The following is a 114419-nucleotide window of genomic DNA, read 5'->3' as shown; positions in this document are numbered from 1 at the left end:
GGAGTGGATCGAGGAGTTCACCAAGGAAACCGGGATCAAGGTCACCTACCGGCAGGGCGGTGATACCGAACTCGGTAACCAGCTGATCGCCGAAGGCGCCAACTCCCCCGCCGACGTGTTCCTCACCGAGAATTCGCCCGCGATGGCCGCCGTCGAGCGGGCCGGACTGTTCGCCCCGGTCGATGCCGCGGTGATCGCCAATGTGCCCACCCCGTTCCGCCCCGCCTCCGGCGCATGGACCGGGGTGGCGGCGCGCAGCACCGTCTTCGTCTACAACCCGGCCAAGCTGCCTGCCGACCAGTTGCCCACGTCGCTGCTGGATTTGGCGAAGCCGGAGTGGAAGGGCCGCTGGGGCGCCCCGCCGCCGAAAGCCGACTTCCAGGCCATCGTCGCGGCCCTGCTCGAGCTGAAGGGGCCGGCCGTGACCAGCCAGTGGCTGGCGGGGATGAAGGCCAACGCGGTGCTCTACTCCGACAACATCGCCACCCTGCGCGCCGTCAACAGCGGCGAGGTCGCCGGCGGAATCATCTACCACTACTACTGGTACCGGGACCAGGCCAAGACCAAGGAGATGAGCGGAAACACCGCGCTGCACTACTTCGGCAATCAGGATCCCGGAGCGTTCCTCAGCCTGTCCGGTGCCGGCGTGCTGAAATCCAGCAAGAAGCAGGACAAGGCCCAGCGCTTCCTGGAGTTCCTGACGAGCAAAGCCGGCCAGGAGATTCTGGAGAACGGGACGTCGATGGAGTATCCGGTGGCCAGCGGCGTGCCGGCCAACCCCGCACTCAAACCCCTCGACCAACTCGACCCGCCCACGGTCGATCCCTCCGCGCTGGAACCCAAGCAGGTATCGGACCTGATGACACAGGCGGGCCTGCTGTAGGTGACCGTCGCACCAGCCCCACCGATCCCGGCGGTCGACCGGTCTGGAGCCCGACGTCGGCCCGGCCCGCTGATCGCCGCCGTCGTCATGGGCCTGGTGGCCGTCACGTTCATCCCGCTCGGCTACGTGGCGTGGGCATTCGTCAGCACCGGGCCGGCCAGGGCGGCCGAGCTGATCCTACGACCCAGGGTCGCCGAATTGCTGCTCAGCACAGTCGGTTTGGTGGCCGTGACGGTCCCGCTGTGCGTGCTGATCGGTGTCGGCGCCGCCTGGCTGGTGGAGCGCACCGACGTTGCCGGACGCACGCTGTGGCGGCCGCTGCTGGTGGCACCGCTGGCCATCCCGGCTTTCGTCAACTCCTACGCCTGGGTGGGGGTGGCACCGGGACTGCACGGTTTCGGTGGCGCCGTCCTGGTGACCACACTGTCCTACTTCCCGTTCGTCTACCTGCCGGCCGCCGCCACACTCAAGCGACTCGATCCCGCGCTCGAGGAGTCCGCGCGTTCGCTGGGCTCCGGGTCGGCCGCGGTGTTCGTGCGGGTGGTGGTGCCGCAGTTGCGGTTGGCCATCCTCGGCGGCGGACTGCTGATCTCGGTGCACCTGCTCGCCGAATACGGGGCCTTCGCGATGCTGCGGTTCGACACCTTCACCACGGCGATCTTCCAACAGTTCCAGGCCACGTTCGACGGCGCCGCGGGCTCGATGCTGGCCGGTGTCCTGGTCCTGTTGTGCCTGGCACTGCTCGTCGCCGAAGCCGCCGCCCGGGGCCGCACCCAGTTCGCCCGGGTCGGCTCGGGTTCCCCACGGCCGGCCGCACCCGTGCGCCTTGGAATGATGCGCCCCGTGGCGGTGCTATCGCTGAGCCTGGTGGCGGTGCTCTCGGTCGGTGTACCGACCTGGACCATCGTGCGCTGGCTGCGGATCGGGGGTGCCGAGGTCTGGGACGCCGCCGATATCGGTGCGGCCCTGGGACAGACGATCGGTCTGGCGACGGCCGGCGCGCTGGCGGCGACCATCCTGGCCTATCCGGTCGCGTGGGTGGCGGTACGCACCCGCGGCCCGCTGGCGCGGTTCGTCGAGGGCGCCAACTTCATCACCAGTTCCCTGCCCGGCATCGTCACCGCGCTGGCGTTGGTGACCGTCGCGATCCGCGTCGCTGCACCGCTGTACCAGACGATCGTGCTGCTGATGGGCGCCTATGTGCTGATGTTCATCCCGCGCGCGCTGGTCAGTGTGCGGGCCGGGCTGGCCCAGGTGCCGGTCGGCCTCGAGGAGGCGTCGGCGACGCTGGGCACCTCTCCGGCGGTGACGTTCACCCGCGTCACCGCGCGCCTGACCGCGCCGGCCGCCGCCTCCGGTGCGGCAATGGTGTTCGTGGCCGTGGCCACCGAACTCACCGCGACCCTGCTGCTGGCCCCCACCGGAACACGTACGTTGTCGATGCGGTTCTGGTCGCTGGCCAGTGAACTCGACTTCGCCGCGGCCGCGCCGTACGCCGCCATCATGGTCCTGCTGGCCCTGCCGGTCACCATGTTGCTGGTCCGACAGTCCTCGAAGGTGGCGGCGCTATGAGCCAGCTCCACATCCGTTCGCTGACAAAGAATTTCGATCATCCAGTGCTGGATGGACTGGATCTCGACATCGCCGAGGGCAGCCTGACCGCCGTCGTGGGACCGTCCGGCTGCGGCAAGACCACGCTGCTGCGGATCATCGCGGGATTCGAGACGCCGGATTCGGGAACGGTGTCCATCGCCGGCCGTGAGGTGGCGGGACCAGGGGGTTGCATGCCGCCACACCAGCGCTCGGTCGGCTACGTCGCGCAGGACGGTGCGTTGTTCCCGCATCTGACCGTCGGTCAGAACATCGCCTACGGACTCAAGGGGGGCCTGCGTCGTGCGGAAGTCCGCGATCAGGTCGCCCGCCTGCTGGCGATGGTGTCACTCGACGAGCACCTGCTCTCCCGGCGTCCCAGCGAATTGTCCGGTGGCCAGCAACAGCGGGTGGCGCTGGCCCGGGCACTGGCACGACGGCCCGCGGTCATGCTGCTCGACGAACCGTTCAGCTCGCTGGACACCGGGTTACGGGCGGCCACCCGCAAGGCGGTGGCCCACACCCTGGCCGACGCCGGCGTGACCACCCTGTTGGTCACCCACGACCAGGAGGAAGCGTTGTCGGTAGCCGACCAGGTGGCCGTGCTGCGGGGCGGCCGCTTCACCCAGGTGGGGTCACCACGCGAGCTGTACCTGAACCCGACCGACCGGTTCACCGCCGAATTCCTCGGCGACTGCGTGTTCCTGCCGGGCAACGTTCGCGCCGGTGTCGTGGAGTGCACACTGGGACAGCTTGGCGCCGAAGGGTATTCGGACGGTCCGGTGACGATCATGCTGCGGCCCGAGCAGCTCTACGCCAGTGCACTGTCCGACACGTCGGCCGATGCGGTAGGCACCGTCGTGGCCACCGAGTTCCTCGGCCCCGATGTGCTGTTGAGCATCGAGCCCAGCGGCGGGTCGGATCTGCTCACCGTGCGCCAGCACAGCTTTGGTTGTCCGGACCTGCACGCCAAGGTCAACATCGATATCGTCGGCCGGCCGGTGATCTTGAAGGGCTGCGGTGCGTGATCTCATCGAACTGATGGCCGGTTTCACCGACCGTCTGGCGGTCGCCACCGCCGACGAAACGCTCACCTACACCGAACTGGCACGCCGCACCGCGGCGGTGGCCGATGCGCTGGGCTCGGAACGCAAGCTCGTCATGCTCGAGGTGCGCAATACCGTTCCCGCGCTCGTCGCCTACCTCGGCGTACTGGCGGGCGGCCATGTGGCACTTCCGGTCTCAGCGGGCGGCACCCACCGCGAACTGTTGGAGACCTACGACCCCGATGTCGTCATCGACGCCGAAGCCACCATCCGCCGGCGTCGCAGGCACAGCCGCCACCGGCTGCACCCCGACCTGGCCCTGCTGTTGAGCACGTCCGGCAGCACCGGCTCCCCGAAACTGGTGCGGTTGTCGGCGGCCAACCTCACCGCCAACGCCGAGGCGATCGCGGACTATCTCGGAATCACCGAAAATGACCGGGCGGCAACTACTTTGCCGATGTCGTACTGCTACGGGCTCTCGGTCATCCACAGCCACCTGCGGCAAGGGGCGGCGCTGATCGTCACCGAGCAGTCCGTCACCGACGACGGGTTCTGGAACCTGGTCAGCGACCACCGCGCGACCAGCTTCGCCGGGGTGCCCTACACCTTCGAGCTGCTCGACCGCGTCGGATTCGCCGCGATGGACCTTCCCCACCTGCGCTACCTCACCCAGGCGGGCGGCCGCATGCACCCGGATGCGGTGCGCCGCTACACCGAACTGGGCAGGCGCCGGGGCTTCGACTTCATCGTGATGTACGGAGCCACCGAAGCCACGGCGCGAATGGCCTACCTGCCGCCCAGTCTGGCCGACGCGCATCCCGAAGCCATCGGGCGTCCGATACCCGGCGGGTCGTTCACCCTGGCACCCCTGGACGGCTGGACCGAGCCGGATGTCGGAGAACTCGTCTACCACGGTCCCAATGTGATGATGGGGTACGCGGACGGTCCCGCCGATTTGGCGGCCGGCGCCGGCCTTGATGCGCTGCACACCGGCGATGTGGCTCGCCATCTGGGTGACGGGATCTATCAGGTCATCGGACGGCTGAGCCGTTTCGTCAAGTTGTACGGGCTGCGCATCGACCTGCAGCGGCTCGAATCCGCCGTCGACGTACCCGGTGTCGCAACCATGTGCACGGAGGCCGACGGCCGGCTGGTGGTGGCGGCGGCCGGGCCGGTCGACGCCGCGGACCTGCAACGGCGCACCGCGAACGCGGCCGGCCTGCCGGTGGCCGCAGTGCGCGCGGTGCCACTGCCCGAGCTTCCGGTGCTGCCGTCCGGGAAGCCCGACTATCCGGCGTTGCGCGACATGGTCCGCGATCCCGGCCCAGGGGGCCCGGCAGACCTTCGGCTGCTCTTCGCCGACGTGCTGCAGGTCGAGGCCGACTCGGTGACACCGCAGAGCAGTTTTGTGAGCCTGGGCGGCAATTCGCTGTCCTACGTGGCAATGTCCATCCAGCTCGAGCGCATCCTGGGCCGGCTGCCACCGAACTGGCAGGACCGTTCGATCGCCGAGTTGCAGCAGATCCCGCCGGCGACCAGCTCGCGGTGGACCGCCGCACTGGAGACCAGCGTGGCCCTGCGCGCGGCGGCCATCGTTCTCATCGTCGGCTCTCATGCCGGGCTCTTCGAGCTGTGGGGCGGGGCACACATCCTGCTGGGCGTGGCGGGCTACAACTTCGCCCGGTTCTGTCTGGCCGACCCGCCACGACGGCGGCGGGTCCGCCACCTGGCCAGCACGATCGCCTGGATCGCCATCCCTTCGGTGATCTGGGTGGCGATCGCCCTGATGCTCACTGATGATTATGCGGCGACGAATCTTTTTCTGCTGCAAAAGGTTCTGGGACCGGACGACAGTATGACGGCGGGCCGGTTGTGGTTCGTCGAAGTGCTGGTATGGACCTTGGTGGCGTTGACGGTGGTGTTCTGCCTGCCGATCAGTGATCGGCTGGAGCGGCGCTACCCCTTCGGGGTCGCCGCGGCGTTCCTGGCGCTGGGACTGGCGCTGCGTTACGACCTGCCGGGGTTCGGGCTGGGCCGCGATGCGTGGTTCACCATGCTGGCGTTCTGGTTCTTCGCCATCGGCTGGGCGGCGGCCAAGGCGACCACGACGGTGCAACGGGTGGCGGTCAGCACCGTCATCGCGGTGGCCACCGCGGGCTACTTCGGCAACGGCCACCGGGAGCTGTTGGTAGCGGCCGGGTTGCTGCTGCTGGTGTGGCTGCCCGCCATCCCGGTCCCCGCGGCGCTGACGTCGGTGGCCGGGATCGTGGCCGAATCGTCGCTGTTCATCTACCTCACACACTTCCAGGTCTATGCCTTGTTCGACAGCACACTGGCCGGGGTACTCGCCGCCATTGTGGTGGGCATCGGCGTCGGCCAGGCGGTTCTGCTGGTGCGCAGCCGCGCCCGGATACCGGCTCTGCTGCGGCGGTAGCCACCTGCTGCGTCGCAAGAACTATGACGCGTTTGTGACCCGCCCGATCTTGACCCGTCCGCGCCCGGCGGCGCGCCGAATGCCTTGCGTACAGCCGATCAAGACGCGGTCGGTCCGAGCAGATACCAAAATGACAAGGGAGTCACTGATGGGATTTCACCGCACCGTACTGACCGCCGCCGGGCTCACCGCAGCCGCCGTCCTCTTCGCGGGATGTTCGTCGAGCAGCACCACCACGGCGGAGTCGTCGAGCACGACGGCGGCCACCACCTCGACCACCACCTCGGCCGCGGCCGCCCCGGCGGGCACCCTGGTCGGCCCGGGCTGCGCCAGCTACGCCGAGCAGGTGCCGACCGGACCCGGTTCGGTGGCCGGGATGGCCAAGGACCCGGTGACGGTGGCGGCGAGCAACAACCCGCTGCTCAAGACACTGACCTCAGCCCTGTCCGGCAAGCTCAACCCGAACGTGAACCTGGTCCAGACCCTCGACAGCGGCCAGTTCACCGTCTTCGCACCGACCGATGACGCATTTGCCAAGCTCGACCCGGCGACCGTCGACAAGCTCAAGACCGACTCCGACCTGCTGACCTCCATCCTGACCTACCACGTGGTTCCGGCCCAGGCCAGCCCCGCTCAGGTCGTCGGCGAGCACAAGACGGTGCAGGGCGGGACGGTCAGCGTGACCGGGTCCGGCAACGAGTTGAAGGTCAACAACGCCAACGTGGTCTGCGGCGGTGTCCAGACGGCCAACGCCACCGTGTACCTCATCGACACGGTGCTGATGCCGCCGGCCCAGTAACTACCCACATGAGCCGGCCGCGGGGTCGCTGATCCCCGGCAATGTCGGCGATCCCGCGCCGGCTCCCCGGTATCGCGCTGAACCTCTCCCAGCGCAACACAACACGAAAGGAAACACTACGGTGCACAACAAGATTGGCTCGTTCGCGGGTCTCACGGCCGCCACCGCCCTCGGGCTGTCCCTCGCGCTCGCCCCGAGCGCCGCAGCCGACGATCCCGGTGCCAACCTGGTCGGCCCGGGATGCGCGGCCTACGCCGAGCAGGTGCCCACCGGTCCGGGCTCGGTCGCGGGCATGGCCGCCTCGCCGGTTGCCGTTGCGGCGTCGAACAATCCGCTGCTGACCACCCTGACCGCTGCGGTGTCGGGCAAGCTGAACCCGAACGTCAACCTGGTCGACACCCTCAACGGTGGACAGTTCACCGTCTTCGCCCCGACCGACGCGGCGTTCGCCAAGCTCGACCCGGCGACCATCGAGACGCTGAAGACCAACTCTGATCTGCTGACCTCGATCCTGACCTACCACGTGGTTGCGGGTCAGGCCGTTCCGTCGGCGGTGGTCGGCACTCACAAGACCGTCCAGGGTGCTGATCTCACGGTGGCCGGTTCGGGCAACCACCTGACCGTCAACGGTGCCAATGTGGTCTGCGGTGGCGTCAAGACCGCCAACGCCACGGTGTACCTCATCGACACGGTGCTGCTGCCGCCGGCCAACTAGGGGCGGTACCACCAGACCGGCCGGCTGCGGCGGCGTGTTTCTCCTTCACGTCACCGCAGCCGGCCTTCTGCTGCGGGCCGTCAGTAGGCTCCTGTGCCGCGCAACATGGCCCGCACCGTCTTGACCACGATCATGAGATCAGCCATCAGCGACCAGTTTTCGACATAGCTGATGTCGAGCCGCACCGACACATCCCACGGCAGGTCCGAGCGACCACTGACCTGCCACAGACCGGTGATACCGGGTCGGACCAGAAGCCGGCGCCGCACCTGTGCGTCGTAACTGGCGACCTCGCTGGGCAGTGGCGGCCGCGGCCCCACCACACTCATGTCGCGGCGCAGGACGTTGAGGAACTGGGGAATCTCGTCGACGCTGTATCGGCGCAGGACCCGGCCCACCGGTGTGACCCGCGGGTCGCGGCGGATCTTGAACAGCACCCCACCCTCGCTCTCGTTCAGCGCACTGAGGTCGGCGAGCATCCGGTCGGCACCACTGACCATGGTCCGGAACTTGATCATCTGGAAGGGTTTGCCATCCAAGCCGATTCGTTCGGATCGGTAGAACACCGGGCCGGCACTGGTGGCCTTGACGAGCACCGCCACCAGTAGGGTCAGCGGCAGCGACAGCACCAGGACCGCCGATGAGAACACGATGTCGAACAGTCGCTTCTCGAAGCCTTTCGCACCGTTGTAGCGCGGCTTCTCCACGTGGATCAGGGGCAGACCACCGACGGGGCGCATGAGCAGGCGGGGGCTGGCCACGTCGGCCATGCCGGGCGACACCAGCAGGTCGACATCATGTTTCTCCAGCTGCCAAGACAGGTCGCGAATCCCGTTGGCGCCCAGACGCTCCGTGGCCGTAACCGCCACCGCATCCGCACCGGTCTGTTGTACAGCCCGCAACAGTTCGGCCCCGGCGTAGACCGGAACCACTCCCACCGAGCCGATGGCCACCGCATCGGTGGCTGGAACGTCGGGCACACAGACACCGACGACGACGTACCCCGAATCGGGTTGGCGGGCCATCGACTCGGCGAGTTCACGCACGGCGTCCAGCTGACCCATCGCGACCACCGGCGTGGCATAGCGGCCGAATTTCCTTCTGCCCCGCGCGATGGAGCGTCGTACCACCCAGCGCCCGCTCAGCAGGAGGACCAGTCCCAGCGGGAAGGCGATGGCGAGGTACCCACGGGCGATGTCCAACTTGAGCAGCATCGACACGATGGCGATCGCGCCGAACAGCGCCAGCGTCGCCGACAACACCAGGCGGTACTCTTCGGCACCTTCGCCGATGATCCGCGCCGACCGGCTCCGGTAGATCGTCAGTGCCGCCAGCCAGGTGAGCACCAACGCCACCGACACAGCGGTGTAGTCGATCGACTTGAACGAATTCCCCCATCCGGCAACCACATCGAAACGCAGCCACTGCGCGGTGCAGACCGCGGCAATGACCGAGGCTGCGTCCACCTTGCGCAGCCGGGACACATACCCCAACCGCCACGGCACACGGGCCGTGGCACTGCCGACGACAGTTGACTCTATCGACATGCGACGCCTGTCCGATCTCCCCGACCAGCACACGCCACTTTGCGACGATTGTTGCAATGAATACTGTCGCACATTTATTTGCGGAGTGCACGATAGAGGCCGCCTTGCCAGAGATGCTCAGCATTCACGCAGTGTGTTCCACAACATGTTTCAGCGAGACGGCCTCCGCAATCGGTCTGCGGCTTAATTGACGCAACCGTTTGCCACTGGCTTCTGGTGGAACCGGTCGACGAGCCACCCGATCTGATCGCCAGCGTCGACATCGGCATGGCCCTTACCGTCCTCCAGCCGCCAGAGCAGCGTGCCACCCCGGGCACACGCCTCGGCGATGGCTCGAGTGGTCCACTCCGGGTCGATGTAGGTGTCGGCGGTGCCGTACACGACAGACAGCGGGGCGGACAACGGTCGCTGCGGCAGTGCCCAGTCGCGTAGCAGACCGGTGAGCGCGGCCGCGGCGCGCGGGCTGGCCGGTGCGAAGTCGAGTGGACCGATATCGGGTGCGACCTCGGCGCGGGTGTGCACCAGGGCACCTGCACACGCCGACAACGCATCCCAGTTCGCCGCGGCCACGCCATGGCGGAAGTCGTCGAGCTTCAGCTCGGGATGAAGTCTGCCCAGCGATGCCAACACCCATTGCATCAGCGGGCGCTGGTCGGTGGTGAGGGTTCCGCGCTGCGCCTTGTCCACCAGGCCCACCATGTCGGCGGCCGGCGACAGCGCCACCGCCCCAACCAGTGTCAGGTCCGGCGCGTACTCGGCCACCTGTTCGTCGGCGGCCCACACCGCACCCCCACCTTGTGAACCGCCGAAGGCACCGAACTGGCGTGACACGTCCGGAAAGGTCGCCCGCAGCGCCCGCACGGCGTCGATGATGTTGCGTCCCGCCGTCCTGGCATCCAGGTACGGATGGTTACCCGCCGCACCGAGGCCTTGGTAGTCGGCGAACGCGACCGCGAACCCGAGCTTGATGAATCCCGCCACCACCGGGGCCTGCCCCAGCAGGTTGTCCGACAACGACGGGGCGCAGGGCTGCTGGATTCCGGTGGTGCCGTGGCCGAACGCGATCACCGGCCATCCACCCTGCGGCGCAGTTCCTTTCGGAACGAAGACCGTCCCCGACACGATCGTCGGATCCCCGGTGTCGCCCTCCGTCGAGTGGTACACCACCCGGGCCGAGCGCACCCCGAGGGACGCCAGTGTGCCGGTGAGATTCGGCATCGTCATGGCACTGACCAAGGTTCCGGGCCCGGACCCGCCGAGCGTGGCCGAACTCACCGCGGCCGGAGCACCGCCGGCACCGCCGCGCAGCCAGCTCGCGCCGGCGCGGTAGGCCACCACGCCGGCCGCCGTCAGCACGAGGGTGGCGGCCACGGCAGCCAGGACCACCGCCACGGATCTGATCCTCATCGACGGTATCGCTTCGCCAGGGCCATCGCCGGTTTCTCGACGAACCGGTGGGTCAGTGCGGCCAGCGCGAGGCTGACAGTGAGCACCAGAGCCACATTGCGGAGCATGCCGGCCAGGGTGTCACCGGCCATCAGACCCCACCTTCCGAGCACCAGCAATACCGGAAAGTGCCACAGGTACACCGACAACGAGATCTCCCCGACATAGCGCACCGGGGCCCAATCCAGGCCGCCGGCGAATCGGGATTGTTCGCCGCGGGCCAGCGGCGCGACGATGAACAGGATCACCAGCCCGGACAGCAGTGCCACCGCGGTGCTCGAGACGTGGGAGTGCACCGCGATCAGCGCCAGGCTGGCCGCCGCCGATACCGCCAGCAGCGGTGCGCAATACCACCGCAGCCGGCGCACGACGTGGCCGGTGAGCAGCCCCGAGGCGATCGCGGCGAACAGCACCGCGGCGACCATCCCGAAGGCGAAGTTGTCGGCAAGCGAGACGAAGCTGCGGTTGTAGACCGCAAGCCAGTTCGGCCCCCACTCGGCGAGATTGGGGTCGAAGACGCCGACCTCCCGCTGCACCGCCGGCGCCAGCGCCTTGCCCACCGCGCCGATGACGACCAGGGTCAGCGGGGCCAGCAGCGCGATACCGATCGGCGCCAGCCCGGTGCGACGGCGCAGTGCCAGCGCGAGGGCCCCGAAGATCGGCAGCGACAGGTAGAACACCAACTCCAGCGACAGTGACCAGGACGGGTTGAGGCCGGTTTGAAAGTACTGCGGCAGATAGCTTTGCAGCAGGGTGAGGTTGGCGACGATGGCGCCAGGAGCTGTCATCCGCCCGGTGCCGGCATCGGTCCCCGGTGGCTGGATGGCCACGTTCTCCAGATAGACCGCCCCGAACACCAGGCTGCTGATCAGGAAGATGGTCAGGTAGGCCGGGAACACCCGCAGGACCCGGTGTACCGCGAAGACCCTGGTGTCGGGTGGCCGGACCGTACCGGGGTCGGCGAGAATCGCACGGACGAACGGCAGGTAGAGCAGAAATCCGCTCAGGGCGAAGAAGAACACCAGTGCCTGGCCCAGCAGTTGCAGTTTGAAGCTGTCCATCACCTTCGGTGAATAGTGGGCGTTGACGTGCAGCACCAGCACCGCCGCGCAGGCCAGACCGCGTGGCCCGTCCAGACCGACGATGCGGGTCCGGGCCGGCTTACCGGCCGGCGCGGTGCCCGGGGCCTCGGCACTGATGGGCTTGTCCTGCAATGTCATTGGCGGGCCTGTCCCGGCGTCTGGTCGGTGGCGCGTGGTGGGCACGCATTCAGCGGGGTGTCGCCGTCGAATCGCTGATGAATCCAGTCGAACGCCACCGCGGCGTCGATGTCGCCATGGCCCTTGTCGGGCTGCAGGTAGTACTCGACGGTGCTGCCCATCGCGCAGGTCTTGTCGAGCGCCTGCTTGGTCCAGGCGGCTGAGATCAGGTTGTCCCGGCCGCCATAGATAACGAGCATCGGTGCGCTGGAACGCTGTTGCGGCACACTCATCCGGGCCAGGTAGCCGCGCAGTGCGTCGGTGGCGGCTGGCGTCGCCGGGCGCAGATCGTCGGCGGTGATGCGTTGGGCGACCTGTGCACGCTGGCCGGCGGTGTCGGGTGAGCAGGAGGACAGCACGGCCCAGTTCTGCGCGACGATGCCGCGGCGGTAGTCGTCGAGATTGAGCTGTGGGTTCTCCTCGGCCAGCGCGTAGAGGATCCACTGCAGGAGCGGGCCCTGGTCAGCGGTCAGCGTGCCGGCCGCTGCCGCATCGGCCAGGCCGGTCAGATCGGTGGCCGGGACCAGGCTGACCGAACCGAGCAGGTCCAGCCCGCTGCCGTAACCGGCGGCCAGCTCGTTGGCCGCCCAGGCGGCCTGGCCGCCCTGCGAGCCGCCGAAGGCCACCCAGCGAGTCGAGGTGCCGGGCACCAGTTTTCGCGCCGCACGTACGGAGTCGATGAGGTTGCGCCCCTCGGTTCCGGCATCGAGATAGGGGTGGTAGGTGCCGTCGAGGCCAAGGCCCTGGAAGTCCGTCACCGTCACCACGTAGCCGGCTTTCACCAGCGGCACCACCACCTCCGAGGTGCCCAACAGCGTCGGAGACAGCGACGGCGCGCAATCGTGTTGGACGCCGGTCGATCCGTGTCCGAAAGCCACCACGGGCCAGCCGCCCTGCGGTGGTGTCCCGCGCGGGACGAAGACCGTGCCCGACACGAGTTGGCTGCTGCCGTCGATACCCGATTCCGAGGTGTAGGTGATGCGGGCGGCGGTCGCCGATACCGCGGTGATGCGGCGGTCGATGGTCGGCAGCGTCGCGGCGGACTTCAGCGTCCCGGGCCCGGAACCGGTGAAGTCACCGGGGATCGCGAGGGCACCGACCTCGGGGTGGGCCGGGGCGGGCGGGTGCGGCAGTGCTGAACATGACACCAGGGTGAGCATCGCCGTCAGCCAGATCGGCATGAGCCACCATTTCGTCTGGTTCATCTCCTACCGTCTCCGATCGCATCGATGACCACGTGGTCGAGTTGTCCCACCGTCAGCACCGTCGCGCTGCGAATCCCCCTGGCCAGCACCAGCACCGAACTCAGCACAGAACCCAGGGCGGCACCGAGTGCGACGTAACGCCCGGCATCGGCCCGCACCTGGGTGGCCGCGGCGCCACCGACCGGGATCAGGGCACCGGTGGGCCCCTGTCCGGACCATTCCAGTTCGCCGGCCACCGCGATGAGGCTGCGGCCCAGCGCGTCCGCAGTCGCGACCGCCTGCCGCTCATCGGTGTCGGTGACGCGGACGGCGAGCAGGACCGAGCCCGGTGTCACCTCGGCGCGGACGTGTTCGGCGAGCTGGCTGGGCGTGGTGGCCAGATGGCGATCGGCAATCGTGCGGGCCAGAACCTGTCGCGAAACAGCGAGAGCCGCATAGCCTTCCATCCTCGCGAGCGCGTCGCGGCTCCCACTGAAAGCGCTGCGGGGTTCGGCGGCACCGGGAACCGTAGCGAACACCGACACCTGTGCGGTGTAGGTCGTCTCCCGGGTGTGTGCCACCCACCAGCCGACGGCTCCGGCCAGAACGGTGGCGGCCAGGATCACCCACCAGGAATCACGCAGGATCGTGACGTAGTCGCGCAGCCGCGGCGGGGATACCGACTCCATCATCGCTGTCCCACACACCCGTCGAAGGGACGCTGGCCGTCGAAACGGGCCTTCACCCACGGCAACGACCGGCTCGAGTCGAGATCGGCGTGCCCCTCACCGATCCGTTCCTCGAAATCCACCACATCGCCCTGGGCGCAGGCACTACCAATGGCGGCTTTGGTCCAGTCGTCGTTGACGAGCGGATCCATGGTGCCGAACTGGACGAGCAGCGGGCCGGTGGCCCGGTGTTGCGGCAATGCCATCTGCCGCAACAGCGCCCGCAGCCGGGCCGTGGCCTGCGGTGTGGCCGGGCGCAAGTCCGAGGCCTGCATACCGTTGACCACGCCGGTGTAGCGGCCCGGATCGGCGGGCGTGCAGTCCAGCAATTCGTCCCAGTGCGCCTTGGTATAGCCCGACACGTAGTCGGCGAGGTCGAAATCCGGATGGGACCAGGCCATCCCCTGGAGGGCGAAAGCCAGCAGCGGCATCTGTTCGCGGGTCAGCGTACCGTTGGCCGCCGCATCAGCCAGGCCCGTCATATCGGCGACCGGCACCAGTGCGGCAGTGCCCACCAGCGTCAGTCCGCCCCCGTAGCCGCCGGCCTGGTCGGCCGCGGCCCAGGCGGCCATTCCACCGAGCGACACCCCGTAGGCCGCCCACCGCTCACCCGCACGCGGGTCGATCCGGCGGGCCGCCCGCACGGCGTCGATCATGTTGCGGCCGAACACCCGCGAGTCCAGGTATGGATGGGTGAAGCCGGGCACGCCCAGGCCCTCGTAGTCGGTCATGGCCACCACGAAGCCGTTCTGCACGAGCGCCGCGATCATGGGCGCGTTGCCCAGCAGGTTTTCGTAACTGGTCGGGGCACAACGGTTGAGCACACCGGAGGTGCCGTGGCCGAAGGAGACCACCGGCCAGCCCGCCTTGGGTGGCGGTCCCGGCGGGATCGCGACCAACCCCGAGACGTCGGTGGGTCCGCCGGTCTCCGACGTCGACCGGTAGACCACCCGGAACGCCGTCGCGTCGACCTCGTCGAGATCGGCATTGGGCCCGAATCGCTTCACACTGACCAGCGAACCCGGACCGTCGTCGCTGAGGTCGGGCGGCGGCAGGTCCGGGGCACCGGCGAACGACGGAGAGAGATCACGGATTTCAGTGCCGGGCATGACCTTCGGTTCCGCCGCGGGTGGCGGCGGGCTGCAGCCCCCGACCAGCAGCGCGATCAGAGCGGGGACCGCCGTCCACCGCCGGCGGGCGCTCACGGCTCCCGGTTGCCGACTCGAGACAGCGCGGCAGGTTCGGCCGCGACGTCGGCGGCGTCCGGTGTGCCGGCGTTGTCGGTGGACGGTGCCTGCGCCGAGCTGCGCTGCAGGTGTCGCCGGTGCTCGGCGATCTTGCGGCGATGACCGCTCTCGAAAGTGGCCACGGTACCGACGATGTCGGTGTGGGTGGCCCGCAGTGTGGCGATCGCGCGACGCAGCGCAGGAAGCCGGGTCCGGCCCAATCTCACCACCACGAGCGCACCGTCGCCGGAGCCGGCCACGAACGCACCCTCGGTGCTCAGCGCCAACGGCGGGGTGTCGATCAACACGTAGTCGAACTGGTCGCGCAACACCGCCAAGGCGTCGTCGGCGTCACCGGCGGGCCACCACCGGCTGCCGCCCTTGGGTACCGGTCCGGCGGGAACGAGGCTGAACCCATGCCCGCCCGCGTCGGGAATGAGGATCGTGGCAACATCATGCTGGCCGGCCAGCACCGTGCTCAGTCCGCGCCTGCGCGCCGTCGAGAGCTGCTCGGCCGTCAGTCCCAGTCGCTTGGCCAAGGCCGGGTTGGGCAGGTCTGCGTCGACGACGACGACGCGGTGCCCACTTTCGGTCAGCGCGGCGGCCAGATCGATGACCACGGTGGTGCGCCCTTCCCCGCGCTGGGCACTGGTGACGGCCAGTACATGCGGCCTGCCACCGTCGGCGGTCCGCGCGAACTGCAGGTTGGTGCACAGTTCGGCCAATCGCTCGACATACGGCCCACCGGAATCGAGGTCGGCGACCTCAAGGGTGGCGCGGCCGGGATCAGCGGGCAGCGTCGCCAGCACCAGCGAGTCGGTCGTGGCCTGCGCCGCGGCGGTGCGCCGCAGTCGGGTGTCGAGCAGACCCACCAGGATGGTGAGAACCAGGCCGGCGGCCAGCCCGCCCGCAACGCCCAGCAGTATCCGGGCCAGAACCGTCGGACCGATCGGCAGCTGCGGGTAGGTGGCGTCATCGACCACCACCACTCCGGCCGCCGGGCTGCCCCCGCGCCGTGAGGTCTCCAGCTCGCTGATCACCTCGACGAGTTGGTCGGACACGGCGTTGGCGTACATCTGTGCGGTCGACGGGTCATGATCGCGCACCGCGATGTCGAGCAGCACGGTCTTGTCCACCGGGTGGGCCGAGATCCGCGAGCGCAGGTCGTCGGTCGAAATACCGGTCTTGAGTTGGTTGGCTGCGCGCGCTGCGACCTGCTCGCTGGTCGCCAACCCGGCGTAGGACACCACGCGTTCCTGGGAGAACAGGTTGTTCTGGTACGCCTCGCCCACCGAGGTACCACCCTGGGTGCTCACGAACAACCGAGCGGTGGACTCGTACATCGGAACACTGGTCGCCGCAAGGGCATATCCGATACCGCCACCCATCAGGGTGACGACCACAGCGACCCACCAGTAGCGGCGGACGATTCTGAGGTAGTCGCCAATACCCAAGCCGGATCTCCATTCCCCTTACCTGGCTCCCGACCACCGATAACCTTAGCCGCCCCGCGGCGATCCGGCACAACACGAGTGTGCTCGCTCTGTTGCATCACCCGGTAGAGATGCGAGCATATTCCCGTGCAGCACAACAAAATTACGCTCATGACAATACTTTCGGACGTTGCGATCGTCGCCGTCTGTTGTTTGCTGTCCGGAGCGGCACTGGTCGGCGGCGCGCTACCCGTTGCGGCCCTGCTCGGCCTCAGCAGCGCGGTGGTGGGCACCTATGTCGGCATCCGACATCCCCTGTGGCTGTACTGGTTACTGGCGGGCGCGCTGGCGGCGCTGCCCTTCGGATACTTCCCAGGCGTCCATGCCCCGCTGACGTTCGGCCTCGGCATCGCCGTCCTCTTAGCTTCGTTGCTACATCGCAACGACAACAACACCTTGGCGCCCTTGGAAATTGGCATCGCCGTCTTGGTGGTGGCCTCCGCAGTGTCGGTGGCCGCCACTTTCGAGTCACCCACTGATATCGCGGAATTCGGCAAATGGACGGTGTCGACCGTCCTCGTGATCGCACTATTGCGGCTTTCTCCAGCGGATCTGAGCCGTTTCGGCCGCATCTACGCCGGGGCCTCGGCAGCCGCGGCCCTGTTCGCCATCACCATCGTCGCCGCCGATCCCGAAGGCCGTCTGATCAGCTATCTGTCCGTCGTCGGGTACGGCCGGGAGTCCAACAGCACCCGATTCGTCTACAGCGACAGCGGAAATGCCGTGCGCCTGGCCGGAACCTACATCGATCCGAACACCGCGGGAATCGGCCTGCTGGTGGCGCTCGCCGTCACTCTCGTGGTCTTCAGCGGCTGGCGCCGTGTGGGATTGGCCACACTTTTCGTGGTGTGCGTTGCGCTCACCCTCAGTCGCGCAGCGTTGTTCAGCATTCTTGGCGGCCTCGTCATCGTTGTGCTGTTCCATACCCTGAGCAGCAAGCAACGGCGCACCATCTTCGTCACGCTGGGTGTGGCGGTCCTCGCAGCCGCAGCCACCCCCCAGGTCCGCCGACGGGTGTTCTCGTCATTCGGCAGCGGCGACGCCGGATCATCGGCACGCGCCGATGCACTGGACAACTTCACCTCCGTGATGCACGGTCACTGGCTGTTCGGACTGGGCTGGGGCAGGCCGGAATTCAAGGATCCCAGCAAGAGCTTCGAAGTGAACTACGTCGCCAATGCCCCCCTGCTCACCGTCTACCGCGGTGGCATCATCACCGGGCTGATCTTCGTCGCGATACTGCTGATCGCCGTGACGGTCGCCTACCGGACATTGCGTGGCGGCGATACCCCGCAGGCCGCGCTGGCCGGCATCTTCATCGGCTTCACCGTGGTCGCGCTACAGCTCGACTTCCCGGTCGTCACGATTCCATCGGTGACGATGATGTTCTCGGTGTTCCTGGTGTTCCTTGCGAAAAATGATCCACACCAACAACAATCTGCGGTTCAGCTCGGCTACCGCGATGACGCACTAGTTCAGGGAGTCCGATGACACCGATCAGGGGCCTGCGCATCAGCCGGTTCGGCACACTGGCCACTGCGGTGCTCATCGCCGCAGCCGTCGGCACCGCGCTGGTGCTGTGGCCGAGCAGAACCGACCGCCACGACGCCGTCGCCGAGGCAGCGGTGATCAACCCGGCTCCCACCACAATCGGGTTCTCCCAGCCCGGCGAGTTCCTGTCCATGACCGCCACCGACATCGGCCACACCCTGGACCTGATGGTAGCCACCGGCGCCAGGACTGTGCGCACCGTCATCCCGTGGTCCATCGTCGAGCAGACGAAGGGGACGTTGAACTGGACACAGGTGGACACCGTGATCAATGCCGCTGTGGCACGGTCGATGTCGGTCCTGGGCATCATCGCCTTCACCCCCGACTGGGCCAGGGCTGCCGGAACCGCACCGATGATCGGCAAGCCGTCCTCACCCTCGGACTTCGGCTCCTTCGCCAAAGCTGCCGCCACCCGCTACTCGGGCAAGATCTCGGCCTACGAAATCTGGAACGAGCCCAACTCGTCGCTGTTCTATTCGCCCGGACCCGATCCGGCCGGTTACACCGCTCTGCTCAAGGCGGCCTATCCCGCGATCAAGTCGGTGTCCTCGTCGCTGCAGGTGGTCGCGGGCGCCCTCGGGGCTGACATCACCTCGGCCACCACCACCGATCCGGCGTCCTTCCTCACCCAGATGTACGCCGCGGGCGCCAAGAGCTACTTCGATGCAGTGTCATTCCATCCGTACCAATACAGCCTCCCGTTCTCCTCCGGTGTGGACATCGCCAATTCGCCTGTGCAGCAGCTGATGGACATGCGCACGGTGATGGTGACCAACGGTGACTCGGCCAAGAAGATCTGGGCAACCGAGTACGGCGAACCTACGGCGACGGTGGACGAGAACACCCAGAGCTCGATGATCAACGACATCGTGACCAAATGGCAGGAAATGCCCTACACCGGCCCGCTCCTGGTCTACACCACTCGCGACAAGGCCACCGGCAGCTCCGACCCGGAGGATACTTTCGGTGTCTTCCGGTCGGACTGGACACCGAAGATCGCCCAGCAGGTGCTGCAGTGGCAGATCGCGAACGGCATCCCGAAAACTGCTGAGTTCCAGCGCTTCAGCACGGTCACCAACACCGCCTACGGCACCGTGCTGAGTCCGGTGTACAAGGCGACGCCGACCATCTGGGCGCAAGTGCGCACCAATGCCACGGTGTTCGAGACGACCGCGGCAGGATATCTGTCCTCCCCCAACCCGGTCGCCCTCAAGGCCAGACCGCTGGGGGTGGCACCGACGGGTCCCTTCGCCAACGGCTACCAGGATTTCGACACCGGGGTGCGGATCTTCTACTCCGCGGCCACCGGCGCTCACGCGATCGGCAGTGGGATCGCGGCGGCGTGGACCTCGGCACTGGGTCTGGCCACCACCGACGAAGTGCCGCTGTCCACCGGCGGCGTGGCGGTCGACTTCCAGCACGGCCGGATCACCTGGACACCTGCGGCCGGCGCGGTGGTGACCCTGTCCTAGCCTGCCCGGCCAAGGTCACCAGGTCAGCCACGGCCTGGTGCGGTCGGCGGTCCTGCCAGTGCGCCGCGTTGACCTCGTAGAGGGCAGCGCCGTCGGACTCCGCGGCGCCGCGATCGAGGAGATACCGCCGACAAGCTTGCACGAACGCCCCGTCGGTGTCGTAGACCGGTAGTCGCAGATGGTCTTTCAACGATCCGACGGCCGCCGAACTACCGACGATCGGCAGGCCGGCCCGCGCCGCGTCGAGAATCTTCACCCGGACCCCGCCGCCGGTCTTCACCGGGGCGATCAGCGCCCGACACGTCGCGAGGAGTCCCGGTAGGTCGTCGACGAATCCGACGTCCCGAACGCCCGGGGGGTAGGGCGGGTCGACGGCACCGGGCTTGCGGGCTCCGATGATCACCAGTTCGGCGCCGGGGATCCCGTCGGCGATTCGCGGCCACAACCGGAGCGCCTCGAGAAACGCCTCCTGATTCGGCGGCCAGTCCCGGGTGCCGATGAACGCCAGCCGCGGGCCGGTGGCCCCGAGATCGAGCTGTGCGGCGGGCGGCAGCGTGAGCTCGACCCAGCGCGCACCGGACACTCCGGCACGCTGATACATCTCGGCTTCCTGGGCATCGTAGGTGCCGACGGCATCGGCGGCGCGGGCCACCCGAAGCTCGTCTCGGACCAACCGGGGAGCTTCTACTCGGCCCAGCCGCCCCCTGGTCGCCTGCCACACCTCAGACTCGGAGTTGACAGTGTTGACCACCAGGCCGCGATCGCCGAAATGCGCTGAGCGCAGGAACGACTCGGCCATGTAGCTGTGCTCCGCGAAGAACACGTCGGCGTCGCAGTCCTCGACAGCCGACACCAGTGCAGGGGTGTCGAACCGCACGTGCACCAGACTGCGCCGGGAGCGTAGCGCCTCGACGGCCAGGCCGGTCCGTCGCACCGGCGGCTTGGCCACCCTGACCAACGGCACACCGGCGGGCATCGGTGTCGACGCCGCCGCGCCGGCCCGACCGGACAGGCAGATGCCGTCGACGTACCAGGACTCGGCCACCAGGGACATCACCAGACGTGACAGCGTGAGATCGCCGCCGTGCTCGGTCTCGGGGTCCTTCGACAGCAGGAAGGTCACCCTCGTCATCAACCACCCCTTCGGTACAGGATCTTCAGGTAGAGCGCCAACAGGACCGCGTCGGTCAGCACCGAAGCCACCGCCGCACCGACGGCGCCCAGTGGTGCCAGCCCTGCCACACACGCCAGTTTCACCGGCACCAAACCCACTGCGGCCCAGGCCCGCAACAGATCCCGGTGTTGCATGTAGAGCACCGCGGTGTAGATGTAGTTGGCGGTGCGCATGCAGCAGAACACCGACATCAGGACCATGGCAACGCCCAGCTCGCGCGGCGCGGGTGACACCACCAGGCCGATGCCGACCAGCAGGATCAGCAGCATCGCCACCACCGAGACGGTGACGATGGACTTTCGCGGCGGTCCGCTCGCCAGGTCACCGCCGGACTCCCGCAGCGGTTCGTGGTAGGTCGCGACGTAGGACTGGCCCAGCGCCGCCACCGCCCAGGCCATCACTGATGCCACCGAATACAGACCCGCCACCCGGGAGTCGGTGAGAAACCCGAGCAGCAGCACGTCACCCTGGATATAGAGGGCGTTGCCCAGGTGCTCCATGACCAGTGCCGCGACCAGCCTGGGCGGCCCCGGCAGTTCCGGCCGGTGACCACGGACCGTGAGCACCGCCAGCGCGGCGATGACGGCATAGGGCACGCAGTACAGCAGGCTCGCGGTCAGCAACGTCGGTGCTGCAGCGGCGAAGAGGTAGGCGCTGGCGAGTGCGATGCTGCTGATCTGCCGGACGGTGTCGCGTCGCATCACCCGGTCCGGATGCCCGTCGCGCAGGTCCCGGCTCTTGTAGGCGTTGAACACCAGTTCGCCGCCACCGACCACCAGACCGAACCAGGCGATGTAGTGCACGTCGACGACGGCAATACCCGCGGCCATCAGCAGCAGGCCCAGCCCGACCCGGGTGGTGCGTTCACGCAGGAATCGCTCCTCGGATTCCCGCAGGGCCCGCACGTTGAACGGGTTGTCCAGCGGCGCGCAGATGATCGCTGCCAGGGCGAAACCCATGGCGTACAGGCCATAGTCGGCGATCCCCAGCCGCTTGATCACCGCCAGTGTCCACAGCAGGCCCACGCCGCGCCCGCCGTACATCCACACGGCTGCGAGCACCGTCTTGCCGATCCGGCTCACTGTCGGCGGCGCCGGTGACGACACCTCGCTCACCGGGTGCCCACCATCCGGGACCAGTGCTCGGCGTAGGCCTGCGCGACCCGCTGCGGCGAGCGCCTGTCCCGTTCCAGGATGGCGTTGGCCCCGAGTTGATGCAGCCGCTCGGAATCCTTGACCAGATAGTCGATGGCCCAGCAGAACTGCTCGACGCCACCGGTGCTGTCGGTACTCGGTACCCGCACCACGACGGCACCGTGCCGTTGGTCGAGGTCCACCAGTGCCCCGTGGTCACTGCAGATCACCGGTGTGCCGTAGCCGATCGCGTGGGTCACCACCGCGGAGGACGGGTACGCGGGGCCGTAGAAGGTGCGCCGGCCGTAGGGCACGACGACGGCACGGACCGACTCGAAGAAGGCATCCTCGTCGGCGCCTTCGACACCGCCGACGATGTCGATGCCGGGAACGGATGGCAGCTGTTCGGTTCCGCGGCCGGCCACCCGGATCGCAACATCATCGCTGAGGAGTTCACGGATCCGGCCGATCAGCTCGAAACCCTTTCCGCGATAGACCAATCCGAAGAACCCCACGGCGAGGGGACGCTGCGGGGCCGGCGTCACCGCACGGCGCACCGGCGCGATATGCGGCACCCTGGCCACCCGGGCCCGCGGATACGCCGACGCCAGCGACCGGGCCCCGCTGTCGGTCAGCGAGAACAGCTGCAATCCGGCGGCCACCGATCGCTCGACGCGGCGCGAGACGGCCTGCAGCGGTACATGCACCCCGTGGTTGACCAGTCGATGGTTGGCCATGAAGCGGGTGCGCCACGGCCACCAGATCAGGTTCGGCGGGTCGTGCACCGTAGCGCTCAGGGCCACATCCCGACGCCCGGCGATGGCCCAGAACGGCGTCACCGCACCGCCACTGAGTTCGGCATGCACCAGGGTGGGTCCGGGATACGGTTCGTCGATCAGCGTGCCGACGGCCCGGCGGTGCCGCCGCAGGTCGGCCACGCCGTCCTCGCCGGGGCCGCCGTGCCGGTATTCGACGACGGCGCCGAAGAGCGGGCGCACGGCGTCGAGGAACTGCTGGGCATAATCCCCGACCCCGCCGGCCCCGTCCCGCGGGCCGAGGTAGATGAGCCGGGCGCCGGCCAGTGAGCCGCCCATCTAGTAGAACAGCGGCCGGTACTTGGGACGGTATCGCAACGCGTCCGGGTTACGGGTGCTGAGTACCTTGGCCGGTACTCCGGCCACCACCTGCAGCGCACCCACGTCACCACGCACCATCGAGCAGCCACCGACCACGGCGCCGCGGCCGAGCGTCACCCCCGACAGGATCGTGGATCTGCTGGCGACCCAGACATAGTCCTCGATGACGCATGGCTGAAGGATCGGGGCGAACGACGGGTCGTTGTGGTCGTGATAGCCGCCGATGATGTGGACGTCAGAGGCCAGAACCACGTTGTCGCCGATCGTGATTCCGCCGCGGGCGTCGAGCATGCAGCGGAAGCCGATCGAGCAGGCCTCCCCGATCGTCAGGTTCCCGATATCCAGGATGGTGGTGCCGCGGAAGATCGACGAGTCCTTGCCGATCTTGGCGCCGAACAATCGCAGATAGGCCTGCCGCACATGATGCGACGGGAAGTAGGTGAAGAACAGGTTGAAGCCCAGCAGCCCGACGCGGTTGTACAGCTTGCGGAGAAACGAGATGTCCTGCATCGGCGGTGGTTTCACCGGCTCCAGCGAGGGCGGTAAGCCGTCGTCGGTCAGCAGGGGTTCGCTGGTCATAGGTCTCCTCCTACGGCATGTTGCGGCATTGCGATCTCGTCGAGGTCGTGGCGCACCATCGCGGCCACCATGTCGGTGAAATCCACCGACGGTTGCCAGCCCAGGACGCGCCGGGCGTAGAGGGAATCGCCCACCATCTCCACCGGATCGGTCGGCCGGCGCAGGGTGGCATCGGTCTGCACGAACGAGTGCCAGTCGTCGATTCCGACTTCGGCGAAGGCAGCCGCCACGAAGTCGCCGATCGAGTGCGAGATTCCGGTCGCGATCACGAAGTCGTCCCCCACCCCTTGCAGGGCGATCCGGTACAGCGCATCGACATAGTCCGGCGCCCACCCCCAGTCCCTGCGGGTCTGCAGGTCACCAAGCGTGAGTGAGTCCTGCAGGCCACGGGCGATCCGCGCGACCGCTGCAGTGATCTTCCGCGTCACGAAATGTGTCGGGCGAAGCGGTGATTCGTGGTTGTAGAGGATGGCGTTGGAGGCCGCCAGCCCACGCGAACGATAGATCACACACATCATGTGGCCCAGCGCCTTCGACGCACCGTAGGGCGAGGTGGGCTCGATCGGGGTGGCTTCGGACTGCGGTGATGAGGCCGCCCCGGAGAAGATCTCCGCGCTGGAGGCGTTGACCACAACGATCGGACTACCCTGCTCGTCCTGAACCCGCAGGCAGGCGTCCAGCAACGCGGTCGTGGAGCTGGCGTTGAAGTTCAGTGTCGACACCGGATCGGACCACGACGCGGCCACCGAGGTCACCCCGGCCAGATGGAAGACGTACTGCGGGTCAATGCTTTCGATGAGCCGCAGCACGGCGTGCCGGTTCTCCAGGTCCACCCGGTGTTCGACGACCGGCACCCCTGGCGGGGTCCGTCCCGGCGGTGAGCCAGGCCGCACCGTCCCATGCACGGTGAAGCCGAAGGCATGCAACAACGGGGCCAGGTACTGGCCGTCCTGCCCGGTGACACCGGTGATCAGAGCGGTGCCTGCCGATGGTGGTGGGTAAGCCATCGGTGCCGGCTACAGCGCGGCCGCGCGCATGGCACGCGACTCGCTGTCGAGATCGCTGTACACCATCATCTCGATGAGCTCGCGGAAGCCCACGCTCGGCTGCCAGCCGAGCACCCGCTGCGCCTTGGTGGCATCGCCCACCAGCAGGTCCACCTCGGCTGGCCGGATCAGCGACTTGTCCAACTGGACATAGGGTTCCCAGTCCTCGATCCCCACCGTGGCGAACGCGATGTCCAGCATCTCGCGGATGGAATGGGTACGGCCGGTGCAGATCACGTAGTCATCGGCGACGTCCTGCTGCAGCATGCGGTACATCGCCTCGACATAGTCGCCGGCAAAACCCCAGTCCCGGCGAGCGTCGAGATTGCCGAGGGTGACATGCGACTGACCGCCCAGCGCAATCCGCGCCACCGCTCGCGAGACCTTGCGGGTGACGAATTCGACTCCGCGCCTTGGGGACTCGTGGTTGAACAGGATTCCCGAGCTGGCGTGCATATCGTAGGACTCACGGTAGTTGACGGTCATGTAGTGGCCGTACACCTTGGCCACGCCGTAGGGCGACCGCGGCCACAACAGCGTCGATTCGGTCTGCGGCACCTGCTGGACCTTCCCGAACATCTCGGAACTGGAGGCCTGGTAGAACCGGACCTTGCGACCGGCGATGTCCTGGTAGAGCCGAATGGCCTCGAGCATGTTGAGGACCCCGCCACCGGTGACATCGGTGGTCAACCGAGCGTTGCGCCAGGAGTACGCCACGAACGAGACCGCTCCCAGGTTGTACACCTCGTCGGGCTCGGCAATCGTCAACGCGCGCATCAAACTCGACATGTCGAGCAGGTCGCCGGTGACGATCTGCACACCGGGGACCGTCTCGCGCAGCATCACCTCTTTGGGATTGTTCTGGCCCCGGATCAGCCCGTAGACGGTGTACCCCTTGGACAGCAGCAATTCCGAGAGGTACAGCCCGTCCTGTCCGGTGACGCCGGTGATCAGCGCCGACTTCTTCGGCTCGTCGATTCCTGGAATGAGTCTCATGCCGCTACCCCTATGGTCGCTTGTATTTCGGAACGCAGCCCGTCGATGAATCGGGCTTCGCTGAAGCGCTCCATTGCGCCGCGGATCTCGCCCTCGTCGAATCGCGAGGACTCCAGCAGTCGGACGGCGCGAGCGATCTCGGACGCCTCCGGTCGATCGAAGAACACCCCGGTGCCACCGTCGATCACGGTGTCGACGAAGCCTCCCCAGCGCAACACGATGCTCGGCCGGCCCCAGACCCCGGCCTCGATCGGGGTCAGCCCGTAGTCCTCGTAGCTGGCCGCCACCACCGCACGACAGTTCTGATACAGCCACACCATCTCGCTGTCCGAAAGGCCTTCGAGCATGAGGACATTGGCGGGAGCGAGGGCGCGAATACGCTCGGCCTCGGGACCACGGCCCACGACGATCAGCCGCCGATCCAGGTCGGCGAACGCACGTACCACCTGATCGACGTTCTTGTAAGGCAGCAGACGCGAGACGCACAGGTAGAAGGCGCCGTCGGGCCGTTGCGCACCGGAACGCGCCAGCCAATCCGTCACGTCGTCGATCGTTGTCGCCCGCTCGGCGCCGGTCATTGCGACCGGCGCGGGGAGCACCGGAGCGTCGATGCCGTACGCGTCGCGGATGCGGGTCTGGGTGACCGACGAGATCGCGACGTAACGCTGGCAGGACAGCGCCGCGCGCTTGTCCCACCGCTTGAGGTAGGGGCCGAGGGCGGCCAGGACGGCCCGCTTCATCACTCCGGCCCCCTCGCCCAGATACATGTCGCTGGCGTAGAGCCACCGCGCCGGGGAGTAGCAGTAGACGAGCTTCTCCCCCGTGGTGCGAAAGCCATGCGCCCAGCCGCTGGAGCTGGTGATCACCAGATCCGCGTCGACCGTCATCGCCTGCGCGGCGAACGGGAGTACCGGCAACGCAGCACGATGGTGCCGCCGCAGCGGTCCCACCCGGTTGAGCGGGGAGACCCGGATGTCGCGGTCGGCGAACTCCGGATACGTACCTTCCGGCTCGTATAGCAACGTATAAATGGGAGCTTCTGGGAAAGCTCGGCTAATTGCTAGAACAACCTTCTCGGCGCCGCCGCGTTGCGTCAGATAGTCGTGGGCGATCGCCACGGGGTACGAACCGATGTCGTCCCTCCCAAAGTCGGCCGCCCCCACTACGCAAGCCCTGTGCCAATGGCACCGTGGACTTCGTTGGCGCGGTTAGGTTTCCCGACCCGTGTGAATATTCAAACTTGACCGGGCTGGACCCACAACCCCAGACGGCCGTCGTGTCTGGTTGTTCACATTTCAGTAATTCGTGTAACAGGCACCGGTAGAGATTTTGTTGCCGCCGAAAATGTTGCTCTAGCAGCAAAATGTCATTACCGAATTTACAGACGAGATAGTTAATTTGTGCCGGTTATCACAGCGCTGGCCGCGACGCGAAGATGCGGTCCGCTATGCGAAGGGAACGGGAAAACGCTCGATCCAGTGCCGCGCAATGTCCACCCGGCGGGTGATCCACACCTTGTCGTGCGATTGCACATGGTCCAGGAACCGCTCCAGGGCAGCGGTGCGGGCGGGCCGCCCGGCCAGCCGGCAGTGCAGTCCGATCGAGAGCATCTTGGGCGAGCCGGCCACGCCCTCGGCGTAGAGCACATCGAAAGCGTCGCGCAGGTGCGCGAAAAATTGCTCGCCAGAAGGAAAACCACCGGCACTGGCGAACCGCATGTCATTGGTGTCCAGCGTGTAGGGCACCACCAGGTGGTCGGTACCGTCCACCGTCGTCCAGTACGGCAGATCGTCGGCATAGGAATCGGAGTCGTAGAGGAAGCCGCCGTGCTCGACCACCAGGCTGCGGGTCTGCGGAGAATCCCGCCCGGTGTACCAGCCCAGCGGCGGCGCTCCGGTGAGCTCGGCGATGAGGTCCACGGCCCGGGCCATGTGCTCACGTTCGGTGGCGGCGTCGACCAGCTGGTAACTGATCCAGCGCAGGCCGTGGCAGGCGATCTCGTCTCCGCGCGCCGTGAACGCCGCCACCGCCTCGGGGTTTCGGGCCAGCGCCATCGCCACGCCGAACACGGTCAGCGGCAGGTCGCGCCGGTCGAAGACCCGCAGCAGGCGCCACAGCCCAGCACGTGAACCGTACTCGTAGAGCGACTCCATGCTCATATGCCGATTCGGGAATGCCTGGGCGCCAATCATTTCCGAGAGGAACGTCTCCGATGCGGGATCGCCGTGCAGGACGTTGTTCTCCGCACCTTCCTCGTAATTGAGGACGAACTGCAACGCGATGTGGGCCTGCCCGGGCCACTGCGGATCCGGCGGGTGCGGGCCGTAGCCGACCATGTCACGCGGGTATCCGGCCGCACCGTCGACGGGGTTCATGGCTGCATTCTGGCAGGCAACCCCGACCGGCACCGGGCGGAAAGACAAGGCAGCATGGATGACATGTCGTCCACACTGCTGTGGTTTCGCCGCGATCTTCGCGTGCACGACCTGCCGCCACTGCTGGAAGCCGCCGCCGACAGCGCCGAGGTACTCGGCGTCTTCGTCCTCGATCCGCGGCTCGAACAGTCCTCAGGGCCCCGCCGCCTGCAGTTCCTGGGCGACTCGCTGCGTGCACTGGCGGACACGCTCGACGGCCGGTTGCTGATCGTCCGGGGCCGGCCCGAGACCCAGATCCCGGCGCTGGCCGCCCAGATCGAGGCCGACACCGTCCACATCTCCGCCGATTTCAGCCCGTTCGGCACGCGCCGCGACCGGACGGTCGCCGAGGCGTTGGCCGGCGACGGCCGGACAGTGCAGGCCACCGGGTCCCCTTACCTGGTCTCACCGGGCCGGGTGACCAAGGACGACGGCAGTGCCTACAAGGTGTTCACCCCCTTCCTGGCCCGGTGGCGCGAGGTCGGCTGGCGTGGGCCGGCCCAGTCAGCGCAGGCCGGCGCCTGGATCGACCCGGACACGCTCGCCGGCGTCGACCGGGTCGAAGCCCCCGACCCGGGCGCGACGATGGATGTCGAGGCCGGCGAGGCCGCCGCGCGGCGCCACTGGGACGAGTTCGTGGATACCGGGCTGGCCGACTACGCCGAGGACCGCAACCGCCCCGACAAACCGGGCACCAGCCGGATGTCGGCGCACCTGAAGTTCGGGACCATTCATCCCCGCACCATGGCCGCCGACCTCGACGTGCGAACCACCGGTGCCGCGGCCTACCTGCGCGAGCTGGCGTTTCGCGACTTCTACGCCGCCGTGCTGGCCGAGTGGCCCGAGAGCGCCTGGCGCAATTGGAACCGCAACTACGACGCCATCGAGGTCGACACCGACGCCGCGGCGAAGACGGCCTTCGACGCCTGGACGCAGGGCCGCACCGGGTATCCGATCGTGGATGCCGGGATGCGCCAGCTGCTCGAGACCGGGTTCATGCACAACCGGGTGCGCATGATCGTCGCCTCCTTCCTGGTCAAGGACCTGCACCTGCCCTGGCAGTGGGGCGCACGGTGGTTCCTCGACCAGCTCGTCGACGGGGATGTCGCCAACAACCAGCACGGCTGGCAGTGGTGCGCGGGGTCCGGCACCGACGCCGCCCCGTATTTCCGGGTGTTCAACCCGACCGCGCAGGGCGAGAAGTTCGACCCGGGCGGTGACTACGTGCGCCGCTGGGTCCCCGAGCTGGCGGGGCCCGACGTGTTGGTCACCGACGTCCACAAACTCAAGGGCGGGCGGCCCGCGGCCTACCCCGAACCGATCGTCGACCACGCCACCGAACGGGTCGAGGCGCTGGCGCGTTACGGGCGGATCGGCTGAGCCGGCCGGGGGTGGGTGTGCCAGAATGACGGCAGTTGCCGATCTGAGTCCGACAGGAGCCGCAATGCCCAGCACCGAGGTGGAGCGCTACAACGACGTCGACCCCGCCGACGTGCCCTCGGCCGCCTGGGGTTGGAGCAAGATCGACTACCGCGCCTGGTACACCTTCGGCATCTTCGCCATCGGCTTCCTGCTGCTCATGCTTCGCGGCAACCACGTCGGCCACGTCGAGGACTGGTTCCTGATCGGCTTCGCCATCCTGGTCGCCGGGGTGCTCATCCGCGACTGGTGGGGCCGCCGCCGCGGCTGGCTGCGCTAAGCGCGCCGCACTGCGCCGAGATCGACGATCTGGCGCGATCTACTCGCACAACCGCTGCGAGACGTCGGTTTCGGCGAGAAGAGAGCGGTACCTAGCCTTCGGCGGCAAGCTGACCGCAGGCCGCCGCGATCTCGCGGCCGCGGGTGTCGCGGACCGTGCACGACACTCCCTGGGCGCGCACCCGGCGCACGAACTCCCGCTCCACCGGCTTGGGACTGGCATCCCACTGGCTGCCTGGCGTGGGGTTGAGCGGAATGAGGTTGACGTGGGCCAGCGGCCCGAGGGCGCGGTGCAGCTTCTTACCGAGCAGGTCGGCCCGCCACGGCTGGTCGTTGACGTCACGGATCAGGGCGTACTCGATGGACACCCGCCGGCCCGTCACGTCGGCGTAGTAGCGCGCGGCGTCCAGCGCCTCGCTGACCTTCCACCGGTCGTTCACCGGCACCAGGGTGTCACGCAGCTCGTCGTCGGGGGTGTGCAGCGACAACGCCAGCGTGACGCCGAGGTGTTCGTCGGCCAGCTTGCGGATCGCCGGTGCCAGCCCGACCGTCGACACGGTCACCGACCGGGCCGAGATCCCGAACCCCTCCGGCGGCGCGGCCGTGATGCGCCGCACCGTGGCCACCACCCGGGCATAGTTCGCCAGCGGCTCCCCCATCCCCATGAACACGACGTTCGACAACCGCTCACCGAACTCGTCGCGTGAGCTCACCGCGGCGGCCCGCACCTGCTCCAGGATCTCGGCGGCCGACAGGTTGCGGGTCAGCCCGCCCTGACCGGTCGCGCAGAACGGGCAGGCCATCCCGCAGCCGGCCTGCGAGGAGATGCAGACGGTGTTGCGATTCGGGTAGCGCATGAGCACCGACTCGAACGTCGTCCCGTCGTGGGCGCGCCACAACGTCTTTCGGGTCTCGCCGGCGTCGCACTCGATCTGGCGGGCAGGGGTCAGCAAGGTGGGGAACAGGGCGTCGCCGACGGTGTCGCGCACCGCGGCGGGCAGGTCGGTCATCTGCTGGGGGTCGGCCAGTAGCCTGCCGTAGTACTGCTGGGCCAGTTGCTTGGCGCGGAAAGCGGGCAGACCCAACTCGGTCACCGCCGCCACTCGAGCCTGCGCATCGAGGTCGGCGAAATGCCGCGGCGGCAGTGCGCGACGCGGGGCCTCGAAGACCAGCTCTTGTTTCATCTCATCCAGTATCGCCGCAGCGCGCTCACGCCAGCAGCGTCAGCACGATCCAGCCCACGACCGCTGACGGCAGCATCGCGTCGATCCGGTCCATGATCCCGCCGTGGCCGGGTAGCAGCGTGCCCATGTCCTTGATGCCCAGATCCCGCTTGACCTGCGACTCGACCAGGTCACCGAGCACGCCGGTGATCACCAGCATCAACCCCAGCGGAACGCCCACCCAGGCCGGCTTGTGCATCAGGAAGGTGACCGAACACACCGCAGCGGCGATGCCGAACAGCAGCGAACCCCCCAGCCCCTCCCAGGACTTCTTCGGGCTGATCGCCGGAGCCAGCAGATGCTTGCCGAACAGCACCCCGGCGGCATACCCGCCGATATCGGCGAAGACCACGGTCGCGATCACCGTGAAAACCCGTACACCGCCGTTGTCCTGCCGGATCAGCAGCGCGGTGAAGCTGGCGAACAACGGCACCCAGGTGGCCAGCAGCACGGTGGCCGCGATATCGCGCAGGTAGTTGACCGGCTGCTCGCGCAACCCCTGCCCCACCAGCCGCCACACCATGGCGAGCACGATCGTGCCGCCATAGGCACCGAGCGTGCCCGCCACCCCCCAGGGCCAGGCCAGCCAGATCATCGCCTGGCCGCCCACCAGCAGCGGGATGGTCGGCAGCGTGTAGCCGTGTTCACGAAGGCGCCGGATCACCTCATGGGTGGCGATGGCGATCGCGCAGGCCAGCAGCGGGAACCACCACGTCGGCGCGAACAGCAGGCTGCCGATGGCCATCGCGCCGAGCACCACCCCGACCGCGATGGCGGCCGGCAGGTCGCGTCCGGCACGGGACGTCTTCTTCTCCGGCACGTCGGAGCCGGCGGTACCGGAGTCGGTGTCTGCCACGGTCGGTGAATGCTGAGCGGTCCTCAGACCTCCAGCAGTTCGCCTTCCTTGTGCTTGACCAGCTCGTCGATCTGGGTGACGTAGGTGTGGGTGGTCTTGTCCAGATCCTTCTCGGCGCGGCCCACCTCGTCCTCGCCGGCCTCGCCGTCCTTCTTGATCCGGGCCAGTTCCTCCATCGCCTTGCGGCGGACGTTGCGCACCGAGACCTTGGCGTCCTCGCCCTTGGACTTGGCCTGCTTGACCAGGTCGCGGCGGCGCTCTTCGGTCAGCTGCGGGATGGAGACGCGGATGATGTTGCCGTCGTTGGTCGGATTGACCCCGAGGTCGGAGTTGCGGATCGCCTCCTCGATGGCGCGCAACTGGTTGGACTCGTAGGGCTTGATGACTACCATCCGGGCCTCGGGGACGTTGATGCTCGAGACCTGCGTGATCGGTGTCGGCGATCCGTAGTAGTCGATGACGATGCGGGAGAACATGCCGGGGTTGGCCCGGCCGGTACGGATGGAGGCCAGATCGTCGCGCGCGACGGCGACGGCCTTCTCCATCTTCTCTTCGGCGTCGAACAGCGCCTCTTCAATCATTGCGGTGTCCCTCTAGGTCGTGACCAGCGTCCCGATCTTCTCACCTGCGACGGCCCGGGCGATATTCCCGTCGGTCAGCAGGTTGAAGACCAGGATTGGCATTCCGTTGTCCATGCACAGGCTGAACGCCGTGGCGTCCGCGACCCGCAGTTCGCGGTCGATGACCTCGCGATGGCTGATCTCGGTGAGCAGTTGCGCGTCGGGGTTCTCCCGCGGGTCGTCGGTGAACACGCCGTCGACCGCCTTGGCCATCAGCACCACGTCGGCACCGATCTCCAGGGCACGCTGGGCGGCGGTGGTGTCGGTGGAGAAGTACGGCAGGCCCATACCGGCGCCGAAGATCACCACCCGGCCCTTCTCCAGGTGCCGTACCGCACGCAGCGGCAGGTAAGGCTCGGCGACCTGACCCATGGTGATCGCGGTCTGCACCCGGGTGACGATGCCCTCCTTCTCCAGGAAATCCTGCAGCGCAAGGCTGTTCATCACGGTGCCGAGCATGCCCATGTAGTCCGAGCGGGTGCGCTCCATACCGCGCTGTTGCAGCTGCGCACCGCGGAAGAAGTTGCCGCCACCGATGACCACGGCGACCTGCACACCACTGCGCACGACCTCGGCGATCTGGCGGGCCACCTGGGCGACCACATCGGGGTCGAGGCCGACGGCCCCGCCGCCGAACATCTCGCCGCCGAGTTTGAGCAGCACGCGCGCATACTTCGGGCGCAGCGGACGGGACTCGTTCGCCGACGGCTCGACGCCGTTGGTGCTGGCCGGCTCCCCCATCAGACTCCTCGGATTCGTCGGGCTCCTGGCATGAGAGTGCCATCCCGGCGACGCCCGAGACGGCACTTCCATCCTGCCTCATCGCCGAACTGGGCGAATGGCCGGGTCACGGGGCTGTGACCGGCCCTCACCAGAGCACGGCGACGGCGGCTGCCGCGAACGAGAGTGCACCCACCGAGAGGAAGATCGGGCGCGGTACCGGTTCACCGGTGCGCCGCTGCCGGGCCGCGCCCATGCCGAGGAGTCCACCGATCACGATCAGGATCGCGAGCTTGATGCCAATTTTCGGATAGTTGTGCACGATGCCCGCCGGCCACGGCGCGGCCAGCACCAAGCCGGTGAGCAGCGAGAGCAGCAGCCCATAGTCCATCACCGGGGTGACCCGGAAGCGCCGGGCCGCCGCCTCGGCGACCCACGAACCGAACGTCACGGCGAACCCGGCGATGTGCAGCAAGACGACTACGTTGCGTAGTAGCTCCATGCGCGCCAGCGTACGTCACACATGTGCACCGGGACGCGCCGTCGGTGATCTGTGCTCAGTGGCTATGGCACGCCTTGGGCGGTGACGGGGGCAGGTCCAATGCCGGGTTGCCGTCGAAGAAGCCCACCGGCTTCATCTTGAATCCGGTGTAGTGGCATGGCATCACCGGCCAGTCCTCCGGGCACACGATGTGATGTGCACCGACGGTGTACCAGAGCACGATGTCGGTGTTCTCCAGCGGTGCGTCGTCGGCGATGTACTCCGGCAGCCCCTGGGCGTCGGCGGACTGGTACATGTAGTCCCCCGCCGCGAACTTTTCCGCCGGGTCGTACTTGGTGACCCACAGGTTGTGCTGGACGAAGCGGGCCCGGTCGTAGATGTAGGAGCCCTCCTGCACCATCACCGGCACAGGGTCGCGTGGCATCAGCTTGTAGCCCACCGGGCTGCCCAGCTCGTTCACCTTCGACGGGTTGACCACCTTCCAGTACCTGCCGGTGGACCAGTTCCAGTCCCGGGCGCCGTGGGCCTCCGAGGCCACCAAGGTGTCCTTGGCGATCCAGGCGTTGTGGTGCGGGTTGAGCCCGGGATCGGGTTCCGGGATCGAATCGACCTCGTAGACACTGTTGTTCGGCCCGTCGACGGTCATGTCGAGCCGGAAGTTGAAGAAGTGCTGGTGATTCGGGCCGTAGATTCCCGGCGCCACCAGCTTGCCCCAACGGGGCAACTCGCCCTCGGGGATGGACCCGGTGGTCAGCACCCCGGACAGCTTGACCTCCATCTCGATGGAGGCGTCGTTGTAGAGGTACCAGAAGAACCCGTACTCGTAGTTGCCGACGGTACAGATCATCGAGATCACCAGCCGCCGGGAACGGCGCACCTCGACCTCGCCGGTGCGGAAATCGGTGTGCTTCCAGGAGATCCCGTAGTCCTCCTCGTGCATACAGATCGCGTTCGGGATCACCACGGCATTGCCGTCGGAATCGTGCACCGTGCCGTCGAAATAGAAGATCTCCCCCAGACAGTCACACCCGAGGGTCAGCGGGTTGGCCGAGAAGCCCATCCCGACCTCGCCCATGTCGAACACGTTCTTGTTCCAGTGCGTCGGTGAGGTGTCCCCGTAGGGCACCACCATCTCCGAGAGTGCCGCGCGGTACATCACCGGCCGCACCGTGCCGCGATCGGTGTAGGTGACCTCGTGCAGCGTCAGGCCCTCGCGGGGATTGAAGCCCACCCGCAGCGACCACTTCTGCCACTGCACCTTCCAGCCGTCGACGGTGAAGCTCGGCCCGTCAGGCTGGGTGATCTCGATGGTCTTGACGTCATCGCGGAACTGCGTGAACGCCGGCCGGTTGTCCTCGTCGAACATGTACCGCGCCGTGTAGTTGCCGGCCTTGGGGGGCAACGGCACCACACCGTGATCCTCGATTTCGAGTACCGCCATCGCGTCCAGGTCGAAGGTGACGATCAAGCCCTCGACCGGGCGCGCATAGCCGTGTTCGGACGGGGCGGCCCGCATGAAGGTCAGCGGCCGGCAGATCAACGGCGAGTTCTCGTAATGATCCTGCGCGCCGTAGTAACCGGCCGGCCAGGGATCGATCATCGCGAGATCGAAGTCGGTGACGCCGCGCTTGCGCATGGCCTCCTGCCACTGCGGATCGGCTCGCACCACCTCCTCGACACCGGTCATGTGCTCGACGAGATAGGACGGGAAGCGGCCCGGGATCGGGGTCCACGAATCGACCGTGCGGGCGCCGATGTCGACCACTGCCTCATAGACCATCTTGGCCGCCGGGTCATACATCGTGATGAAGGCACGTCGCGGTACGTCGGCCGCGTCGGCAAATGTCAGCGTTGCCGTCTTGTCCGGTTCAGCGAGCTGGATCATCACGAATTTGACTGTGTCACTGACGAACTCGGACTCCTTGACGATCGTGGCCGCTGCCTCGATCTCGGCGCCCGAGAGCGGGTCGAGCGGATAGCGCACGGCGTCGGCGGTTCCCGATCCGTTGAGCAGAATACTGTCCATCGTCATCGGATCAGCCCTCCTTGGTTTCGGCCTGGGTGAGGTCGAGTACCGCCAGGTGCGCCAGGGCGTCTTCCTGGGTCACCTTGCGTGCGGCGCGGCGGCCGAAGACGTACACGATCCCGCCGAGGGCGAACATGCCCACCGCAAGGCTGCCGGTCCATACCATCCAGGTGGTGTCCGGCACATCCTTGATCCACGACTTGGCGAACGAGTAGTAGATGCCGCCCATCGTGCCGATCGTGCCGACCACCACGGTGATCCACACGCCCACCATGCCGCCCGGGATACGCCAGAACTTCTCCTCGGCGTACCGGTCGGCGTACTTCTTACGGGCCAGGATGACCGGGAACAGGAAGAAGAAGCCCGAGATCAGCCAGGCGATGGACAGCCCGCCCTGCAGGAACACCGTGACGTTGGCCATGCTGCTCTGCGAGTACAGGCCGACGATGAGCAACGACGACAGCACACCCTGGATGAGCACGGCCGTGACAGGGTTGCGGGTGCGCGGGTTGAGGTGGGTGAAGATTCGCGGCAGGTGCCGCTCCAGGCCCGAGACGAAGATGAGCCGCGAGTAGGTGACCTGGTAGCTCATCAGCGCCACGAACACGATGCAGGCCAGCACCACGCCCGCTACCTCCATGACCCCCTTGGGTGCGGCGGTGCCCAGCATGCCGATGACGCCGGTGACGGGATCGACCTGGTCGGCCGGCAACACCATCACGGTGCCCAGGGTGGTCAGCAGGTAGATCAGGATCAACGCGATCGAGCCGTAGACCACCATCTTCGGCCCGCTCTTGCGCACCGAGAGGAACTCCGCGCCCATGTTGTAGGGCGTCTCCACACCGACCAGGTACAGCAGCACGGTGCCGTACAGGAAGCCTGCACCCGCGAAGTCCGGCACCAGGGCGGCGTGCGCGGTGAAGGGCTGCGCCGAGCCGTTGCGTACCGCGTAGATCACACCCGAGATGAAGATGACCGCGGTCAGCACCCAGTACACGACGAAGACGGTGTTCATGATGCGCTGGTTGGCCGAAAGTTTCGCCAGCGCAAGGCCGATGACCGCCCACAGCAGCGCCACCTGCAGGATGATGCTCAGCGTCAGGCCCAGTTCAGCATGGAACGCCAGCAGCAGGAACTGCAGGATGATGGCCGGCGACGAGGCGGAGTTGAGCACCACCGGGATCCAGGACAGGTAGCCGCCGATGAAACCCCAGGTCTCACCCATGGTCCTGGTGGCCCAGATGTAGACACCGCCCTCACCAGGCCATAGGTTGCCCAGTTCGGCGACGGCCATGCCGGCGGGGACCAGGAAGGTCAGGATGCCCAAGATCCACATCGGGATCGCGGTCCAGCCGCCGGCCGCCATGATCGACGAGCCGGTGATCCAGCAGATGATGAAAACATAGGTGGCGGTGAGGCCGAAGGTGGTCATCACCTTCGGCAGCACCTGCTCGGGAACGAGCTCGGTGGTCAGCAGCTTGTCGCGCTGGCTCGCCGGCGAAGCCTCGAGTTCTTGTGTCATGCGGTTTCTCCCGATGGCGGTTGGGCGTTGATGATCTGTCCGTCTTTCATCCGGACGACACGGCTCGCTTCGTCGGCCACCGTGGGATCGTGGGTGCTGGCGACCACGGTGACGCCCAGCGTCGAACACAGGTCACGCAGCATGCGGACCACCGTCTCCCCGGTCCGGTGGTCGAGATTGGCGGTGGGCTCATCAGCCAGCACCAGGGTCGGATTGCTGATCAGGGAGCGGGCGATCGCGGTGCGCTGCTGCTCGCCGCCGGACATCTTGGTCGGCTGGTGGTGCACCCGGTGACTCAGGCCGACCAGGTCCAGCAGTTCGAGGGCGCGCTGACGTAATGCCTTGCGGTCGTAGGGCTCGAACATCAGCGGCAGTTCGACGTTCTCGACCGCCGACAGGAACGGGATCAGGTTGTAGCTCTGGAAGATGAAACCGAGGGTGTCGTGGCGCAATGCCGCGAACTGACTTTCGGTGAGGGTGCCGGTATCGCGTCCGTCGATCCGCACCGTCCCCTTGGTGGGCCGGTCCAGGCCGCCGATGATGTTGAGCAGGGTGGACTTTCCGCTTCCGCTGGGCCCCATCAGGCAGACGAACTCCCCCGGCATGACCGTCAGCTCGACGGCAACGAGGGCCTTGACCACTTCGTCGCCGAGCTTGTGCAGCTTCCAGACATCACTGACTTCGATCACGGGTTGCGCGCCCGGCGCCGCACCGGTCTCGGGTGTGGCGTCTTCGACTGCGGTCACGGTTAACCTCCGGTCAGCGAACGGATGGGCGGACGCGACGCTGCGTTCCAGGTGGGCAGGATGCTGGTGGCCAGCGCGACGACGATACTGACCGCGACGGCGATGAGCACACCGGCGGACAGCCCCGCCATGGACACTCCGGTGGGCACGAATCCCAACGCGCCCAGCACGATCGAGGCGATGACGGCCAGGAGCACGCCGACGAGTGCGCCGAGGGTCGCCGCCACCACGGGTTCGACCAGCAGCGCGGCCACCACGGGTCCGCGAGGCACCCCGGTCGCGCCGAGCACACCGAGTTCCTTGGTGCGGTGGGCCACCGTCCGGGTGGTCGCCACCGCCACCTCCACGACGCCGACCAGTAGGACGGTCACCGCGATCAGGATCACCGCCCTGCCGATCTCGGCGGCATGCCCCAACGATGCTGACTGCTCACGGATTCCGGCCGACATTCCGAACACGATGACGACCAGGAAAGCGCCGGTGGCCGTGGTGACGATCGGCAGGATCATCTCCCCGACCCGCCGTCGCGCGGCGAGCCAACCGTAGGACAGGCCTTTGGCGATCATCACCGGTCTCCCAACAAGTTGACCGGGCGCTGCTGCAGCAACCGGTGCACGGGTATCAGCGCGCCGACGATGGCCATCGCGGGGACGAAGCCGGCGACCATACCCGCCGCCTGCAACCACGCGATAGGCGTCGCGATGCCCGGAATCACCAGTGCCACAGCGACTCCGGCGGCGAGCACCCCGATCACATAGGACGCGACGAAGACCACCGCCGATTCCACCAGGAAGAAGTACAGCACCTCGTCGGCCAGGCCGATGCTCGACATGATGCCGAATTCGCGGCGCCGTTCCTGGACTGCGGCCAGGAAGGAGGACACCGCGATCACAAAACCCAGACCGAGGCCGATGATCGAGATCAGACCGAGCGTCGATCCGGTGACTTTCCCGGAGAACAGCGCGGAGAACTTCTGCTCGAAGGTCAGCGGTCCCGAACCACCCACGGTGTCATAGATCAGGCCGCCGCCGTTGACATGTGGCTTCACCGACGGATCGGACGTCGACGGCAGCCCGACGATACCGCCGAGCGTGGGCCCCAGATCGCGGTTCTTCTCCTGACCGGCCGGTGCGAAGATCGTCCACCAGCCGTTGTCACCCACCAGGGAGTGGGCCAGATCCGTCGACACCGCCAGTGACTCACCTGCACCGGCGACGTCGACCTCCAGGCTCTGGCCGCCCAGCGTGATCCGGCCACCGTTTTGCAGACCGAGGTACGCGGCCAGCTTCGATCCGGAAACGGCTTTCCCCGAGGCGATTTCGTCGCTGCCGCGAACCGAGACCGGAGTTCCGTTGACGTCGGCGACACCGGACAGCGTCCGAATCCCGCGCCACCCCTCAGGCAGACTCAACTGCGGCGCGGGACCGTCGGCGACCAGCGCGCGGACGTCGCTGGTGTAGTGCACACCAGCCGCGGGTACCGCCCACAGCTGGGCGCCGCCGAGCACATCGGTGACCGAATCTTCGCCTGTGAGAGCGAAACTCGACGATATGGTGCGCACGATGGTGACGCAGGTGATCGCGAGGGCGATCCCAAGGACCGACAGCACGAACCGCTCGGGCCTGCGGCGGATATTCGCCAGGGCGAACCGGAGAAGACACACGAAGGTGTTGTTCCCGGAAGTAGTGGCGAGCGCCGATGGTCGCGAAATCGTGGGTGACACAGTGGACTCCACACCGAAGAGCGTGAGCCCGGGTTGTTTCACCCACCGCAGCGGCCGGTGTCTGTCTGGTTAACGGGCACCCTTGGTCGTTACGGCGCTGTATCTGATTAGAGTGCCGTGCCGGCTTGAATTCTCGGAAACGGCTGGGCCGCCTCGAGTTCGTAGGCCAATTCCAGAAGTCGGCGTTCGTGACCGATCGGGGCGCCGAACATCATCCCGACGGGCATGCCGGATTCCGACCGCGCCAGGGGCAGCGAGATGGCCGGCTCACCGGTGGCATTCTGCAATGGGGTGAAGGCCACCCAGTCGACGAGCCGGTCGATGATCTGCTCGTAGTCGGCGGTCGGATCCAGGTGTCCGATCTGGGGCGTCTCGTCGGCCAGCGTGGGCGTCAGCAGGACGTCGTAATTCTGGTAGAACCGGGCGGTCACTCGCCGCAGCCTGCCCAGCCGGGTGATCGCGATCGGCATCCGGTGCAGATTGCGGCTGGCGTGGCGGTCCAGGCCCAGGGTGAGATTGTCCAGCCGGCTGCGGTCGAAGCTCGGGCCGAACGTGCGCTGCCCGGTTCGCACCAGCGTCATCGCCAACAGCGACCAATACAACAGGAAGTCGTCGACGAAATAGCGCGGGATCGGGTTGTGGTCGAGGAGATCGACGTGGTGGCCGAGGCGTTCGACAAGCTCGGCGGTCTGCAGGGTCCGCGCCCGGATACTCGGGCTGCTCTGCCGGTTGACGGACTGCGTCACCACTGCGACGCGCAGCCGCTGGGTACCGGGACCGGTGACCGCGCCGATAGGCAACAGCCGACGATCACGCCAAATACGTTCTGCCTCACGGTAAAACGCCGCGGTGTCACGCACCGAGCGGGTCAGCACACCGTCGTTGACGATGCGCACCGGCATTTGCCGCGACATCTTGTCCAACGGCAGCCGGCCGCGGGACGGCTTGAGACCGACCAGTCCGTTGCAGGCGGCCGGGATCCGGATGGATCCGCCGCCGTCGTTGGCGTGGGCGATCGGCACCACGCCGGCCGCGACGAAGGCACCCGACCCCGACGACGAGGCCCCCGCGGTGTAGTCGGTGTCCCAGGGGTTGCGGACCGCTCCGAGCCTGGGGTGCTCGGCGGAGGCGCTGAAGCCGAACTCCGACAATTGGGTCTTGCCCAACGGAATCAGGCCCGAGGCGAGAAAGAAGCGGGCGAAGTCGCCGTGACCGGGCTGCGGCCGCGGCTCCCAGGCGTCGGTGCCCTGCATGGTAGGCATGCCCTCGACGTCGACGTTGTCCTTGATGAAGGTGGGCACGCCGTCGAAGTAGCCGCTCCCGGGTGCCGCAGCCTGCGCACGGGCCCGCTCGAAGGTCTCGTGCGCCAGGCCGTTGAGGACGGGATTGACCGTCTGGGTTCGGGAGATGGCCGCATCGACGAGTTCGGCACGGGAGACCTTGCCGGTGCGGATGGCGTCGACGAGGGCGACGGCGTCGAGGTCGCCGAGCGCATCGTCGCGAAAGGCATGCACGTGTCGGGTCATCGAACCGACGCTAGCAGGCACGTGTCCAATAGCGGCGACGCTGCCGCCCGGGCGGTCAGGTCAGGGTGGGCGCCGGTTGCGGAAGCGGACTTGCCCCCTCCGGCCGCAGCCCGTCGAAGATGATGGCGAGGTACCGGCGCCAGAGATCAGGGCCAGGATCCGACAGGTTCTCCGCGACGTGGACGGGTGCGCACATCAGCAGGAAGACGTCGGCACCGGTGATGTCGGAACGGATGGCGCCCGCGTCGCGGGCTCGCTCGACCAGCGTCTCGATGCTCGCGTGCAGCGCTCGCGTGGCCTCCACGACTCGCGGGTCTCCGTCACTGACCACCTGCAGAAACGTCAGGTCGTGCTGACGGCGCCGGTCCGCGGCCACCGTCAGGAACTCGAGTAGGGCAGCACCCGGATCCGGTGCCTGCGTGAGCCGTTTGGCAGCGGTCACCAGGGCGGCGATATGGCCACTGACGATGGCTGCGATGAGTTCCTCTTTCGTGGCGAAATGGCGGAACACGGTGCCCTTCGCCACGCCCGCGCGGCGGGCGATATCGGCGATGGAGGCCGCGAGGCCCCGCTCGGCGAATTCGTCCTCGGCCGCAGCGAGCAGCGATTCGCGGTTGCGGGCGGCATCGGCCCGGAGCGGCCGAGCAGGAGGAGTCACCGGGGCAGAGTACCAAGTTGACCGGTCGGTCATATTGTTGTTACGGTCCATCCCGAGACATGACCGATCGGTCATGTTATCCCCCGGGCGCCCGGCCTGGATGCGCGAATCGGAGATCACATGCAGCTCAACGGTGCTACCGCATTGGTGACCGGCGCCAACCGTGGATTGGGCCACCACTTTGCCGCCGAATTGCTGCGGCGAGGGGCGAAGGTCTATGCCGCCGCCCGACGCCCCGAACTCGTCGAGATACCCGGCGCCGAGGTCGTCCGCCTCGACATCACCGACCAGTCGTCGGTCGAGGCGGTCGCAGATATCGCCCACGACGTCGACATCGTGGTCAACAACGCCGCAGACACCCATGGCGGCAATCTCGTGACCGGTGACATGGCCGCGATCCGGTCGACGATGGAGACGAACTACTACGGCACTCTCGCCATGATCCGGGCGTTCGCCCCCATCCTGGCCCGTAATGGCGGTGGCGCGATCCTCAACGTTCTCTCCGCAGCGGCATGGCTGACCGTGGACGGTAATACCGCGTACGCCGCCGCGAAATCCGCTGAATGGGGACTGACCAACGGGGTTCGTATCGAGCTCGCCGGGCAAGGCACCCTCGTGGCCGCCCTCGTCCCCGGACTGATCGGCACCCAGACGCTGTTCGACTTCGCCCAGCAGGCGGGGATCACCTTCCCCGACGGTGCGGTGATCGACCCACCAGACCTCGTTCGGCTGGCGCTCGACGCGCTCGAAGCCGGCGATATCGAGATCCTGGATCCGCTCGGCGCCGAGGCGAAAGCGGCGCTCGCCGGCCCGCCCCGCGCCTTCACCTGGTAGCAGCCGCTCAATGGCAAAACCCCGCGCCTCCGGGATCACCGGATGTGGCGCGGGGTTTTCCAGTGAGCGGATTGGTGTGCCGCTCAAGCCTTTACTGCTGGCCGACCTCGAAGCGAACGAAGCGGGTGATCGAGACACCGGCCTCGTCCAGAAGGGCCTTGACCGTCTTCTTGTTGTCGGACACCGACGGCTGGTCCAGCAGCACGACGTCCTTGTAGAAGCCGGTGAGCCGACCTTCGACGATCTTGGGCAGCGCCTGCTCGGGCTTGCCCTCGGCCTTGGCGGTCTCCTCGGCGACGCGACGCTCGGTCTCCACCAGGTCGGCGGGGACGTCCTCACGGGTGAGGTACTTGGCCTTCAGCGCGGCGATCTGCAGGGCGGCCGCGTGCGCGGCATCCTTGTCCTCGCCAGTGAACTCGACCAGGACGCCGACGGCCGGCGGCAGGTCGGCAGCACGCTTGTGCAGGTAGGCCTCGACGTTGCCGTCGAAGTACTGCACCCGGCGCAGCTCCAGCTTCTCGCCGATCTTGGCCGAGAGCTCGGCGATGGCCTGCTCGACAGTCTTGTCACCGACGCTGGCCGCCTTGAGGGCGTCGACATCGGCGGCCTTGGAAGCCAGCGCGGCGTCGACGATCTGGTCGGCCAGGTTCTGGAATTCGGCGTTCTTGGCGACGAAGTCGGTCTCGGAGTTGAGCTCGATCAGGGCGCCGCCCTTGGCGGCGACAAGGCCCTCGGCGGTGGCGCGCTCGGCGCGCTTGCCGACATCCTTGGCACCCTTGATGCGCAACGCCTCGACGGCCTTGTCGAAATCGCCGTCGCTCGCGGCCAGGGCGTTCTTGCAGTCGAGCATGCCCGCGCCGGTGAGCTCCCGAAGCCGCTTGACGTCGGCAGCGGAGAAGTTAGCCATCAGTGCCTTTCCTTACGAGATTTCTTCAGTGGCGGATTCGGTGGCGACGGGGCCGCCCTCGGCGGGTGCCGATGCGGTGGCGCCGGCGAGCAGTTCCTGCTCCCACTCGGCCAGCGGCTCGGCGGCCGACGAACCGGCCTCAGCCTTGGCGCCCGCGCCGGAGCGGGCCTGCAGGCCCTCGGCGACGGCGGACGCGATCACCTTGGTCAGCAGAGCGGCCGAGCGGATCGCGTCGTCGTTGCCCGGGATCGGGTAGTTGACCTGGTCGGGGTCGCAGTTGGTGTCCAGGATCGCGATGACCGGGATGCCGAGCTTGATGGCCTCGCTGACGGCCAGGTGCTCCTTGTTGGTGTCGACGACCCAGATCGCCGACGGCACCTTCTGCATGTCCCGGATACCGCCGAGGCTGCGCTCGAGCTTGTTCTTCTCGCGGGTCAGCATCAAGATTTCCTTCTTGGTGCGGCCCTCGAAGCCACCGGTCTGCTCCATGGACTCGAGTTCCTTGAGCCGCTGCAGACGCTTGTGAACGGTGGAGAAGTTGGTGAGCATGCCGCCGAGCCAGCGCTGGTTCACGTAGGGCATGCCGACGCGGGTCGCCTCTTCGGCGATGGACTCCTGGGCCTGCTTCTTGGTGCCGACGAACATGATCGAACCGCCGTGGGCGACGGTCTCCTTGACGAATTCGTACGCCTGATCGATGTAGGTCAGCGTCTGCTGCAGGTCGATGATGTAGATGCCGTTGCGGTCGGTGAAGATGAACCGCTTCATCTTGGGGTTCCAGCGACGGGTCTGGTGCCCGAAGTGTGCGCCGCTATCGAGCAGCTGCTTCATGGTCACTACGGCCATGGTTGTGCCTTACCTTTGTGTCGGTTGTCATCCGGCTCGGGTGAGCCGGACCCTGGCGCCCGCTTCGATGCCGGACCCGTCTCGAGGACGGGACCGCCCGGCATACAGGTGACGAACCAATGGGTTCGAGCCGCAGACGCGCGAAGTCAACCCGCTCGCGCGAGTTGCAGGACAAAGCTTACCCGACGCGAAGGGGTGCTTTGTCCACAGCGCCGAGTGCGTGCACAGGCGCCGCCAACCGGCCTACCGCGCCCCGACTCAGTCGGCTGAACTGGGGCGATGCGCATCCTTATCGCCGTCATCGCGGCTCTGCTGGGGTGCGCGGCCCCGGCCGGCGCCGACGGCGGACGGCTGGCCTGGCCGCTGCGCCCGCCACCGGCGGTGACCCGGGCATTCGACGCACCCTCGCCGAACTGGCAGCCCGGGCACCGCGGCGTGGACCTGGCGGGAACGCCTGGTCAACCGGTGTATGCCGCGGGACCGGCGACGGTGGTCTTCGCCGGTGACCTGGCCGGCCGGCCGGTGGTGTCACTGGCCCACGACGGCGGGCTGCGCACCAGTTATGAGCCCGTCGACGCCGCGGTTCGCCCCGGGCAGCGCGTCGACGAGGGCACGGTGCTGGGCCTGCTTTTGGCCGGCCACAGCGGCTGTCCGGTCGCGGCGTGCCTGCACTGGGGCGCCATGTGGGGTGCGGCGTCCCGCGCCGACTACGTCGACCCGATCGGCCTGGTGGCGAGCACCCCGATCCGGCTCAAACCCGTCGCCGGCTAACCCCCGGCGGGCGTGCGCGTCGGTATGCAACACGCCGTCGGTCGCGAAGCGCAAGCGCACCCTCGCGGGTACCCACGTCGATGGGGTGTGCGTACCGTGGTTCGCGATGAGCATTGCGCCGGACCCGACCGTCGTCCTCGGCCATCGATTCGCCGCCGAGCTGCCCGAACTCGCCGTGCAGTGGCAGGCCGCGGCCGCTCCCGACCCGCGGCTGCTCGTCCTCAACGAATCGCTGGCCGCCGACGTGCGGCTCGATCCCGAGTGGTTGCGCAGTCCTGACGGGATCGGTCTGCTGGTCGGGACACAGGTGCCGGCCGGCGCGCAGCCGGTCGCGCAGGGGTATGCCGGTCACCAGTTCGGCGGTTGGGTGCCCCGCCTGGGCGACGGCCGCGCCCTGCTTCTCGGCGAACTGACTGATGGCCAGGGCCGGCTCCGCGATCTGCACCTGAAGGGCTCGGGACGCACCCCGTTCGCCCGCGGCGGCGACGGTCTGGCGGCCGTCGGGCCAATGCTGCGCGAGTACCTCGTCAGCGAAGCGATGTATGCGCTGGGCATTCCGACCACCCGTTCGTTGTCCGTCGTCGCCACCGGTAACCGGGTGCGACGCGAGACCCTGCTGGACGGCGCCGTTCTGGCCCGCGTCGCCGCCAGCCATCTGCGCGTCGGCAGCTTCCAATACGTCAGCGCCGCCGGTGACCTCGCGCTGCTGCGCCGCCTCGCCGACCACGCGATCGACCGGCACTACCCCGCCGCCGCCCGGACGGACAATCCCTATCTGGCGCTGCTCGACGCCGTGGTGGCCGCCCAGGCGAAGCTGATCACGCAGTGGATGCTGGTCGGATTCGTGCACGGCGTGATGAACACCGACAACATGACGATCTCGGGCGAGACGATCGACTACGGGCCGTGCGCGTTCATGGATGCCTTCGACCCGCAGACGGTGTTCAGCTCCATCGACTCCTGGGGCCGCTACTCCTACGGCAACCAGCCGCCGATCGCCGCCTGGAACCTCGCGCGGTTCGCCGAGGCGCTGCTGCCGCTGATCGCCGAGGATCACGACCGGGCGATCGCGCTGGCGACCGAAGCGGTGCAGACCTTCCCGCAGCGCTACACCGCGGCATGGTCGGCGGGGATGCGCCGCAAACTCGGACTGGGCGAGGAGGTGGACGACGCCGCCGCCGGGCAGCTCATCGACGACCTGATGAGCCTGCTCGCGAGCGAGCGCATCGACTACACCTCGTTCTTCGGCCGGCTGGCACGCGGCGACGTCGAGCCCGCCGTCGCGCAGTGGGCTGACCGCTGGCGCAACCTGGGTCCCGACACCGCTGTGATGCGCAGGGTCAACCCCGTCTACATTCCGCGCAATCATCTGGTCGAGGAGGCCCTGACCGCCGCGGCCACCGGCGACATGGCACCGTTCCACCGGCTACTCGGCGCGATCAGCGCCCCGTATGACGAACGGCCGGGATTGGAACGCTACGCCGAGCCGGCGCCCGAAGAGTTCGGGCGATGCTTCCAAACCTTCTGCGGTACTTGACTTTTCAGGCTCGCGGATGGGCCTGGTCGTGCACCGCCCGCAGTCGCGCGACGGTGACGTGGGTGTAGAGCTGAGTGGTCGCCAGAGTCGAGTGGCCGAGTAGTTCCTGCACGATGCGCAGGTCGGCGCCGCCTTCGAGAAGGTGGGTAGCGGCACTGTGGCGCAGCCCGTGCGGCCCGATGTCGGGTGCGCCGTCGACCGCTCCGACGGTCTGGTGCACGACGGTGCGGGCCTGGCGTGGGTCCAGCCGCTTGCCACGCGGCCCGAGCAGCAATGCTGCGCCGGACTGGGCGTTGACCAGTGCCGGGCGGCCCTCGGTGAGCCAGGCGTTCAGCGCCGTCAGCGCGGGCTTGCCGAACGGGACGGTACGCTGCTTATTGCCTTTGCCGAGCACCCGCAGCAACTGCCGCCCGGTATCGACGTCGTCGACGTCCAGGCCGCACAGTTCACTTACCCGGATGCCGGTGGCGTAGAGCAGTTCGACGATCAGGCGGTCCCGAAGGGCCAGCGGATCACCCTGTTCGGCGCCGAGATCGGCGGCGGCCATCGCGGCCAGCGCCTGATCCTGGCGCAGGACCGCGGGCAGGGTGCGGCGCGCCTTCGGCAGTTGCAGACGTGCGGCGGGATCGGTGTCGAGCAGTCCGCGCCGGGTGGCCCAGGCGGTGAAGGTCTTGACCGCCGACGTGCGACGCGCCAGCGTGGTCCGGGCCGCACCGGTGCCGGCTTGTGCGGCCAGCCAGGAGCGCAATACCGGCAGGGTCAGAGCACTCAGACCCGCCCCGGGGGCGCGCTCATCGACGAAGCTGAACAGTGCACGGAGGTCGGCAAGGTAGGCGCGCCGGGTGTGCTCGGACCGGCCCCGCTCCAGCGCGAGGTACTCGGCGTACTCGTCGAGAATCGCGGAATAGTGGTCCTGCTCGTGCACGCCCCTACCGTCGCACCGATTCAGGGCGTCATCGCCGACCGACGCGGAGCCGTGTCCGTGCTGTTACTTACTTCCTGCGCTTGAACAGGTTCCACCGCGACGGCACGATCTCCGGTGCGGCATGGCCCGAGCACCACTGCCCGGCGGACACGCTGCGGCGGACGGCGTCGACGTGCATGCCGCAGCCGGACCAGGTGGTCTTGCCACAGACCCGGCAGTTCACCGCTCGACACATAGATGACTCCTCTCAAGGGTGAGCGGGGCTCAGGCCCGACTCGAGAACAACGTCTCCAGCTCCTCGGCGGTTGAATCCCCGCGATTGCGCTTCGCCCCTTCTGCTTTCAGGGTTTACATCGTGCACTGACACTATACCCCCTATGGTATATCTGGAGTGCCGAGTGCTACTGCGCCGGCCTGAGATTTCGGACGAGGAGATGCGTCGATGCTCGGCTTGATGAAGCGGTTCTGGGTGGTGGCGGTGATCGTCATCGCCCTGGTGGCGGCGGTCGCCGTCGTCGGCCGGTTGCGGACGTTCTTCGATTCCGACCGGCCCTACATCGCCGCCCCGATGCCGGCCGACCCCATCAAGCCGATCAACACCAAGCGGGTGACCTACGAAGTCGTCGGTCCTGCCGAGGCTTCCGGTCGCGTGAGCTACCTGGATGTCAACGGCAGGACCATCGAGTCGGGCTTCACAGCGCTACCCTGGTCGGTCACCGTCAGCACCACCGACCCCGGGGTGCTCGCCAATATCGTCGCGCAGGGTGACACCGATGCACTGGGCTGCCGCATCCTGGTCAACGACAAGCTGGTCGCCGAGGACTACGCCGACGGCCGTGACGCGCAAGCCTTCTGTCTGGACAAGGCCGCGTGAGCGCGCCCGGCGACGACACCCGGACCGGGTTCCCCCGCACCATCCGGTCGCTGGCCGTCCCCATCATCCTGGCCTGGGTGGCCTTCACCGCGGCAGTGAATCTGCTTGTCCCCCAGGTGGAAAAGGTCGGCATGGCCAACGCCGTGTCGATGTCCCCGCAAGACGCTCCGGCGGTGATCGCCGCCAAGCGGATGGGCCAGAAATTCGGCGAATCCACCTCCGACAGCATCGCGATGGTCGTGCTGGTCGGCGATCAACCCCTCGGCGACACCGCCCACCGCTATTACCAAACGCTGATCGAGAAGTTCACGGCCGACCCCAAGCACGTCGAGCATGTCCACGACTTCTGGGGCGACATGATCACCGCCGCCGGGGTGCAGAGCAGCGACGGCAAGGCCGCCTACGTCCAGTTAAACCTGGCCGGCGACCAAGGCAGTACCGAGGGCAACCACTCCGTGGATGCGGTGCGAAAGATCATCACCGACACCCCGGCGCCGCCAGGGCTGAAGGCCTACGTCACCGGTCCCGCCCCGCTGACCACCGATTCACTGGAAGCCAGTGACCGCGGCATGATCAAGATGACCGTGGTGACGATGATCGTCATCACCATCATGCTGGCCCTGGTGTATCGATCGGTCAGCACCGTCCTGCTGATCCTGGCCATCGTGGGCATCGAGATGGGTGCCGCCCGCGGCACCGTCGCGGTGGTCGGCCATCTCGGCGTGATGGACTTCTCGACGTTCTCGGTGCCCCTGATGACCGCCCTGGCGATCGCGGCCGGTACCGACTATGCGATCTTCCTGATCGGCCGCTACCACGAAGCCCGGCAGAACGGCGAGGATCCGGAATCGGCTTACTACAGTGCTTTTCACGGTGTGGGCCATGTCATCCTGGGCTCGGGGCTCACCATCGCCGGCGCGATGCTGACGTTGCGCCTGACCCGGCTGTCCTATTTCAGCTCACTGGCCTACCCCTCGGCGATGGCGCTGATCATCGTGGTCGCCGCCGCGCTGACCGTCGCCCCCGCCATCCTCGTCGTGGCCAGCCGGTATGGCCTGCTCGACCCGAAACGGATGCTGAAGACGCGCGGCTGGCGCAAGGTCGGCACCGCGACTGTCCGGTGGCCCAAGCCGATCCTGGCCGCGGCGACCAGCGTGGTGTTGCTGGGCCTGCTGGCCATGATCGGATACCAGACCAGCTACGACGATCGGCGCTACATCCCAGCCGACGTTCCGGCCAACGTCGGATACACCGCCGCCGAGAAGCATTTCAGCACCGCGCGGCTCAACCCCGACATCATGGCCATCGAGTCCGACCACGACATGCGCAACCCCACCGACATGATCGTGCTCGACCGGATCGCCAAGGCGTTGTTCCGGATCAAGGGAATTGCCATGGTGCAGAGCATCACCCGGCCGCTGGGCTCCCCCATCGCCCACAGCTCCATCCCTTACCAGATCAGCATGTCCTCGGTGCCGATCACGCAGAACCTGCAATTCCTCAAGCAACGGGTGGGCGACATCAGCACGATGTCCGATGACCTGAGCGCGATGATCGCCTCGATGCAGCAGATGCAGACACTCATGGTCAAGGCCTCCGATGCCATGCACGCCACGGTCGGATCGGCCAACGGCATGGTGGACTCCGCGCACCGCAGCGTCGCCGACATGAACACCATGAAGGCCACACTCGACCAGATGCGCGATCACATTGCCGATTTCGATGATCAAGTGCGACCGTTCCGGAACTATTTCTACTGGGATCCGAACTGCTTCAACATCCCAGCGTGTTTTGGCGTGCGGTCGGCGTTCGACGCCATGGACGGCGTCAACACGTTCAGCGACAACATGGCCTCGTTGCAGACCGACATGACCGCGATGGTCGACGGCATGGACAAGATGGTCAACGGCATGGGCGACATCGACACGCTGGGACCCCAGATGGTGCAGCGGTTCGGCCCGATCATCGCCACCGCCACCGCCATGCAGAACACACTGCAGACCATCCACAGCAGTGTCGACGGGCTGATCAACCAGATGCAGCAGATGACCGATACCGCGACCGCGATGGGTGAGGCGTTCGACGCCTCCAAGAGCGACGACTACTTCTACCTGCCACCCGAGGTGTTCGCCAATCCCGACTTCCAGAAGGGACTCACGCTGTTCCTGTCGCCAGACGGCAAGGCGGCCCGGCTGATCATCACCCACGACGTCAATCCGGCTTCCGAGCAAGGCATCTCGGTGGTCGACGACGAGCTGAGCGCCGCGCACGAGGCGGTCAAGGGCACCGCGCTGTCCGGGGCGGACATCTACCTCACCGGCACCGCGGCCACCTACCGCGACGTCCAGTCCGGGGCGAAGTACGACACCATGATCGCGGCCTTCGCCGCGCTGACGCTGATCTTCATCGTCATGCTGGTCATCACCCGCGCGCTGGTGGCGTCGATGGTGATCGTCGGGACCGTCGTGATCTCACTCGGTGCGGCGTTCGGGTTGTCGGTCTTCATCTTCGAGCGAATCATCGGCATCGAATTGAACTGGATCGTGCTGGCCTTTGCCGTCATCATCCTGATGGCCGTCGGCAGCGACTACAACCTTCTGCTGGTATCCCGGTTCAAGGAGGAGATCGGCGCCGGCATCAACACCGGCATCATCCGATCGATGGGCAGCACCGGCACCGTGGTGACCGCAGCGGGTCTGGTCTTCGCATTCACCATGGGCTCGATGATTTCCGGTGACCTGCTCAACGTCGGCCAGGGCGGCATGACCATCGGCATCGGCCTGCTCCTCGACACGCTGATCGTGCGATCGCTGATGACACCGTCGATCGCAGCGATCCTCGGCCCGTGGTTCTGGTGGCCCCTGAAGGTTCGGCAACGTCCGGCCTACAGCGAGCGGATGCCGGCGGTTCCCTCGCAGCAGCAGAGCACTGCTGCCGGTGATGGTGCGGACACCGAGGTGCCGGCGCCGGCCTCCCGCTAAGCTTCGCCCGCCTCGGCGGCGGCCAGTTCCTGCTTCCACTGCCGGAAGGTCTCCTCGGTGCGCCCGCGACGCCAGTACCCGGAGATGGACGCCCACTTGGCGTCCACACCGCGCTCCTTGCGGACATAGGGCCGAAGATTGTGCATGACGGCCTGGGCCTCACCGTGGATGAAGACCTGGACCTGGCCGGGCAGCCACTGCGCGGTGGTCACCGCCTCGACCAATGGGGCGTGGTCACCGGCGCGGTCCTCGGGAACCAGATCGGCTCGACCGCCACGGTAGATCCAGTAGAGCGCGACGCCTTCCGGCCTGATCAGGTCGACCTCATCCTCGGGTCCGGCGACCTCGATGAACGCCTTGCCGATGGCATTGGGCGGCAACGCTTCCAAAGCCGCACTGATGGCCGGCAGGCCCGCTTCATCACCGGCGAACAAGTACCAATCGGCCGCAGGGTCCGGCGCATAGGCACCACCGGGGCCCATCAGGTACACGGTGTCCCCCGGCTCGGCGGACATCGCCCACGGTCCGGCGACACCGTGTTCGCCATGCACCACGAAATCGACGGTGATCTGTCGCGCGTCGGCGTCGACGCGGCGCACCGTGTACGTGCGCACCGTCGGCCGATGCTCGGGCGGCAGCTCGGCGAAGCTGTCCATGGTCAGCGGTTGGGGCAGCGTCGAGACGTCGATATCGTCGCGGACGAAGGCGAACTTGACGTAGGAGTCGGTGAACTGGCCCGGGGTGAACGTGTCGAATCCCGTCCCGCCGAGCACGACCCGCCTCATATGCGGGGCCAGCTGCTCGGTGCTGACCACCTGGAACGTATGCAGTGGTCGACCCGCCATCACGCCTCCTGACGGAACTCGTTAGCCAACCTCGTCGACTATACGGTCCGCCGGGGTGGTCAGGCTGGCTACCTCACCGGCTGGCCACGCGACCGGTCACCGCATCTCGAGCCGTCTCAGCGCCCGGAAGGCGTACGGGGTCACCACCGCGATCAACACGAAGAACATCACGAACACCGCCCAGAAGTTCAGTAACCCGTGCCATGCGAACGGGCCCGTTGTCACGAACGGGACCACGCTGAGCGGAACGTAGACGGCCGCGGTCAGCAAGGCGACGTAGCCGACCCAGCGAGGGAAGAGCGGCTCCTCACGCTGGTCCATCAGGATCGCAACGGCGAGCGCCACACTCTGCAGGAACGAAAACACGAAGGTCAGGTCGAAGAAGAACCAGCCGAAGTCGTACAGCGTCTGGATCGTCTCGGCCGAGCGGGTATCAACCCGGAATGCCGCTGTCTGCCACACCACTGCGGGGACGGCGGTGACGACGCCGGTCATCAGACCGCCGATCAGCTCGGTCATCGACAGCAGCCCCATCGGACCCTCGATGCGACTGATGATCTTCGAGAGCACGATGCTCCAGGTGTAGTAGAACGGAGCTCCGACGACCATGAACACCATGCCGATCTGGATGGATGTTTGATTCTCCCGGAAGTACGCCGCGATGGTGGCGGCGTCGAGGTCCTGACCTGGCGGCGGCCAGAAGCCGGCGAACACAGCGAACCCGAGCAGGCCCAACCCGGCGTAGATACACACCGAATACAGCCCTGCCCGTAGGAGCCGGAAGTCGACGCGGGCCTGGACGGCGTTGGGGTCCTCGACCGGCGCACCGAGAGCTGCTGTCATAGTTACTCCTTGAGATTCCCGACGAGAGACCGCGGGCTGGGCATCGTGTGGCGTGTCCCACCCGCGCCGCTCGAGAATAATCGAATTGCCATTAAAAACTTCTCGAATCGCCGAATCTCCTGGCGATGCACCCATCACGAGTGCCACAGGGCGAGCTATCGCGACGAACGAGCGAGCAGTGCCTTCATCTTTTCATCTGGCTTCAACCGAGGGCAGGTGCCAACCCGCCTGAACTAGACAGCCGAGGTGTCCGCAAGCCCGTTCAGGATCAGCGATTGGGCGGTCTTGACCACGGCATCGACCGAGCCGCGGCGGGGATTCCACCACTCCACCGCCCAGTTCAGCGCGCCCAGCACCAGCATCTGGGCGATGTAGAAGTCGAGCTCGGGACGCAACATGCCGTCGCGGGCCACATCGTTGATGAGCCGCCGCCAGATCTCGCCGTAGCGCTCCTCTTCCCGGATCTGACGTTTGCGGATCGCTTGGGGGACCTGTCCCGCATTGCGGATCGCCGCCGTCGTGTAGTGCGAAATCTCCAGCTCGTGACGGAGGTGGGCTTCCACCGCAACCAAAAGCCGTTCCAGCGCTGGAGTTCCGTCAGGGAGTTCGTCGAGTGCCGCGGCGACATGTTCACGCATGTCGGCGATCCCCGACCACATCACCTCTTCGATCAGCTCATCCCGGGACGGGAAGTAGTAGTAGATCGCCGGCGCCTGAAGCTCCGCCACCGCCGCAACATCGGTGAGACGAAGACCCGCGTAGCCCCGGTCAGATAGGACACGGGCAGCGGCATCCAGGATTCGGGACCTGGTCAACGCCGACTTGGACTCCGCCTCCCGGTCTCCCGACGACGCCTCAGTCGCCCTTGTCGAGGGGCGGGGGTTACGCCTGGCCATGGACAGATGATACGGCCGCGGCCCCGCCATGACGGCGAGCTCGTGACTACCGACCCCGGTCATGCCGGTCCGGGGGGCGTCGCGAACCTCCGATTTTCTAATTTACGATAAACTCTCTCGGCGCTGGGCAGTCCCGCCGAACCTGATCGGCAATCGAGGAGTACCGGCATGAAACAGCAGTCCCGACGCCGATCGATCGCGATGACAGCCACCGAGATCGATGGGTTCCTCACCGAACAACGCACCTGCCGGGTGGCCACCGTAACGGCCGCGGGCCATCCCCATGTGAGCCCGCTCTGGTTCGCCTGGGACGGTGCCTCGCTCTGGCTGTACTCGATCGTCGACAGCCAGCGGTGGGTCGACCTGACCACCAACGGGCGCATCGCCGTCGTCGTCGACGACGGGGAGCTGTACGGCGAACTCCGCGGGGTGGAGATCCTGGGAACCACGGCCGTCATCGGTGCGGTTCCGCGGTCTGGCACACCAGACCCCGCTCTCACCGAGCCGGAGCGGCTCTTCGGCGAGAAGTACTTCCAGGGACAGGATTTCGTTGCCGACGGGCGGCACGCCTGGCTGCAGGTCACCCCGACAAAGATGGTCAGCTGGGACTTCCGCAAGATTGGGCAGCGCTGACCGGCAGCCGGTCACCGCCCGTGCGCGGCGTAGGCATCGACGATCGGCGCGAGTTCCACCGGGGTGGCACCGTGCAGAATCACGCCGTCGGCACCGAGGCCGATCTGGTTGCGCACCGCGGCAGCACACCGCTCGGGTGAACCGCTCGCAGAAGGCGCCAGCCATTCGTCCGGTAGCAGCGTGGCAATGTGTTCCAACTGTTCGACCGTGGTGGTCGGACTGTCGATGACCTGAATGCCGTTGGTATGAAAACTCTGGACCACGGAATCTTCCCGGAAGCGCTTGAGCACGGCCGGATCCCAGTCGTTGGTGCGCACCAGAAGATCTCCATACCCCTGCAGATAGGTTGCCAGGCGCCCAACCGACTTGCGCAACCGTTGCTCGGCAGGGATGTGGTCGCCGATCGTGGCGAAGCAGGACCAGACTTTGACCGTCTCAGGATCCCGCCCGGCCACTTCGGCGGCCTGCTTGACGGTCCGGACACAACGACTGAGGGTTTCGTCGGTGAAGAACGTGTGCAGCACCACCTGATCGAACGCCCGCCCGGCCAGCCGAAGCGAGTTGGGCCCGAACGCGACGATGCCGAGCGGGATCTCGTCGTTGTAGTCCGATCCGAGTTTCAGCGCAGGATAGGAACCCAGAGGGCCTTCGTAGCCGACAATCGTTTCCCCACTGAAGAGCCGACGCATCAGGTGAGCGAAATCCTCCATCTGCGCGGTGGTGACCTCGGACATACCGAATGCGCGCTGCAGGGCCGGGATTCCGCGGCCGATCCCGAGGGTGAATCGACCTTCGGTGAGCCGGCTCATCGTCAAGGCGTAGGCGGCGGTGACGATCGGATGACGAGTGTTGTGGTTGGTCGCCGCCGTCGCGATACCGATGTCGGTGGACACGGCCCCGGCCGCGCCGGACAGGGTGGAAGCCTCCTTGGTGTTGAATCGCTCCGAGATGAATACCTGCCCGAGCCCGATGTCCTCGGCCAGCCTGACCTCGTCGATGAGCTCACGTGGCGACTCCGGTTGTCCGCCAAGGGTGTAGAAGCCCAGCTCCGGAAAGCGAACGGTCACAGACTGAACTCCTTTGCCTCGGGCCAGCGTCCCTGGTCGTGGCTGTTGTTCCAGACCTCGACGATCAGACCGTTCACCACTCGGAAGACTTCGATCGACGCGATCGAACCGGCCGCACCCTCGTGCGTGCGGAAATCGGCTTGGTAGACGATGGTGCACAGCTCTCCGTCGACCACCGTGTGCAGCAGATCGAAAGTGACCGTCCGGACTTCGCTCCACAGATCGCGCACCCGTTGGACGGCCATGTCGTGGGTCAGGACGTGGCGCACGCCGGGTTCGTGCCGAACAACTTCGGCGCCGATGATTTCGTGGGCGATCTCGTACTTCTGCTCGTTCCAGAGTTCGTAGTTGTATCGCTGCACGGTCCGTAATGTCTGGCTGCCCAGATCCACCGGCTGCCGGCCAACATCTTCGGGCCGCCCCGATGCGGACTCACCAACTGATTCCACTGAGACATCCCATCGAGATCGGGCACCGCTGGGTCCGGTACGTGGCTGGGCTCATAAAACATACTTGCTTGTGAGCAAGCACACAAGTACGGTCGGCTCATGTCTACGGCACAGTGGCCCCGCGCAATTGACGACATCACCGCACCGTGGCTGACCGCGAAGCTGCGGGAATCGGGTGCTCTCTCCCCCACCGACGATGTCGTCGATGTCCGCCCTGAGCCGATCGGTGAAGGCGTCGGCTTCCTGTCTCACCTGTTCCGTCTGCATCTCACCCAGTCCGGCAACGGACCCTCGACTGTCGTGGTGAAGCTGCCAACGAGCACCGATTACCTCCAGTTGGCAATGGCCATCGGCGCCTACAAGCGCGAGATCGCCTTCTACGCCGACGTAGCACCCAGCTGTCCGTTGCGGACGCCAGCTGTCCATGCCGCCGAAATCAACTCAGAAGAAACAGAATTCGTGCTATTGATCGAAGATCTCGGGCATCTCGAAAATGGCGACCACCTTGCCGGAATCCCCTACGACCGAGCTCGAGCCATGATCGACCAGCTGGCGATGTTCCACGGCTGGGCCTGGAACCGGACCACCGATCGCCCCGACCTCGCCGCTTTCGAACCCATCGACTCTCCCCGCAACGCGGCGATCTACGGGCTTGGGATCGCGGCAGGCTGGGAGACGTACCGCCCGAAAGCCCGGGTACCCATTCCGGCCGGAGTGCCCGAGCTGATCGCGAACTGGTCCGAGATGCTGCCCACCATGCTCACAGCGCTCGCCGAACCGGCGACGGTGGTCAACGGCGATCTGCGCGTGGACAACCTGTTCTTCGACGCAGACGGATCGGCCACCATCGTGGATTTTCAGATGACCCTGCTTGGTGCGGGTATCTGGGACGTCGCATATCTGGTCGGCCAGGGTATGACCATCGAGGAACGCGGCGGCCGGGAGCGTGAATTGGTCCGGCGCTACGTGGACGACCTCAACGACCTCGGTATCGCATACCCGTTCACGCAGGCATGGCGGCAGTTCCAGCTCTCCGCCATCGTGCAACTCACCATGCCCCTGACCGCAGGGACGTCTTGGGATCAGCTCAACGACAGGGCTCACGAACTCCTGCATGCGCTCAACGAACGTGCGCTGGCCATCATCGCCGATACCGATGCCCTGTCGGCACTCGCCGGCCTGAGCTGAGCCCGGCACACGTGAGACCATGCGGTCATGCGGACACAACGGGAACGAGTCGCGGAATCCTCGCGTCGACTGGCCGCTGCCGCCATCGAACTGATCGCCGAGCAGGGATTCAGCCGGACCACAGCAAAAGACATCGGCATCCGTGCCGGCTACAGCCGGGCGATGCTCGCCGAACGCTTTGGCACCAAAGAGGCACTCTTGGACTATGTCCTCGCCAAGTACTACCAAGAGCGGATTGCCGTACGAACCGACCCGGGCCCCACTGCGCTCGACGCTCTGCTCAGCCCGCTGGACGCGCTGATTTCATTCGCGCGCGATGACCCGGACACCCTGCGCGCGATGTTCGTGATCAGCTTCGAAGCCGTCCACGACGCCGAGGTGATTCGCCCTCGCATCACCAGCCAGTTGCAGACCCTGCGTACAGATCTGGCCGCCGCCGCCAGCGCGGGACAGGCGGACGGGTCCATCGTCGACACCAGGACTCCGTCCGACATCGCCGCCGATCTGATGGCGACCGGCATCGGCCACGCCTTTGCATGGGTTGTCGGCATGGCCGGCGCCGACATTGCCGAAACACTGGAACGGGCACGCGATCAGGCGCGCGCAGCCCTCACCCCAGCGTGAGGGTGTGGTCACGGGCGCGCCGGAGGACTCCTCGCACCGCCTGGGCGACGGCACATTATTTAACATGAAATAAAAACAGCGGTATGGTGCCGTCATGCCGAATCTGCTGACCGAGGAAGAGAACCTGCTCGTCGAGACCGTCCGGTCATTCATCGACCGGGACGTCAAGCCGACCATTCGAGACGTCGAGCACGCCAACACCTATCCGGAGGCGTGGATCGAACAGATGAAGCGGATCGGTATCTACGGACTGGCCGTGCCCGAGGAGTACGGCGGGTCACCCGTCTCGACGGCCTGCTACGTGCTCGTCACCCAGGAGCTGGCCCGCGGCTGGATGAGCCTGGCCGGCGCGATGGGCGGCCACACCGTCGTGGCCAAGCTGATCTCGCTGTTCGGCACCGAAGAACAACGCACCACGTACCTGCCGGCGATGGCGACCGGCGATCTGCGCGCCACGATGGCGCTGACCGAACCGGGTGGCGGTTCGGATCTGCAGAACATGATCACGACGGCGCTACCCGTCGATGGCACCGACGAGCTGGTCATCAACGGGTCCAAGACGTGGATCTCCAACGCCAGGCGCTCCGGGCTCATCGCCCTGCTCTGCAAGACCGACCCCAAGGCCACTCCGAAGCACAGCGGCATTTCGGTGGTGCTGGTCGAACACGGCCCGGGGCTGACGGTATCCCGCGACCTTCCCAAGCTCGGCTATAAGGGGGTAGAGAGTTGTGAGCTGTCCTTCGACGACTACCGCATCCCCACATCGGCGATCCTCGGCGGCGTGCCCGGCAAGGGATTCGGGCAGATGATGAAAGGCCTTGAGACCGGCCGTATCCAGGTCGCCTCGCGGGCTCTCGGCGTAGCCACCGCCGCACTCGAAGACGCCCTAGCCTACGCCCAGGACCGCGAGAGCTTCGGGCAGCCGATCTGGAAACACCAGGCCATCGGCCACTACCTGGCCGACATGGCAACCAAGCTGACGGCGGCCCGCCAGCTCACCCTGCACGCCGCGCAGCGGTATGACAGTGGCGAACGCGCCGATATGGAGGCCGGCATGGCCAAGCTGTTCGCCTCCGAGGTCGCCATGGAGATCGCCCTGAACGCCGTGCGCATCCACGGCGGCTACGGCTACTCGACGGAGTACGACGTCGAACGCTACTTCCGCGACGCACCGCTGATGATCGTCGGCGAGGGCACCAACGAGATCCAGCGCAACGTCATCGCTGCGCAGCTGGTGGCCCGCGGAGGCATTTGATGCCGACATCAGACGTGGGAGGCATCTGATGCCGACATCAGACGTGGGAGGCATTTGATGCCGACATCCGACGCTGGAGGCATCTGATGCCGACATCAGACGTGGGCGGCATGTGATCCCACGAGGCTCCGAAGCCCGGCGCGTCACCCCCATCGGGGTGGCGCGCCGAATGCTCTACGGCCGCTTCGCCAGGTCTGACCTCAAGCCTTTTCCTGTTTTTGATTCTATGTTAAATTAATCCGCATGACTGAGGCTTTCATCGTTGATGCAACTCGAACCGCGGTAGGCAGGCGCAAGGGCGGTTTCGCCGACGCCCATCCCGCCGATATGGCCGCGCACGTCATCAAGACAATCGTCGGACGAAACGACATCGATCCGGCCGCCATCGACGATGTGATCCTGGGCTGCCTGGACAACATCGGCTCGCAGGCGGGCGATATCGCGCGCACCTCCGCCCTGGCCGCCGGCCTGCCGGAGTCCGTCCCCGGCGTCACGATCGACCGTCAGTGCGGTTCGGCGCAGCAGGCCGTACATTTCGCCGCCCAGGCCGTGATGAGCGGAACGTCGGATCTGATCATCGCGGGCGGCGTGCAGAAGATGAGCCAGTACCCGATCCTGTGCGCGTTCAACGCCGGTGAGCCCTTCGGGTCGTCCGACCCGTGGACGGACTGTGAAGGCTGGCAGGCACGCTACGGCGACCAGGAGATCTCACAGTTCCGCGGCTCGGAGATGATCGCCGAGAAGTGGAAGCTCAGCCGCGAGGACAACGAACGCTTCGCACTGGAGAGCCATCGCCGCGCACTGGAGGCGATCGCCGAGGGACGGTTCACCCGCGAGATCACCGAGTTCAAGGGCATCAGCGTCGACGAGGGCCCCCGCGCCGACACCTCGCTGGAGAAGATGGCGACCCTGCCCACCCTGGTCGAGGGTGGTGTGCTGACAGCCGCGGTGGCCAGCCAGATCTCCGACGGCGCCGCCGCACTGCTGGTGGCATCGAAAGCGGCCGTCGATCGATTCGGCCTCACCCCCCGGGCCCGCATCCACCACATGTCCGTGCGGGGAGCCGATCCGGTGATGATGCTGACCGCCCCGATCCCGGCCACCGAGCACGCACTCAAGCGCGCCGGGATGTCGATCGACGACATCGACACCGTCGAGATCAACGAGGCGTTCGCGCCCGTCGTGCTCGCCTGGCTGGCCGACATCGGAGCCGATCCGGCCAAGGTCAACCCCAACGGCGGCGCCATCGCCCTGGGCCATCCGATCGGATGCACCGGCGCCCGCTTGATGACCACCATGCTGCACGAACTCGAGCGCACCGGCGGCCGCTACGGCCTGCAGACCATGTGTGAAGGTGGCGGTCAGGCCAACGTCACGATCATCGAACGGCTCTGAGCCCATGAAGAGATCACTTTACGACGCCGACCACGAGGCATACCGCGAGACAGTCCGGGAGTTCCTGGCTCGCGAAGTCGCTCCCCACCAACACGACTGGGACAACGAACGGTGGATCGACCGCTCAGTGTTCGGTAGAGCGGCGAAGTCCGGGATCTATGCCCTGCAGATCCCCGAGGAGTACGGCGGTGCCGGAGAGAACGACTACCGGTACCGGATGATCGTCTGTGAAGAGGTCGCGCGGATCAATGCGCTGTCCTTCGGCCTGACGGTGAGCCTGCAGGACGATCTGGTGCTGCACTACCTGATCGACCTGACCAACGACGAACAGAAGGCGCGCTGGCTGCCGGGATTCGCCGCAGGTGAGCTGATCGGTGCGCTGGCCATGACCGAACCCGGTGCCGGGTCGGATCTGCGCGGCATCCGCACCACCGCCCGCCAAGAGGGCGACAACTGGATCCTCAACGGGCAGAAGACATTCATCTCCAGCGGGATCATGTCCGATGTGCTGGTGGTCGCCGCCCGGACCAATCCCGAAGGTGGATCGAGCTCGCTGAGCTTGTTCGTCGTCGAGCGGGATACCCCCGGTTTCGAGCGCGGCCGCAAACTCGACAAGATCGGCCTGCCCGCTCAGGACACCTCGGAGCTGTACTTCCGCGACGCGGTCGTGCCCGCGGCGAATCTGCTGGGCGAGGCCGGAAAAGGCCTGCAGTACTTGATGAGTCACCTCCCCCGCGAGCGGCTCGGGGTCACCGCCAAGGCGATGGCCACCACCCGTGCCATCTACCAAATGACCGTGGAGTACTGCCAGAGCCGGCAGGCTTTCGGCGCACCGCTGACCGACAAGCAGCACATCCGGTTCGAATTGGCTGACATGTCCACCGAGATCGACGTCGCTGAGGCGTACACCGACAAGAGCGTACTGGCCTACAACGCCGGCGAGCTGAGCCCGGTCGACGCAGCCAAGGGTAAGTGGTACGTCAGCGAACTGCAGAAACGTGTCATCGACCGTTGCCTGCAGCTGCACGGCGGCTACGGCTACATGCTCGAATACCCGGTGGCGCGAGCCTATCTCGACACCCGCATCCAAACGATCTACGGCGGCACGACGGAGATCATGAAGGAGATCATCGGACGCGAGATCGCGGCAGGCTGATCACCGCGGCTCGGACAAGCGAGGCCGTCGGCGCTGACACCAGCGTCGACGGCCTCGCTGTTTGCCGTTGTTGCGGCAACGTGCCGACACAAAGGACGAACGACCGCGGCCGACGTGATGTATCCGGCCGCGGTCGTTCGTCCCGATGCGGAGTTCGCTAATCCAGGGTGTAGGGCAGGTGCTTGACCGCGGTGATGAAATTGCCGGTCAAATACTCGGGTTCACCCACCCGCAGGTTCGGCGCACGGGTGATCAGCTCGCGGAAGATCGACTCCAGCTGCATCTTGCCCATGAACGCGCCCATGCAGAAGTGTGGGCCGCCACCCCCGAAGCTGAGGTGCGGGTTCGGCGAGCGGGTGATGTCGAAGGTGTAGGGGTCGGCGAAGACTCGCTCGTCGCGGTTGGCTGAGGAGTACACCATGGTCACCCAGTCCCCCTGCCGGATGTGCTGGCCATGCAGTTCGGTGTCTTGGGTCGCGGTGCGACGGAAGGTCATGACCGGCGTGGTCCACCGGACGAACTCCTCGATCGCCAGCTTGATGTGCCCGTCGAAGTCCTTCTGCAGCAACGCCTTCTGCTCGGGAAAGCGATCCAGCGCGATCGTGGAGAACGTGGTCGTGGTCTTGGTGGTGTCGTTTCCGGCGACCGAGAGCAGGACGAAGTAGGGGCCGAGTTCGTCGTCGGTGAGCCTGCGGCCGTCGACTTCGGCCTGCACCAGCGAGGTCATCAGGTCGTTCTCGGGCTTCTCCCGCCTCGCCTGGGCCAGACCCATGCCGATATCGAGCAGGCCGACCAGGGAGTCGGTGAGGACCTCGCCGGGCTCACGCCCGGCCGCGACGTCGGGGTCGGCCCACGAGACCATGCCCTCGGCAAGCTGCGCCGCGTGGTCGCGTTGCTCCTCGGGCAGCCCGAGCATGTCGTAGATGGTCCACATCGGCAGCCGCTTGGAGACCTGCTGGACGAAATCGCCGTCCTTGGTCTCGAGGAGATCGTCGACGATCGACTTCGCCTGGTGGTCGATCTGGTCCTTGATCTTGGCGACCTGGCGCGGGGTGAAGACGGAACTGACCAGCCGGCGCAGGCTGGAATGCGCCGCGCCGTCCATGCCGAGGAAGGATTGCGTGGCGTCGAGCATCTCCTCGGGTACCGCCTCGAAGGTGATGCCCTGACCCGAGCAGAAGAGCTCGGGGTTCTTGCTGACGTAGGCGACGTCCTCGTGTCGGGTGACCACCCAGACGCCGTCGATCTCCGGCTCCATCATCGAGCCCTCGATCGGACGGTGCCAGCTCACCGGGCGTTCGTTGCGCAGGATCTTGAACGCCTTCTCGCGCTCGTCGAAGCTCTGCGCCCAGAAGTCGAGCGACGAGATGCTCACCGGGTCGAAAGGTGGGCGCTCGGTGCTGGTCGACGAAGCGGTGCCGAGTTGGGTACTCATACTGCTGCCTCCACGGGCTTTCGCGATCGGTTGTAGTGGGGTTCGGGGGTTTTCGGGGGTTGTCAGGGGACGCTGGCGGCCGCCAGTAGGGCATCGCGGTCGACGATCTTGACCCGCGGGCGTGATGCCTGCGCCCCCAGTCGCCGCTCGAGACCGTCGATCAGATGCCAGCCGGCCAGATCGACGACGGCCACCCCGCTTTCGCTCAGAGCCTCGGCATCCAGGCGGGCCGGCTGCTCCGGTTCGGGCAGGGCTCCGTTGCGGACGTCGGCGAGCAGGTTGGCGACAGTCTCCCTGGCGCACAACCTGTTCGTGCCGATGACGCCCTTGGGTCCCCGCTTGATCCAGCCGATCACGTAGACGCCCGGCACCACAGCACCGGCATCGACCACGCGACCGCCGTCATTGGGGACCAGCCCGGCTTCTTCGTCGAACGGCAGGCCGTCGATCGGGGTGCCGCGGTAACCGATCGAGCGCAACACCAACGATGTCTCGATGGGGTGGCTACCGCTCCCATCGGCGACCTCGACGCCCTCCACACGATCGACTCCCAGCACCCGCACGGGACGTGTCCCGAACCGCAGCACGATGCGCCGGTTGTCCGGATTCGTTGCGCGCCCGGCATATTCGCTGACGATGTCGAACTTCAGCGCGCGCTCGTGATCATCGGGCCGCTCGCCCAGCTCGCCCTCCACGACGACATCCACACCGGGGATGCCACCGAGCGCCAGCAGTTCGCCGACCGAGAACGCACCGTCGGCGGCACCTCGCCGGCCCAGGATGACCACCTCACGCACACCGCTACCGGCCAGCTGCTGCAGCGCGTGATCGGCGATGTCAGTGGCGGCCAGTTGGTCGGCATCCAGAACCAGCATCCGGGCCGCATCGAGTGCCACGTTGCCGTTGCCGACGATCACCACGCGCGAACCACTGAGGTCCACCTCCAGCCCGGCAAGGTCGGGATGACCGTTGTACCAGCTCACGAAGTCGGCAGCGCCCATGTTGCCGGGCAACTGTTCGCCGGGGATGCCCAGATCGCGGGTACGGGAGGCGCCCACGGCGTAGATCACCGCATCGTGGGTGGCCATCAACTGTTCGTGGGTGACGTCACGTCCGACCGTCACGTTGAAGAAGCACCGGACGTTGGGACTGGCCAGCGCGGTCTCGAACACATCGACCACGTCTTTGGTCCGCTGGTGGTCGGGGGCGACACCGAAGCGCACCAACCCGAACGGTGTCGGAAGACGGTCGAACACATCGACTTCCACGCCAGCGGTCAGCGCCAGGTCTGCAACGGCGTAGCACGCGGCCGGACCGGCACCGACGACTGCCACCCGCAGCGTGTCACGCCCCAGTACAGCGGGTTCCCACTTCGCCGGGTTCGGCCGGACCACCAGCGGTTCGGCGGCGAAGTAGTCGGCGTTGATCGTGGTGAATCGCGCCTGCGACTGCGGAACGTCGTCCTCGTGATAGATCGCGCCTACCGGGCAGACCGCCTCACATGCCCCGCAGTCCACACATGTCGTGGGATCGATATAGAGCATGGGTGCGGCCGTCCCGTCCGGACCGGGAACGGGCCGGATGCAGTCGACGGGACACACCGGGACGCAACTGGCGTCGGTGCAACAGTTCTGGGTGATGACGAAGGCCATGGGCATGCCTCTCTAGCGGGCCGGCGGTTCAGTCTTCGATGGTGATCGCGCCGGTGGGACAGTTGGATGCGGCTTCGGCGGCCAGGCTCGGGTCGGCACCGGCATGGTCATCCGCGGTGGCCAGCACGTGCGACTGGCCGTCCTCGCCGATCTCGAAGAGGTCGGGCGCCAGCATTTCGCACATCCCGATGCCCGAGCACTTGGTGGTGTCGACGCGGATCTTCATCAGAAGACCTTTCGCATGATCTTGATCGCCCGATCGGTGTAGGGCGGGTACGTCAGCTTCAGATCCGGCTTCGCGGTCTTGGCCAGCACGGCACGACGGTGGCTCAGCGCCTCGAACCCCCAGCGGCCGTGATACTGGCCCATTCCGCTGGCCCCCACTCCCCCGAATGGCAGCTGGGGAACCAGACAGTGCATCGCGACATGGTTGATCACCGCACCACCGGAGGGGATCGCGTCGACCAGTTCACGTCCCAACCGCTGTGAGTTCGTGAACACGTAGAGCGCCAGCGGTTTGGGCCGCGAATTCACGAATTGCACTGCCGCATCGGTGGAGTCGACAGCCAGGATGGGCAGGATCGGACCGAAGATCTCATCGGCCATCACCGGGTCGGTGGGCGACGGATCCCTGATGACCGTCGGATCGACTGCCAACGTCGAGACGTCGGTACCGCCGCCGGTGACGATGCGTCCGGTGGTGGCCTGGATCAGTCCCGAGATCCTGTCGAACTGTCGCTGGTTGACGATCCGCTGGCCCTTGTCGGATTCCTCGGAGCGGAATGCCGCGATGGACTCGACGACCTTCTCGGTGAAGGTATCGACGACTGCCCGATCAGCCAGGACGTAATCCGGGGCGATGCAGGTCTGCCCCGAGTTCAGCAGCTTCACCCACGCCACCCGACGGGCGGCAACATCGAGGTCCGCGTCGGCGGTGACGATCACCGGGCTCTTGCCGCCCAGTTCGAGGGTGACCGGGGTCAGGGTGGGAGCGGCTGCGGCCATGATCTTGCGGCCAATCTCCGTTCCACCGGTGAACAGCACGTGATCGAACCCCTGGGCGATCAGGCTCTGGGTGGTGTTGGCGTCACCCTCGACCACCTGAACAGCCTGTGCATCAAGATATTTGGGCACCAGCTCCGCCAGGAGTGCAGAGGTGGCCGGAGCCAGCTCCGAGGGCTTGAGGACGGCGCAGTTGCCGGCGGCAACCGCCGCCACCAGCGGGGCCATGCTCAGATAGAACGGGTAGTTCCACGGTCCGATCACCAAGACGACGCCCAGGGGGTCGTACTGTACCCAGCCCCGACCCGGGAGCTGGGCCATCGGCAACGGCCGGCGGCTCGGCCGCATCCACTTCTTCAGATGCTTGCGCGCATAGGCCGCCTCGCCCTTGGTGGAGGCGATATCACCCAGCCACGCCTCGACTGGCGGGCGGCCCAGGTCCTCGGCCAATGCCTGGGCGATCGCCGGCTCCTGCTCGTCGCACATCGCCTCGATGGCGCTGAGCTGATCGAGCCGCCACTGCAGTGGCTTGGTTCGCCCCATCGAAAACATCTGGCGCAATCCGGGAAGAACCGCCTCGGCTCGATCGTCCACCGGCCGTGGGGTCAGCGCGTTGATTGTCATCGGCCCTCAGATTTCCGGCGCCGCGACCACTCCGGTAGCCACCGCCCCGGAGATCCCGCCGTCGATGGCCAGCGCCTGGCCATTGACCCACCCGGACTCATCGGATGCCAGGAACAGCAGCACCGAGGCAACGTCCTCGGGCTGGGCATGCCGGCCGAGCAGATCCTTGACACCATCAAGGGTGTCCTTGCCCATCGACTCCTCGAAGTCGACCAGGATCGGCGTCTCGACCGGGCCCGGCAGCACGGCGTTGATGCGGAATCCCATCTGCCCGAAGGCCAGTCCCATCGACATGGCGTAGACGGTGCTGAACTCTTTGGAGAAGTTGTAGGCGTTGCCCTGCTGCGGATTCTCCTTGAACCAGGCCGCACCCTCTTCGAACGTGTCGGTTGCCAGCACGTCGCGCAGCGCCTCCAGGCGCAGCGGCCAGCCGAAGCCGGCCGTCGACGACACGATGGTCACCGTGCCACCGGGCACCAGACGCTCGAAGAACGCCTCACTGAGGTGCCGCACCGCCAGGCTGTTGACGGCGAAGACCAGATCCGCCGGCGCCGTCCCGGGAATGCCCGCCACGTTCATCAGTCCGTCGTAAGGTCCCTCCAACGCTTCCAGCGCCGCATCGATGTTGCGCGGGTTCGACAGGTCCACCTCGATGTGCTTGGTGACCTTCGCCGTTGGGGTGTTGCGGTCCAGGCTCGTCACCAGGGCGCCTGCCGCCAGCAACTGCTCGGCAACCGCATGTCCGATACCGGACGCGGCGCCGGTGACCACGTAGTGCTTGCCAGTGAAGTCTGTCATCGTTGTTCTCCGCTCAGTCATGGGGCGCTATCGGGTGGACGCTGCGTATCGCTGCAGCAGTAGCCGCTTGGCCAACTTTCCGGTTGCCAGCCGCGGAAGTTGATCGATGAAGTCCACGGTTCGGGGCGCCTTGTAGTGCGCGATGCGCTCCCGGACGTAACCGATGAGCTCGGCGGCCAGTTCGTCGCTGGGCTCCTGGTCGGCCGCCAGCTCGACAACGGCCTTGACCTGCTCGCCCATCTCGGGGTCGGGCACCCCGATAACCGCGACGTCGGTGATCTTCGGATGCAATGCCAAGACGTTCTCGATCTCCTGGGGATAGATGTTTACCCCGCCGGAAATGATCATGAACGCCTTGCGGTCGGTCAGGAAAAGATAGCCGTCGGCATCGACATACCCCAGATCACCCACCGTTGACCAGTTGTCGTGCTCGGGATGCCTTGCCGCCCTGGTCTTCTCAGGATCATTGTGGTAGTCGAACGGTGCCCGGTCGCGTTCGAAGTAGATCGTACCGACCTCGCCCGCTGGGAGTTCAACCCCCTCGTCGTCGCAGACGTGGAGAATGCCCAGCGCCGCCCGGCCCACAGATCCCCGCTTGCTCAGCCACTCTGCGGTGGTGACGACCGTGGTGCCGTGACCTTCGGTGGCCCCGTAGTACTCGACGAGAATCGGCCCCCACCAATCGATCATCGCCTGCTTGACGTCGGGCGGGCAGGGTGCGGCAGCATGCACCGCCAGCCGCAGCGAAGACGTATCGAAGGAGTCGCGCACCTCGGCGGGCAGCCGCAACATCCGGATGAACATGGTCGGCACCATCTGGGTCACCGTGATGCGGTGCTGCTGGATCGCCGTGAGCACGCCCACCGGATCGAACTTCTCCATCAGTACGACGGTTCCGCCCAGACTGTGCACTCCCCCGCACCATTTCAGTGGCGCAGCGTGATACACCGGCGCCGGCGACAGGTAGCGGTCATCGGCGCTGATGCCGAAGGCGTGGGCAAGCATGCCGACCAGGGGCTCGCCGGGTTCGTCGACCTGGATGCCGAGCAGGTGCGGCTTGACGCCCTTGGGGCGGCCGGTCGTTCCCGACGAGTACAGCATCTCCGACCCGCGGGGCTGATCCTGCAGCGGCTCGAAGGAGTCGTTGATCAGCACCTCATAGGACTGATAGCCGGTCACCTCGCCACCGAAGCAGTATCGATGACCGACGGCCGCCGTGAGTGTCGCGACGTCCTCGGCCAAGTCGCGGACGCCAGCCGAGGCGAACAACACCCGTGCGCCAGAATCGTTGACGATGTAGGCCGCTTCATCGGCGCTGAGGTGCCAGTTGACTGCCGTGATGTAGAGCCCGGAACGGATTGCCGCCCAATACACCTCGAAGACGGCGGGGGAATTGTCCGACAACAGCGCAACCACGTCGCCGGTTCGCAGGCCGGCGTCGTACAGCGCGCGCGCGATCGACGCCGAGCGCCGCTCGAGTTCGGCGTAGGTCAGCACCCGTCCCGACTCGGCCATCACGACGGCCGGTCGGTCCGGAGCCGAAAGGGCATGGATACCGGGGAACATCAGCTCAGGCCAGGAGGTCGTCGCGGCCGTCGGCTTTGAGTCGCTCGACATAAGTGGGATAGAGCTTCTTACCCATCGGCGCGATCTTCAGCAGGCTGGCGACGTTGCCGTCCACCTTGATCTTCTTCTTGGCCATCGCCAAGGGCAGGTTGACCTTGCCCTGCCAGTAGGCGTTGCCGAGGTCGGCGGTCATCGACATGGTCGCCGACGGCGCCGGCCCACCGGCCAGTCCCTCCTGCACCTTCTTGTTGCCCATATCGATCAGCACGACCGAGTCGGGATCGGTGAAGTCGAAGGCGACAACGAGTCCAGTGGCCTCGAGTTTCGGACCGATCTCAGGATCGGTGAACGCTGCCTCGAAGATTCCGCCGATGTACTTCACGACCTCGGCCGAACTGGCGAACCCCATCGTTCTCCTTAATTTACTCTAGATTCAAAACTGCGGTGTAACTATGCTCACACCTTCATCCCGATAAGTCAATCTTGCGGCGAGCGCCTCTGTCCCTCGGGAGCATAAGCACTGGCAGCCATGCCTTTTAGGCAGAAATCTCCGGTCGAAACTAGGCGGTTGGGACAGCAGCCGTCCCGGCCTCTTCCCTACCCTGCTCATCGTCCTTCAGGGCTGCGTTGCGCAGCACCAGCCCCATCGCGATCAGGAAAATGGCGTAGGTGGTCAGCGCCAACCAGAACACGAAGATGCCCCGCCACGAGAACGGGCCGCTGTGGAAGAAGAAGGCCAACGGATCGGGCAGGAAGGACGCGGCGATCCAGAAGTTCAGGTAACCGACCCAGCGCGGCACGGTGCGGTTGTCATCGCGCAGGATGGCCACTCCGATGGAGATGTTCTGGATGATGAACGGGACTATGGGCGTGAGGAAGAGCAGCCAGGTGATGTCGTTGAGGGTGACGGTGATCTCGGGATTGCGATCGGGCCGGAACGTGATGACGGTCATGAGCAACATGGGAAGCAACAGCAGCACCGCGGTGCCCGCGCCGGCGACGAGCTGGATCAGCGCGAGCAACGGGTTTTTCCGATCCATCCGCAGCATGCGATAGCCGATCAGGGCAATCAGCGGGATGACCAGGCACACGCCGAGCCCGGCGATCACCAGCCCGGCGGTCACCCGAGCGCCGCCGCTGTAGAAGCTCACCACTTCGGCGGTGGTCGATGACGACCCGAGCGGGAACGGGAGAACCCCCGATATCAGCCAGCCGATGAACGCCACGATGACCGTGGCCGGACCACACCACGCACAGACAAGCTGGGTCCCACGAGACATGTTCAACTGCATTCCTTCACCCCACTGTTCGATTCGGCGATCTGCTCGCGATGCGTCTGGCCCGGTCGACCACCGGCTTGTCCACCATTCGCCCGTCGACCACACAGACCTCACCGTCCGCGGCCGCCGCCAGCACTCGACCGGCCCACAGGACCTCGGCCGCCGACGGAGCGAAACCCTCGTTGACGCCCGCCACCTGCGCGGGATGGATGCACAGCTTCCCGCCGAACCCCAGCCGCACCGCATGTGCCACGTCGGCGAGCAGTGCGGTGTCACCGCTGATATCGGTGGTGACACCGTCGAGCGGCGCGGCGCACCCCGCCACTGCCGAGCCCAGGACGACTGCACTGCGGGCGTGCTGCAGGGCGTCGGCGGCGTCGGGATCGACCCCGAGTTCGGCGGCCAGGTCGATGCTGCCAAAGGCGGCTCGGACCACTGCGTCGACGTTGCAGACCGACGCGCACGCATGCACACCCGCGGCCGTCTCGATGAGCGCGATCAGTGGCGTATCCGGTCCCAGCGCAGCGGCTACCTCGGTGAGCTGCGCTGCGCTGTGCGCCTTGGGAACCATCACTGCACAGTCGTGTCCGCACACCGCGGCCAGATCGTCGGCACACCAGGGCGTGTCAGTTCCGTTGATCCGCACCACCACCGGAGTTGCCGCGGCACCGAGAAATTCAGCCACCGCCGCCCGGGCGGTCTCTTTGTGGCCCGGGGCAACGGCATCTTCGAGGTCCAGCACGACGAGGTCCGCCCCACTGCGGACGGCCTTCTCGAATCGATCGGGCCGGTCGCCGGGAACGAACAGCAGACTCTTGGCCGACGCTACGCGCTCGGCGAGCGCAGTCAGCTCCGCACCGCCACGCGCTGGCTGGCAACGATCTTGTCCACCACCAGCTTTGCGGTTTCGGCACAGGCGGTGGTACCGCCGTTGGCGTACTCCTTGACCCCGTCACCGACGTTCCACAGGCCCTCGACCGGCGTCTCGTGGGTCAGGTCGTAGCCGGCGACGGCACGCTGCGGGGGCCACTCGTCCCGGGTGGTGGCGACGTTGAGGATGCGAGCACGCCGGTCGAAGTCGCTGATGTTGTCGCGCAGATCCTGCATCAGCAGCTCGGTCTCGGCCGCCTCGTCGAAGTCTCCGGTGGGGTTGTCCGGCACCGAGGTACCCACGTACAGATTCCAGCCCGGCGGAGCCATTTCGGGGCACACGTCGGTGAAGTTGGCGATGTAGGCCAGCCGGCGTGACTTGGCGAAGCTGAGCATGCCCGGCACGTCGATGAGGCGCTCCTGGCTGGCGAAGTTGACCGAGATCATCGACGTCGGCCGGTCCGCCTTGCGGACCTGCTCCAGGTAGTCCGCGGGGACGCCGTCCTCGCCCAGCAACCCGACGGTGCCTGCCGGCCCGATGTCGCTGATGACCACCGGCGCCTCGATCCGGACGGTCTGACCGTCACGGACGGCCTCGATTCCGGTTACCGCGTTATCGTCATTGCGGTGGATCTTGGTCGCGGGCGTCGACAACCAGATCTCGCCGCCGTTGGCCACCACCGCGTCGGCCAGCGCGCGCCAGATCCCGATCGTGCCTTCGGGGTGGAAGCCGAACCGCTTGAACGCGCTCTTGCGGGTGAAGTAGGTCAAGAAGACCCGCGCCGGCAGATCCTGCGACCCCACGGCGAAGACGGATGCGCACATATTCCGGAAGATCCCGTGCACACCTTCGTTCTTGGTGTACTTCGACACCCAGTCGGCGGTGGACAGTTCGTCTTCGGGGAGCCCGGAATCGTTGCGAGCGGCGCCGATTCCCTTGACCAGCTTGGCCCCCTGACGGGTGAGCTTGCTGAGCAACATGCCCCAGCCACCGCCGGTGACGTCGACGTCCTTTCCGCCGATGCGGTACAGGATCGGAGGTTTGGGCTCCCGGATGTCGAACCGCGCTCCCACCTCCTCGCACGTCTCCTGGGTGATACCGCCGACCTCGATGACGATCGCACCGACGTTCACCTTGAACCCGTCGATATCGTCGGTCGAGGCGCGGCCGCCAACCTTGTCCAATCGTTCGACGACCAGGGTGCGGTAGCCCTGCTTGGTCAGTCGGGCCGCGGCAAACAGACCGCCGGCTCCGGCACCGATCACCACGGCGTCGAAGTTGTTGTCGTGTGACGTCATTGTCGTACTCCTCGGGTGCAGGGTCAGTAGGAACGCGGCAGACCCAGCGAGGTCTGCGCGACGAAGTTGAGCACCATCTCCCGGCTTACCGGGGCGGTGCGCATCAGGCGGGTGACGAACCAGAGCTCGGACAGCCCGTACTCGTGGGCCAGTCCGTTGCCGCCGTGGGTCTGGATCGCCTGATCGAGCGCCTTCAGGGCGGCGTCGGAGGCCGCGAATTTGGCGATGTTGGCCGCTTCACCGGCGGGCTGGCCGGCATCGAACTGCTGGGCGCTGAGTGCAGTGGCCAGCCGGCTGAGCTCCACGGCGATGTGGCTTTCTGCGACCGGGTGTGCGACGCCCTGATGGGCACCGATCGGTGTGGACCAGACCTTGCGCTCCTTGGCGTAGGCCACTGCCTTGTCGACGGCGTAGCGGCCGATGCCACCGCACAGCGCGCCGACCAGGATGCGCTCGGGATTCAGACCGTCGAACACCTGACGCAGACCGTTGCCGGCCTGACCGATCAACGCGTCCTCACCCACCTCGACCTCGTCGAGGAAGACGGTGAACTGACGGTCCGGGGACACGATCGAGGTGTCGATCTGCTGGAAGCTCAGCCCCTTGGCATCCGTCGGCACGACGAACAGGGAGAGCTTGGACTTCTCCGGGGTCGAGTGGTCGGCGTCACGAGCCACCACCAAGACGGCATCGCACTGGTCGATCGCCGAGATGTAGTACTTCGAGCCCGAGATCACCCAGCCGTTGGCGGTCTTGCGCGCCGTGGTCTTGACGTTATGGCTGTTGGAGCCGGCGTCCGGCTCGGTGAGGCCGAACGCCATCTTCTGGCTGCCGTCGGCGATGCCGGGCAGCCAGCGTCGCTTCATCTCCTCCGAGCCGTGCATGGCCACGATGCAGCCACAGATCGCCGGGGAGATGACCCAGATCAGCAGTGGCATGCCGTGGGCGGCCAATTCCTCGACGACCACGACGGCCTCGGCCATCCCGCCACCGCCCCCGCCGTACTCCTCCGGAAGGTGAACACCGAGCAGCCCGGAGGCGCCGAGGTCCTTCCACAGTTCCTCGATGTCCCGGCCTTCCCGGCCCCGCTTCAGGAAGTATTGCGCCCCATAGCGTTCGGCGATCCCGGCGACGCTCTCCCGGATGGCGCGGTGCTCGTCACTGTCGGTGATCAGTCCGGTCATCTCATGCTCCTTCGAACGATGCTGTGTGCCGTTCCGCGAAAGCGGCGATGGCGCTGGCTGCATCCCGGGTGTCCCCGGTGGTCTTCGTTCCGCGGAGCTCGCCCTCGAGCTGCCGCGGCAGATCGTTGTTCCAACTCTCCCGCAAGAGATTTCGCATAGTGCCGTATGCCACCGTCGGTCCCTGGGCAAGCTCGCGAGCCAGAGCCGTTGCCCGATCGCGGACTTCGCTGGCCGGAACGATCTCGTTGACCAGACCCCAGTCGAGCGCCTCCTGGGCACTGATCGGCGTATTGCGCAGATACGCCTGTGCCGCACGTCGCGGACCGATCAGCCGCGGCAGGTGATACGTACCCCCGCCGTCACCGGAGAGTCCGATGGCGGCAAAAGCCGTGACGAACCGCGCGTCATCGGCAGCCACCACCAGGTCGGCGGCATAGATGAAGCCCAGTCCACCGCCGGCCACCGCGCCGTGGGCCGCGGTCACGATCGGAACGTGAAGCCGACTCAAGATGTCGAACGTCTCGTGATAGGGAGCGATCATCTTCTCGAACAGGGCACTGTAGCCCTGCCCCTTGTTGTCGAGGAAGTAGCCGATATCGCCGCCGACGGTGAGGGCGGGGCCGTTCCCGCAGATGAGGAGCGCGCGCACCGTGGGATCGGCGGCGACGCGGCGCGCGACGTCGAGAAACTCTTCGGCGAGCCGCAGATTGATGGCATTACGGTGGTCGGGCCTGTTGAGGCAGACCGTGGCCAACCCGTCTTCGACGCGATAGTCGATGGTCTGCAGCCGCTCGTCGCCGTCGAGGGCCGCGCGCCACGCCGCGGTGTCGGTGAGTTGGGTCAGGGTGGCGATGCGCCCCTGGTCGTCGAACGACAGGATGTGCACGAATGCGGCGTCGAGCTGCGCCTTGGATCGGCGCGCGGTGCCGCGGTAGGTGCCGATGACCAGTAGCCGGCCGTCCTCGAGGGTCTGGAAATCGGCAGCTTCGGCACGGGCCTTGAAGTGCTCGCCGATGCGCCACCACAGATTGGCGCGCATGGCCTCGGCGCCGACATGGGTGCCACCCATGTCCAGCGGCAGCCCCTGGGCGGCGTGGCCGACGAAGTCTGGCGCCAAGAGCTGACCGAGTGCGTGGGCATCGCCGGTGGCCAGCGCTTGGTAAAGCGCCTGGGCCGCAGCGGCCTTGGCGTCGCGACTCACCTCAACGGACATAGCGGATGATGGATTCGATCACGGCGGCGGGCTTGGCAGCACCTTCCACCTCGATGGTCGTCACCATCGTGGCCTGTGCGCCGCCGTCGACCGCATCGACCTGGGCGATCCGCGAGGATGCCCGCAGCCGGGCACCGACCGGAACCGGGGTGATGAAACGGACCTTGTTGAAGCCGTAGTTGATCGCCATGGTGACGTTGTCCACCCGGTAGAGGTGGTGCATGAAGCGGGGCAGCAGCGACAAGGTCAGCAGACCGTGCGCGATCGTCCCGCCGAAGGGCCCGGAAGCGGCGCGCTCGGGATCGACGTGAATCCACTGATGGTCATCCGTCGCGTCGGCGAACACATCGACCCGCTTCTGGTCGACCTCGAGCCACTCGGTAGGTCCCAGTTCGGTACCCGCCGAAGCCTCGAACTCCGCCAGGCTGTCGAACACCTTCATACCGTGATCCATCCCTTTCTCCGACACGTCGAGACCCGCTGCCGTCGGCAGTACCGCGCTCACTCACAACACCAGTTTAATCCCTATTCGAATCGCCACTTCACCGCAATGAAGGGCCTCTATCAGGGATGCACTCTCACCATAACACCATTTTCTAGTATGTGTTAAATTTCTTCCGCGACGATCAGGAGGGCTTCCCGGATGTCAGGAACACCGGTCACGGCAGCCGCCAACGGCCTGGAGACCATCACCGACGACGTGGCGTGCATAGCCCTGCCGTTACCCCTGCCGGACCTCCGATCCGTCAACACCTACGTCCTGCACTCCCCTGCCGACGGGGTCACCCTGGTTGATCCGGGCTGGGCATTCCCACCCGCTGAGACCGCACTGACCCAGGCGCTCGACTCGCTGGGATACGTCATCAGCGACGTCGACCGGATTGTCGTGACCCATCAGCATTGGGATCACTACTCACTGGGGGTGCGGTGGCGGGACCGGTACGGCATCGAGCTGATGCTCGGACGCGAAGAGCGCCACAGCATCGAGTCCTTCGCCAGGCTTCCCCACGAGGTGCATCCGACCCAGGTGCCGCAGCTTCGGCGCGCCGGGGCTGATGAGCTCGCCGCCGAGATCGACGCGCTCGACTGGGAGCCCTACGAGCTCGGTGTGCCGTTCACGTTCCCGGATCGCTGGCTCGACAACGGAGATGAAATCGACTGCGGGGTCGCGACGATTACCGTGCGCGCCACCCCCGGCCATACCAGGGGCCATGTCGTGTTCGAGGACTCGGCACGCGGACTGATCTTCACCGGCGACCACCTGCTGCCCCGGATCACGCCGTCGCTCGCGTTCGAACGGGCACCGCAGCAGTTGCCGTTGCGCTCCTACCTCGATTCCCTGCAGCTCGTCCTGGACTTGCCCGATGCCAGGATGCTGCCGGCACACGGGGCCACCGATCGCACCACCCACGAGCGGGCCGAGGAACTGCTTGATCACCATGGCACCCGGCTGCAGGTGGTTGGCGACCTGGTCGCGGCCGGGCGTTCACGCTCCGTTGACGTCGCCACCGAGATGCGTTGGACACGAGAAGAACTGGACCTCGGTGCACTGGGCCCCGTGCACCGGATGATGGCGGTGCTGGAGGTTCAGGCACATCTGGACCTGCTTGAATTCCGGGGTTTGGTGGCCGGTACCGATGTCGACGGTGTCCGGCACTATCGGGTGGCCTAACCGGACATCGCACTGAGCTGCTGTACCAGCCGGAATTTCTGCACCTTGCCGGTCGGTGTTGTGGGCAGCTCATCGGCGGCGAGGAACACCACCTGCTTGGGTACTTTGAAGCGGGCCAGATTCTGCCGGCAGACGTCGAGCACCTCCCGCTCGGTGATGTGACGACCTGCGACCGGGACCACCACCACGCACCCGATCTCGCCCCAGCGCTCATCGGTGAGACCTACGGCGAAGACCTGACTGATGTCCGGATGCGCGACCAGCAGATCCTCGATCTCCTTGGGCATCACCAACTCGCCGCCACTCTTGTAGAGCTCCTTGCTACGACCAGTCACCTGCAGGTAGCCATCGCTGCGGACGCGGCCCAGATCGCCGGAGTGTAGCCAGCCGTCACGAATGGCGAGCGCGGTGTCCGGCGGCCGGTTCCAGTACCCCAGCATGGTGGTGGGACCGTTGGAAATCAGTTCGCCCTCGGCACCCGGCGGCAGGGCGGCGCCGGTCGACGGGTCCACTGCCCGGTAGGTCACCAGTGCATCGGTACCCGGGACCCCGGCTGCCGCCGCGATCTTCGGGCGCCCCACCGTGTCGGTCAGCACCTCCAGCGGATCCTCGGGCAGGGTGAGGGTCATCGCCCCGCCGCACTCGGTCATCCCGTAACCGGTGACGATCTCGGTGACACCGAAGTCACGAACAAACCTCTGCCACAACCACATCGGCGCGGGAGCCGATCCACACAGGATCGCCTGCAGCGAACTCAGGTCGTAGTCCCCACGTACCGGACTTTCCACCATGGCGACGGCCATCGTCGGCACGCACAAGAGATCGGTCGCACCGTGCTCCTGGATCCCGCGAAAGTAGCCCTCGGCACTGAACGTCGGTTGCAGCACTACAGCGCCTCCGACGAACATCACCGACAGCAGGCCTTCGATGTAGCCGAACATGTGGTAGCAGGGCAGCGAATACAGCACTCGCCGACCGTCTTGGTAGGCACGGGTCAGCGCCGACGCATAGGCGGTGCGCAAGACCGCGTCGTGTGACACCACGACACCTTTGGGGGAACCGGTGGTGCCGGAGGTGTAGAGAATGTCACCTGCTTCGAGCGGATTCACCTGCGGAGCAATCATTCCCGGTCCATCCATGGCACCGAGATCCGCGACGTTCATCGCACCGTCGCGGGGCGTACCACCGGTGTCGAGCACCACCACCGCGCGAAGGCCCGGCACGGTGTCCGTGCCGTCAGGTCGATAGGCGAAGGCCGCGGTGTCCCATCCCGGCGCGATGCCGTCGAGCATCTGCTGATAGTCCAGCGTGCCGTATTCCGTCATGGTGACCAGCACCCGGCATCCGGAATCGGCCAGCACAAAGGCCAATTCGCTCTCGCGATAGAGGTAGTTGAACGGCACCGCGATCGCGCCCGCCCGCGCGATCGCGAACTTGATACTGACGAATTCCGGATAGTTGGCCATCAAGATCCCCACCCGGTCGCCGGGCCGCACCCCGAGCGCCGCCAGGCCGGCGGCCAACCGCCGCGACTCATCGCGCACCTGGGCGTAGGTCCACGACACCGCGTCGGCAAGGACGAACGGCCGGTCCGGATACTGCGCCGCGCAGCGATCCAGCCAGTCGGCCAGGCTCACCGGCTGCCAGGAGGCGAACCTGTCCCGCAACGATTGGCGGCGCTGCGGGATCGACGGACAGGCCGTCACAGCTCGTCCAGTTCGTCGGCAAGAGCGGCGGCACGCAGAGCGAAACGCTGAACCTTTCCCGTGGGTGTCGTCGGGAACGCTTCGGTGACAAACCAGCGCGCCGGGATCTTGTAGGACGGCAGCCGGTTCCGCGCGTGGTCCAGGAGGCTCTGGCGCAGCGCATCCCGTTCGCTGCCGGTGACGCGGCAGACCAGCCCGACGACCTCGCCCAGCCGCTCGTCGGGCAGGCCGATCGCCGTCGCCTCTACCACCTGCTCGTGCTCGGCGATCACCGATTCGACTTCGGCGGGGGCGATGTTCTCGCCGCCGCGGATGATGAGTTCCTTGAGCCTGCCGGTGACGGTGAGGTAGCCACGCTCGTCCATCGCACCCAGGTCACCGGTGCGGACGAAACCTTCCGAATCCAGCGCCGCGGCGGTGGCCGCCGGATCGTGCAGATACTGAACGAACTGCTGGTAGCCGCGAGCGCAGATCTCACCGACCTCCCCGGTGCCGACGGTGTCGCCGGTATCGGGATCGATCACTTTGCACTCCACCTGCGGTAGCGGTTGGCCCACCGTGGTCAGCCGGTCGCCGTGGCTGTCGGTCGGCCGGGTCACCGTCAGCACCGGTGCGAGTTCGGTCTGGCCGTAGAGGTTGAGGACGTTCGCCCCGAAAAGGTCCGCGGCCGCTTCGATCAGCTCGGCGGGGACCGGTGAGGCCCCACCCATGATCACGCTCAATCGTGCTGCAGGGAGGGCGGATACGCGTTGCTGACCCACCAGTGCATGCAGGATCGCCGGGACATAGAAGAGAACCGACACCTGCTCGTCGTGCAATGTCTGCAGAGCCGTCTGCGCGCCGAATCGCTCGCACAGGATCGCCGTGCCGCCCACCCACAGCGGGCCGAGCGTGCCGATCACACACCCCGCGGTGTGGAACAGCGGAAGCGGATTGAAACACCGCGCCCCGTTCGCCACCCCGCCGGCCTCCATCGTGAGCTTGGCGACATTGACCAGAGCACGGTGCGTCAGCAGCACTCCCTTGGGCCGGCCGGTTGTGCCCGACGTGTACTGGAGCATGACCGCAGCGTCCGGATCGTGCGGGGCGCGACCAGTGGAGACGGAGTCCGCCGACATCCAGAGATCGTTGTCGGACAACGAGATCCGCCGGACCCCAGGGATCTGTGCGCAGACCTGCGCGGCCACCTCCTCCATCGGGTAGTCGCGGCTGACGTCGGCATGCAACAGCAGCCGGGCCCCGCTGTGCCGCAGCGCATAGTCGAGCTCGTCATCGCGCAGCACTGGGTTGAGCGCCACCAGCAGCACGCCGGATAACGCGGCCCCGTACTGGATGACGGTCCATTCCAGGACGTTCGGCGCCCACAACGCCACCGGCTCACCCGGTTCCACGAGCGCGCTCAGCGCCGCCGCCACCCGGCCCGCCTCCTCGGCGAGCTGCGCATAGGTCAACCGCTCGAGGGCACCGGAACCGTGCCGGACCCCGACCACCGCCTCGCGCTGCGGGTGATCAGCTGCCCGCAGCTCCAGCAGCTCTCCGACGGTATGGTCGACCAACGGCACCGACCGATCCGCGGGCCGCGAGGCCGTCACCAACGTCGGAGTTTCCGACACGGCGCCCATCTGGATACTCAGACCGGGTTGCGGCCGAGTGTCGCGCCGGTCATGTCGCTGATCTGCGACCACTGCGTACCGATCTCGGCCAGGGTCGGGGGCTTGGTGAAGGTGACGCCCTCGTTCTGGAACTGAGCGACACGCTGCACCAGACCGCCGCCGACGACGAAAACCGATGCGGTGTCGGTGTTCTCCTCCGACATCAGGTAGCCGACGGCGGGCGCCACCAGCTCGGGGTCGAGCTTGTCCAGCAGCTCCTGCGGTGCGATGTCGGCGGTCATCCGGGTGGCGGCCAGCGGCGCGATGGCATTGGCGGTGATCGAGTACTTCGCGCCCTCGATGGCCAGGGTGTTGATCAGGCCGACCAGACCGGCCTTGGCCGCGCCGTAGTTCGCCTGACCGAAGTTCCCGTACAGACCACTGGTCGAGGTGGCGACGACGATGCGGCCGAAGCTCTGCTCACGGAAGTGCGGCCAGGCGGCGCGGATCACGTTGTAGCCGCCGTAGAGGTGCACCTTCTGCACGGCGTCCCAGCTCTCCGGCGTCATCTTGTGGAAGGCACCGTCACGCAGGATGCCGGCGTTGCTGACCACACCGTGGACGGCACCGAACTCGTTGAGTGCGGTCGCCACGATCGCCTCGGCGCCGCTCTCCTCGGCGACCGAATCGTAGTTGGCCACCGCCCGGCCACCGGCGCTGCGAATCTCGGCGACCACGGTGTCGGCCGCCTGAGTTCCGGCGCCCGACCCGTCTCGGGCACCGCCGAGGTCGTTGACGACCACCAGCGCGCCGTTGGCCGCCAGGAAGTGGGCGTAGGTACGGCCCAGGCCGCCCCCGGCGCCCGTCACGATGACGACTTTGTCTTCCAGACCCGGCACTGCTACTCCTTTGTTTCACGTTTCCCGGATGGGAATCGGACTGTTATGTGGGTGGACCGATTGGCTCGATCCCTGCCGCTCAGCTGCGGCGCTGTTGTTGCTTGGACACCACTGACACGAAGGACACGCAACCGCCCGGGCGTCCGCCGAGGTTGTGCGTCAGCGCGGTGTGCGGGTCGTCGAGTTGACGCGGGCCGGCCTCCCCGCGGAACTGCAGCCAGGCCTCGTAGAGCATGCGCAGTCCGCTGGCCCCGACCGGGTGCCCGAATGACTTCAATCCGCCGTCGGGGTTGACCGGCAGGCGACCGTCGGCGTCGAAATCGCCACCGAGAACGTCTTTCCAGGCCTGTCCGGTTTCGGCGAAGCCCAAGTCCTCCATCAGCACGATCTCGGTCGGGGTGAAGCAGTCGTGCACCTCGGCCAAGGACAGCTGTTCGGCGGGCCGGTCGATACCGGCTTGCGCGTAGGCGTCCTTGGCCGCCTTCACGACTTCGGGGAATGTGGTGTAGTCGTAGGCCGAGTCCATGTAGCCCCGAGCCGAACCCGCCACCAGCGACAGACCCTGCACGTACATCGGGGTATCGGTGAACTCATGGGCACGCTCGGCGGAAACGATCAGTGCGCACGCCGCGCCGTCGGAGACTCCCGAGCAGTCGAAGACACCGAGCCGCCCCGCTACCTTCGGCGCATTCTCGATGGTCTCGCGCGCCACCGGTGAACGGAATTGGGCTTTGGGATTGCGGGTGCCGTTGTCGTGATTCTTCCACGCCACGTGCGTCATCGCCGCACGCATCTCGTCGGGGTGCACACCATAGCGGTCACAGTAGGCCGGGTCGAGCAGTGAGAACGCCGCCGGTGCGGTCATCGAGATCTCTGGCGCCGTGCCGTCACCGGGGGGATCCTGCCGCAGCAGACCCGAATAGCCGGAGTCCTTGAGTTTTTCCACGCCGACGGCCATCACGATGTCGTAGGCCCCGGCCGCCACCGCGTAGCAGGCGTTGCGGAACGCCTCGGAACCGGTGGCACAGAAGTTCTCCACCCGGGTCACCGGCTTGTCATCGCTGCCGATCGCCCGGCTCAGCGTGAGCCCGCCGAGGCCGGAGCTCAGCGTCCCCAGCCAGTAGGCGTCCACATCGGATCGGTCGACGGTGGGTACCGATGCCAGGCACTCCTGGTAGGCCTCGAGGATGAGGTCGTCGGTGGAGGCGTTCCACCGTTCGCCGAATGCGCTGCAGCCCATGGCCACGACCGCGACCTTGCCGGCGATCCCGTTACTCGGCATCCTCCTGCACCGCCTTCCAGAAGTAATCGTGAATGCCACCCGCGGTGAACAGCCGCCGGAATGAGAACCGCACCCGGCTGCCGACCGCGAGGTCCGCCGGACGGGCGTCGGCGACCTCCAGGGTGCACCGGCCGCCGCCGTCGATGTCGATCACGGCCTGCACCATCGGTGGTGACGGGGAGAACGCCAACCGATCTACCGTGTAGGTGACGACGGTGCCGGCGAGCCGGGCGACAGCGATGTCGCTCATATCGTCGATCGAACGGCATGACCGGCACACCCGCGTCGGCGGAAGGTGGGTGAAACCACAGTTGTTGCAGCGTGTTCCGGTGAAGCCGAACTTCCAGCGCTCGGCGCGGGCCGCCGGCGGCGCCGCCGCGCGGTCGGGCTCCGGCCGCCGGGGCGACTCGAGCGTGACCAGACCACGCCACGACAGGTACGTCAGATGCGGCACCGCCGCACCGGTCTCCCGCTGCACCGCCAGTGCGACGTCCTGGCGGGCGCCGGGCAGGGCCGCGGTGGTGCGGAACAACACCGCATCGCAACCGTCGACAGCCGACAGGAGCAGCACCGTCTCACCGGCGCCTGCGGTGTCGAAGGCTCCGGCCAACGCGATCAAGGGATCGGCCGCACCGGTATGTCCGACAGGTGAGCTGGCCACCGACTTCTGGCCCTTGACCAGGGTGGCGGCGCGCTTGATGATGGCGGAGTTCGGGCAGGTGACCACCACGTGATCGGCATCGGCCACCCCTGCGGCGTCGAGCACCTCGCGGGCTGCCTGACGGATCAGTGCGCTGTAGCGCTCGGCGCCGAACCGCTCCTCCCACTGGTCACCGGTGGGCGACAACGGATCCCGCCAGCGGTCGAGGAACTCCGCCGTGATGGAGGTGGCTGCCAGCAACTCCGCGATGGGTTCGCCCTCACCGAAGAGCAGGGCGGCCGCACCGTCGCCAGCGCTCTTCTCATCCGCCGATCCGGGCTTACCCACCCGGACGTCGGCGGCCACCACCACACCCCCGGTCAGGGCGGCGGCGCGCAGGCCGGCGACAGTGCTGCGGGCGGTGCCGCCGAGATCGGCCGCCAATACGCCCGGGGGCAGCCCGAGCGCGGCATGCACCGCACAGGCGTTGGTCTTGTCGGCATAGGCCGGTGTGGTCGTCGCCAAATACAGCGCCGCCACGGGGGTTGCCGGATCGACGATCTGGCCGGCGGCACTGACCGCCATGGTGGTCGAGTCCTCGTCGTAGGACGCCACCACCCGATCGCCGCGCCGCAATCCGATATCGGCCGCGGCGAGCCGGTGCCGGGGCAGGTAGCTCGCATATCCGAGCACGCCGTAGGTCACGACGCGCTCCTGAACACGGCGGCAATGCCTTGTCCGCCGCCGATGCACATAGTCTCGAGCGCCAATCCCCCACCGCGCCGGCGCAACTCGTACATCATCGTGGCCAGGATGCGCACACCGGTGGCCCCGATCGGATGTCCGAGCGAGATGCCCGAGCCGTTGACGTTGAGCCGATCCTCGACATCGTCCATGGTCAGACCCCAGCCGGCGAGGACCGCGAGGACCTGGACGGCGAACGCCTCGTTGATCTCGATGAGATCCATCTGGTCGAACGTCAGGCCGTTGCGCGCGAACAGTTTCTGCACCGCGCCCACCGGTCCGATCCCCATCCGGGAGGGCTCGCAGCCGACCGCCGCCCAGCCCTCCAGGAAGCCGATCGGTTCCAGGCCCAACTCGTCGAGGCGGTCTTCGGCGACCACCAAACATGCTGCGGCAGCGTCATTCTGCTGGCTGGAGTTACCGGCCGTCACGGTTCCGCCGGCCTGGACGGTGCGCAGGCGTGCCAGGCTCTCCACGGTGGTATCGGGGCGAACGCCCTCGTCCTTGCCGACCTGCACCGGATCGCCGCGCCGGACCGGCACCTCGACGGCGATCATCTCCTCGTCGAACCGGCCCGCGCTCTGCGCGGCGGCGGCCAGTCGGTGGCTGCGGGCAGCGAATTCGTCGGCGGCGGCCCGGTCGATGCCGTAGTCGGCGGCCAGATTCTCGGCGGTCTCGATCATTCCGCTGATCTCGCCGAACCGCCACACCGGTTGCGACATCTGCCGGCCGCGGTCCAACCGGTCGTAGAGCATCTGGTTCCCCGACCGCGCCCCCCACCGTGCGGTAGTGGTGTAGTGCTCGATGTTGCTCATCGATTCCACCCCACCGGCAATGACGACATCGGCCGCGCCGGTCTGCACCGTCATCGCCGCGGTGATCACCGCCTGCAGTCCACCGCCACAGCGGCGGTCGATCTGCAAGCCGGACACGGTGATCGGAAGCCCAGCGTGCAGCGCGGCCCAACGCCCGATGCACGGCGCCTCGGAGTTGGAGTAGGACTGGGCCATCACGACGTCCTCGATGACCTCGGGATCAACCCCGCTGCGGTCGACCAGCGCGGTGAGCACCCGGGCGGCCAGATCCTCGGCGCGTAAAGGTCGCAGACTGCCACCGAACGTGCCGACCGGGGTCCGGACCGGGGCCACGATCGCTGCGCGCCTCATCGGTCACCCCGCCAACGATCGGCCGACGGATCGAGCAACGCGGTCAGCTTCTCCTCGGACAACCACACGATGGTCTCCAGCTCCAGGGCGTCCAGGAAGCGCACCCGGCCGGTGCGCAGATCCTCGACCCGCAGGCGCGGCGAATTCGCCTCGGTGTCGACACTGACCGCCACCTCGGCGAACTCGCTCCCGATCACTGCTCCGACACCCGGGATGGCCGCCGCTGCCGAATCGTCGAATTCGATTCCCATCACCGCCTCAGATCAGGAAACTCAGCGACGGGATCGCCTTGTCCGCATCGACGAGCTGCACCTTCTTGTAGGCCAGTCGGAGCTCACCGCCGACAAGGCGCAACCGATAGGTGGTCCGGCCGGCCCACACATGGTTGCCCCGCGCTCGGGATTCGACTGCGATGAAGTTCGCCCCGACTTCCAGGTCCGCCGAACCTTCGGAATTCGGCCGCGCACCGAGGAATTCGATGTTCGAGATGAGCCGGCGCAGTACCGAGGCCGGCGCCTGCGCGTAACGGCGACCTGTGAGGACCTGCTTGAGCCGGGTCGAGATGCGGCTGCGGTTGTCATAGATCACCGACATCTGACGCAGCGGGTCGTAATCCTTGACGTCGGCGGGTACCCAGTACAGGGCATCGTCGGTCCACAACGCCTCCCAGGCGTCGTAGTCGTTCTCGTCGGCCAGCCGCGCTTCCCGATACAGGAACTGCTCGACGGCGAAGCGATCGAACTCGGCTGGGATACAAGTGGATTCAGCGGACTCGCTGATCGAGGTTGTCACGTGCTCAGTCCTTTTCCATCAGCGACTTGTACTGCGACCAGAAGGCGCGCATACCGGTCTCGTCGGTGTTGGTGCCGATCGTGAAGCCGTTGTCATCGACGGTTTCCCGATTCAGTCCCCGGCGCACGTCGAGCCACTCCGGGTTTCGTGCCGCGATGCCTTCCTGATTGCGCTCGTACATCTCGGTGTCGTCGGCGAGCAGCATCCCGGCCGGCCCGACCGAACCGATGCACTGAGACACCATGCGCCGGTTGAGTTCCGGGGCACCGGCCAGCTGGACGGCGGTTGCGTACTGCGTGCACTCGTCGGCGGCAACGGGCTGGAAGCAGATCACCTGGATCTCGGCGATGAACAGATTGGGGAAGATCATCACGTGCGGAGCACCCTCGACGAGGATCTGCTCGGCCTCGGCACCGTGCTTGGCGCGCATCGCCGCCACATAGTCCGGCACCCGGGATTCGGTCGTGCCGAACCAGCGCATCGGCTGGGCGAACTTGCGGAACTCCGGACGCAGGTCGTTCTCACTGTGGCCGTTGCCGAGGTCACGGGTCACAGCGGTGGAACTGTCGCTGTAGAGCGGGGCGATGGTGCTGCCGGTGACCCCGAAGATCGAGCCGTGGACGAATTGCGGGTGGTAGCCGTCAGTTTCGTTCTCGGCGACCAGTTTCCAGTTGGCGCGCGTCTTGTGCTGCAACCATCCGGCAGTCAGCTCGACCTTGCCCTCCGGCGACAGCCGGGTCAACCGGTCGATCTCGCCGGCAGCGGCACCGAGATGCTCCACCAAGGACGGTCCATCGGTGGCGAAGCTGCCGAAGACGAAGCCACCGTAGGTGTCGACCCGGGGCACCCGACCCATCGGCATGTCGAGCTTGCGCTCACCGTAGCCCTTGAAGAACGGGAAGCCGACGAGGTCGCCGGTGTTCCGGAACGTCCAGCCGTGGTAGGGGCACCGGAAGGTGCTCGAGTTGCCCTTGGCGTCGTCGCAGACCTGACTGCCACGGTGGGCGCACCGGTTGAGCAGCAGATGCAACTCGCCGTCGCGGTCGCGGGTCATGATGACGTCCTGGGTACCGAGTTTCTTGCGCACGTAGTCGTTGGGGTGGGCGACCTCGCTCTCGTGGCCGACGAACACCCAGGTGCGGTACCAGATCTTCTCCAGTTCCTCGGCGAAGATGTCGGAGCTGGTGTAGAGGCTGCCATGCACCCTGTTCGGCTGGATCAGCCGGTCGAATCGGCTACCGGTGCCAGCTGAGGGATCGATGACTGAGGTCATCCGCGTACTCCTTGTCGTGTGCGAAAGGACGGTCGACGTTTCTCGGCGAAAGCAGCGACACCTTCAGCGAAGTCGCTACTGCCGAAAAGCTTTGCCTGATGGGCCGCCTCGATGTCGAGAACCTCGAGCGGGGGCAGTGTGGGCGTCAGTGCCAACAAGGCCTTGATCGTTGCGTAGGCCTGGGCGGGCCCGGCAGCGAGTCGTGCCGCGTCCGCGCGAGCCGCCGCAAGCGCACCGCCCGGTTCGGTGGTGGCATCGACGAGGCCCCACTGCTCGGCCGCCTCGGCGGTGAACGGTTCGGGAAGCAGCAGCATCTGGCGAGTCCGCGCCACGCCCACCCGGCGGGGAAGCGAGGCGAAGGTGCCCATATCGCCGGCCAGCCCGACATTGGTGAACGTGGTGGCAAACCGGGTATCACGACCCGCGATCACCCGATCACAGGCTGCCGCCAGTGCCGCACCGGCGCCGAACGCGGCCCCCTCGACCGCCGCGATGACGGGCTTCGGGGTATTCCAGATAGCCCGGATCACCCGCTGCGCGAGCTGCGCGCGTTCCATGGCCTCGGTCTCGCCCATCACCCGCATCGTCGAGATGTCACCGCCGGAACAGAACGTCGACCCGGAGCCGGTGAGAATGATGACTCGCACCGAGTCGTCGGCGTCGGCCGCCTCGAGCGCATCGGCCAATTCCAGCCGCAGCGGGATGTCGATCGCGTTGCGGACCTGCGGTCGATGGAGCGTGATCGTCCGGACCGCGCCGTCGTCGTCGATGAGGACGTTCATCGGCCGGTGAACTTCGCCGGGCGGCGCTCGATGACCGCGCGCAGACCTTCCAGGGCGTCCTCGGTTCCGGAGAGCTCCGAGACGGTGCGGGACTCCTCGGGCAGCCGTTCCTCGATGGAGGCGCCCACCCCCGACCACACCAGGCGTTTGGTCGCCGACAACGCGCGGGTGGGCATCGCCGACAGCTCGGTGGCGATTGTCTGGACGCGAGTCTGCAGATCCTCATCGGCCACGACTTCGGTGATCAGACCGATGCCGACCGCCTCGTCGGCGGTGATGGTCGGGTTGGTCAGCAGGATCCGCAGCGCCTGGCGCAAGCCCACCAATTGGGCCAGCGTCACCGAGGATCCGCCATCCGGCGCCATGCCGACCCGGACCGCGCCGGAGAAGAACTTGGCCGACTGCGCGGCGACCACGATGTCGGATGCGCAGACCAGGCCGAGCCCGCCGCCCCCGGCGGCGAAGCCCTGCACCGCGGTGACGACCGGGACACGCAACTGGATGAGTGCGGACGTCGCGAGCTGCAACCATGCGGTGGCTTCCCGCAGATAGTCCGGGAGCTTCTCGCCCTTGGACTCGAAGGTCTTCACGTCGCCGCCGGCGCAGAAGTTGCGTCCCGCCCCGGTCAGGACGACCACCTTCACCTCAGGGTCGGCGTGGCAGGTCAGCACGGCGTCGTGCAGCGCCTTGAGCGTCTCGACGTTGAGCCCGTTGGAGGTCTCGGGGCGGTTCAGCCGGATGCTGGCGACGCCGTTGGGCGCCACCTCGCGCAATACGGCAGGCTCGGTGGTCACGGTCATGCGGTGGCCTCTCTGTTCTTGAATGCCGACACCCCGGCCTGACCGGCGTCGCCGCAGATCCGGGCGACCACGGCATCGGTCTCGTCGTCGATGGCGGTCTGCAGGTCGTTGTCGAGTCCGGTGTTGACCAGACGCTTGATGGCGGTCACCGCGGAGCGGTCGCGACTGGCGAGCCGCTGCAGGAAGGCCTCCACCGACTCGTCGAATTCCTCGCCGGGATAGCACTGTTGGGCCAGCCCCAGCCGCAGGGCGTCCGGGCCGCGCAGCTTGTCGCCGGAGAGCAGCACGGTCAGCGCCTGCTGGCGACCGACGATGCGGGGCAACCGCGCGGTACTGCCGCCGCCGGGGATCATCCCGAAGTTGATGTGGTTGTCGGCGATGCGTGCCGACTCGGACACTAGGACGATGTCGACGGCTTGCATCAGTTCGAAGCCACCGGCAGCGGCGACGCCCTGCACCGCGGCGACGACCGGGATGTCGGTACGACTGACCGCGGCGCAGGCCGCCTTGAACGCCGTGAACAGGATCCGCAGCTGATCCGGACCGGCTGCTCGCAACCGCTGCACCTCGTCGAAGTCGCCGCCCGCGCAGAAGTTGCCTGCCGCGCCGCGGATCACGATGACGTTGAGGTCGTCGCGGTGGCCCAGCTCATCGATCGCCGCGCCGAGCGCCTCGGCGAGATCGACACTGATGGCGTTCATCTTGTCCGGACGATTGAGCGTGATCCGCCCGATCGCGCCCGTGATCTCGGTCAGGACGGGACTCACATGTACCTCCCGCCGCCAACCTCGATGACTGTTCCGGTGATGTAGCTCGATAGCTCCGAGCCCAGGAACACCACGGCACCGGCGACCTCGCTCGGTTCACCCGCCCGCTTCATCGGCACGTCGGCCTCGCGCTGGGCGAAGATCTCCGGCGGCATGGCTGCCGTCATCGGGGTGCGGATCAGGCCGGGTTGCACGGCATTGATGCGCACGTTGTGGTGGGCGACCTCTTTCGCCGCGGCCTTGGTGAGTCCGACGATGCCCGCCTTGGCCGCGCTGTAGTTGGTCTGGCCGGGGTTACCCGCCTTACCCGACAGCGAGGAGATGTTCACGATGCTGCCGGACTTCTGTTCCCGCATGACCGCACTGGCTTCCCGGATACCCAGCCAGGTGCCCCGCAGGTGCACGGTGATGACGGCGTCGAAATCGGACACCTGCATCTTCTTCAGCGAAGCATCCCGGGTGATGCCGGCGTTGTTGACGAACAGGTCGAGGCGTCCGTAGGTGTCGACGGTGTCGGCCACCAACGCCTGCATCTGCTCTTCGGAGGTCACGTTGCAGACTGCGCCGCTGCATCCGCCCGCCGGGCCGCCGATCTGCTCGGCAGCCCGTACGGTCGCTTCTTCGTCGAGGTCGGCGAGCACCACCCGGGCGCCGTGATGATGGAGGGTTCGGGCGATTTCCAGACCGATTCCCTGCGCGGCACCGGTGACAACTGCCACCTTGTCGTGCAGCAGCTTTTCCATCCTGGACTCCCTCGCACCGTTGCTCGTAGACAAATCTAATCGATATTTCTAATCTAGGTTAAATCACTGGGGTCGAGCGGGACAAGGAGCCCCGACGAGGAAGGATCACCATGGATCTCGGACTGGCCAACGCCCGCGTCATCGTCACCGGCGGCGCGTCCAACATCGGCCGCGGCATCGTCCACGAATTCGCGGCCGAAGGTGCGCGAATCGTCCTGAACGACATCGACGAACCCCAGGCCACCAAGGTGCGCGAGGAAGCTCTCCGGCTCGGGGCCGGCGCGGTCGAACTGGCCATCGCCGATCTCACCGTTGCGGGAGGCGCCGAGAAGACCATCGGTACCGCGCTCGACAACTGGGGCGGCGTGGACGTCGTGGTCAACAACGCGGGCTGGAGCGTCCCGGGATTCGTGGCCACCGATACCGACCGCGACAAGTGGCGGCGCACCATCGAGGTGAACTTCTTCAGCGCGGTCGCCATGACCCAGGCCGCCATCGGGCCGATGAAGGAAGCCGGCGTCGGAGCGCTGGTCTTCATCGCCAGCGACGCCGCGTTCGGGCAGATCCGTCAAGGCATCTATGGCGCCTCCAAGGCGGCCATGGTGGCTTTCGCCCGCACCACGGCGCGCGAGCACGGCCGGCACGGCATCCGTTCCAACATCGTCTGCCCGGGCCTGGTGATGCCGGAGAGTCCCGACGCTGTCGGCGCATCGAGCCTGTGGGCTGTCGGCGAGGACGAAGTGTTCAACCCCAAGCAGATTGACTTCATGCTCAAGGACACCCCGACCCGAACCCTGACCACCGCGGTCGACGTGGCGCGAGCCGTGCTGTGGTTCTCCTCGGCACGCGCGGCAAGCCAGGTGACCGGCCAGATGATCTCGGTCAGCGGCGGCTACACCATGCCGTGATCACCACCCCCGATCACAACCCGTGGTCGCCATGCCCTCGTGAAACCCGTCTCCTCAAGGAGTGCCATGTCAGCGCAGACACCCCATCCGGCCGATCCGGGCTTCGCGGCAGCATACGGCGATGCCTGGACCACCGACCCCGAGCTGCTCTGTGAGTTCTTCGCCGAGCAGGGCAGTTACACCGACGTGGCGATGGACGCGACCTACGCGGGCCGTGACGGGATCCAGCGATTCCACCGGTGGATGCTCAAGTTCTCCCCCGATTCGCTGATCGTGTTCCGCGAACCCGCGGTGTCCGACGGCCGTGCTTACTACGAGTGGACCTGGAGCGGTTCGATCGGCGGTCCACTACGACTGCCGGGCGGCGCATACATCGACGCCACGGGCAGAGACTTCTCCGTCACGGGCATCGCGGCGTGCCGATACGACGCCGATGGCAAGCTGACCAGTCACCGCGACTACTGGGATATCGGGCTGCTGGCCGCGCAGTTCGATCAGAGACTGGTGCCCGCACCGCAGGAAGCCTGAAATCCTCTCTCCGCCAGCGGGTATCGGCGGCCTCGTGCCGAGGAATCGTCACCGCTTGGCCGCCGCCGAGCGCACCAGCCGCCAGCAGCCCTCGTCACGGCGAACGAGACCGGCGAGCTCGAGCATGGCCAGCGGCCCCAATACCGCGGTGGGTGGCAGACCGGAGGCGACGGCGATCTCGTCGGCAGTTCGCAATCCGCGCGCCGGAAGTGCCTCGTACACCTGCCGCTGTATATCGGTGAGCCCGTCCAACGGGCCGGATGGACGAGCCTCCTCGGCAGCCAATTCGCCGCAGCGCCCGACCAGTTCGATCACGTCTTCGGCCCGGGTGATCACCTCGGCACCGGTGCGCAACAGAAGGTGGCAGCCGGTCGACGCCGCCGAGGTCACCGGGCCGGGCACCGCGCCCACCACCCGGCCCAACGCGCGCGCCCACGCCGCAGTATTGGCTGCCCCACTGCGCACCCCGGCCTCGACGACGACCGTGGCCGAGGACAGCGCGGCCACCAAACGGTTGCGGGTCAGGAAGCGATGACGGGCCGGGCGCACCCCGGGTGGGTACTCGCTGAGCAGCAGTCCGCTCTTACCGATGCGGTGCAGCAATCCCGAATGCCCTGCGGGATAGAGGATATCGATGCCCCCGGCGAGTACGGCCACCGTCGTCCCCTCCGCTGACAACGCAGCGCGATGTGCCACCCCGTCGATGCCGTAGGCCCCGCCGGACACCACGGCGACCTCGCGCTCGGCCAACCCGGCGGCCAGATCGGCGGCCACATGCTCGCCGTAGCCGGACGCCGCCCGGGTACCCACCAGTGCGGCTGCCCGATCCGTGAGATCGTCCAGGCGCGCGGGACCGATCGCCCACAAGGCCAGCGGTGGAAGCCCCTGGGGTTTGCCGCGGACAGTACAACCTCCGAACGAGACGAGTGACAACCTGGGCCACTCCGCATCGTCGGGAGTGATCAATCGGCCTCCCCGCTTATGTACAAGATCGAGATCATCACGGGCACAGTCGTTCTCCCGTCGTGCCAGGGTCCGGTCGACGAGCGCGGGATGCACCGCGCCGCGCCGGATCCGGTCGGCGGTCTCCACCGGCCCGACAGTGCCGACCAGCGCGGCGAGCTCAGCGCAGGGCGGCTCGACCACCCGCGACAAGTACGCCCAGGCACGAAGGGTTTGCTCATCGCTCACGGGATGACCTCGCCCTGCCGGAAACTCAACGCCACGGCCACATCGTCGGCGCTGGGCATGGTGCGACCGGCCAGATCGGACAATGTCCACGCGACCCGCAGCGAACGGTCCACCCCGCGGATACTGAGAACGCCGCGCTCGAGAGCTGTCTTCAGCGGTGCCATCGCCCCAGTCGAAAGGCGGAACTGCCGACGCAACACCGACCCGGTGACCTCGGCGTTGGTGGTGAACCCGTATCGCTGCCACCGGGCCGCGGCGGCGGCGCGCGCCTGCGCGACCCGGTGCCGGACCGTCTCTGAGTTCTCGGCCGCCTCGGAGGTGAAGGCACCGGCCCGCACCATGTGCATCTGGACCCGCAGGTCAACCCGATCCATCAGCGGGCCGGACAGCTTGCCGAGGTATCGGCGCTTCTGCACCGGCGAACAGAGGCAGTCATTGGGGTCGGCGGGTGCGCACGCGCACGGATTGGCCGCCATCACGAGCTGGAAGCGCGCGGGATAACAGGCCACCCCGTCCCTGCGTGCCAACCGGATCTCACCGTCTTCCAACGGCGTTCGAAGCGCTTCGAGCACACTGATCCGGATCTCAGCACACTCGTCGAGGAACAGCACGCCACGGTGGGCTCGGCTGACGGCACCGGGACGCGCCATCCCCGAGCCGCCGCCGACCAGTGCCGCGACGGTGGACGAGTGATGCGGGGCGATGAACGGTGGCCGGGTGATCAGCGGGGTGTCGTCCGACAACGTCCCCGCCACCGAATGGATGGCAGTCACCTCCAGCGACTCGGGTTCGCTCAGCTCTGGCAGGAGATACGGAAGGCGTTGGGCGAGCATTGTTTTCCCCACACCGGGCGGCCCGGTCAAGGAGAGATGGTGGGCTCCGGCGGCCGCCACCTCCACGGCGAATCGGGCATGGCTCTGCCCCACCACGTCAGCCAGATCGACGATCTGCTCCGGCGGTGTCCGTGGCGCGGTGATACGCGCCTCGAGCGTTCCGAAACCGGCGAGCCAGGCCTGCAGGTGGCGCAGCGTGCGGACGCCGAGGACCTCGATGCCGTCGACCAGACAGGCCTCGGCGAGATTGGCCACCGGCACCACCACCGCCTGCCAGCCCTGTTGCTTGGCCGACAGCACCGCCGGTAGCACCCCACGCACCGGACGGACCCGGCCGTCGAGGGCCAGCTCCCCCATCAACACCGTCTTCTCCAACCGATCCCAGGGTTTACGGCCGCTCGCCGACAGGACGGCGGCCGCGATCGCGATGTCGTACAACGATCCGGTCTTGGGCAACGTGGCCGGCGACAACGCCAGTGTCAACCGCGACATCGGCCAGGTGTTGCCGCAGTTGGTGATGGCCGCCCGCACCCGATCGCGAGACTCCTGCAACGCGGCATCGGGTAGGCCCACCAGATGCACACCGGGCAGACCCGAGGTGATGTCGGCTTCGATCTCCACGATCACCCCATCCAGCCCGCGCACGGCTACCGAATACGCTCGCCCCAGCGCCATCAGCCGACCCCCTCGAGGTGGAAGACCTCCGGCTCACGCTGCCTACCGACGCGTACGCCGATCACATCGATGCGCACCGCCGCCCAGCGCTGGTCCTGCTCGGCCAGCCAGAGCCCGGCGAGCCGCCGCAACCGGCGCACCTTCTGTGGTGTCACGGCCTGGGCCAAGCCACCGAACCCGTCTCCCGAGCGGGTCTTCACCTCGACGAAGACCACCGTGCCCGCAGCGTCCGCGGCGATCACGTCGAGTTCGCCGTATCGGCAACGCCAGTTGCGGGCCAGGATGCGCAGCCCGCGCGCCCTCAGATGCTCGACCGCGCGCTCTTCGCCCAGTGCGCCCAACTGGCCACGCGTCAACGTTGTCATGACTGGAGCATCTGCCAATCACCCGACAGGCCGGCACCGCGTCGCAGCGACGAACTGGCCGAACGGGCGAGTTATCCACAGACGCCGGTTCGTCCACAGGCTCAGGGCACGGTGACCGGCTGACCGTTGAGGGTGAACCCGGTCGCGGTGTAGCTGCTCGACGGCGCGTTGGTGGCGAACACCGGCAGCGCCGTGTCGGCCAGCGCGATGTTCTTGAGCACCACGCCGGAGATCCGCCCGGCTCCCGAGTCCTGGATGATGCCGGTGGAACGCCCGGCGTACTGCGGGGTCCCGGTGACCGTCAGGTCGGAGATCGTGACCGTGCTGACCGTGGCGGACGTACTGCCCGAATACACCAGGATCGCGCCCTGGACGACGTCGGTGCTCGTAGCGGTCTCCACCAGCGAGCCGCCCTTGATCGTCACGTTCGACACCGACTGGGAGTACCACGGCGCTCCCTCGGCAGCGACGTACACCGCGGCCGCCCGACTGCGCCACACATAGATGTTGGAGAAGGTGACGTTGTTACCACCTACCACGGCGATGCCACGACCGTCGGATCCCTTGATCACGGGATTGGTGATCACGATGTTCTGCGAGATGGGCTCGCCCGTGTAGGACACCACCGCGACACCGTCGTCCTCGGTCCATGCGGTCGACGGATTGATGACGGTACCGTCGTGGCTACCGCCGGTCATATGGATCCCGTCGGCCCGGGTGTAGCGCACCGTATCGTGATCAAGGGTGAAATTGCCTGCACCGTAAGCGAATATCCCCGCAGCGGCCGAGCCGGTCACACTGACGTTGCGGACGGTGTCGTGATCGCCACTGACGACCAGCTTCTGCTGTTCGAGGGTGCCGTAGCGCAAACCTTCGGTGGCCGCCGTCAGGTTGACGTTTTGCAAAGTGACACCATTGGCCGTGATCTGGACCGACGAGGTCGCATCGTTGGTCGAGTTGATGGTCGCACCGTTGCCGTCGACGGTCACCGACGCGTTGCGCAGATACAGGATCCCCGCAACGTTGTAGGTGCGGCCCCGCTGCAGCCGGAGGGTGCTACCGGGTGCGGCCGCGTCCAGGATCGCCTGCAGGGCGGCAGTGGCGTCGACCGCTCCGGCCGGCACGGCCAATGGCCCTCTGTCCGTGACGGTTTCAGTGCTCGCTGGCTGGGTGTCGACCCGCCACACTCCCGTGGAGGTCGTCACGTAGGCCGTCCCGTCGGTACCGATCGTCACCGCACCGGACGGCAGGCCCGCCATGGTGTGCCGCACCGTCGTGCCGTCGGTCGCCACCACCGTGACCACAGCGGTGGCGACACCGCTGCTGTTGACCCCCGAGCTCGTCTGATAGATCGTGCCGTCGGCAGCGACGACCACCCCACCGACCGCCTGGCCGGACTGCGTGCGGTCGGTCACCGTGCCGTCGGCCCCCCAGGCACGGGTCAACGTGGTGTATCCGCTCTGCGCGTTGCCTGTGACGGTGGTCTGATACACCCGCCCGTCGGCAAGCACCACCAGGCCACCCACCGGCTGGCCGGACTGGCTGCGACTCAGCACGCTGCCGTCGGGCCTGAACTGGTTGACCAGGGTGGTACCGGCCACCGAGTCGTAGCTGGCTGCATAAACGCTTCCGTCGCCACCCAAGACGAGACCTGTTACCGGCGAACCATTTTGCACGCGACTCAGCGCAACGTTGCCATCCGGGCGTACCACCGTCACCGTGGTCTTCCCGTTGGAAACCGAGGCCTGGTAGGCGTAGCCGTCGTTGCCGATCACGACTCCACCCACGGGAGCTCCGGTCCAGGACTTGCTCACCCGGGTGCCGCCGGGCGCTACCACCGTCACCGTCGTCCCGTTGCTGGCCGTGGTCTGGTAGGCGGTGCCGTCGCCGGCGATGACGGTCGTGGGTCGCACCCCGAAGACGCCTGTCCGCACACTGGATGTTCCGTCCGGCCGGATGGCGGTGATCGTGGTGGTGAAGCTTCCCGCGCTCTCATTCCACAAAGATGCTGTCTGGTAAGCGATCCCGCCGGATCTGACGACGACGGGCCCGTCCGGCAGACCGGCCATGGTGTACTCGCGAGTCGAGCCGCCGGGCAGCAGCACGTCCACCACCGTCGACTTCTGCATGTTCGTGCCGTAGACGAAGCTGGTCTGGTAAGCGGTGCCGTCGGCACCCACCACGATGGGACCGGCTGCCTCGCCCTGCTGGGTGTGGGTGGTCGTGGTGCCGTCGGCGCGAACGGTACGCACCACGGTCGTGTAGCCGGGGTTGGCGCTGCCGGCGGTACTGGTGGCGTAGATGCTGCCGTCCGGGCCGATCACCACAGTGCTGCCGCTGCCGATGACGCCGGGCTGGGTGTAGTCGACGACGGTGCCGTCCGGTCGCACGGCCCGCAGCACCGTGGTGTCGGCGCTGTAGTCGATGCTGCCTGGACCACCTGACGAACTGATCTGGTAGGCAGTGCCATTGGCGGCGACGACCACGCCGGTGTAGGCCTGGCCGGCCTGACTGACCGTCGTCGATGTGCCGTTCGGCCGGACGATCGTCACATAGGTCCGGTAGCCGGTGGCGGCAGTGCCGCTGACGCTGGTCTGGTAGATCACCCCACCCGACCCGGTCACCGACGTGCTGAACGGCTCGCCGGGCAGACCGACCACGTCGGACGGGACGGGATTGCCGTTGGCGGAGGTGACAGGCGTGACGTGAACGGTGACAGTGCTGGTGGCCGTCTGGCCGGAACTGCCGAGCAAGCCGAAGGTCAGCATGCTCAGCAGACCGGACAACCCATGGATCTGGAAGCCGTTGCCGGCGTCCGACGCGGTCACGGTGAACGTGTCCTCGTAGGACGTCAGCCCGTCCCACGACGACGGCGGGGTGTAGGTCGCGGTACCGCCCGAGGTCACCAGGGTGCCCCCCGAGATGCCCGTCCCCGCATTGGCCACCGAGTAGCTCAGAGTGTCGCCGTCCGCGTCGGTACCCGCGAGGGTGAACGGCTGACTGGTCTGCCCCGCGGCCAAGGTCACCGGTACCGCCTGCGGTGTCAGGACCGGCGTGGAATTGAAGAACGCACGCCGGAACCAGCCCATGATACCGGAGTCGGTAGTCGTGGTTTGTGCGGACGTGGCGGCGTTGGACGCCGCGGCCGGTCCAGAGACGGTCGCAGCCGCCGGAGCCGGGCCTGCCGGGATGTCGAGGACGCGGCTGCGGCCGACGGCTGCCGATGGGCGGGGCACTGACGTGGCCGCGGTGGGGACGGGAATCTGAACCGCGACCGGTCGGCGTGGGCCCGCGCTCGACTGGCCGCGGGCCGCGGCAGACCGCGGAGCAGGTTTGCCATGGGCTGTTGCGCTACCGGAGGTCCCGGCGCTCGCTGACGAGCCGTCCGACGACGGACTGGCCTCCGCGATCGCGATACCCCCGGCCATGGCGCCGCCGACACCCAACGCGACCGCCAGTGCCCCGACCCTGCCGACATAGCTAGCGTGCTTCATGGTCCCCCCGACCAAAGCCCCAGCGCACCCCCGCGGTGTAGCTCAGGCCGACATTAGCTCAGCCCGAAAACAGTTGCTGGGGTTTAGGGCCACACGCAAAGAAAGAGGGGCACAAAGTCACTCGAGGGATGAGGTCACTCGGGAAGACGGAGCTCCGGCTTCTCCACTTCCTCGATGTTCACATCTTTGAAAGTGATAACACGCACTTGTTTCACGAATCGGGCCGGTCGGTACATGTCCCACACCCAGGCGTCGGTGAGCCGCAATTCGAAGTAGACCTCGCCGTCAGCGTTCCGCGGGACCATCTCCACGCTGTTTGCTAGATAGAAACGTCGCTCCGTTTCTACCACGTAGCTGAACTGCCCCACGATGTCCTTGTATTCGCGGTACAACGAGAGTTCCATCTCGGTTTCGTACTTCTCGAGATCTTCGGCGCTCATCGGCTCAGCGGTCCTCTTGTCTGCTCGTCGTCGGAGTCCATCTTGTCTCACCCTTGTTCGGCGCGCTGCGCCGGTGCGCACTGCGCCACCACATCGGTACCGCCGCCCGCGACCCGCCGGACGTTGATGAAGGAGTACCGGTGCTCACGACATGGTCCCAACGCGGCAAGGGCCGCGCTGTGCGCCGCTGTGCTGTACCCCTTGTGCTCGGCGAAACCATAGCCCGGATGGTCGGTTTCCATCGCCACCATCAGCCGATCCCTGCTGACTTTGGCCAGCACGCTGGCCGCCGCGATACAGGCCGCCGCCGCGTCACCACTGACCACCGGCAACGACGGCATCGGCAGGCCGGGCACCCGGAACCCGTCCGACAGGACATAACCCGGCCGCAGCGGCAGTCCAGCGACCGCCCGGCGCATACCTTCGATATTGGCCACGTGCACACCACGGCGATCGACCTCGGCAGCCGGGATGAACACGATGTGGTAGGCCAACGCATAGCGCTTGATCACCGGGAACAGCTCCTCGCGGGCCTTCTCGGTGAGCTTCTTGGAATCGTCGAGGGCGGCCAGGCTCTCCAGCCGATTCGGCCCGAGCACACAGGCTGCGACCACCAGTGGCCCGGCACAGGCACCACGACCCACCTCGTCGACACCGGCCACCGGTCCAAGGCCGCTGCGATACAGCGCGGATTCCAGCGTGCGCAGTCCCGACGACTTGCGGATGACCGTGCGGGGCGGCCACGTCATCGCGGCCACCGATCAGCCCTGCTGCGGGTCGAACGAGGACACACCACCCCACCGGGACGGCGGCCACGCGATGAAGCGCGCCTTGCCGATGACATTGCTCACCGGGACCGTGCCGGCCATCGGGTCACCCGTGCACAGGATGCCCTTCTGGGCGTCGGCGGGCGTGCTGGTGCAGTGGGCGCGGGAGTCGGCCGAATGGGTGCGGTTGTCACCCATCACCCACAACCGGCCGTCGGGGACCTTGACCGGGCCGAATTCGTTGCCCAGGCAGGGGTAGACCAACGGGTCGGCCATCATGGTCTGCGCGTTGAGGTAAGGCTCCTTGAGCGGCTTGCCATCCACCGTCAGGCCAGTGTCGGCCCGGCACTGCACCGTCTGCCCACCGACGGCGATGACGCGTTTGACCAGATCGTTCTCATCGGGAGGGACGAAGCCGATGAAGGAGAGCGCATCCTGCACCGTGCGGATCGCGGGGTTGTCCGAGCGGATCGACTTGTAGCCGACATTCCAGTTCGGCGGGCCCTTGAACACGATGACATCACCCGGCGAGGGCTCGGTGAACCGGTAGGTGACCTTGTCCACCATGATCCGGTCCCCCGTGCAGCCATTGCAGCCGTGCAAGGTCGGCTCCATGGATTCCGACGGAATCAGGTACGGACGCGCCACGAAGGTGAGCATCACGTAGTAGAGAACCAACGCGATAGCGACCAGGATGACGCCCTCACGCAGGGCTGAGCGCTTCTTGCCGCCCTGCTCAGGATCCTCGTGCGGGTCCGTCTGGGTGGACTGCTCCGACGAGGAGTCGGCCGAGTCTGCTGTGTCGGTCACGTGATCAGCGTAGCCAGCCGAACCGGCTGCTCTGCGTCATGCGGAAAGCCCGGAGCTGGGAAGCTCAGCGCTTTTCCTTGATCTTGGCCTTCTTGCCACGCAGCTCGCGCAGGTAGTACAGCTTGGCGCGACGGACGTCACCGCGGGTCAGGACCTCGATGTGGTCGATGTTGGGCGAGTGCACCGGGAACGTGCGCTCGACACCGACGCCGTAGCTCTCCTTGCGCACGGTGAAGGTCTCCCGGATGCCGCCGCCGGAACGGCGGATAACGACGCCCTTGAAGACCTGGATGCGCGACTTGTTGCCTTCGATGACCTTCACGTGAACATTCACGGTGTCGCCGGGGCTGAAGGTCGGGATGTCGTCGCGCAGCGACGCCTGATCGACGAAGTCCAGCGTGTTCATCGGTGACACTTCCTTGCGTTTCGCGGCTGCGGCCGACAACCTGCACGAGCGCAGGCAGCCGTCGAGCCGATGGATTCGGGCACGTGGTGTGTCGCAGCAGGCGGAAGAACGTCCGGCCCGCGCGGGCAACTGCTCAATTGTGCCAGATGGGCCGCGAGCAGTGAAATCGCCCGATCTACCAGCGACCCGCCGAGGTCACGCGGATGTACCGGCGAGCTAACACTGCGGTGTACAAAAGGTACGGTTAATCTGAACGCGCGGGCGGCGGCGCGGCAAGCCCACAGTCTGCCCGATCACTGATTCCCTGCGAGGAGAGGCCATGCGACGGCGCCCGTCGGTGCTGGTCACCAGCACCGCAGCGACACTGGTCGGTGTTCTGGTCGCCTCCTCTTCCTCGCCCCAGGTCAACGCCGGCACCACTGATAGTGCGCCGCAGCGGGTCACCCTGCTCAGCGCTGACCCGAACGCCATACCCGACGCCCCGGTGCTGGCACCTGCCCCGCAGGCCCCGCCGAGCACGATCACCGGCCTGGACGTGCGGGTTAAGCAGGCCGTCGCCGATGCCGCCAACAACGGCGCCGACATCAGCTTCACCGTCCTGGACCGCAAGACCGGTCAGACCGTCTCGGGCGGCGATATGGGTGCCTTCCCCATCGCCTCGGTGAGCAAGCTGTTCATCGCCGACGACTTGCTGCTGCAGGTGGCCAAGGGCCAGCGTGACCTCAGCCCCGAGGAACGCCAGCAGTTCGACGTGATGCTGCGCTCGTCGGACGACAACGCAGCCGAGGTGTTCTGGAGCGAGAGCGGCGGCAACGCAGTGGTCAGCCGGGTCAAGGCCCGATACGGGCTGAGCGGCACCACGCTGCCCTATGACGGGCACTGGTGGACCACCATGAGCACCACCGCCGACATCGTCCGCTACTACAGCATGCTGCTCGACGGCGCCGGCGGCCTACCGCCCGAACAGACCGCGATCATCCTGTCCGATCTGTCGGCCTCGACACCCAACGGCCTGGACGGTTATCCGCAGCGGTTCGGCATTCCCGACGGCTTGTTCGCCGAACCCGTTGCGGTCAAACAGGGTTGGATGCCCGGCTGGAACGGCAACGACTGGCTGCACATGTCCACCGGCGTGATCGGAACCGACCGGCGTTTCGTCATCGCGATGGCCGCACTGCAGCCCGTCGACGACGCGACTGCCCGCAACACGCTGACCCAGGCGATCAAGACGATGTTCCCGGACGGGCGGATCTGACCTACTCCCCCAACAGATCCGGACGACGATCCCGGGTCCGTTGTAGCGCCTGCTCATGGCGCCACGCCCTGATCTTCGCGTGGTCACCAGACAGCAGCACCTCGGGCACCGGCAACCCGCGCCACGTCGGCGGCCGGGTATAACTGGGCCCCTCGAGTAGACCGGCGTTCTCGGGGGAATGCGAATCATCTTGGTGCGACGCAGGATTGCCCATCACATTGGGCAGCAGCCGGACCACCGCTTCGATCATCACCAGGGTCGCGACCTCGCCGCCGGCAAGCACGTAGTCGCCGATCGAAACCTCTTCGACCCGCATCCTGGTCGCCGCGTCCTGGGCCACCCGCTGGTCGATTCCCTCGTAGCGGCCGCAGGCGAAGACCAGGTGCTGCTCTTTGGTCCAGCGCCGGGCAGCAGCCTGATCAAACAGCCGTCCAGCCGGAGTGGGGACCACCAAAAGCGTTGATTCAGTGCAGATCTCGTCGAGGGCCTCGCCCCACACCGGCGCCTTCATCACCATGCCGGGCCCACCGCCATAGGGTGAGTCGTCGACGGAGTGGTGCACGTCATGGGTCCAGCGCCGCAGATCGTGAACGGCGAAATCGACGATGCCCGACTCGATCGCCTTGCCGGGCAGGGATTCCCGGACCGGATCAAGATAGCCCGGAAAGATGGTGACGACGTCGATACGCATCTCAGCCCGCGTCGTCCAGATTCAGCAGCCCTTCGGGGGGATCGATCTCGACGATGCCCTCGGCCAGGGACACCCTGGGGACGATGGCGGTGACGAACGGGATGAGCACCTCGGCACCATCCTCGGTACGCACTGAAAGCAGTTCGCCTGCGGCCGTGTGCAAGACCTCGGCCACCGTTCCGACCGACGTTCCGCCGACGGTGCGCACGGCCAACCCCTCGAGCTGGTGATCGTAGAACTCGTCGGGATCGTCGATGGGCGGCAACTCGGTCGCCTGGACCACGAACAGCTGGCCCCGCAACGCATCGGCGGCCGTGCGATCGGCGACTCCGGGCAGCCGGACCAGAAGCCGCCCGCCATGCGGGCGGGCGGCTTCGATCACGACATCGCGTGCACCGTCACCACGAGCAGGCTTGAGCCGCAAGCGGTTACCGGGCGCAAAGCGCTCGTCGGGATCGTCCGTCCGCACCTCGACCACCAGCTCACCGGTGATGCCGTGGGCCTTGACCACACGCCCGACGACCAGCTCCATGCTCAGCCCAATCCCCGGTCGCGTCGCTCCTGCACGCGGCTACTGGTCAGTGTCCACCACGTCGACGCGGATACCGCGGCCACCGATTCCGGCAACCAGGGTCCGCAGCGCGGTGGCGGTACGACCGCCCCGGCCGATCACCTTGCCGAGATCCTCGGGGTGGACGTGCACCTCGACTGTCCGGCCGCGACGGCTGGTCACCATGTCGACACGAACGTCGTCGGGATTGTCGACGATCCCGCGGACCAGATGCTCCACGGCGTCGACGACGACCGAACTCATTCTGCGGCGGCCTCAGTGGCCTCGGCAGCGGGCTCGGTGGCCTCGGCAGCGGGCTCAGTGGCCTCGGTGGCCTCGGCCTCGTCCTTCTTGGCCGGCGCCTTCTTCTTCTTGAGCTGGGTGGCCTCGCCGCTCGGTGCGCCGTCGGCCGCAGCGAGCGCAGCGTTGAACAGATCCAGCTTGCTCGGCTTGGGCTCCTTGACCTTCAGCGTGCCTTCGGCACCGGGCAGGCCCTTGAACTTCTGCCAGTCACCGGTGATCTTCAGCAGCTGCAGCACCGGCTCGGTCGGCTGTGCGCCCACGCCCAGCCAGTACTGTGCGCGCTCGGAGTCGATCTCGATGAGGCTCGGCTCTTCCTTCGGGTGGTACCGGCCGATGACCTCGATCGAGCGTCCGTCGCGGCGGGTGCGCGCGTCGGCGACGGCGATGCGGTACTGGGGATTGCGGATCTTGCCAAGCCGGGTGAGCTTGATCTTGACAGCCATGAACGACTACTCCTGTTGCGTTGCCACGCTGCAATTCGGCGATACGGGCGGGATGCCCGATCCGGTTTTGCCTCACGTGTGTGACCGCGGTGCGGCGCATCCGAAGAAGCCGCGCGCGGACAGCCGCCCATTGTGCCAGATCCCGCAGGGCAGGTGTTAATCGCCGGAAAGGGCGCTGATCGGCCCAAACAGCGCGCGGGCGTTGTCACCGAACACCTTGCGGCACCACTGGTCGCCGAGGCCCAGGGCGACGATCGACTCCAGCGCATGCTGATAGGGATACGGGATGTTCGGGAAGTCGCTGCCGAACAACACCTTGTCGGACAACTCCCCCAGGGCCGGCCGCAGATCGGGCGGAAAGGGATCGCGCTGCTCGGTGAAGTCGGTGAACACCATGGTGGTGTCGAGGTAGACACCGGGATAGCGCTGAGCGAGGTCGATGAACTCCCGATATTCGGGCAGCCCTAGGTGGGCGATGATCAGCCGCAGCTGCGGATGCCTGCGCAGGATCTCGGCCACGGGTTGCGGGCCGGTGTGCCGGCCCGGTGCGGGTCCGGATCCGGCGTGGATGACCGTCGGGATCTGCTTCTCCTCCAGCAGCGCCCAGACCGGTTCCAGCAGCGGATCCGTCGGCGGGTAGTCACCCACTTGAATGTGGGATTTGAACACCCGGGCACCGGCCTCGATCGCCCGGCCGACGTAGGACGGTGCCGACGGCTCGGGATAGAAAGTCGCGGTGTGCAGGCATTCGGGCACCTGGGCGGCGAACCGGGTGGCCCAGGAGTTGAGCCACTCGGCCATGTCCGGCTTGTGCGGGTAGACCAGTGAGGTGAAGGCGCTGACGCCGAACTCGCGTAGCCGCTGCACCCGCTCGGCTTCGTCGAGTCGGTACTCGATGGGCCAGGGCCGCCCGACCAGTGGTCCAACTCCGTCGAAGTAGGCCCACACCTTGTCCATCACCCGTTTGGGCATGAAGTGGGTGTGGACATCGACGATCGCGTCGAGCCCGATCCGGTCGAGGACGTCGGCGACGGCCGCGACGTCGGTGCCGGCGCTCAGAAGAACTTCTGGATGCATTTGGTCTCGGACCGGCGGCTCATCCGCCAACCGTCGGCGGTACGCACGAATTCGTCGTCGTACCAGAGCCCGCAGAACATGATCTGCCCGTCGTCGCCGAGCTTCATCGGGTTGAAGCAGATGGACCGGGAGGCCGCGGTGTCACCGTTGAGACGGATGTCGACGTTGCCCAGCATGTGGTAGTACGCCGGGAAGTTCGGCATCACCTCGGCCAGCCACGCCTTCACCTCGGGAAACGGGCCGGCGATACCGCCCATCTCGGTGTAGTCGATCTGAGCGTCCGGGGTGAACACCCGGTCGAGGTCGTCGAACCGTTGATTGTCGATCGCGGTGGAATAGTCGATCAGCAGTTGCTGAATCTCCAACCGGTCCGAGATTTCCGCCAGGCTCAGCATCTTCCGATTGAACACCAGACCCGCCGCCGGGAGATCCACAGCGCGGGACTCTGCTGAGATCTGAGCCCATCAGGGTCTGGGGTTAGGCTCGGTCACCATGCGCAGACTCCTGGCGAGCGCGACCACGGCGCTGATACTGCTCACCGCGACCGCAGGAACCGCCACCGCGGACACCGACCAGCCGCCCGGCTCGATTCCGATCCCCGACGGCCCGGCACCGGCGTGGATCATCGCCGATATGGACACCGGACAGGTGCTCGCCGGTCGCGATATGTACGCGGCGCATCCGCCCGCGAGCACCATCAAGACCCTGCTGGCACTGACCGCTCTGGACGAGGTCGACCTGAACGCGACGGTGACCGCCACCGACGCCGACACCCGGGTGGAGTGCAACTGCGCGGGCGTGAAGCCGGGCCGCACCTACACCGCACGGCAACTGCTCGACGCGGTTCTGCTGGTGTCAGGCAACGACGCGGCGAACACCCTGGCCGAGATGCTCGGCGGCTACCAGGCCGCCGTGGACAAGATGAATGCCAAGGCCGCCTCGATCGGTGCGGCCAACACCCACGCCGCCTCGCCATCGGGGCTGGACGGCGCGGGCGGTCCGGGATGGACCACTCCGCATGACCTGGCGGCCATCTTCCGCGCCGCGATGGCCAATCCGGTGTTCGCCCAGATCACCGCGCAGCCGGTGGCGATGTTTCCGACGGACAACGGCGACAAGCCGCTGGTCAATCAGGATGAGCTGCTGGTGCGTTATCCCGGCGCGATCGGCGGTAAGACCGGCTTCACCGATGCCGCCCGCAAGACATTCGTCGGAGCCGCCGACCGTGACGGGCGCCGGTTGGTGATCGCCATGATGTACGGGCTCATCCACGAAGGCGGCCCCACCTACTGGGACCAGGCCGCGATGCTGCTCGACTGGGGCTTCGCCCAGAACCGGTCGAGCAGCGTCGCGACGCTGTAGTTAGACGCTGTCGTTAGCGGTGGCCGCCGCTCCCCGGACCCTCGCCCCCGCCGTTGAAGCCGGGCGTGGCGACGTCACCCTCGGTGAGCTGGAACGGCGGGGCAGCAATGTCATTCGGGGTGGCGACGATGGATGAGTCGCCTTCGGTCGGTACCGCACCCGTTGCCGGCGCCTGCGCGTCCGGCGCCACCACCGACGAGTCGTCTTCGTCCGGCACGATCACGGGCGCCGCGGTGCTACCGGGGCTACCCGGGACCCAGGCCAGCAGGTCGCGAGTGCCGTCGTTGAACACGACGCTGTTCGGGATGTCACCGACGACATCGAAGTAGAGCTTCCCGTTGTTCGAGGCACCCCAGATCGACGGGTAGAAGTCGCCCGACTGGGCACGGGCGCCGAACCGCTCGATGAACGGCGGGAAGCTGCCACCGAACCCGTCGACCACGAGTTTGGCCGCATACAGCTTGCCGCTGTGCGGCACCGGATCCGAACTGGGCTTCAGCTTGCCCACCGCGTAGCCGATGTAGGGCAGACCATTGGGCCCGTTCAGTGTCTCCTGCTCGCCGAACACCCTGATGCTGTCGGTCGCCGACGCCGTCGCCGCATTGACGACACCGAAGCCGAACGTGACAGCCGTCGCGGCAACGACGCCGGCCAATTTCGCGATCTTCACGATCTCTCCTAGCTGATCAAGCCTGAGTCTCCCTGGTGGTAACCAGGGAAAACAATACTGCGTATTGCCTGCAAAGGCGGGGGCAAAACGGGTTCTGACCCCGCAATTCGCTCTCCGCGACCAATCGGAGACGTTGCCGAACCCATACTGCGTCCTTGCCCACCTAATCTCGGCACACATGCGTGTCTTCCTCGGCCGGTGGCAGCGCGCGGTTCTGGCGGTCGCAACAGCCTCGATGACCGCCCTGGCCTCGGCACCACCCGGAGTCTCCGAACCGCTGCCCGGGGCGGCCTTCGTCGCTCCCCCGGACGGGCCGGCGCGAGCATCGCTGGTGGCCGATCTCGACAGCGGGCGCATCTACGGCGCCCGTGATCCTTACGGCACCTACGCGCCCGCGAGCACCATCAAACCGCTGCTGGCGATGGTCGTGATGGATCTGGTCAACCCGGGAGCCGCGATGCGTGCGACAGCTGCCGACAACGACGTCGAGTGTTCCTGCGTCGGCCTGGCACCAGGAGCGGTCTACACCGCACGGCAATTGCTCGACGCCCTGCTCATGGTCTCGGGCAACGATGCCGCCAACGCACTGGCCGATATGGTCGGCGGCTACCGGGTCGCGATCCAGCGGATGAATGTCAAGGCCTACCAACTGGGCGCCCGCAGTACCAAGGCCAGCTCGCCGTCGGGGCTGGACGGGCCCGGATGGGAGACGGTGACGACACCGCACGATCTGGCAGTCATCTACCGGGCCGCGCTGAACTATCCGCTGTTCGCCCAGATCATCCACCAGAGCACCGCTGCCTTCCCGGACGGCAAGGGTGGCGTGAAGCAGATCGCGAGCCACGACCGCCTGCTGGCGAGCTACCCCGGTTTCATCGGCGGTAAGACCGGCTTCACCAACCTGGCCAAGGAAACCTACGTCGCACTGGCGCAGCGAAGCGGCCGGCGGTTGATCGCGGTGATGATGTACAGCGACGATCCATTGTGGGACCAGGGCCGATCGCTGTTGGACTGGGGCTTCGCGCAGCAGTAGCCGTATTGTCGGTGCCCGGGCGTACGCTCTCGAACATGCGTTCGATCATGGCGGTTCTCGAGGACCTCGACGCTGTCGTAGAGGAGCTCGCCGCCGCCGATCTGGACGCCGTCGACGCGATCGCGCGCTATCACGTCCTGGACCGTCTCGAGACGCTCCGCCGCCGCCAGATCGCTATCGCCCACGACCACGTGGCGCGCCTCGACCATGTCCCTGGCTGTCCGCCGCCACCGATCAGCTTGGCCGACGTCTTGCGCATCAGCCGCACCGAGGCACGTCGCCGGCTCCGCGACGCCGGAGACCTAGCCGACCGCATCACCCTGACCGGTGAGCCCCTGGCACCCCTGCTGCCGGCCACCTCCGTGACGTGGCATCGGGGCCTGCTCGACGCAGAACACCTGCGGGTCATCCAGAAGTTCTTCCGCGACCTCCCCGACCATGTCCCACCCGCCGAGATCGAGAAGGCCGAAGCCGCGCTGGCCGAGCATGCGGCGAACCTGCGTCCCGACCAGCTGGAGAAAGTCGCCACCCGCCTGGCACTGACCCTCAACCCCGACGGCACCTTCTCCGACGACGACCGCGCCCGCAAGCGCGGGTTCACCTGGTGCGGCGGACAACGAGCAGACGGCATGAGCGTCGGCAAACTCATCGCAGATCCGGAACTGCGGGCCATGCTCGACGCCTGGTTCGCCAAGTTTGCCGCACCCGGCATGTGCAATCCCGATGACCAAAGCCCCACCGTCACCACAGAACTCACCGATGACATCGCGGCTCGGGATGCCCGCAGCCATGGTCAACGCCAGCACGACGCGTTGAGCGCTCTGGTGCGCGGTCAGCTCGGCAACCCCACCCTGGGGCAGCACAACGGATTACCGGTCACCGTCATCGTCTCGGCCACGCTGCAGGACCTGCAGTCCAAGTCCGGGCATGGCGTCACCGGCGGTGGCACCCTGCTCCCGATGACCGACGTGATCCGGATGGCCATCCATGCCTATCACTACCTGGCCCTGTTCGACGGGGTCAGCGGCCAGGCGCTGTGGCTGGGCCGCACCAAGCGCCTGGCCACCGGCGACCAGCGAATCATGCTGCACAGCAAGGATCGTGGCTGCACCCGGCCGGGTTGCGACGCGCCGGGATACCGCACCGAAGTGCACCATATCGACGAGTGGGCCAAAGGTGGCCTGACCAATATCGACAAGCTGACCCAGGCCTGCCCTCCCGACCACAAACTGCTCGACGAGGGCTGGAGCGTCCGAAAACGGGCCGACGGAACCACCGAGTGGGTCCCACCACCACAGCTTCCGTTCGACGGCGGTGGCATCAACAGCTACCACCACCCCGAACGGCTCATCGAGCACAACGACAACGACGCGGCGTGACGGCTGTCCCCCGATCGGCGGACGTCGGAATCGTCCGCACCCAGGCCCCGACGGTGGACAGACGTCACGCTCAAAGACGCGCATCGTATGCGGAGCAGATCGCCACCACGGGGTGGCGTCACGAGTCGAGGGAAATCCCGATATGAAGCGCACCATGACATCTCTGGCGGCAGCACTCGGCGGGCTGGCAGCATGCTCGCTGATTCTGGCCGGCCCGGCGGCCGCGGCAGGCCATGTCGGTCCGGGAAATCCGGGGCCGGGTGCAGGCACCCACATCGGGGCGGAGCTGCCCATCGCCCCCGTCGGGGCGGCGGGTGTAGGCGAAGCAGCCAAGAGCGCGGCCACTCACCTCAGCGCCCAAACCAACACCTCGAACGATCACACAATCGGTCTGGAATTGCCCATCGCACCCGTCGGCTAGAACACCCGACCGCGCAGGATTACCCGGTCCGGCCGGGACAGCACGCCGGCGCCGTCTCGCGGATCCTGCTGGAAACACAGCAGATCCGCGGGCGCGCCGTCTTCCAGGGCGGGCCTACCCAGCCAGCGCCGGGCGTCCCAGCAGGCGGCACCGAGCGCCTCGGTGGGTGTCATCCCAATCCCGGTCAGCGCGTCGACCTCGTCGGCGATCCGGCCGTGCTCGACATGGCTGCCCGCGTCACTACCCGCATAGATCGGCACACCGGCGTCCCTGGCCGCGGCGATCCGCTGCGGGCAGCTCGCATACAGCTCGCGCATATGAGTCGCGTAGAGCGGGAATTTGCTTGCACCAGCGGCAAATTCGGGGAAGTTATCGATATTGATCAAAGTGGGCACCAGTGCGGTGCCGTGCTCGACCATCATCGCGATGGTGTCCTCGGTCAAACCGGTGCCGTGTTCGATGCAGTCGATACCCGCCGCGATCAAGCCGGGCAGCGCATCCTCGCTGAAGACATGGGCGGTCACCCTGGCGCCCGCCGCGTGGGCCGCATCGATTGCGGCGTGCAACACGGCGTCGGACCACAACGGGGCCAGATCACCCACCGAGCGATCGATCCAGTCGCCGACCAGTTTGACCCACCCGTCCGACCGCCGGGCCTGCTGCGCCAGCGCCTCGGGCAGCTGCCACTCGTCTTCCAGCTCGATGGCGTGGCCTCGACCGTAGCGCTTCGGACGCGCGAGATGCCTGCCCGCCCGGATGATCCGCGGCAGGTCGTGATGATCGTCGAGACCGCGGGTGTCGGTGGGCGAACCGCAATCCCGCAGCAGCAGCGCGCCGGCGTCACGTTCGACCTCGGCTTGGGCGATCGCCTCCTGCAGCGGCATCTCACCGTCCGGTCCCAGCCCCACGTGGCAGTGGGCGTCGACCAATCCCGCGATGACCCAGCCACCGTCCCAGACGGTCTCGGCGCCGGCAACCGGCTCACTGCGCAGTACCCCGTCGGCGATCCACCACTCGACCGGCTCGCCGTCGGGCAGGCCGCGACCGCGAACGTGCAGCACGTTATTGCTTGCCGGGGAACTTCAGCTTGGACAGGTCGAAATCGGCCAGACCAGGCGGCAATTCGTTGAGACCCTCCGGCATACCGGACAGGTCGGGGAAGCCACCGGGAAGACCACCGGCCAACAGCGGGTTGCGTGTCTTGGGCGGCGTCGGCCCGCGACCGCCCTTCTTCTTGCCCGCCTGCTTGTTCTTGCCCTTGGCCGCCTTCTTCGACGACCGGCGGCCGAACGGCATACCCATCGCACCGGCCATCTGCGACATCATCTTGCGCGCCTCGAAGAAGCGGTCGACAAGCTGATTGACCTCCGACACGGTGACGCCCGAGCCGTTGGCGATCCGCAGCCGCCGCGAGGCGTTGATGATCTTCGGGTCGGCGCGCTCGGCTGGGGTCATGCCGCGGATGATCGCCTGCAGCCGGTCGAGCTGCTTGTCGTCGACGGCAGCCAGCGCGTCCTTCATCTGGCCGGCGCCGGGCAGCATGCCCAGCAGGTTGCCGATCGGGCCCATCTTGCGGATCGCCAGCATCTGCTCGAGGAAGTCCTCCAGCGTCAGCTCGCCGGAGCCGATCTTGGCGGCGGCTTCCTCGGCCTTCTTCTGGTCGAAGACCTGTTCGGCCTGCTCGATGAGCGACAGCACGTCGCCCATGCCCAGGATGCGGCTGGCCATCCGGTCGGGGTGGAAGACGTCGAAGTCCTCGAGCTTCTCACCGGTCGACGCAAAGAGGATCGGGACGCCGGTGACCTCACGCACCGACAGGGCAGCACCGCCACGGGCGTCGCCGTCGAGCTTGGTCAGGACCACACCGGTGAAGCCGACACCGGCCCCGAACGCCTCAGCGGTGGCGACCGCGTCCTGGCCGATCATCGCGTCGAGAACGAACAGCGTCTCGTCGGGCTGCACGGCGTCGCGGATCGCGGCGGCCTGCGCCATCAGCACGTCATCGATGCCGAGCCGGCCCGCGGTGTCCACCACGACGACGTCGAAATGCTTGGCCTTGGCCTCGGCCAGGCCCGCGGCAGCGACCGCGACGGGGTCGCCGGGACCGGCACCGGCGATCTCGTCGGCGTCCGGGGCGGTGCCGGGGTGCGGGGCGAAGACGGCGACGCCGGCCCGCTCACCCACGATCTTGAGCTGGTTGACCGCACCGGGGCGTTGCAGGTCGCACGCCACCAGCAGCGGGGTGTGACCCTGGCCCTTGAGCCACTTCGCCAGCTTTCCGGCCAGTGTGGTCTTACCGGCGCCCTGCAGACCGGCCAGCATGATGACCGTCGGCGGGTTCTTGGCGAACGCCAGCTGGCGGGTCTCGCCGCCGAGGATGCCGATGAGCTCCTCGTTGACGATCTTGACGACCTGCTGGGCCGGGTTGAGGGCGGCCGAGACCTCCGCACCCTTGGCCCGCTCCTTGATGCGGTTGACGAAGGCGCGGACCACCGGCAGCGAAACGTCGGCCTCGAGCAGGGCCAGTCGGATCTCACGGGTGGTGGCGTCGATGTCGGCATCGGTCAACCGGCCTTTGCCGCGCAGGCCCGAGAGCGCACCGGTCAACCGGTCGGACAGGGATTCAAACACGTCGTAAGCCTATCTGGACCGTGGCGAGCGATTCGCGGCGACGCTAGCTGGCTTCTTCGACGGGTTTGGCCGGCGCCACCGTCGGAAGCACCGCGTAGAGCTCGCGTTCCAGCGTGGCGCGCACATCGTCGAGCGAGCTCAGCGCCGGCACGGTGATGCCGAACACGTCGACCACCGACGAACCCAGGGTGGTGATCTTGGCCCAGGCGATGTCGACACCGGAGCGTTCGAAAACGTTGGTGAGGATCGCCAGCAACCCGGTGCGGTCGGTGGTGCGGATCTCCACCAGCAGCTGGCCCGGGCCGCTGCCATCGCGCCACAGAACACGCGGCGGAGCCGACACGGAGTTGGCCGGAACGGCCGGCTTGGACTCCCCGACCCGCCCGGTGCCGTACTGCGCGGCCTCCCGATCCCGTTTCTCCAACGATGCGATCACGTCGAGTTCCCCGTCGAGCGCCAGGATGAACTGTTGGCGCAACAGCTCGGCCGCGGGCGGGGAACCGAAGTGTGGCGACACCGTGAATGTGTTGATCGCCGCGCCGCTGGCGCTGTTGATGGCTGCGGAATGCACCCGCAACGAGTTCAGGGCAAGCACCCCCGCCGCCTTGGACAGCAGTCCGCGCCGGTCCGGGGCGATCACCGTGACATTGTAGGTGTGCGCCGTCTCCCCCGGCGTCAGCTCGACGTGCACGCCATGATCGGCTGCCAGCGAAAGATGGTGCGGGTCAACGGGATCGGCTTGGGGCAACGGCTCGCCCGCCATGACCAATCGGCAGCGCCGCACCAGGTCCCCGATCAGGGAGGCCTTCCAGTCGCCCCACACCCCTGGTCCGGTGGCCAGTGAATCCGCCTCGGCCAGCGCATCCAGCAGTTCGAGCAGCAGGGGGTCACCGTTGAGCGCCTCGACCACGTCGGCGATGGTCTGCGGATTCTGCAGGTCACGCCGCGTTGCGGTGTCGGGCAGCAGCAGGTGATAGCGCACGATCGCCGACAGCAGGTCGATGTCCGATGGCCACAGCCCCAGCCGGGTGCCCACCTGCACGGCGAGTTCGGCACCGATCACGCTGTGGTCACCACCGCGGCCCTTGCCGATGTCATGCAGCAGGGCCCCCAGCACCAGCAGATCCGGCCGCGAAACCCGGGTGGTGAAAGCGCTTGCCCGAGAGACGGTTTCCACCAGATGCCGGTCCACCGTCCAGATGTGGATGACGTCGCGCGGCGGAAGATCACGCACCGCTCCCCACTCCGGGAACAGCCGGCCCCACAGGCCGGTGCGGTCCAGCGCCTCGACGCACGCCACCGTCGTGGGGCCGGCGGCGAGTAGCACCAGCAGATCCTTGAGGGCATCGCGCGGCCACGGGGTGCGCAATTCCGGCGCCGAGTCGGCCAACCTGCTCAGCGTCGACCCGGAGATCGGCAGACCGGTGGTGGCCGAGGCGGCCGCCACCCGCAGGATCAGGCCGGGATCGCGTTCGGGGCGGGCGTCACGGGCCAGGATCACCTCGCCCGCGTATTCGATGACACCCTCGTCGAGCGGCCGTCGGACGGGGCGGCGCAGAGCCGAAAGCCCGCGCCGGGGAAGGGCATTGGCGGCCGTACGCAACCCGGCGTCCACGTAGTAGCTGATGGTCCGGGCGGCATCGGACAACGCGCGGGCCAGGTCGAATCGGTCACCGATGCGCAGTGCGGCGCCGATCTCGTCGGCGTACTGGGCCAGCAGTTGGTCACGCCCGCGCTTGGAGATCCGGTGCAGTTCGGTACGAACATTGAGCAACGACAGGTGGGCACCGCCCAGTGACCCTGTCGGCGAGGCCAGCGACGTGCTCGGGTACACGTCGGCGAGCTGGGCGATAGCCAGCGCGTTGAGCAACTGGACGTCCCGCAGACCGCCGCGGCCGCACTTGAGGTCCGGTTCGGCGCGGTGTGCGATCTGACCGCTGCGCTGCCAGCGCGCCTGGGTGTGCTCGACGAGTTCGTCGAAGCGGGAGGCGATTCCGGTGCGCCATTGCCGGCGGGCGCCGCCGATCAGCAGCGACGACAGCTCGGAATCTCCGGCGATGTGGCGCACCTCGAGCATCGCCAGGCCGGCCGAGATGTCCTCACCGGCCACCTGCAGTGCCTCCGACACCGTCCGCACACTGTGATCGAGCCGGATGTTGGCGTCCCACAACGGGTACCACAGCATCTCGGCCACCTGGGTGACGATCTCCGGCGGCATGTTGTCGTGCAGCAGCATCAGGTCCAGGTCCGAGTACGGAACCAGTTCCCGGCGGCCCAGACCACCGGTGGCCACCAGAGCGAAACCACTGGTGGCGGTGATTCCGATCTCAGCGGCCTTGGTGTTGAGCCAGAACTCGTGCAGATCCAGCAGTGCATCGCGCAGCGCAGCCGAGTCCAGCGGACGCTGCCCGCCTTCCAGCAGTTGCTGATTGGCGATCGCGAGGTCTTTGGCGGGCTTGAAAGAAGCCGCCGCCGGCGGCTCCCAATGGGGAGCGCCGGCGGCGGAATCTCTTGTGTGCTTTGTCATTTCAGTCCTCTCGCGGCCGTCGCCAGCTAACGATTACCCGGTGTGGCCGCAAGGAGACTCACATCGCGTGCGTCAGAGGGCGTCAGAGCCCCGCTCGCCCGTGCGAACCCGTACAACGGTTTCCACCGGGCTGACCCACACCTTGCCGTCGCCGATCTTGCCGGTCCGAGCTGCCTGCACGA

109 protein-coding genes and 1 pseudogene (2 of these 110 only partly in view) are annotated in these 114419 nt (G+C 67.0%); 29 read left to right on the top strand and 81 right to left on the bottom strand.

Going from position 1 to position 114419, the window contains the following annotated elements; translation table 11 throughout:
• From G6N35_RS02630 to G6N35_RS02605, 6 genes are all read left to right on the top strand, one after another.
• Positions 1–883, top strand: the 3' portion of a protein-coding gene (locus G6N35_RS02630; protein WP_163802833.1) for an iron ABC transporter substrate-binding protein. 143 nt of this gene lie to the left of the window's left edge; 883 of the gene's 1026 nt are visible here — the last part of the coding sequence; its start codon lies beyond the left edge, outside the window; the stop codon is at positions 881–883.
• 87 nt (positions 884–970) lie between these two features.
• The gene (locus G6N35_RS02625; RefSeq protein ID WP_163807429.1) at positions 971–2455 is read left to right on the top strand and encodes an ABC transporter permease; all 1485 of its coding nucleotides are present in this window, start codon (positions 971–973) and stop codon (positions 2453–2455) included.
• Entirely contained in the window at positions 2452–3501 is a 1050-nt protein-coding gene (locus G6N35_RS02620) for an ABC transporter ATP-binding protein (RefSeq protein ID WP_163802832.1), read from the top strand. The genes G6N35_RS02625 and G6N35_RS02620 overlap by 4 nt, the downstream gene beginning before the upstream one ends.
• Entirely contained in the window at positions 3494–5953 is a 2460-nt protein-coding gene (locus G6N35_RS02615) for an AMP-binding protein (protein ID WP_407664500.1), read from the top strand. The genes G6N35_RS02620 and G6N35_RS02615 overlap by 8 nt, the downstream gene beginning before the upstream one ends.
• Before the next feature lie 148 nt (positions 5954–6101).
• Positions 6102–6752 carry a fasciclin domain-containing protein gene (locus G6N35_RS02610; RefSeq protein ID WP_163802831.1) on the top strand — a complete coding sequence of 217 codons (651 nt, stop codon included), beginning with the start codon at positions 6102–6104 and terminating at the stop codon, positions 6750–6752.
• A 121-nt stretch (positions 6753–6873) separates the two neighbouring features.
• A complete protein-coding gene (locus G6N35_RS02605; RefSeq protein ID WP_163802830.1) occupies positions 6874–7467 on the top strand; it encodes a fasciclin domain-containing protein in 594 nt (197 codons plus the stop codon).
• Between the two features lie 80 nt (positions 7468–7547).
• Here the strand turns inward: G6N35_RS02605 and G6N35_RS02600 are convergent, their stop codons facing one another.
• From G6N35_RS02600 to G6N35_RS02570, 7 genes are all read right to left on the bottom strand, one after another.
• Entirely contained in the window at positions 7548–9014 is a 1467-nt protein-coding gene (locus G6N35_RS02600) for a sugar transferase (protein ID WP_163802829.1), read from the bottom strand.
• A gap of 183 nt (positions 9015–9197) precedes the next feature.
• Positions 9198–10421 carry a lipase family protein gene (locus G6N35_RS02595; RefSeq protein ID WP_163802828.1) on the bottom strand — a complete coding sequence of 408 codons (1224 nt, stop codon included), beginning with the start codon at positions 10419–10421 and terminating at the stop codon, positions 9198–9200.
• Complete coding sequence (locus G6N35_RS02590) at positions 10418–11680, bottom strand: acyltransferase family protein (RefSeq protein WP_163802827.1); 1263 nt, start codon at positions 11678–11680, stop codon at positions 10418–10420. The genes G6N35_RS02595 and G6N35_RS02590 overlap by 4 nt, the downstream gene beginning before the upstream one ends.
• On the bottom strand, positions 11677–12924 hold the full coding sequence (locus G6N35_RS02585; RefSeq protein ID WP_246224175.1) for a lipase family protein: 1248 nt from the start codon (positions 12922–12924) through the stop codon (positions 11677–11679). Before G6N35_RS02585 ends, G6N35_RS02590 begins: the two co-directional genes overlap by 4 nt.
• Positions 12921–13592: a YveK family protein gene (locus G6N35_RS02580; RefSeq protein ID WP_163802826.1), complete on the bottom strand. Its 672-nt coding sequence runs from the start codon at positions 13590–13592 to the stop codon at positions 12921–12923. Before G6N35_RS02580 ends, G6N35_RS02585 begins: the two co-directional genes overlap by 4 nt.
• Positions 13592–14836, bottom strand: a complete 1245-nt coding sequence (locus G6N35_RS02575; protein ID WP_246224174.1) for a lipase family protein — start codon at positions 14834–14836, stop codon at positions 13592–13594. The genes G6N35_RS02580 and G6N35_RS02575 overlap by 1 nt, the downstream gene beginning before the upstream one ends.
• Positions 14833–16311, bottom strand: a complete 1479-nt coding sequence (locus G6N35_RS02570; protein ID WP_163802825.1) for a tyrosine-protein kinase domain-containing protein — start codon at positions 16309–16311, stop codon at positions 14833–14835. The genes G6N35_RS02575 and G6N35_RS02570 overlap by 4 nt, the downstream gene beginning before the upstream one ends.
• A 150-nt stretch (positions 16312–16461) precedes the next feature.
• On the opposite strand from G6N35_RS02570, the gene G6N35_RS02565 reads away from it, so the two are divergent.
• The gene (locus tag G6N35_RS02565) at positions 16462–17841 is read left to right on the top strand and encodes an O-antigen ligase family protein (RefSeq protein ID WP_163802824.1); all 1380 of its coding nucleotides are present in this window, start codon (positions 16462–16464) and stop codon (positions 17839–17841) included.
• Positions 17838–19373, top strand: coding sequence for a hypothetical protein (locus G6N35_RS02560; RefSeq protein ID WP_163802823.1), 1536 nt, complete (start codon positions 17838–17840; stop codon positions 19371–19373). The genes G6N35_RS02565 and G6N35_RS02560 overlap by 4 nt, the downstream gene beginning before the upstream one ends.
• On the opposite strand, the gene G6N35_RS02555 is transcribed toward G6N35_RS02560, so the two are convergent.
• From G6N35_RS02555 to puuE, 8 genes are all read right to left on the bottom strand, one after another.
• Positions 19330–20505 carry a glycosyltransferase gene (locus G6N35_RS02555; protein WP_163802822.1) on the bottom strand — a complete coding sequence of 392 codons (1176 nt, stop codon included), beginning with the start codon at positions 20503–20505 and terminating at the stop codon, positions 19330–19332. The genes G6N35_RS02560 and G6N35_RS02555 overlap by 44 nt on opposite strands.
• Positions 20505–21662 (bottom strand): polysaccharide biosynthesis protein, encoded by a 1158-nt coding sequence (locus G6N35_RS02550; protein ID WP_246224173.1) that lies wholly within the window; start codon positions 21660–21662, stop codon positions 20505–20507. Before G6N35_RS02550 ends, G6N35_RS02555 begins: the two co-directional genes overlap by 1 nt.
• Positions 21659–22774: a glycosyltransferase family protein gene (locus G6N35_RS27015; RefSeq protein WP_163802821.1), complete on the bottom strand. Its 1116-nt coding sequence runs from the start codon at positions 22772–22774 to the stop codon at positions 21659–21661. Before G6N35_RS27015 ends, G6N35_RS02550 begins: the two co-directional genes overlap by 4 nt.
• On the bottom strand, positions 22775–23326 hold the full coding sequence (locus tag G6N35_RS02540) for an acyltransferase (RefSeq protein WP_407664597.1): 552 nt from the start codon (positions 23324–23326) through the stop codon (positions 22775–22777).
• Between the two features lie 65 nt (positions 23327–23391).
• Positions 23392–24402, bottom strand: coding sequence for a GDP-mannose 4,6-dehydratase (locus G6N35_RS02535; RefSeq protein ID WP_163802819.1), 1011 nt, complete (start codon positions 24400–24402; stop codon positions 23392–23394).
• Positions 24403–24411: 9 nt separating this feature from the next.
• Positions 24412–25437 carry a GDP-mannose 4,6-dehydratase gene (locus G6N35_RS02530; RefSeq protein WP_163802818.1) on the bottom strand — a complete coding sequence of 342 codons (1026 nt, stop codon included), beginning with the start codon at positions 25435–25437 and terminating at the stop codon, positions 24412–24414.
• A complete protein-coding gene (locus tag G6N35_RS02525) occupies positions 25434–26459 on the bottom strand; it encodes a glycosyltransferase (protein ID WP_407664499.1) in 1026 nt (341 codons plus the stop codon). Before G6N35_RS02525 ends, G6N35_RS02530 begins: the two co-directional genes overlap by 4 nt.
• 423 nt (positions 26460–26882) lie before the next feature.
• Entirely contained in the window at positions 26883–27812 is a 930-nt protein-coding gene (gene puuE / locus G6N35_RS02520; RefSeq protein ID WP_246224172.1) for an allantoinase PuuE, read from the bottom strand.
• 63 nt (positions 27813–27875) lie between these two features.
• Between puuE and G6N35_RS02515 the strand changes: the two genes are divergently transcribed.
• Together G6N35_RS02515 and G6N35_RS02510 are read left to right on the top strand one after the other, a co-directional pair.
• Complete coding sequence (locus G6N35_RS02515) at positions 27876–29231, top strand: cryptochrome/photolyase family protein (RefSeq protein WP_163802817.1); 1356 nt, start codon at positions 27876–27878, stop codon at positions 29229–29231.
• Between the two features lie 64 nt (positions 29232–29295).
• The gene (locus tag G6N35_RS02510) at positions 29296–29550 is read left to right on the top strand and encodes a DUF2631 domain-containing protein (protein ID WP_163802816.1); all 255 of its coding nucleotides are present in this window, start codon (positions 29296–29298) and stop codon (positions 29548–29550) included.
• A gap of 91 nt (positions 29551–29641) precedes the next feature.
• On the opposite strand, the gene rlmN is transcribed toward G6N35_RS02510, so the two are convergent.
• The 12 genes from rlmN to G6N35_RS02450 all read right to left on the bottom strand — a co-directional run bounded on the left by rlmN (position 29642) and on the right by G6N35_RS02450 (position 41704).
• Positions 29642–30733 carry a dual-specificity RNA methyltransferase RlmN gene (gene rlmN, locus G6N35_RS02505; RefSeq protein WP_163802815.1) on the bottom strand — a complete coding sequence of 364 codons (1092 nt, stop codon included), beginning with the start codon at positions 30731–30733 and terminating at the stop codon, positions 29642–29644.
• A gap of 25 nt (positions 30734–30758) precedes the next feature.
• Positions 30759–31628, bottom strand: coding sequence for a phosphatidate cytidylyltransferase (locus G6N35_RS02500; protein WP_163802814.1), 870 nt, complete (start codon positions 31626–31628; stop codon positions 30759–30761).
• Positions 31629–31651: 23 nt separating this feature from the next.
• Positions 31652–32209 (bottom strand): ribosome recycling factor, encoded by a 558-nt coding sequence (gene frr, locus G6N35_RS02495; protein ID WP_163802813.1) that lies wholly within the window; start codon positions 32207–32209, stop codon positions 31652–31654.
• A 12-nt stretch (positions 32210–32221) separates the two neighbouring features.
• On the bottom strand, positions 32222–32989 hold the full coding sequence (pyrH, locus tag G6N35_RS02490) for a UMP kinase (RefSeq protein WP_163802812.1): 768 nt from the start codon (positions 32987–32989) through the stop codon (positions 32222–32224).
• Between the two features lie 127 nt (positions 32990–33116).
• Entirely contained in the window at positions 33117–33470 is a 354-nt protein-coding gene (locus tag G6N35_RS02485) for a Fe-S protein (RefSeq protein WP_163802811.1), read from the bottom strand.
• 55 nt (positions 33471–33525) lie between these two features.
• The gene (locus tag G6N35_RS02480; RefSeq protein WP_163802810.1) at positions 33526–35502 is read right to left on the bottom strand and encodes a primary-amine oxidase; all 1977 of its coding nucleotides are present in this window, start codon (positions 35500–35502) and stop codon (positions 33526–33528) included.
• 4 nt (positions 35503–35506) lie between these two features.
• Positions 35507–37018, bottom strand: a complete 1512-nt coding sequence (locus tag G6N35_RS02475) for an APC family permease (RefSeq protein WP_163802809.1) — start codon at positions 37016–37018, stop codon at positions 35507–35509.
• A complete protein-coding gene (locus G6N35_RS02470) occupies positions 37015–37764 on the bottom strand; it encodes an ABC transporter ATP-binding protein (protein ID WP_163802808.1) in 750 nt (249 codons plus the stop codon). The genes G6N35_RS02475 and G6N35_RS02470 overlap by 4 nt, the downstream gene beginning before the upstream one ends.
• A gap of 2 nt (positions 37765–37766) precedes the next feature.
• Complete coding sequence (locus G6N35_RS02465) at positions 37767–38330, bottom strand: ABC transporter permease (RefSeq protein WP_163802807.1); 564 nt, start codon at positions 38328–38330, stop codon at positions 37767–37769.
• Positions 38330–39499 (bottom strand): ABC transporter permease, encoded by a 1170-nt coding sequence (locus G6N35_RS02460; RefSeq protein WP_163802806.1) that lies wholly within the window; start codon positions 39497–39499, stop codon positions 38330–38332. The genes G6N35_RS02465 and G6N35_RS02460 overlap by 1 nt, the downstream gene beginning before the upstream one ends.
• A 95-nt stretch (positions 39500–39594) precedes the next feature.
• Positions 39595–41013, bottom strand: a complete 1419-nt coding sequence (locus G6N35_RS02455; protein ID WP_163802805.1) for an amidase — start codon at positions 41011–41013, stop codon at positions 39595–39597.
• A 55-nt stretch (positions 41014–41068) separates the two neighbouring features.
• Positions 41069–41704 carry a TetR/AcrR family transcriptional regulator gene (locus G6N35_RS02450; RefSeq protein WP_163802804.1) on the bottom strand — a complete coding sequence of 212 codons (636 nt, stop codon included), beginning with the start codon at positions 41702–41704 and terminating at the stop codon, positions 41069–41071.
• A gap of 87 nt (positions 41705–41791) precedes the next feature.
• Here G6N35_RS02450 and G6N35_RS02445 point away from each other — a divergent pair, with 87 nt between their 5' ends.
• The gene (locus G6N35_RS02445; RefSeq protein ID WP_163802803.1) at positions 41792–42505 is read left to right on the top strand and encodes an SDR family NAD(P)-dependent oxidoreductase; all 714 of its coding nucleotides are present in this window, start codon (positions 41792–41794) and stop codon (positions 42503–42505) included.
• A 91-nt stretch (positions 42506–42596) separates the two neighbouring features.
• Here G6N35_RS02445 and tsf read toward each other — a convergent pair whose 3' ends face one another.
• Entirely contained in the window at positions 42597–43412 is an 816-nt protein-coding gene (gene tsf / locus G6N35_RS02440) for a translation elongation factor Ts (protein WP_163802802.1), read from the bottom strand.
• A 12-nt stretch (positions 43413–43424) separates the two neighbouring features.
• Positions 43425–44258, bottom strand: a complete 834-nt coding sequence (rpsB, locus tag G6N35_RS02435) for a 30S ribosomal protein S2 (RefSeq protein WP_163802801.1) — start codon at positions 44256–44258, stop codon at positions 43425–43427.
• Between the two features lie 306 nt (positions 44259–44564).
• On the opposite strand from rpsB, the pseudogene G6N35_RS02430 reads away from it, so the two are divergent.
• Both G6N35_RS02430 and G6N35_RS02425 read left to right on the top strand, forming a co-directional pair.
• A pseudogene (locus tag G6N35_RS02430) lies at positions 44565–45023 on the top strand (M23 family metallopeptidase); the annotation flags it as partial.
• A 112-nt stretch (positions 45024–45135) separates the two neighbouring features.
• Entirely contained in the window at positions 45136–46566 is a 1431-nt protein-coding gene (locus G6N35_RS02425; protein ID WP_163802799.1) for a protein adenylyltransferase SelO, read from the top strand.
• 4 nt (positions 46567–46570) lie between these two features.
• On the opposite strand, the gene G6N35_RS02420 is transcribed toward G6N35_RS02425, so the two are convergent.
• Together G6N35_RS02420 and G6N35_RS26865 are read right to left on the bottom strand one after the other, a co-directional pair.
• Positions 46571–47464: a tyrosine recombinase XerC gene (locus G6N35_RS02420; protein ID WP_407664596.1), complete on the bottom strand. Its 894-nt coding sequence runs from the start codon at positions 47462–47464 to the stop codon at positions 46571–46573.
• A 94-nt stretch (positions 47465–47558) separates the two neighbouring features.
• Positions 47559–47726, bottom strand: a complete 168-nt coding sequence (locus tag G6N35_RS26865; protein WP_170313107.1) for a DUF8730 family Cys-rich protein — start codon at positions 47724–47726, stop codon at positions 47559–47561.
• A gap of 207 nt (positions 47727–47933) precedes the next feature.
• Between G6N35_RS26865 and G6N35_RS02415 the strand changes: the two genes are divergently transcribed.
• Together G6N35_RS02415 and G6N35_RS02410 are read left to right on the top strand one after the other, a co-directional pair.
• Positions 47934–48365, top strand: coding sequence for an MmpS family transport accessory protein (locus G6N35_RS02415; RefSeq protein WP_163802797.1), 432 nt, complete (start codon positions 47934–47936; stop codon positions 48363–48365).
• Positions 48362–51346: an MMPL/RND family transporter gene (locus G6N35_RS02410; protein WP_246224171.1), complete on the top strand. Its 2985-nt coding sequence runs from the start codon at positions 48362–48364 to the stop codon at positions 51344–51346. The genes G6N35_RS02415 and G6N35_RS02410 overlap by 4 nt, the downstream gene beginning before the upstream one ends.
• Here the strand turns inward: G6N35_RS02410 and G6N35_RS02405 are convergent.
• The 3 genes from G6N35_RS02405 to G6N35_RS02395 form a co-directional block, all read right to left on the bottom strand.
• Entirely contained in the window at positions 51343–52191 is an 849-nt protein-coding gene (locus G6N35_RS02405) for a siderophore-interacting protein (RefSeq protein WP_163802796.1), read from the bottom strand. The genes G6N35_RS02410 and G6N35_RS02405 overlap by 4 nt on opposite strands.
• A gap of 96 nt (positions 52192–52287) precedes the next feature.
• Positions 52288–53034, bottom strand: coding sequence for a hypothetical protein (locus G6N35_RS02400; protein WP_163802795.1), 747 nt, complete (start codon positions 53032–53034; stop codon positions 52288–52290).
• Between the two features lie 233 nt (positions 53035–53267).
• Positions 53268–53930: a TetR/AcrR family transcriptional regulator gene (locus G6N35_RS02395; protein ID WP_163802794.1), complete on the bottom strand. Its 663-nt coding sequence runs from the start codon at positions 53928–53930 to the stop codon at positions 53268–53270.
• A 168-nt stretch (positions 53931–54098) separates the two neighbouring features.
• Here G6N35_RS02395 and G6N35_RS02390 point away from each other — a divergent pair, with 168 nt between their 5' ends.
• Positions 54099–54563, top strand: a complete 465-nt coding sequence (locus G6N35_RS02390) for a pyridoxamine 5'-phosphate oxidase family protein (protein WP_163802793.1) — start codon at positions 54099–54101, stop codon at positions 54561–54563.
• 11 nt (positions 54564–54574) lie between these two features.
• Here G6N35_RS02390 and G6N35_RS02385 read toward each other — a convergent pair whose 3' ends face one another.
• On the bottom strand, positions 54575–55630 hold the full coding sequence (locus tag G6N35_RS02385; RefSeq protein ID WP_163802792.1) for a TIGR03857 family LLM class F420-dependent oxidoreductase: 1056 nt from the start codon (positions 55628–55630) through the stop codon (positions 54575–54577).
• On the bottom strand, positions 55627–56079 hold the full coding sequence (locus G6N35_RS02380) for a nuclear transport factor 2 family protein (RefSeq protein ID WP_246224170.1): 453 nt from the start codon (positions 56077–56079) through the stop codon (positions 55627–55629). The genes G6N35_RS02385 and G6N35_RS02380 overlap by 4 nt, the downstream gene beginning before the upstream one ends.
• Positions 56080–56178: 99 nt before the next feature.
• On the opposite strand from G6N35_RS02380, the gene G6N35_RS02375 reads away from it, so the two are divergent.
• The 5 genes from G6N35_RS02375 (at position 56179) to G6N35_RS02355 (ending at position 61697) form a co-directional block, all read left to right on the top strand.
• Positions 56179–57267 (top strand): phosphotransferase family protein, encoded by a 1089-nt coding sequence (locus G6N35_RS02375; protein ID WP_163802791.1) that lies wholly within the window; start codon positions 56179–56181, stop codon positions 57265–57267.
• A 27-nt stretch (positions 57268–57294) separates the two neighbouring features.
• Positions 57295–57891 carry a TetR/AcrR family transcriptional regulator gene (locus tag G6N35_RS02370; RefSeq protein ID WP_163802790.1) on the top strand — a complete coding sequence of 199 codons (597 nt, stop codon included), beginning with the start codon at positions 57295–57297 and terminating at the stop codon, positions 57889–57891.
• 94 nt (positions 57892–57985) lie between these two features.
• Positions 57986–59146, top strand: coding sequence for an acyl-CoA dehydrogenase family protein (locus G6N35_RS02365; protein WP_163802789.1), 1161 nt, complete (start codon positions 57986–57988; stop codon positions 59144–59146).
• Positions 59147–59389: 243 nt separating this feature from the next.
• Complete coding sequence (locus G6N35_RS02360; protein ID WP_163802788.1) at positions 59390–60541, top strand: acetyl-CoA C-acetyltransferase; 1152 nt, start codon at positions 59390–59392, stop codon at positions 60539–60541.
• A 4-nt stretch (positions 60542–60545) separates the two neighbouring features.
• Entirely contained in the window at positions 60546–61697 is a 1152-nt protein-coding gene (locus G6N35_RS02355) for an acyl-CoA dehydrogenase family protein (protein WP_163802787.1), read from the top strand.
• Between the two features lie 157 nt (positions 61698–61854).
• On the opposite strand, the gene G6N35_RS02350 is transcribed toward G6N35_RS02355, so the two are convergent.
• The 13 genes from G6N35_RS02350 to G6N35_RS02290 all read right to left on the bottom strand — a co-directional run bounded on the left by G6N35_RS02350 (position 61855) and on the right by G6N35_RS02290 (position 75062).
• A complete protein-coding gene (locus G6N35_RS02350) occupies positions 61855–63132 on the bottom strand; it encodes a cytochrome P450 (protein WP_163802786.1) in 1278 nt (425 codons plus the stop codon).
• A 62-nt stretch (positions 63133–63194) separates the two neighbouring features.
• The gene (locus tag G6N35_RS02345; RefSeq protein ID WP_163802785.1) at positions 63195–64784 is read right to left on the bottom strand and encodes an FAD-dependent oxidoreductase; all 1590 of its coding nucleotides are present in this window, start codon (positions 64782–64784) and stop codon (positions 63195–63197) included.
• A 28-nt stretch (positions 64785–64812) separates the two neighbouring features.
• Complete coding sequence (locus tag G6N35_RS02340) at positions 64813–65010, bottom strand: ferredoxin (protein WP_163802784.1); 198 nt, start codon at positions 65008–65010, stop codon at positions 64813–64815.
• Positions 65010–66410: an aldehyde dehydrogenase family protein gene (locus tag G6N35_RS02335; RefSeq protein ID WP_163802783.1), complete on the bottom strand. Its 1401-nt coding sequence runs from the start codon at positions 66408–66410 to the stop codon at positions 65010–65012. The genes G6N35_RS02340 and G6N35_RS02335 overlap by 1 nt, the downstream gene beginning before the upstream one ends.
• A gap of 6 nt (positions 66411–66416) precedes the next feature.
• Complete coding sequence (locus tag G6N35_RS02330; protein ID WP_163802782.1) at positions 66417–67208, bottom strand: coniferyl-alcohol dehydrogenase; 792 nt, start codon at positions 67206–67208, stop codon at positions 66417–66419.
• A gap of 27 nt (positions 67209–67235) precedes the next feature.
• Positions 67236–68774: an acyl-CoA synthetase gene (locus G6N35_RS02325; RefSeq protein WP_163807420.1), complete on the bottom strand. Its 1539-nt coding sequence runs from the start codon at positions 68772–68774 to the stop codon at positions 67236–67238.
• A 4-nt stretch (positions 68775–68778) separates the two neighbouring features.
• Positions 68779–69183: an SCP2 sterol-binding domain-containing protein gene (locus G6N35_RS02320; protein ID WP_163802781.1), complete on the bottom strand. Its 405-nt coding sequence runs from the start codon at positions 69181–69183 to the stop codon at positions 68779–68781.
• A 151-nt stretch (positions 69184–69334) separates the two neighbouring features.
• Positions 69335–70054, bottom strand: coding sequence for a hypothetical protein (locus G6N35_RS02315; RefSeq protein WP_163802780.1), 720 nt, complete (start codon positions 70052–70054; stop codon positions 69335–69337).
• A 16-nt stretch (positions 70055–70070) separates the two neighbouring features.
• Positions 70071–70904 (bottom strand): HpcH/HpaI aldolase/citrate lyase family protein, encoded by an 834-nt coding sequence (locus tag G6N35_RS02310; protein WP_163807419.1) that lies wholly within the window; start codon positions 70902–70904, stop codon positions 70071–70073.
• Positions 70901–72223 carry a phytoene desaturase family protein gene (locus G6N35_RS02305; RefSeq protein ID WP_163802779.1) on the bottom strand — a complete coding sequence of 441 codons (1323 nt, stop codon included), beginning with the start codon at positions 72221–72223 and terminating at the stop codon, positions 70901–70903. Before G6N35_RS02305 ends, G6N35_RS02310 begins: the two co-directional genes overlap by 4 nt.
• Before the next feature lie 23 nt (positions 72224–72246).
• On the bottom strand, positions 72247–73407 hold the full coding sequence (locus G6N35_RS02300) for an acyl-CoA dehydrogenase family protein (protein ID WP_163802778.1): 1161 nt from the start codon (positions 73405–73407) through the stop codon (positions 72247–72249).
• A 1-nt stretch (position 73408) separates the two neighbouring features.
• On the bottom strand, positions 73409–74620 hold the full coding sequence (locus G6N35_RS02295; protein ID WP_163802777.1) for an enoyl-CoA hydratase-related protein: 1212 nt from the start codon (positions 74618–74620) through the stop codon (positions 73409–73411).
• Positions 74610–75062: a MaoC family dehydratase gene (locus G6N35_RS02290; RefSeq protein WP_163802776.1), complete on the bottom strand. Its 453-nt coding sequence runs from the start codon at positions 75060–75062 to the stop codon at positions 74610–74612. Before G6N35_RS02290 ends, G6N35_RS02295 begins: the two co-directional genes overlap by 11 nt.
• 201 nt (positions 75063–75263) lie before the next feature.
• Here G6N35_RS02290 and G6N35_RS02285 point away from each other — a divergent pair, with 201 nt between their 5' ends.
• The gene (locus G6N35_RS02285; RefSeq protein WP_163802775.1) at positions 75264–76292 is read left to right on the top strand and encodes an MBL fold metallo-hydrolase; all 1029 of its coding nucleotides are present in this window, start codon (positions 75264–75266) and stop codon (positions 76290–76292) included.
• Here G6N35_RS02285 and G6N35_RS02280 read toward each other — a convergent pair.
• The 13 genes from G6N35_RS02280 to fabG form a co-directional block, all read right to left on the bottom strand.
• On the bottom strand, positions 76289–77998 hold the full coding sequence (locus G6N35_RS02280; protein ID WP_163802774.1) for a class I adenylate-forming enzyme family protein: 1710 nt from the start codon (positions 77996–77998) through the stop codon (positions 76289–76291). The genes G6N35_RS02285 and G6N35_RS02280 overlap by 4 nt on opposite strands.
• Positions 77995–79620 carry a class I adenylate-forming enzyme family protein gene (locus G6N35_RS02275; RefSeq protein ID WP_163802773.1) on the bottom strand — a complete coding sequence of 542 codons (1626 nt, stop codon included), beginning with the start codon at positions 79618–79620 and terminating at the stop codon, positions 77995–77997. Before G6N35_RS02275 ends, G6N35_RS02280 begins: the two co-directional genes overlap by 4 nt.
• 8 nt (positions 79621–79628) lie before the next feature.
• Entirely contained in the window at positions 79629–80489 is an 861-nt protein-coding gene (locus G6N35_RS02270; protein WP_163802772.1) for an SDR family oxidoreductase, read from the bottom strand.
• 79 nt (positions 80490–80568) lie between these two features.
• The gene (locus tag G6N35_RS02265; RefSeq protein ID WP_163802771.1) at positions 80569–81771 is read right to left on the bottom strand and encodes an acetyl-CoA acetyltransferase; all 1203 of its coding nucleotides are present in this window, start codon (positions 81769–81771) and stop codon (positions 80569–80571) included.
• Entirely contained in the window at positions 81761–83116 is a 1356-nt protein-coding gene (locus G6N35_RS02260; RefSeq protein WP_163802770.1) for an OB-fold domain-containing protein, read from the bottom strand. The genes G6N35_RS02265 and G6N35_RS02260 overlap by 11 nt, the downstream gene beginning before the upstream one ends.
• Positions 83113–84321, bottom strand: a complete 1209-nt coding sequence (locus G6N35_RS02255; protein WP_163802769.1) for an acetyl-CoA C-acetyltransferase — start codon at positions 84319–84321, stop codon at positions 83113–83115. Before G6N35_RS02255 ends, G6N35_RS02260 begins: the two co-directional genes overlap by 4 nt.
• Positions 84318–84572 carry a hypothetical protein gene (locus tag G6N35_RS02250; RefSeq protein ID WP_163802768.1) on the bottom strand — a complete coding sequence of 85 codons (255 nt, stop codon included), beginning with the start codon at positions 84570–84572 and terminating at the stop codon, positions 84318–84320. Before G6N35_RS02250 ends, G6N35_RS02255 begins: the two co-directional genes overlap by 4 nt.
• A 7-nt stretch (positions 84573–84579) precedes the next feature.
• Positions 84580–85113, bottom strand: coding sequence for an aromatic-ring-hydroxylating dioxygenase subunit beta (locus G6N35_RS02245; protein ID WP_163802767.1), 534 nt, complete (start codon positions 85111–85113; stop codon positions 84580–84582).
• Between the two features lie 4 nt (positions 85114–85117).
• Positions 85118–86386 (bottom strand): aromatic ring-hydroxylating oxygenase subunit alpha, encoded by a 1269-nt coding sequence (locus G6N35_RS02240; RefSeq protein ID WP_163802766.1) that lies wholly within the window; start codon positions 86384–86386, stop codon positions 85118–85120.
• The gene (locus G6N35_RS02235) at positions 86383–87168 is read right to left on the bottom strand and encodes an enoyl-CoA hydratase/isomerase family protein (protein WP_163802765.1); all 786 of its coding nucleotides are present in this window, start codon (positions 87166–87168) and stop codon (positions 86383–86385) included. The genes G6N35_RS02240 and G6N35_RS02235 overlap by 4 nt, the downstream gene beginning before the upstream one ends.
• Positions 87165–87968 carry an enoyl-CoA hydratase/isomerase family protein gene (locus G6N35_RS02230; protein WP_163802764.1) on the bottom strand — a complete coding sequence of 268 codons (804 nt, stop codon included), beginning with the start codon at positions 87966–87968 and terminating at the stop codon, positions 87165–87167. Before G6N35_RS02230 ends, G6N35_RS02235 begins: the two co-directional genes overlap by 4 nt.
• Entirely contained in the window at positions 87965–88735 is a 771-nt protein-coding gene (locus G6N35_RS02225) for an enoyl-CoA hydratase/isomerase family protein (protein ID WP_163802763.1), read from the bottom strand. Before G6N35_RS02225 ends, G6N35_RS02230 begins: the two co-directional genes overlap by 4 nt.
• Positions 88732–89478, bottom strand: a complete 747-nt coding sequence (gene fabG, locus G6N35_RS02220) for a 3-oxoacyl-ACP reductase FabG (RefSeq protein ID WP_163802762.1) — start codon at positions 89476–89478, stop codon at positions 88732–88734. The genes G6N35_RS02225 and fabG overlap by 4 nt, the downstream gene beginning before the upstream one ends.
• A 110-nt stretch (positions 89479–89588) precedes the next feature.
• Here fabG and G6N35_RS02215 point away from each other — a divergent pair, with 110 nt between their 5' ends.
• Together G6N35_RS02215 and G6N35_RS02210 are read left to right on the top strand one after the other, a co-directional pair.
• Positions 89589–90386 (top strand): SDR family NAD(P)-dependent oxidoreductase, encoded by a 798-nt coding sequence (locus tag G6N35_RS02215; RefSeq protein WP_163802761.1) that lies wholly within the window; start codon positions 89589–89591, stop codon positions 90384–90386.
• Positions 90387–90452: 66 nt separating this feature from the next.
• On the top strand, positions 90453–90914 hold the full coding sequence (locus G6N35_RS02210) for a nuclear transport factor 2 family protein (RefSeq protein WP_163802760.1): 462 nt from the start codon (positions 90453–90455) through the stop codon (positions 90912–90914).
• A 48-nt stretch (positions 90915–90962) separates the two neighbouring features.
• Here G6N35_RS02210 and dprA read toward each other — a convergent pair whose 3' ends face one another.
• From dprA to rplS, 8 genes are all read right to left on the bottom strand, one after another.
• Positions 90963–92105, bottom strand: coding sequence for a DNA-processing protein DprA (gene dprA / locus G6N35_RS02205; RefSeq protein ID WP_163802759.1), 1143 nt, complete (start codon positions 92103–92105; stop codon positions 90963–90965).
• Entirely contained in the window at positions 92102–93613 is a 1512-nt protein-coding gene (locus G6N35_RS02200; RefSeq protein WP_163802758.1) for a YifB family Mg chelatase-like AAA ATPase, read from the bottom strand. The genes dprA and G6N35_RS02200 overlap by 4 nt, the downstream gene beginning before the upstream one ends.
• Positions 93613–93978, bottom strand: a complete 366-nt coding sequence (locus tag G6N35_RS02195; protein ID WP_163802757.1) for a YraN family protein — start codon at positions 93976–93978, stop codon at positions 93613–93615. Before G6N35_RS02195 ends, G6N35_RS02200 begins: the two co-directional genes overlap by 1 nt.
• 101 nt (positions 93979–94079) lie before the next feature.
• Complete coding sequence (locus G6N35_RS02190; protein ID WP_163802756.1) at positions 94080–97472, bottom strand: beta strand repeat-containing protein; 3393 nt, start codon at positions 97470–97472, stop codon at positions 94080–94082.
• Between the two features lie 134 nt (positions 97473–97606).
• Entirely contained in the window at positions 97607–97912 is a 306-nt protein-coding gene (locus G6N35_RS02185) for a DUF2469 domain-containing protein (protein ID WP_059020803.1), read from the bottom strand.
• A 47-nt stretch (positions 97913–97959) separates the two neighbouring features.
• Entirely contained in the window at positions 97960–98661 is a 702-nt protein-coding gene (locus G6N35_RS02180) for a ribonuclease HII (RefSeq protein ID WP_163802755.1), read from the bottom strand.
• Positions 98662–98673: 12 nt separating this feature from the next.
• Positions 98674–99489 carry a signal peptidase I gene (gene lepB / locus G6N35_RS02175; protein WP_163802754.1) on the bottom strand — a complete coding sequence of 272 codons (816 nt, stop codon included), beginning with the start codon at positions 99487–99489 and terminating at the stop codon, positions 98674–98676.
• A gap of 64 nt (positions 99490–99553) precedes the next feature.
• Positions 99554–99895: a 50S ribosomal protein L19 gene (gene rplS, locus G6N35_RS02170; protein WP_163802753.1), complete on the bottom strand. Its 342-nt coding sequence runs from the start codon at positions 99893–99895 to the stop codon at positions 99554–99556.
• Positions 99896–100214: 319 nt separating this feature from the next.
• On the opposite strand from rplS, the gene G6N35_RS02165 reads away from it, so the two are divergent.
• Complete coding sequence (locus G6N35_RS02165) at positions 100215–101150, top strand: serine hydrolase (protein WP_163802752.1); 936 nt, start codon at positions 100215–100217, stop codon at positions 101148–101150.
• 1 nt (position 101151) lies between these two features.
• Here the strand turns inward: G6N35_RS02165 and trmD are convergent, their stop codons facing one another.
• The 6 genes from trmD to G6N35_RS02135 all read right to left on the bottom strand — a co-directional run bounded on the left by trmD (position 101152) and on the right by G6N35_RS02135 (position 104609).
• Positions 101152–101841, bottom strand: coding sequence for a tRNA (guanosine(37)-N1)-methyltransferase TrmD (trmD, locus tag G6N35_RS02160; RefSeq protein ID WP_163802751.1), 690 nt, complete (start codon positions 101839–101841; stop codon positions 101152–101154).
• A 1-nt stretch (position 101842) separates the two neighbouring features.
• Positions 101843–102373, bottom strand: a complete 531-nt coding sequence (rimM, locus tag G6N35_RS02155) for a ribosome maturation factor RimM (protein ID WP_163802750.1) — start codon at positions 102371–102373, stop codon at positions 101843–101845.
• Between the two features lie 39 nt (positions 102374–102412).
• Positions 102413–102655: an RNA-binding protein gene (locus G6N35_RS02150; protein ID WP_099040063.1), complete on the bottom strand. Its 243-nt coding sequence runs from the start codon at positions 102653–102655 to the stop codon at positions 102413–102415.
• Positions 102652–103137 carry a 30S ribosomal protein S16 gene (rpsP, locus tag G6N35_RS02145; protein WP_163802749.1) on the bottom strand — a complete coding sequence of 162 codons (486 nt, stop codon included), beginning with the start codon at positions 103135–103137 and terminating at the stop codon, positions 102652–102654. The genes G6N35_RS02150 and rpsP overlap by 4 nt, the downstream gene beginning before the upstream one ends.
• Positions 103138–103293: 156 nt before the next feature.
• Positions 103294–104214, bottom strand: a complete 921-nt coding sequence (locus tag G6N35_RS02140) for an amidohydrolase family protein (protein ID WP_163802748.1) — start codon at positions 104212–104214, stop codon at positions 103294–103296.
• On the bottom strand, positions 104193–104609 hold the full coding sequence (locus G6N35_RS02135; RefSeq protein ID WP_163807418.1) for a nuclear transport factor 2 family protein: 417 nt from the start codon (positions 104607–104609) through the stop codon (positions 104193–104195). Before G6N35_RS02135 ends, G6N35_RS02140 begins: the two co-directional genes overlap by 22 nt.
• A gap of 97 nt (positions 104610–104706) precedes the next feature.
• On the opposite strand from G6N35_RS02135, the gene G6N35_RS02130 reads away from it, so the two are divergent.
• Complete coding sequence (locus tag G6N35_RS02130) at positions 104707–105576, top strand: D-alanyl-D-alanine carboxypeptidase family protein (protein WP_163802747.1); 870 nt, start codon at positions 104707–104709, stop codon at positions 105574–105576.
• A gap of 13 nt (positions 105577–105589) precedes the next feature.
• Here G6N35_RS02130 and G6N35_RS02125 read toward each other — a convergent pair whose 3' ends face one another.
• Positions 105590–106246 (bottom strand): DUF1942 domain-containing protein, encoded by a 657-nt coding sequence (locus G6N35_RS02125; protein WP_163802746.1) that lies wholly within the window; start codon positions 106244–106246, stop codon positions 105590–105592.
• Between the two features lie 178 nt (positions 106247–106424).
• Here G6N35_RS02125 and G6N35_RS02120 point away from each other — a divergent pair, with 178 nt between their 5' ends.
• The 3 genes from G6N35_RS02120 to G6N35_RS02110 all read left to right on the top strand — a co-directional run bounded on the left by G6N35_RS02120 (position 106425) and on the right by G6N35_RS02110 (position 109079).
• Positions 106425–107279, top strand: a complete 855-nt coding sequence (locus G6N35_RS02120; RefSeq protein ID WP_246224169.1) for a D-alanyl-D-alanine carboxypeptidase family protein — start codon at positions 106425–106427, stop codon at positions 107277–107279.
• Between the two features lie 35 nt (positions 107280–107314).
• Positions 107315–108658: an HNH endonuclease signature motif containing protein gene (locus tag G6N35_RS02115; protein ID WP_163802745.1), complete on the top strand. Its 1344-nt coding sequence runs from the start codon at positions 107315–107317 to the stop codon at positions 108656–108658.
• Between the two features lie 154 nt (positions 108659–108812).
• Complete coding sequence (locus tag G6N35_RS02110; RefSeq protein WP_163802744.1) at positions 108813–109079, top strand: hypothetical protein; 267 nt, start codon at positions 108813–108815, stop codon at positions 109077–109079.
• On the opposite strand, the gene G6N35_RS02105 is transcribed toward G6N35_RS02110, so the two are convergent.
• The 4 genes from G6N35_RS02105 to G6N35_RS02090 all read right to left on the bottom strand — a co-directional run.
• A complete protein-coding gene (locus G6N35_RS02105; RefSeq protein WP_163802743.1) occupies positions 109076–110140 on the bottom strand; it encodes an amidohydrolase family protein in 1065 nt (354 codons plus the stop codon). The genes G6N35_RS02110 and G6N35_RS02105 overlap by 4 nt on opposite strands.
• A gap of 1 nt (position 110141) precedes the next feature.
• Positions 110142–111710 (bottom strand): signal recognition particle protein, encoded by a 1569-nt coding sequence (ffh, locus tag G6N35_RS02100; protein WP_163802742.1) that lies wholly within the window; start codon positions 111708–111710, stop codon positions 110142–110144.
• A 43-nt stretch (positions 111711–111753) separates the two neighbouring features.
• Positions 111754–114237, bottom strand: a complete 2484-nt coding sequence (locus tag G6N35_RS02095) for a [protein-PII] uridylyltransferase (protein WP_163802741.1) — start codon at positions 114235–114237, stop codon at positions 111754–111756.
• A gap of 72 nt (positions 114238–114309) precedes the next feature.
• Positions 114310–114419 carry the 3' portion of a P-II family nitrogen regulator gene (locus tag G6N35_RS02090; RefSeq protein ID WP_059020834.1) on the bottom strand. Its footprint extends 229 nt past the window's final position, so only the last 110 of its 339 coding nucleotides appear in the window; its start codon lies off the right edge, out of view; the stop codon is at positions 114310–114312.

Origin of the sequence: Mycolicibacterium anyangense (assembly GCF_010731855.1) — a bacterium.
GTDB classification, from domain to species: domain Bacteria; phylum Actinomycetota; class Actinomycetes; order Mycobacteriales; family Mycobacteriaceae; genus Mycobacterium; species Mycobacterium anyangense.
The sequence above is the reverse complement of the archived record's forward strand: the minus strand, read 5'-3'. Positions and strand labels throughout refer to the sequence as shown.

Excerpts from the sequence above, each read along its gene's own strand:
- G6N35_RS02625 (WP_163807429.1), top strand. The coding sequence starts at position 971 with ATGGGCCTGGTGGCCGTCACGTTCATCCCGCTCGGCTACGTGGCGTGG.
- G6N35_RS02620 (WP_163802832.1), top strand. The coding sequence starts at position 2,452 with ATGAGCCAGCTCCACATCCGTTCGCTGACAAAGAATTTCGATCATCCA.
- G6N35_RS02610 (WP_163802831.1), top strand. The coding sequence starts at position 6,102 with ATGGGATTTCACCGCACCGTACTGACCGCCGCCGGGCTCACCGCAGCC.
- G6N35_RS02600 (WP_163802829.1), bottom strand. The coding sequence starts at position 9,014 with ATGTCGATAGAGTCAACTGTCGTCGGCAGTGCCACGGCCCGTGTGCCG.
- G6N35_RS02595 (WP_163802828.1), bottom strand. The coding sequence starts at position 10,421 with ATGAGGATCAGATCCGTGGCGGTGGTCCTGGCTGCCGTGGCCGCCACC.
- G6N35_RS02590 (WP_163802827.1), bottom strand. The coding sequence starts at position 11,680 with ATGACATTGCAGGACAAGCCCATCAGTGCCGAGGCCCCGGGCACCGCG.
- G6N35_RS02585 (WP_246224175.1), bottom strand. The coding sequence starts at position 12,924 with ATGAACCAGACGAAATGGTGGCTCATGCCGATCTGGCTGACGGCGATG.
- G6N35_RS02580 (WP_163802826.1), bottom strand. The coding sequence starts at position 13,592 with ATGGAGTCGGTATCCCCGCCGCGGCTGCGCGACTACGTCACGATCCTG.
- G6N35_RS02565 (WP_163802824.1), top strand. The coding sequence starts at position 16,462 with ATGACAATACTTTCGGACGTTGCGATCGTCGCCGTCTGTTGTTTGCTG.
- G6N35_RS02560 (WP_163802823.1), top strand. The coding sequence starts at position 17,838 with ATGACACCGATCAGGGGCCTGCGCATCAGCCGGTTCGGCACACTGGCC.
- G6N35_RS02555 (WP_163802822.1), bottom strand. The coding sequence starts at position 20,505 with ATGACGAGGGTGACCTTCCTGCTGTCGAAGGACCCCGAGACCGAGCAC.
- G6N35_RS27015 (WP_163802821.1), bottom strand. The coding sequence starts at position 22,774 with ATGGGCGGCTCACTGGCCGGCGCCCGGCTCATCTACCTCGGCCCGCGG.
- G6N35_RS02540 (WP_407664597.1), bottom strand. The coding sequence starts at position 23,326 with ATGCAGGACATCTCGTTTCTCCGCAAGCTGTACAACCGCGTCGGGCTG.
- G6N35_RS02535 (WP_163802819.1), bottom strand. The coding sequence starts at position 24,402 with ATGGCTTACCCACCACCATCGGCAGGCACCGCTCTGATCACCGGTGTC.
- G6N35_RS02530 (WP_163802818.1), bottom strand. The coding sequence starts at position 25,437 with ATGAGACTCATTCCAGGAATCGACGAGCCGAAGAAGTCGGCGCTGATC.
- puuE (WP_246224172.1), bottom strand. The coding sequence starts at position 27,812 with ATGAACCCCGTCGACGGTGCGGCCGGATACCCGCGTGACATGGTCGGC.
- G6N35_RS02515 (WP_163802817.1), top strand. The coding sequence starts at position 27,876 with ATGTCGTCCACACTGCTGTGGTTTCGCCGCGATCTTCGCGTGCACGAC.
- G6N35_RS02510 (WP_163802816.1), top strand. The coding sequence starts at position 29,296 with ATGCCCAGCACCGAGGTGGAGCGCTACAACGACGTCGACCCCGCCGAC.
- rlmN (WP_163802815.1), bottom strand. The coding sequence starts at position 30,733 with ATGAAACAAGAGCTGGTCTTCGAGGCCCCGCGTCGCGCACTGCCGCCG.
- frr (WP_163802813.1), bottom strand. The coding sequence starts at position 32,209 with ATGATTGAAGAGGCGCTGTTCGACGCCGAAGAGAAGATGGAGAAGGCC.
- pyrH (WP_163802812.1), bottom strand. The coding sequence starts at position 32,989 with ATGGGGGAGCCGGCCAGCACCAACGGCGTCGAGCCGTCGGCGAACGAG.
- G6N35_RS02485 (WP_163802811.1), bottom strand. The coding sequence starts at position 33,470 with ATGGAGCTACTACGCAACGTAGTCGTCTTGCTGCACATCGCCGGGTTC.
- G6N35_RS02480 (WP_163802810.1), bottom strand. The coding sequence starts at position 35,502 with ATGACGATGGACAGTATTCTGCTCAACGGATCGGGAACCGCCGACGCC.
- G6N35_RS02475 (WP_163802809.1), bottom strand. The coding sequence starts at position 37,018 with ATGACACAAGAACTCGAGGCTTCGCCGGCGAGCCAGCGCGACAAGCTG.
- G6N35_RS02465 (WP_163802807.1), bottom strand. The coding sequence starts at position 38,330 with ATGATCGCCAAAGGCCTGTCCTACGGTTGGCTCGCCGCGCGACGGCGG.
- G6N35_RS02455 (WP_163802805.1), bottom strand. The coding sequence starts at position 41,013 with ATGACCCGACACGTGCATGCCTTTCGCGACGATGCGCTCGGCGACCTC.
- G6N35_RS02450 (WP_163802804.1), bottom strand. The coding sequence starts at position 41,704 with ATGACCGACCGGTCAACTTGGTACTCTGCCCCGGTGACTCCTCCTGCT.
- G6N35_RS02445 (WP_163802803.1), top strand. The coding sequence starts at position 41,792 with ATGCAGCTCAACGGTGCTACCGCATTGGTGACCGGCGCCAACCGTGGA.
- tsf (WP_163802802.1), bottom strand. The coding sequence starts at position 43,412 with ATGGCTAACTTCTCCGCTGCCGACGTCAAGCGGCTTCGGGAGCTCACC.
- rpsB (WP_163802801.1), bottom strand. The coding sequence starts at position 44,258 with ATGGCCGTAGTGACCATGAAGCAGCTGCTCGATAGCGGCGCACACTTC.
- G6N35_RS02425 (WP_163802799.1), top strand. The coding sequence starts at position 45,136 with ATGAGCATTGCGCCGGACCCGACCGTCGTCCTCGGCCATCGATTCGCC.
- G6N35_RS26865 (WP_170313107.1), bottom strand. The coding sequence starts at position 47,726 with ATGTGTCGAGCGGTGAACTGCCGGGTCTGTGGCAAGACCACCTGGTCC.
- G6N35_RS02415 (WP_163802797.1), top strand. The coding sequence starts at position 47,934 with ATGCTCGGCTTGATGAAGCGGTTCTGGGTGGTGGCGGTGATCGTCATC.
- G6N35_RS02405 (WP_163802796.1), bottom strand. The coding sequence starts at position 52,191 with ATGGCGGGTCGACCACTGCATACGTTCCAGGTGGTCAGCACCGAGCAG.
- G6N35_RS02400 (WP_163802795.1), bottom strand. The coding sequence starts at position 53,034 with ATGACAGCAGCTCTCGGTGCGCCGGTCGAGGACCCCAACGCCGTCCAG.
- G6N35_RS02395 (WP_163802794.1), bottom strand. The coding sequence starts at position 53,930 with ATGGCCAGGCGTAACCCCCGCCCCTCGACAAGGGCGACTGAGGCGTCG.
- G6N35_RS02390 (WP_163802793.1), top strand. The coding sequence starts at position 54,099 with ATGAAACAGCAGTCCCGACGCCGATCGATCGCGATGACAGCCACCGAG.
- G6N35_RS02375 (WP_163802791.1), top strand. The coding sequence starts at position 56,179 with ATGTCTACGGCACAGTGGCCCCGCGCAATTGACGACATCACCGCACCG.
- G6N35_RS02370 (WP_163802790.1), top strand. The coding sequence starts at position 57,295 with ATGCGGACACAACGGGAACGAGTCGCGGAATCCTCGCGTCGACTGGCC.
- G6N35_RS02365 (WP_163802789.1), top strand. The coding sequence starts at position 57,986 with ATGCCGAATCTGCTGACCGAGGAAGAGAACCTGCTCGTCGAGACCGTC.
- G6N35_RS02360 (WP_163802788.1), top strand. The coding sequence starts at position 59,390 with ATGACTGAGGCTTTCATCGTTGATGCAACTCGAACCGCGGTAGGCAGG.
- G6N35_RS02355 (WP_163802787.1), top strand. The coding sequence starts at position 60,546 with ATGAAGAGATCACTTTACGACGCCGACCACGAGGCATACCGCGAGACA.
- G6N35_RS02350 (WP_163802786.1), bottom strand. The coding sequence starts at position 63,132 with ATGAGTACCCAACTCGGCACCGCTTCGTCGACCAGCACCGAGCGCCCA.
- G6N35_RS02345 (WP_163802785.1), bottom strand. The coding sequence starts at position 64,784 with ATGGCCTTCGTCATCACCCAGAACTGTTGCACCGACGCCAGTTGCGTC.
- G6N35_RS02340 (WP_163802784.1), bottom strand. The coding sequence starts at position 65,010 with ATGAAGATCCGCGTCGACACCACCAAGTGCTCGGGCATCGGGATGTGC.
- G6N35_RS02335 (WP_163802783.1), bottom strand. The coding sequence starts at position 66,410 with ATGACAATCAACGCGCTGACCCCACGGCCGGTGGACGATCGAGCCGAG.
- G6N35_RS02330 (WP_163802782.1), bottom strand. The coding sequence starts at position 67,208 with ATGACAGACTTCACTGGCAAGCACTACGTGGTCACCGGCGCCGCGTCC.
- G6N35_RS02325 (WP_163807420.1), bottom strand. The coding sequence starts at position 68,774 with ATGTTCCCCGGTATCCATGCCCTTTCGGCTCCGGACCGACCGGCCGTC.
- G6N35_RS02320 (WP_163802781.1), bottom strand. The coding sequence starts at position 69,183 with ATGGGGTTCGCCAGTTCGGCCGAGGTCGTGAAGTACATCGGCGGAATC.
- G6N35_RS02315 (WP_163802780.1), bottom strand. The coding sequence starts at position 70,054 with ATGTCTCGTGGGACCCAGCTTGTCTGTGCGTGGTGTGGTCCGGCCACG.
- G6N35_RS02305 (WP_163802779.1), bottom strand. The coding sequence starts at position 72,223 with ATGACGTCACACGACAACAACTTCGACGCCGTGGTGATCGGTGCCGGA.
- G6N35_RS02300 (WP_163802778.1), bottom strand. The coding sequence starts at position 73,407 with ATGACCGGACTGATCACCGACAGTGACGAGCACCGCGCCATCCGGGAG.
- G6N35_RS02295 (WP_163802777.1), bottom strand. The coding sequence starts at position 74,620 with ATGTCCGTTGAGGTGAGTCGCGACGCCAAGGCCGCTGCGGCCCAGGCG.
- G6N35_RS02290 (WP_163802776.1), bottom strand. The coding sequence starts at position 75,062 with ATGAAGGTGTTCGACAGCCTGGCGGAGTTCGAGGCTTCGGCGGGTACC.
- G6N35_RS02285 (WP_163802775.1), top strand. The coding sequence starts at position 75,264 with ATGTCAGGAACACCGGTCACGGCAGCCGCCAACGGCCTGGAGACCATC.
- G6N35_RS02275 (WP_163802773.1), bottom strand. The coding sequence starts at position 79,620 with ATGGGCGCCGTGTCGGAAACTCCGACGTTGGTGACGGCCTCGCGGCCC.
- G6N35_RS02265 (WP_163802771.1), bottom strand. The coding sequence starts at position 81,771 with ATGCCGAGTAACGGGATCGCCGGCAAGGTCGCGGTCGTGGCCATGGGC.
- G6N35_RS02255 (WP_163802769.1), bottom strand. The coding sequence starts at position 84,321 with ATGAGGCGCGCAGCGATCGTGGCCCCGGTCCGGACCCCGGTCGGCACG.
- G6N35_RS02250 (WP_163802768.1), bottom strand. The coding sequence starts at position 84,572 with ATGGGAATCGAATTCGACGATTCGGCAGCGGCGGCCATCCCGGGTGTC.
- G6N35_RS02240 (WP_163802766.1), bottom strand. The coding sequence starts at position 86,386 with ATGACCTCAGTCATCGATCCCTCAGCTGGCACCGGTAGCCGATTCGAC.
- G6N35_RS02235 (WP_163802765.1), bottom strand. The coding sequence starts at position 87,168 with ATGAACGTCCTCATCGACGACGACGGCGCGGTCCGGACGATCACGCTC.
- G6N35_RS02230 (WP_163802764.1), bottom strand. The coding sequence starts at position 87,968 with ATGACCGTGACCACCGAGCCTGCCGTATTGCGCGAGGTGGCGCCCAAC.
- fabG (WP_163802762.1), bottom strand. The coding sequence starts at position 89,478 with ATGGAAAAGCTGCTGCACGACAAGGTGGCAGTTGTCACCGGTGCCGCG.
- G6N35_RS02215 (WP_163802761.1), top strand. The coding sequence starts at position 89,589 with ATGGATCTCGGACTGGCCAACGCCCGCGTCATCGTCACCGGCGGCGCG.
- G6N35_RS02210 (WP_163802760.1), top strand. The coding sequence starts at position 90,453 with ATGTCAGCGCAGACACCCCATCCGGCCGATCCGGGCTTCGCGGCAGCA.
- G6N35_RS02200 (WP_163802758.1), bottom strand. The coding sequence starts at position 93,613 with ATGGCGCTGGGGCGAGCGTATTCGGTAGCCGTGCGCGGGCTGGATGGG.
- G6N35_RS02195 (WP_163802757.1), bottom strand. The coding sequence starts at position 93,978 with ATGACAACGTTGACGCGTGGCCAGTTGGGCGCACTGGGCGAAGAGCGC.
- G6N35_RS02190 (WP_163802756.1), bottom strand. The coding sequence starts at position 97,472 with ATGAAGCACGCTAGCTATGTCGGCAGGGTCGGGGCACTGGCGGTCGCG.
- G6N35_RS02185 (WP_059020803.1), bottom strand. The coding sequence starts at position 97,912 with ATGAGCGCCGAAGATCTCGAGAAGTACGAAACCGAGATGGAACTCTCG.
- G6N35_RS02180 (WP_163802755.1), bottom strand. The coding sequence starts at position 98,661 with ATGACGTGGCCGCCCCGCACGGTCATCCGCAAGTCGTCGGGACTGCGC.
- rplS (WP_163802753.1), bottom strand. The coding sequence starts at position 99,895 with ATGAACACGCTGGACTTCGTCGATCAGGCGTCGCTGCGCGACGACATC.
- G6N35_RS02165 (WP_163802752.1), top strand. The coding sequence starts at position 100,215 with ATGCGACGGCGCCCGTCGGTGCTGGTCACCAGCACCGCAGCGACACTG.
- trmD (WP_163802751.1), bottom strand. The coding sequence starts at position 101,841 with ATGCGTATCGACGTCGTCACCATCTTTCCGGGCTATCTTGATCCGGTC.
- rimM (WP_163802750.1), bottom strand. The coding sequence starts at position 102,373 with ATGGAGCTGGTCGTCGGGCGTGTGGTCAAGGCCCACGGCATCACCGGT.
- G6N35_RS02150 (WP_099040063.1), bottom strand. The coding sequence starts at position 102,655 with ATGAGTTCGGTCGTCGTCGACGCCGTGGAGCATCTGGTCCGCGGGATC.
- rpsP (WP_163802749.1), bottom strand. The coding sequence starts at position 103,137 with ATGGCTGTCAAGATCAAGCTCACCCGGCTTGGCAAGATCCGCAATCCC.
- G6N35_RS02140 (WP_163802748.1), bottom strand. The coding sequence starts at position 104,214 with ATGCATCCAGAAGTTCTTCTGAGCGCCGGCACCGACGTCGCGGCCGTC.
- G6N35_RS02135 (WP_163807418.1), bottom strand. The coding sequence starts at position 104,609 with ATGCTGAGCCTGGCGGAAATCTCGGACCGGTTGGAGATTCAGCAACTG.
- G6N35_RS02130 (WP_163802747.1), top strand. The coding sequence starts at position 104,707 with ATGCGCAGACTCCTGGCGAGCGCGACCACGGCGCTGATACTGCTCACC.
- G6N35_RS02120 (WP_246224169.1), top strand. The coding sequence starts at position 106,425 with ATGCGTGTCTTCCTCGGCCGGTGGCAGCGCGCGGTTCTGGCGGTCGCA.
- G6N35_RS02115 (WP_163802745.1), top strand. The coding sequence starts at position 107,315 with ATGCGTTCGATCATGGCGGTTCTCGAGGACCTCGACGCTGTCGTAGAG.
- G6N35_RS02110 (WP_163802744.1), top strand. The coding sequence starts at position 108,813 with ATGACATCTCTGGCGGCAGCACTCGGCGGGCTGGCAGCATGCTCGCTG.
- G6N35_RS02095 (WP_163802741.1), bottom strand. The coding sequence starts at position 114,237 with ATGACAAAGCACACAAGAGATTCCGCCGCCGGCGCTCCCCATTGGGAG.